The 114,354-nt window shown below is 71.0% G+C and carries 103 protein-coding genes and 2 pseudogenes (1 of these 105 only partly in view); 43 read left to right on the forward strand and 62 right to left on the reverse strand.

From position 1 onward, the window contains the following. Positions 1-531: 531 nt before the first annotated feature. Both ADK36_RS51630 and ADK36_RS50630 read left to right on the forward strand, forming a co-directional pair. Positions 532-771 (forward strand): annotated as a pseudogene (locus ADK36_RS51630) (AfsR/SARP family transcriptional regulator); the annotation flags it as partial. A 14-nt stretch (positions 772-785) separates the two neighbouring features. Further along, the gene (locus ADK36_RS50630; RefSeq protein ID WP_048580142.1) at positions 786-1,034 is read left to right on the forward strand and encodes a hypothetical protein; all 249 of its coding nucleotides are present in this window, start codon (positions 786-788) and stop codon (positions 1,032-1,034) included. A 284-nt stretch (positions 1,035-1,318) separates the two neighbouring features. Here ADK36_RS50630 and ADK36_RS33575 read toward each other — a convergent pair whose 3' ends face one another. The 6 genes from ADK36_RS33575 to ADK36_RS33600 all read right to left on the reverse strand — a co-directional run bounded on the left by ADK36_RS33575 (position 1,319) and on the right by ADK36_RS33600 (position 10,090). After that, positions 1,319-2,830 carry a hypothetical protein gene (locus ADK36_RS33575; protein ID WP_053200145.1) on the reverse strand — a complete coding sequence of 504 codons (1,512 nt, stop codon included), beginning with the start codon at positions 2,828-2,830 and terminating at the stop codon, positions 1,319-1,321. Positions 2,831-2,920: 90 nt separating this feature from the next. Next, a complete protein-coding gene (gene uidA, locus ADK36_RS33580) occupies positions 2,921-4,714 on the reverse strand; it encodes a beta-glucuronidase (RefSeq protein ID WP_048580144.1) in 1,794 nt (597 codons plus the stop codon). 159 nt (positions 4,715-4,873) lie between these two features. Further along, positions 4,874-5,785, reverse strand: coding sequence for an ATP-binding cassette domain-containing protein (locus ADK36_RS33585; RefSeq protein WP_078916079.1), 912 nt, complete (start codon positions 5,783-5,785; stop codon positions 4,874-4,876). Continuing rightward, a complete protein-coding gene (locus ADK36_RS33590; protein ID WP_078916080.1) occupies positions 5,782-7,587 on the reverse strand; it encodes a dipeptide/oligopeptide/nickel ABC transporter permease/ATP-binding protein in 1,806 nt (601 codons plus the stop codon). Before ADK36_RS33590 ends, ADK36_RS33585 begins: the two co-directional genes overlap by 4 nt. Then, positions 7,584-8,525 (reverse strand): ABC transporter permease, encoded by a 942-nt coding sequence (locus ADK36_RS33595; protein WP_048580145.1) that lies wholly within the window; start codon positions 8,523-8,525, stop codon positions 7,584-7,586. The genes ADK36_RS33590 and ADK36_RS33595 overlap by 4 nt, the downstream gene beginning before the upstream one ends. Before the next feature lie 8 nt (positions 8,526-8,533). Beyond that, positions 8,534-10,090 carry an ABC transporter substrate-binding protein gene (locus ADK36_RS33600; protein ID WP_048580146.1) on the reverse strand — a complete coding sequence of 519 codons (1,557 nt, stop codon included), beginning with the start codon at positions 10,088-10,090 and terminating at the stop codon, positions 8,534-8,536. 272 nt (positions 10,091-10,362) lie between these two features. Between ADK36_RS33600 and ADK36_RS33605 the strand changes: the two genes are divergently transcribed. The 4 genes from ADK36_RS33605 to ADK36_RS33620 all read left to right on the forward strand — a co-directional run bounded on the left by ADK36_RS33605 (position 10,363) and on the right by ADK36_RS33620 (position 15,828). After that, positions 10,363-10,965 carry a TetR/AcrR family transcriptional regulator gene (locus ADK36_RS33605; protein ID WP_048580147.1) on the forward strand — a complete coding sequence of 201 codons (603 nt, stop codon included), beginning with the start codon at positions 10,363-10,365 and terminating at the stop codon, positions 10,963-10,965. 689 nt (positions 10,966-11,654) lie between these two features. Continuing rightward, the gene (locus ADK36_RS33610) at positions 11,655-13,850 is read left to right on the forward strand and encodes an MMPL family transporter (RefSeq protein ID WP_048580148.1); all 2,196 of its coding nucleotides are present in this window, start codon (positions 11,655-11,657) and stop codon (positions 13,848-13,850) included. Positions 13,851-13,942: 92 nt separating this feature from the next. Next, positions 13,943-15,127 (forward strand): sensor histidine kinase, encoded by a 1,185-nt coding sequence (locus tag ADK36_RS33615; RefSeq protein WP_048580149.1) that lies wholly within the window; start codon positions 13,943-13,945, stop codon positions 15,125-15,127. Between the two features lie 23 nt (positions 15,128-15,150). Continuing rightward, positions 15,151-15,828 carry a response regulator gene (locus ADK36_RS33620; RefSeq protein ID WP_048580150.1) on the forward strand — a complete coding sequence of 226 codons (678 nt, stop codon included), beginning with the start codon at positions 15,151-15,153 and terminating at the stop codon, positions 15,826-15,828. 93 nt (positions 15,829-15,921) lie between these two features. On the opposite strand, the gene ADK36_RS33625 is transcribed toward ADK36_RS33620, so the two are convergent. From ADK36_RS33625 to ADK36_RS33650, 6 genes are read right to left on the reverse strand one after another with little or no spacing between them, the layout of a single operon-like run. After that, positions 15,922-17,223 carry an amidohydrolase family protein gene (locus ADK36_RS33625; RefSeq protein ID WP_048580151.1) on the reverse strand — a complete coding sequence of 434 codons (1,302 nt, stop codon included), beginning with the start codon at positions 17,221-17,223 and terminating at the stop codon, positions 15,922-15,924. A 25-nt stretch (positions 17,224-17,248) separates the two neighbouring features. Continuing rightward, on the reverse strand, positions 17,249-17,569 hold the full coding sequence (locus tag ADK36_RS33630; protein WP_048580152.1) for a hypothetical protein: 321 nt from the start codon (positions 17,567-17,569) through the stop codon (positions 17,249-17,251). Next, on the reverse strand, positions 17,532-17,939 hold the full coding sequence (locus ADK36_RS33635; RefSeq protein WP_063776807.1) for a hypothetical protein: 408 nt from the start codon (positions 17,937-17,939) through the stop codon (positions 17,532-17,534). The genes ADK36_RS33630 and ADK36_RS33635 overlap by 38 nt, the downstream gene beginning before the upstream one ends. Beyond that, positions 17,936-18,646, reverse strand: a complete 711-nt coding sequence (locus ADK36_RS33640) for an ABC transporter ATP-binding protein (protein WP_053200146.1) — start codon at positions 18,644-18,646, stop codon at positions 17,936-17,938. The genes ADK36_RS33635 and ADK36_RS33640 overlap by 4 nt, the downstream gene beginning before the upstream one ends. Then, a complete protein-coding gene (locus tag ADK36_RS33645) occupies positions 18,643-19,329 on the reverse strand; it encodes an ABC transporter ATP-binding protein (protein ID WP_338060806.1) in 687 nt (228 codons plus the stop codon). Before ADK36_RS33645 ends, ADK36_RS33640 begins: the two co-directional genes overlap by 4 nt. 10 nt (positions 19,330-19,339) lie before the next feature. Then, the gene (locus ADK36_RS33650) at positions 19,340-21,451 is read right to left on the reverse strand and encodes an ABC transporter permease subunit (protein WP_053200148.1); all 2,112 of its coding nucleotides are present in this window, start codon (positions 21,449-21,451) and stop codon (positions 19,340-19,342) included. Positions 21,452-21,546: 95 nt separating this feature from the next. Here ADK36_RS33650 and ADK36_RS33655 point away from each other — a divergent pair, with 95 nt between their 5' ends. The 4 genes from ADK36_RS33655 to ADK36_RS33670 are packed head-to-tail and all read left to right on the forward strand — an operon-like array spanning position 21,547 to position 24,726. Continuing rightward, a complete protein-coding gene (locus ADK36_RS33655) occupies positions 21,547-21,963 on the forward strand; it encodes a nuclear transport factor 2 family protein (RefSeq protein WP_234329971.1) in 417 nt (138 codons plus the stop codon). Continuing rightward, positions 21,960-23,054 carry an acyl-CoA dehydrogenase family protein gene (locus ADK36_RS33660; protein ID WP_048580157.1) on the forward strand — a complete coding sequence of 365 codons (1,095 nt, stop codon included), beginning with the start codon at positions 21,960-21,962 and terminating at the stop codon, positions 23,052-23,054. Before ADK36_RS33655 ends, ADK36_RS33660 begins: the two co-directional genes overlap by 4 nt. A 6-nt stretch (positions 23,055-23,060) precedes the next feature. Next, entirely contained in the window at positions 23,061-23,918 is an 858-nt protein-coding gene (locus ADK36_RS33665; protein WP_048580158.1) for an acyl-CoA dehydrogenase family protein, read from the forward strand. 10 nt (positions 23,919-23,928) lie between these two features. Next, a complete protein-coding gene (locus ADK36_RS33670; protein ID WP_048580159.1) occupies positions 23,929-24,726 on the forward strand; it encodes an acyl-CoA thioesterase in 798 nt (265 codons plus the stop codon). Between the two features lie 44 nt (positions 24,727-24,770). Here the strand turns inward: ADK36_RS33670 and ADK36_RS33675 are convergent, their stop codons facing one another. From ADK36_RS33675 to ADK36_RS33690, 4 genes are all read right to left on the reverse strand, one after another. Beyond that, positions 24,771-26,075 carry a diaminopimelate decarboxylase gene (locus ADK36_RS33675; protein WP_053200152.1) on the reverse strand — a complete coding sequence of 435 codons (1,305 nt, stop codon included), beginning with the start codon at positions 26,073-26,075 and terminating at the stop codon, positions 24,771-24,773. Between the two features lie 205 nt (positions 26,076-26,280). Continuing rightward, the gene (locus tag ADK36_RS33680; RefSeq protein ID WP_048580161.1) at positions 26,281-27,789 is read right to left on the reverse strand and encodes a PucR family transcriptional regulator; all 1,509 of its coding nucleotides are present in this window, start codon (positions 27,787-27,789) and stop codon (positions 26,281-26,283) included. Positions 27,790-28,163: 374 nt separating this feature from the next. Then, the gene (locus tag ADK36_RS33685) at positions 28,164-29,294 is read right to left on the reverse strand and encodes a thiolase family protein (RefSeq protein ID WP_053200154.1); all 1,131 of its coding nucleotides are present in this window, start codon (positions 29,292-29,294) and stop codon (positions 28,164-28,166) included. After that, positions 29,287-30,720, reverse strand: a complete 1,434-nt coding sequence (locus ADK36_RS33690) for a class I adenylate-forming enzyme family protein (RefSeq protein ID WP_048580163.1) — start codon at positions 30,718-30,720, stop codon at positions 29,287-29,289. The genes ADK36_RS33685 and ADK36_RS33690 overlap by 8 nt, the downstream gene beginning before the upstream one ends. 53 nt (positions 30,721-30,773) lie before the next feature. On the opposite strand from ADK36_RS33690, the gene ADK36_RS33695 reads away from it, so the two are divergent. Next, entirely contained in the window at positions 30,774-31,541 is a 768-nt protein-coding gene (locus tag ADK36_RS33695; protein WP_048580164.1) for an SDR family oxidoreductase, read from the forward strand. Between the two features lie 225 nt (positions 31,542-31,766). Here ADK36_RS33695 and ADK36_RS33700 read toward each other — a convergent pair whose 3' ends face one another. The 4 genes from ADK36_RS33700 to ADK36_RS33715 form a co-directional block, all read right to left on the reverse strand. Then, positions 31,767-32,831 carry a phosphotransferase family protein gene (locus ADK36_RS33700; protein WP_048580165.1) on the reverse strand — a complete coding sequence of 355 codons (1,065 nt, stop codon included), beginning with the start codon at positions 32,829-32,831 and terminating at the stop codon, positions 31,767-31,769. Next, the gene (locus ADK36_RS33705) at positions 32,828-34,153 is read right to left on the reverse strand and encodes an acyl-CoA dehydrogenase family protein (RefSeq protein ID WP_048580166.1); all 1,326 of its coding nucleotides are present in this window, start codon (positions 34,151-34,153) and stop codon (positions 32,828-32,830) included. Before ADK36_RS33705 ends, ADK36_RS33700 begins: the two co-directional genes overlap by 4 nt. Positions 34,154-34,225: 72 nt before the next feature. Continuing rightward, entirely contained in the window at positions 34,226-34,879 is a 654-nt protein-coding gene (locus ADK36_RS33710) for a TetR/AcrR family transcriptional regulator (RefSeq protein ID WP_053084647.1), read from the reverse strand. A 103-nt stretch (positions 34,880-34,982) separates the two neighbouring features. After that, a complete protein-coding gene (locus ADK36_RS33715) occupies positions 34,983-35,744 on the reverse strand; it encodes an SDR family NAD(P)-dependent oxidoreductase (protein WP_048580167.1) in 762 nt (253 codons plus the stop codon). A gap of 171 nt (positions 35,745-35,915) precedes the next feature. Between ADK36_RS33715 and ADK36_RS33720 the strand changes: the two genes are divergently transcribed. Further along, positions 35,916-36,683, forward strand: a complete 768-nt coding sequence (locus tag ADK36_RS33720) for an SDR family NAD(P)-dependent oxidoreductase (protein WP_048580168.1) — start codon at positions 35,916-35,918, stop codon at positions 36,681-36,683. Between the two features lie 24 nt (positions 36,684-36,707). Here the strand turns inward: ADK36_RS33720 and ADK36_RS33725 are convergent, their stop codons facing one another. Genes ADK36_RS33725 through ADK36_RS33755 form a run of 7 tightly spaced genes read right to left on the reverse strand, consistent with a single transcriptional unit; the run spans position 36,708 to position 44,904 of the window. Then, entirely contained in the window at positions 36,708-37,745 is a 1,038-nt protein-coding gene (locus ADK36_RS33725; RefSeq protein WP_053200156.1) for a CaiB/BaiF CoA transferase family protein, read from the reverse strand. Beyond that, entirely contained in the window at positions 37,742-38,698 is a 957-nt protein-coding gene (locus ADK36_RS33730; RefSeq protein WP_048580170.1) for a TIGR03564 family F420-dependent LLM class oxidoreductase, read from the reverse strand. The genes ADK36_RS33725 and ADK36_RS33730 overlap by 4 nt, the downstream gene beginning before the upstream one ends. 3 nt (positions 38,699-38,701) lie before the next feature. Further along, positions 38,702-39,115 (reverse strand): cobalamin B12-binding domain-containing protein, encoded by a 414-nt coding sequence (locus ADK36_RS33735; protein WP_053200161.1) that lies wholly within the window; start codon positions 39,113-39,115, stop codon positions 38,702-38,704. Then, positions 39,115-40,692: a methylmalonyl-CoA mutase family protein gene (locus ADK36_RS33740; protein ID WP_053200163.1), complete on the reverse strand. Its 1,578-nt coding sequence runs from the start codon at positions 40,690-40,692 to the stop codon at positions 39,115-39,117. Before ADK36_RS33740 ends, ADK36_RS33735 begins: the two co-directional genes overlap by 1 nt. Further along, positions 40,689-42,131, reverse strand: coding sequence for a FadD3 family acyl-CoA ligase (locus tag ADK36_RS33745; protein ID WP_053200167.1), 1,443 nt, complete (start codon positions 42,129-42,131; stop codon positions 40,689-40,691). The genes ADK36_RS33740 and ADK36_RS33745 overlap by 4 nt, the downstream gene beginning before the upstream one ends. Continuing rightward, a complete protein-coding gene (locus ADK36_RS33750; RefSeq protein ID WP_053200170.1) occupies positions 42,128-43,306 on the reverse strand; it encodes an amidohydrolase family protein in 1,179 nt (392 codons plus the stop codon). Before ADK36_RS33750 ends, ADK36_RS33745 begins: the two co-directional genes overlap by 4 nt. An 11-nt stretch (positions 43,307-43,317) precedes the next feature. Further along, the gene (locus tag ADK36_RS33755) at positions 43,318-44,904 is read right to left on the reverse strand and encodes an AMP-binding protein (RefSeq protein WP_199830301.1); all 1,587 of its coding nucleotides are present in this window, start codon (positions 44,902-44,904) and stop codon (positions 43,318-43,320) included. Between the two features lie 64 nt (positions 44,905-44,968). On the opposite strand from ADK36_RS33755, the gene ADK36_RS33760 reads away from it, so the two are divergent. Genes ADK36_RS33760 through ADK36_RS33770 form a run of 3 tightly spaced genes read left to right on the forward strand, consistent with a single transcriptional unit; the run spans position 44,969 to position 47,447 of the window. Further along, entirely contained in the window at positions 44,969-45,961 is a 993-nt protein-coding gene (locus tag ADK36_RS33760) for a ferredoxin--NADP reductase (protein WP_048580175.1), read from the forward strand. Positions 45,962-46,003: 42 nt separating this feature from the next. Next, positions 46,004-46,723, forward strand: a complete 720-nt coding sequence (locus tag ADK36_RS33765) for an enoyl-CoA hydratase/isomerase family protein (RefSeq protein WP_053200172.1) — start codon at positions 46,004-46,006, stop codon at positions 46,721-46,723. Continuing rightward, a complete protein-coding gene (locus ADK36_RS33770) occupies positions 46,713-47,447 on the forward strand; it encodes an alpha/beta hydrolase fold domain-containing protein (protein ID WP_053200408.1) in 735 nt (244 codons plus the stop codon). Before ADK36_RS33765 ends, ADK36_RS33770 begins: the two co-directional genes overlap by 11 nt. Here ADK36_RS33770 and ADK36_RS33775 read toward each other — a convergent pair. The 4 genes from ADK36_RS33775 to ADK36_RS33790 form a co-directional block, all read right to left on the reverse strand. Continuing rightward, a complete protein-coding gene (locus ADK36_RS33775) occupies positions 47,428-49,032 on the reverse strand; it encodes a GMC family oxidoreductase (protein WP_053200174.1) in 1,605 nt (534 codons plus the stop codon). The two genes, ADK36_RS33770 and ADK36_RS33775, sit on opposite strands and share 20 nt — an antisense overlap. Before the next feature lie 91 nt (positions 49,033-49,123). Continuing rightward, complete coding sequence (locus tag ADK36_RS33780; RefSeq protein WP_053200175.1) at positions 49,124-50,407, reverse strand: metal-dependent hydrolase family protein; 1,284 nt, start codon at positions 50,405-50,407, stop codon at positions 49,124-49,126. After that, the gene (locus tag ADK36_RS33785) at positions 50,407-50,736 is read right to left on the reverse strand and encodes a hypothetical protein (RefSeq protein WP_048580180.1); all 330 of its coding nucleotides are present in this window, start codon (positions 50,734-50,736) and stop codon (positions 50,407-50,409) included. The genes ADK36_RS33780 and ADK36_RS33785 overlap by 1 nt, the downstream gene beginning before the upstream one ends. A gap of 50 nt (positions 50,737-50,786) precedes the next feature. Next, complete coding sequence (locus ADK36_RS33790; RefSeq protein WP_048580181.1) at positions 50,787-52,070, reverse strand: aromatic ring-hydroxylating oxygenase subunit alpha; 1,284 nt, start codon at positions 52,068-52,070, stop codon at positions 50,787-50,789. Positions 52,071-52,305: 235 nt separating this feature from the next. Here ADK36_RS33790 and ADK36_RS33795 point away from each other — a divergent pair, with 235 nt between their 5' ends. Together ADK36_RS33795 and ADK36_RS33800 are read left to right on the forward strand one after the other, a co-directional pair. Further along, positions 52,306-54,777, forward strand: a complete 2,472-nt coding sequence (locus ADK36_RS33795) for a glycoside hydrolase family 3 C-terminal domain-containing protein (RefSeq protein ID WP_234329972.1) — start codon at positions 52,306-52,308, stop codon at positions 54,775-54,777. Next, entirely contained in the window at positions 54,774-55,640 is an 867-nt protein-coding gene (locus tag ADK36_RS33800; RefSeq protein WP_199830302.1) for an NAD(P)-dependent oxidoreductase, read from the forward strand. Before ADK36_RS33795 ends, ADK36_RS33800 begins: the two co-directional genes overlap by 4 nt. Here the strand turns inward: ADK36_RS33800 and ADK36_RS33805 are convergent. From ADK36_RS33805 to ADK36_RS33855, 11 genes are all read right to left on the reverse strand, one after another. Next, positions 55,616-56,212 (reverse strand): TetR/AcrR family transcriptional regulator, encoded by a 597-nt coding sequence (locus tag ADK36_RS33805; protein WP_234329973.1) that lies wholly within the window; start codon positions 56,210-56,212, stop codon positions 55,616-55,618. The genes ADK36_RS33800 and ADK36_RS33805 overlap by 25 nt on opposite strands. A gap of 88 nt (positions 56,213-56,300) precedes the next feature. Further along, positions 56,301-57,131, reverse strand: coding sequence for an NAD(P)-dependent oxidoreductase (locus tag ADK36_RS33810; RefSeq protein WP_053200179.1), 831 nt, complete (start codon positions 57,129-57,131; stop codon positions 56,301-56,303). Beyond that, positions 57,128-57,628 carry a DoxX family protein gene (locus ADK36_RS33815; RefSeq protein ID WP_053200181.1) on the reverse strand — a complete coding sequence of 167 codons (501 nt, stop codon included), beginning with the start codon at positions 57,626-57,628 and terminating at the stop codon, positions 57,128-57,130. Before ADK36_RS33815 ends, ADK36_RS33810 begins: the two co-directional genes overlap by 4 nt. Beyond that, positions 57,621-58,535, reverse strand: a complete 915-nt coding sequence (locus ADK36_RS33820) for an alpha/beta fold hydrolase (RefSeq protein ID WP_053200183.1) — start codon at positions 58,533-58,535, stop codon at positions 57,621-57,623. Before ADK36_RS33820 ends, ADK36_RS33815 begins: the two co-directional genes overlap by 8 nt. A gap of 31 nt (positions 58,536-58,566) precedes the next feature. Beyond that, positions 58,567-60,222 carry a thiolase C-terminal domain-containing protein gene (locus tag ADK36_RS33825; protein ID WP_053200185.1) on the reverse strand — a complete coding sequence of 552 codons (1,656 nt, stop codon included), beginning with the start codon at positions 60,220-60,222 and terminating at the stop codon, positions 58,567-58,569. Next, on the reverse strand, positions 60,219-61,586 hold the full coding sequence (locus ADK36_RS33830) for a cytochrome P450 (protein ID WP_053200187.1): 1,368 nt from the start codon (positions 61,584-61,586) through the stop codon (positions 60,219-60,221). Before ADK36_RS33830 ends, ADK36_RS33825 begins: the two co-directional genes overlap by 4 nt. A gap of 34 nt (positions 61,587-61,620) precedes the next feature. After that, a complete protein-coding gene (locus ADK36_RS33835) occupies positions 61,621-61,821 on the reverse strand; it encodes a ferredoxin (RefSeq protein WP_267887432.1) in 201 nt (66 codons plus the stop codon). Positions 61,822-61,828: 7 nt separating this feature from the next. Further along, complete coding sequence (locus ADK36_RS33840; RefSeq protein WP_048580190.1) at positions 61,829-63,202, reverse strand: ABC transporter substrate-binding protein; 1,374 nt, start codon at positions 63,200-63,202, stop codon at positions 61,829-61,831. 91 nt (positions 63,203-63,293) lie between these two features. Beyond that, entirely contained in the window at positions 63,294-64,499 is a 1,206-nt protein-coding gene (locus ADK36_RS33845; RefSeq protein ID WP_053200191.1) for a CaiB/BaiF CoA transferase family protein, read from the reverse strand. Then, the gene (locus ADK36_RS33850; RefSeq protein ID WP_078942855.1) at positions 64,496-65,962 is read right to left on the reverse strand and encodes an aldehyde dehydrogenase family protein; all 1,467 of its coding nucleotides are present in this window, start codon (positions 65,960-65,962) and stop codon (positions 64,496-64,498) included. The genes ADK36_RS33845 and ADK36_RS33850 overlap by 4 nt, the downstream gene beginning before the upstream one ends. Next, positions 65,959-66,690 (reverse strand): SDR family oxidoreductase, encoded by a 732-nt coding sequence (locus tag ADK36_RS33855; RefSeq protein ID WP_053200195.1) that lies wholly within the window; start codon positions 66,688-66,690, stop codon positions 65,959-65,961. The genes ADK36_RS33850 and ADK36_RS33855 overlap by 4 nt, the downstream gene beginning before the upstream one ends. Positions 66,691-66,870: 180 nt before the next feature. On the opposite strand from ADK36_RS33855, the gene ADK36_RS33860 reads away from it, so the two are divergent. From ADK36_RS33860 to ADK36_RS33875, 4 genes are read left to right on the forward strand one after another with little or no spacing between them, the layout of a single operon-like run. Further along, complete coding sequence (locus ADK36_RS33860) at positions 66,871-67,677, forward strand: TauD/TfdA dioxygenase family protein (RefSeq protein ID WP_048580194.1); 807 nt, start codon at positions 66,871-66,873, stop codon at positions 67,675-67,677. Then, entirely contained in the window at positions 67,674-68,393 is a 720-nt protein-coding gene (locus ADK36_RS33865; protein ID WP_053200197.1) for an SDR family NAD(P)-dependent oxidoreductase, read from the forward strand. The genes ADK36_RS33860 and ADK36_RS33865 overlap by 4 nt, the downstream gene beginning before the upstream one ends. Next, positions 68,390-68,926, forward strand: coding sequence for a carboxymuconolactone decarboxylase family protein (locus ADK36_RS33870; protein ID WP_048580196.1), 537 nt, complete (start codon positions 68,390-68,392; stop codon positions 68,924-68,926). The genes ADK36_RS33865 and ADK36_RS33870 overlap by 4 nt, the downstream gene beginning before the upstream one ends. Before the next feature lie 14 nt (positions 68,927-68,940). Then, positions 68,941-69,996: a dihydrodipicolinate reductase gene (locus ADK36_RS33875; protein WP_107083643.1), complete on the forward strand. Its 1,056-nt coding sequence runs from the start codon at positions 68,941-68,943 to the stop codon at positions 69,994-69,996. Between the two features lie 19 nt (positions 69,997-70,015). Here the strand turns inward: ADK36_RS33875 and ADK36_RS33880 are convergent, their stop codons facing one another. The 3 genes from ADK36_RS33880 to ADK36_RS33890 are packed head-to-tail and all read right to left on the reverse strand — an operon-like array spanning position 70,016 to position 72,839. After that, complete coding sequence (locus ADK36_RS33880; RefSeq protein WP_048580198.1) at positions 70,016-70,807, reverse strand: enoyl-CoA hydratase; 792 nt, start codon at positions 70,805-70,807, stop codon at positions 70,016-70,018. Between the two features lie 23 nt (positions 70,808-70,830). After that, complete coding sequence (locus ADK36_RS33885; protein ID WP_053200199.1) at positions 70,831-71,988, reverse strand: acyl-CoA dehydrogenase family protein; 1,158 nt, start codon at positions 71,986-71,988, stop codon at positions 70,831-70,833. Next, positions 71,988-72,839 (reverse strand): acyl-CoA dehydrogenase family protein, encoded by an 852-nt coding sequence (locus ADK36_RS33890; protein WP_048580200.1) that lies wholly within the window; start codon positions 72,837-72,839, stop codon positions 71,988-71,990. The genes ADK36_RS33885 and ADK36_RS33890 overlap by 1 nt, the downstream gene beginning before the upstream one ends. A gap of 166 nt (positions 72,840-73,005) precedes the next feature. On the opposite strand from ADK36_RS33890, the gene ADK36_RS33895 reads away from it, so the two are divergent. Continuing rightward, on the forward strand, positions 73,006-73,827 hold the full coding sequence (locus ADK36_RS33895; RefSeq protein ID WP_053200200.1) for a TetR/AcrR family transcriptional regulator: 822 nt from the start codon (positions 73,006-73,008) through the stop codon (positions 73,825-73,827). A gap of 113 nt (positions 73,828-73,940) precedes the next feature. Here ADK36_RS33895 and ADK36_RS33900 read toward each other — a convergent pair. Both ADK36_RS33900 and ADK36_RS51635 read right to left on the reverse strand, forming a co-directional pair. Beyond that, positions 73,941-74,342: pseudogene (locus ADK36_RS33900) on the reverse strand (beta galactosidase jelly roll domain-containing protein); the annotation flags it as partial. Further along, on the reverse strand, positions 74,224-74,550 hold the full coding sequence (locus tag ADK36_RS51635) for a beta-galactosidase (protein ID WP_425315496.1): 327 nt from the start codon (positions 74,548-74,550) through the stop codon (positions 74,224-74,226). The gene ADK36_RS51635 and the pseudogene ADK36_RS33900, both read right to left, overlap by 119 nt. Here ADK36_RS51635 and ADK36_RS49680 point away from each other — a divergent pair. The 13 genes from ADK36_RS49680 (at position 74,501) to ADK36_RS33965 (ending at position 87,290) form a co-directional block, all read left to right on the forward strand. Continuing rightward, complete coding sequence (locus ADK36_RS49680; protein ID WP_199830313.1) at positions 74,501-74,677, forward strand: hypothetical protein; 177 nt, start codon at positions 74,501-74,503, stop codon at positions 74,675-74,677. The two genes, ADK36_RS51635 and ADK36_RS49680, sit on opposite strands and share 50 nt — an antisense overlap. 181 nt (positions 74,678-74,858) lie before the next feature. Next, positions 74,859-76,025, forward strand: a complete 1,167-nt coding sequence (locus tag ADK36_RS33910) for an acyl-CoA dehydrogenase family protein (protein WP_048580204.1) — start codon at positions 74,859-74,861, stop codon at positions 76,023-76,025. Between the two features lie 10 nt (positions 76,026-76,035). Then, complete coding sequence (locus ADK36_RS33915; RefSeq protein ID WP_048580205.1) at positions 76,036-76,803, forward strand: SDR family NAD(P)-dependent oxidoreductase; 768 nt, start codon at positions 76,036-76,038, stop codon at positions 76,801-76,803. 66 nt (positions 76,804-76,869) lie between these two features. Beyond that, the gene (locus ADK36_RS33920) at positions 76,870-77,637 is read left to right on the forward strand and encodes a FadR/GntR family transcriptional regulator (protein WP_053200410.1); all 768 of its coding nucleotides are present in this window, start codon (positions 76,870-76,872) and stop codon (positions 77,635-77,637) included. An 88-nt stretch (positions 77,638-77,725) separates the two neighbouring features. Next, entirely contained in the window at positions 77,726-78,526 is an 801-nt protein-coding gene (locus ADK36_RS33925; protein WP_048580206.1) for an enoyl-CoA hydratase/isomerase family protein, read from the forward strand. Positions 78,527-78,528: 2 nt separating this feature from the next. After that, the gene (locus tag ADK36_RS33930; protein WP_048580207.1) at positions 78,529-79,509 is read left to right on the forward strand and encodes an acyl-CoA dehydrogenase family protein; all 981 of its coding nucleotides are present in this window, start codon (positions 78,529-78,531) and stop codon (positions 79,507-79,509) included. Next, positions 79,506-80,654, forward strand: coding sequence for an acyl-CoA dehydrogenase family protein (locus ADK36_RS33935; protein ID WP_053200207.1), 1,149 nt, complete (start codon positions 79,506-79,508; stop codon positions 80,652-80,654). The genes ADK36_RS33930 and ADK36_RS33935 overlap by 4 nt, the downstream gene beginning before the upstream one ends. A gap of 14 nt (positions 80,655-80,668) precedes the next feature. After that, complete coding sequence (locus ADK36_RS33940; protein WP_048580209.1) at positions 80,669-82,243, forward strand: FadD3 family acyl-CoA ligase; 1,575 nt, start codon at positions 80,669-80,671, stop codon at positions 82,241-82,243. Positions 82,244-82,247: 4 nt separating this feature from the next. Further along, entirely contained in the window at positions 82,248-83,426 is a 1,179-nt protein-coding gene (locus tag ADK36_RS33945) for a CaiB/BaiF CoA transferase family protein (protein ID WP_053200210.1), read from the forward strand. Beyond that, the gene (locus ADK36_RS33950; protein ID WP_048580211.1) at positions 83,423-84,223 is read left to right on the forward strand and encodes an enoyl-CoA hydratase/isomerase family protein; all 801 of its coding nucleotides are present in this window, start codon (positions 83,423-83,425) and stop codon (positions 84,221-84,223) included. Before ADK36_RS33945 ends, ADK36_RS33950 begins: the two co-directional genes overlap by 4 nt. After that, positions 84,223-85,359 carry a thiolase family protein gene (locus ADK36_RS33955; protein ID WP_048580346.1) on the forward strand — a complete coding sequence of 379 codons (1,137 nt, stop codon included), beginning with the start codon at positions 84,223-84,225 and terminating at the stop codon, positions 85,357-85,359. Before ADK36_RS33950 ends, ADK36_RS33955 begins: the two co-directional genes overlap by 1 nt. Positions 85,360-85,373: 14 nt before the next feature. Then, entirely contained in the window at positions 85,374-86,522 is a 1,149-nt protein-coding gene (locus ADK36_RS33960) for an acyl-CoA dehydrogenase family protein (RefSeq protein WP_053200213.1), read from the forward strand. Between the two features lie 9 nt (positions 86,523-86,531). Beyond that, positions 86,532-87,290 carry an SDR family NAD(P)-dependent oxidoreductase gene (locus ADK36_RS33965; RefSeq protein ID WP_199830310.1) on the forward strand — a complete coding sequence of 253 codons (759 nt, stop codon included), beginning with the start codon at positions 86,532-86,534 and terminating at the stop codon, positions 87,288-87,290. 68 nt (positions 87,291-87,358) lie between these two features. Here the strand turns inward: ADK36_RS33965 and ADK36_RS33970 are convergent, their stop codons facing one another. From ADK36_RS33970 to ADK36_RS33980, 3 genes are read right to left on the reverse strand one after another with little or no spacing between them, the layout of a single operon-like run. Next, entirely contained in the window at positions 87,359-88,057 is a 699-nt protein-coding gene (locus ADK36_RS33970) for a hypothetical protein (RefSeq protein ID WP_053200215.1), read from the reverse strand. Beyond that, positions 88,054-89,382 (reverse strand): amidohydrolase family protein, encoded by a 1,329-nt coding sequence (locus ADK36_RS33975; RefSeq protein ID WP_234329975.1) that lies wholly within the window; start codon positions 89,380-89,382, stop codon positions 88,054-88,056. Before ADK36_RS33975 ends, ADK36_RS33970 begins: the two co-directional genes overlap by 4 nt. Further along, positions 89,322-90,341: a CoA transferase gene (locus ADK36_RS33980; RefSeq protein WP_053200217.1), complete on the reverse strand. Its 1,020-nt coding sequence runs from the start codon at positions 90,339-90,341 to the stop codon at positions 89,322-89,324. Before ADK36_RS33980 ends, ADK36_RS33975 begins: the two co-directional genes overlap by 61 nt. 49 nt (positions 90,342-90,390) lie before the next feature. Between ADK36_RS33980 and ADK36_RS33985 the strand changes: the two genes are divergently transcribed. From ADK36_RS33985 to ADK36_RS33995, 3 genes are read left to right on the forward strand one after another with little or no spacing between them, the layout of a single operon-like run. Beyond that, positions 90,391-91,365, forward strand: coding sequence for an enoyl-CoA hydratase/isomerase family protein (locus ADK36_RS33985; protein ID WP_048580214.1), 975 nt, complete (start codon positions 90,391-90,393; stop codon positions 91,363-91,365). Positions 91,366-91,420: 55 nt separating this feature from the next. Beyond that, complete coding sequence (locus ADK36_RS33990; protein WP_048580215.1) at positions 91,421-92,731, forward strand: cytochrome P450; 1,311 nt, start codon at positions 91,421-91,423, stop codon at positions 92,729-92,731. Then, positions 92,728-92,916 carry a ferredoxin gene (locus ADK36_RS33995; protein ID WP_048580216.1) on the forward strand — a complete coding sequence of 63 codons (189 nt, stop codon included), beginning with the start codon at positions 92,728-92,730 and terminating at the stop codon, positions 92,914-92,916. Before ADK36_RS33990 ends, ADK36_RS33995 begins: the two co-directional genes overlap by 4 nt. A 6-nt stretch (positions 92,917-92,922) precedes the next feature. Here the strand turns inward: ADK36_RS33995 and ADK36_RS34000 are convergent, their stop codons facing one another. Further along, positions 92,923-93,234 (reverse strand): DUF1330 domain-containing protein, encoded by a 312-nt coding sequence (locus ADK36_RS34000; RefSeq protein ID WP_048580217.1) that lies wholly within the window; start codon positions 93,232-93,234, stop codon positions 92,923-92,925. 165 nt (positions 93,235-93,399) lie between these two features. On the opposite strand from ADK36_RS34000, the gene ADK36_RS34005 reads away from it, so the two are divergent. Both ADK36_RS34005 and ADK36_RS34010 read left to right on the forward strand, forming a co-directional pair. Next, positions 93,400-94,362 carry an LLM class flavin-dependent oxidoreductase gene (locus tag ADK36_RS34005; protein ID WP_048580218.1) on the forward strand — a complete coding sequence of 321 codons (963 nt, stop codon included), beginning with the start codon at positions 93,400-93,402 and terminating at the stop codon, positions 94,360-94,362. Positions 94,363-94,492: 130 nt separating this feature from the next. After that, positions 94,493-95,287: a FadR/GntR family transcriptional regulator gene (locus ADK36_RS34010; protein WP_078916087.1), complete on the forward strand. Its 795-nt coding sequence runs from the start codon at positions 94,493-94,495 to the stop codon at positions 95,285-95,287. Positions 95,288-95,316: 29 nt separating this feature from the next. Here the strand turns inward: ADK36_RS34010 and ADK36_RS34015 are convergent, their stop codons facing one another. The 11 genes from ADK36_RS34015 to ADK36_RS34065 all read right to left on the reverse strand — a co-directional run bounded on the left by ADK36_RS34015 (position 95,317) and on the right by ADK36_RS34065 (position 110,088). Further along, a complete protein-coding gene (locus ADK36_RS34015; protein ID WP_048580219.1) occupies positions 95,317-96,411 on the reverse strand; it encodes a mandelate racemase/muconate lactonizing enzyme family protein in 1,095 nt (364 codons plus the stop codon). Then, positions 96,408-99,026, reverse strand: coding sequence for a hypothetical protein (locus ADK36_RS34020; RefSeq protein WP_053200219.1), 2,619 nt, complete (start codon positions 99,024-99,026; stop codon positions 96,408-96,410). Before ADK36_RS34020 ends, ADK36_RS34015 begins: the two co-directional genes overlap by 4 nt. A gap of 37 nt (positions 99,027-99,063) precedes the next feature. Beyond that, complete coding sequence (locus tag ADK36_RS34025; protein WP_048580221.1) at positions 99,064-99,945, reverse strand: carbohydrate ABC transporter permease; 882 nt, start codon at positions 99,943-99,945, stop codon at positions 99,064-99,066. A gap of 20 nt (positions 99,946-99,965) precedes the next feature. After that, positions 99,966-100,925 carry a carbohydrate ABC transporter permease gene (locus ADK36_RS34030; protein ID WP_053200221.1) on the reverse strand — a complete coding sequence of 320 codons (960 nt, stop codon included), beginning with the start codon at positions 100,923-100,925 and terminating at the stop codon, positions 99,966-99,968. 17 nt (positions 100,926-100,942) lie between these two features. Next, positions 100,943-102,241, reverse strand: a complete 1,299-nt coding sequence (locus ADK36_RS34035; protein WP_053200223.1) for an ABC transporter substrate-binding protein — start codon at positions 102,239-102,241, stop codon at positions 100,943-100,945. A 608-nt stretch (positions 102,242-102,849) separates the two neighbouring features. After that, the gene (locus ADK36_RS34040; protein ID WP_159029107.1) at positions 102,850-104,415 is read right to left on the reverse strand and encodes a hypothetical protein; all 1,566 of its coding nucleotides are present in this window, start codon (positions 104,413-104,415) and stop codon (positions 102,850-102,852) included. A 138-nt stretch (positions 104,416-104,553) separates the two neighbouring features. Continuing rightward, positions 104,554-105,567 (reverse strand): ABC transporter ATP-binding protein, encoded by a 1,014-nt coding sequence (locus tag ADK36_RS34045; protein WP_053200225.1) that lies wholly within the window; start codon positions 105,565-105,567, stop codon positions 104,554-104,556. Beyond that, complete coding sequence (locus tag ADK36_RS34050; protein ID WP_053200227.1) at positions 105,554-106,558, reverse strand: ABC transporter ATP-binding protein; 1,005 nt, start codon at positions 106,556-106,558, stop codon at positions 105,554-105,556. The genes ADK36_RS34045 and ADK36_RS34050 overlap by 14 nt, the downstream gene beginning before the upstream one ends. 44 nt (positions 106,559-106,602) lie before the next feature. Further along, the gene (locus tag ADK36_RS34055) at positions 106,603-107,568 is read right to left on the reverse strand and encodes an ABC transporter permease (RefSeq protein ID WP_053084650.1); all 966 of its coding nucleotides are present in this window, start codon (positions 107,566-107,568) and stop codon (positions 106,603-106,605) included. A gap of 11 nt (positions 107,569-107,579) precedes the next feature. Further along, positions 107,580-108,497 carry an ABC transporter permease gene (locus tag ADK36_RS34060; RefSeq protein ID WP_048580226.1) on the reverse strand — a complete coding sequence of 306 codons (918 nt, stop codon included), beginning with the start codon at positions 108,495-108,497 and terminating at the stop codon, positions 107,580-107,582. Positions 108,498-108,540: 43 nt separating this feature from the next. Then, on the reverse strand, positions 108,541-110,088 hold the full coding sequence (locus tag ADK36_RS34065; protein ID WP_053200229.1) for an ABC transporter substrate-binding protein: 1,548 nt from the start codon (positions 110,086-110,088) through the stop codon (positions 108,541-108,543). Between the two features lie 440 nt (positions 110,089-110,528). Between ADK36_RS34065 and ADK36_RS34070 the strand changes: the two genes are divergently transcribed. From ADK36_RS34070 to ADK36_RS34080, 3 genes are all read left to right on the forward strand, one after another. Next, positions 110,529-111,485, forward strand: coding sequence for a 2-hydroxy-3-oxopropionate reductase (locus ADK36_RS34070; protein ID WP_267887435.1), 957 nt, complete (start codon positions 110,529-110,531; stop codon positions 111,483-111,485). 38 nt (positions 111,486-111,523) lie between these two features. Then, positions 111,524-112,543: a D-2-hydroxyacid dehydrogenase gene (locus ADK36_RS34075; RefSeq protein WP_053200232.1), complete on the forward strand. Its 1,020-nt coding sequence runs from the start codon at positions 111,524-111,526 to the stop codon at positions 112,541-112,543. Between the two features lie 67 nt (positions 112,544-112,610). Continuing rightward, positions 112,611-114,354 carry the 5' portion of a hypothetical protein gene (locus ADK36_RS34080; protein WP_159391227.1) on the forward strand. It continues 104 nt past the right edge of the window, so only the first 1,744 of its 1,848 coding nucleotides appear in the window; it begins with the start codon at positions 112,611-112,613; its stop codon lies beyond the right edge, outside the window.

Consider the following 114,354-nt stretch of genomic DNA (forward strand, 5'->3'; position numbering starts at 1 on the left):
ACGATCGTCATGACTCGTCATCCTCGCCGTCCGGCGTCCCCGCAGGGAGCGTGCCGCGCGAGACGGTGGTCGGCGATGGTGACTGACGATGACCTGTGCGTCGTTCTCACCGTGGGCCCACCGCAGGCGACGCCCTCGACGTGCATGTCCTCGGAACACTCGACATTCACGCCGGGGACCGACGGCTCGAGATCGCCGGAGGGCGAGCACGAGGGCCTGTCACGTTGTTTGCCCGATCCGTGGGGGTCCCGTGGCAACCACCGAGATCGTGCGACAGGTGAGGGGTCTGCCGGAGCAGGAGGCGCACAAGCCAGAGATCCGTAACGCCGTACCGGCACGGGTGTCATTGCTGAGGCACGTGCCCGGCCGGGGCGTGGTGTGTGCCGTGCCGGGCGGCTACCTGCTCGACCTTCCAGGTCGGGCCGTCGACTCGGCGCGGTTCGAGAGCGCGTTGTCCGAGGCCGGGGAAGTGTGCCAGAGGGGCGGCGTGGGTGGCGCGGCCGACGCGTATCGGCGCGCGCTGGCGCCTTGGTGGTCCGATTCTGCTTGCACGCACTCACGGAGTGTCTGACCACAGAGGTGGACCAAGGGGCGTGCGACACGGCTGCCGCAGAGCTGCTGACGCTGACGAGGCGGCATCCGCAGGTCGAGGAGTTCTGGTCGCTACGGATGCTGACCCTGTCCCGGCTGAAACGGCAGGCCGATGCCCTGGCTGTCTCCCAAGGGGCTCGGCGCGTGCTGGACGACCGATACGGGCTCGCGCCCGGGGCTCGCCTGCGCAGGAGATGGAGCGACTCATCCTGCGGGACACGGGCGGGGCGGGCTCCGGAGCGATGCCGTCCGGGCCGACGGGCACGGGCCGACTCGCCATGCCCTGTCTGGAGCGCGAGAGGGAAGTCGAGGCGACGCTGAAGCTTCTTGGCCGCACCAGCATCCGCACGTTGACCGGTCAGGGTGGCGTGGGCGAGACAAGGCTCGCGCTCGAAATGCTCACCCTCGTCGAATACGAGCTGCGAACAACGTCTGTAACGTGAAATCAGCCGTCCCGACTCCACGCAACTCGGGGCAGGCCGGAGCCTCCATCAGACCCGGAGCGCTTCACTCTGCCACGTGCCGTCGGGCTGGAGACTTACGCCTGCGCAATTCCGCGCGTGGGGCGTCGAACCCGGGCAAGGCGACAGCGGACCCGGGTCCGGCAACACCGGCTGGCATCCGGGTCGGCCGAAGATCAACAGGGCCTTGCTTCCGTGCGGTGTGGATACGGTGATCCATCGGCCGGAGCGGGGCCCTGATGTCGTCTCGGGACGATCCTCGTTCGTCAGGCGCGTTCGAGGAGAATCAGGTGGATCGCGTTGGGCGGGAGGTCGACCGTCTCGGTGTAGGTTTTGCCCAACCTGACGATCCTCTCCCTGACCAGTTGGAGACTGGCCTTGGCCGGGTCACCGAAGTAGTTGCTCGCCGTCTGGTCGATCCGGTACACGCGCTCGCGGACCGGGCCGTGCCGGAGCTGCGACGGTATCCGGGACATGGTGATGGTGGCCCGGTGGCTGCGGTCTCCCACGTGCTGCCAGTTCCAGACCATCAGCGACGCGCCCGAGCGGTCCTTCGAGGCCATCGCGTAGAGGCCGTTGTCCCCTTCAAGTGCGGCTTCCGCGACGGCCGACACCCGGGTGTCCTTCATCTTGGACTGCATCAGCATCATGTTCCCGTAAGGGGTGAAGGTGTCCTTCAGCGGCCCGTTCGGGGTGCGGGTCACCAGCTGGTCCTTGCGTTCCTCGACCCGGTGCCGGACGTTCCAGTTGAACAGCCGCGTGCCGGGCTGGTTCGCGTACAGGTAGCCGTAGGTGGCCATGGCGGCCGCCTGCCGGATGTAGTCCTTCCTCGGGTCGGTGTCGTCGAAGCTCGGCCCGGGGTAGATGCCCGTTTCGGTGATGAAGGCGGGGAGGTGCTGGTCGAGTCGGCGCTCCCTCAGCCACCCCTGGAGGATCTTCCGCTGGGACGCCACCACCCGGAGGTCGTCCTTGTAGGGCTTCGCCACCTGGTAGTCGTCGTCCCATGCGAGGTAGGAGTGGTACGAGAGGAAGTCCAGGCGCTTGCGCGGGTTCCGGTCGGCCGCGTACGCGTCGAGGAAGGGCTTCACCCACTTGGGGTCCATCAGGGACAAGCTCGGCCCGCCGACCTTGATCCGGTCCGCAGGCCGCAGTCCCCTGTTGACCTTGTCGACGGCCTCGTAGAACGGCGCGTAGTAGCCGTACAGACCGTCGGGCTGCAGTGTCGTCTCCTCAGCGGGGTGTCCGTCGTGGCGCTGTTCTCCGTGGAACTGCCAGTCCGGTTCGTTGAACGCTTCGATGTACGTGACGCGTGGGTACTTCTCCTTCAGGCTGCGGATGATCAGCTCCAGCATCGGAGCGAGGTCCTTCCACGGCCTCTTGCCCTCGACGAAGGCCGTGGGGTTGACGTTCACCAGCAGCTCGTCGGACACGGTGCTCGCGTCGGTGAGGTAGTCGTCCAGTATGGACAGGTCGCAGGACTGGGTCTCCAGGTGGCACAGGTTGAAGACGTTGCTCTCGGCAGGCGCTTTCGGGCTGCTGACCCACACGCGGTAGATCTGACCGTGCAGTCCCTGTTTGTTGAGGAACGCCACGTCGTCGGCGCGCTGCTGGGGCCATGAGTTGAGGCTGCCGAAGTTGTTGTGTGCCTCGGGCCGCGGCAGCGGGCCTTTCGTCGAACCGAAGTCGACCGCGACGCCGGCGGGCGGCTCAGACGTCCTTGCCAGAGCCGCGCCGGAGTGCGAGGAGATGACGAGGATCGCCGCGGCACCTCCTGCCAACAGCGTTCGTTTCGCGGGGTGTCTCGTAGGTGAGAGCACTGGGGAAACCTCGCTTCCAACAGTCGTGGGAATCGGTGTGCGGTGAGCCGGTCAGGCGTCGGTCGACGGCTTGCGGCCGGACAGCGGGGTCCAACGCGCCCGCAGGGCGTGAGCGGCGGCCTTGGGACGGCGCTCACGGGTGAAGACACCCTTGCGGTTGCCGTCGACGCGGTGGATGCCGGGGGAGGTCTGGAAGTCGGCGAAGTTCCACACGTGTTCGCCCACGACGGCCTCGCAGCGGTCGAAGGCGCGGTGGTTCGCCGCCAGGTAGGCCACCTGGTACTCCTCCGTCCACGGCTGGTCCCAGACCGAGTGCAGACCCGGCAGCGTGTCGGCGCCGTACTCGGTCATCAGGACCGGCTTGCCGAGCTTGTCGACCCAGGCCCGCAGCTCCGCGTCCATGAGCGCCTCCGCGGTGGTGAGGTCGCCGTTGGCGAGGTACCAGCCGTAGTACCGGTTGAGGCAGACGACGTCGAACAGGTCGGCGATACGGTCGTTCTCGTGCGTGGTGAGAAGGGACGCCGTGCTGCAGACGGGACGGGTCGGATCGAGCTTGCGGGTGAGTTCGACCAGCGGCTCGAAGTATTCGCGCGCACCGTCCTCGTGGGTGGACGGCTCGTTGGCGACGCACCACATGACCACGCTGGGGTGGTTCTTGTCGCGGCCGATCAGCTCCCGGACGGCTCGGGCGTGCGCCGCGCGCGTGTCGTCGTTGAGGGTGTCCTCCGAGTAGGTCGGCGGGTGCGGGCGGCCCGTCAGCCCTCCCTGGACGGCGAGGTTGAGGCCGACGGCGGCGGTTTCGTCGATGACGACGATCCCGTGCCGGTCGGCGAAGTCCAGCACCTCCTCGGCGTACGGATAGTGCGTCGTGCGGAAGGAGTTGGCGCCCATCCACTCCATGAGCTGGAAGTCGTGCACCAGGTAGGCGTCGTCGTGACCCTTGCCACGCACGGGAGTGTCCTCGTGCTTGCCGAAGCCCGTGAAGTAGAAGGGCTCGCCGTTGATGAGGAACCGGGTGTCTCGGACCTCGACGGTGCGCACGCCGAACGACTGGGGATAGGTGTCCCGTACCTCCGCACCGTCCACGATCTCGGCGACCAGGTCGTACAGGTACGCGGCGCCCGGCCGCCACGGTGTCACGTCCTCGATGCGCAGCGTCCCGCTCGCGCCCTGCCCCACGGCCACCTCGGCCCCTTCGGCGTCCAGGATCCTGACGCGCACGGCGGCGGGTTCGCTGGTCTCGATCTCGTACTGCACCGTCGCGGTCGTCGAGTCGAGCCCGGTGACGACGGTGATGTCCTGGATGTGGGCCGGTGGCACGCTGTACAGCCACACCGAGCGGGCGAGGCCGGCGTAGTTGTAGAAGTCGTGGTGGTACTTCTGCTGACGGCGGCCGTCCTCGGTGACGATGATCGTGCCGGGGGGAATCGTCACGTTGGTGAGTTCGTTGTTGACGCCGATCGTCAGACGGAACTCCTGCCCCGCGGTGACGCGTTCGGTGATGTCGGCCTCGAACGGCGTGTATCCACCGATATGTTCGGCGACCAGCACGTCATCGACGTACACCCTGCCCTCGTGCGTGGCGGCGTCCAGGCGCAGCAGCACCCGGTCACCCGACCAGCCCCGGGGCACACGGACCCTGCGCTGGTACCAGACCCAGCCGACGTGCTCGCGGATCGCGCTGTCGGTGAACAGGTCGTTGTAGCTGGCGGGCACGGCGGCCTCGAGGCGGGTGTCGAGCGGTCCGGCCCAGGGGCGTTCGCCCACGGCCGTGTCGACGGCGAAGTCCCACAGGCCGTCGAGGCGGAGCAGTTCACGGGTGGCGGTGGCGAGGGGCTTCAGCATGGGTCTCCGAGTTCCTGTTCCGAGGTGTGGGGCCGCCGGGTGGCGACATGGCCGTCCGGGTGGCGGTCGGGCCCGTGTCGGTCGCGAGCGCGTCCGCTCGCCGCGGCGACGGCCTGCGTCACCGTCGGGCTCTCCGGCGGGTCCGCGGTGCGCACGGGTTCAGGCGTCCCTGTCGGTGTCGTTCCACTCCTCCGGTGCGGCTGCGGCGCGGCGAGGGATCCGCGCCCCGGAGAGGTCCGCCCGCTCGCGTGCCAGGAGCCGGTGGCGTCGCTCCCGGCGCTCGCGCTGCTCGACCGGATCGGGGACGGGCGCCGCGAGCACCAGCCGCTGCGTGTAGGAGTGTCGGGGCCGGGAGGTGACCTGCCCGGCGGTTCCGGTCTCGACGATCTCACCGCCGCGCATGACGCACACGCGATGGCTGACGTGCCGGATGACGGCCAGGTCGTGCGAGATGAACAGGTAGGCGACCGAGGTGCGTCGCTGGATGTCGACGAGCAGGTCCAGCACGCGGGCCTGGGTCGTCAGGTCGAGGGCGGAGACGGGTTCGTCGCAGACGATCAGGTGCGGTACGGGCGCGAGGGCGCGGGCGATCGCCACCCGCTGCCGTTGTCCGCCACTGAACTCGCGTGGCAGCCGCCGGGCCGCGTCCCCGGGCAGCCCCACCTGATCCAGCAACTCCGCGACGCGGGCCCGTGCTTCGCGTGCCGTGGCACCGTGTGCCGTCAGCGGCTCGCTGAGGATGTCGCCGACGGCCAGGGCGGGGTTGAGTGAGCTGTACGGGTCCTGGAAGACGACTTGGATGTCCCGGGCGAGCGCGCGGCGTTCCTTGCGGGAGGAGTGGGTGATGTCCCGGCCCTGGAACCGGACGTTCCCACCGCTGGGTTTCACCAGTCCGAGGACGGCCCGCCCGAGGGTCGTCTTCCCGGAGCCGGACTCTCCGACGATCCCGAGGGTCTCGCCCTCGCGGGCCTGGAGGGACACTCCGTGCAGCACTTCGGTGGGGCGGGCCCTGAGGCCATGTCCGGGGTAGCTGACCCGCAGGTCGCTCAGGCCGAGCAGCGGCGCGGTCATCGCACCTCCTTCAGCGGGCGCTCGTCGGCGATGCCGGGCGGGTCGGTGCGCGGTGCGTGCTCGTCGAGGATCGCGTCGAGCAGCGTACGGGTATACGGGTGCCCGGGTGCGCGGAAGAGGTCGAGCACGTCTCCGGTCTCGACGATCCGGCCCTGCCGCATGACGGCGACGCGGTCGCAACTGTCGGCGACGACACCGAAGTTGTGGGTCACGAGCAGGAGCGCCATGTTCAGCTCCTCGCGCAGGTCGCGCAGCAGGTCCAGGATCTCAGCCTGGACGGTCACGTCCAGGGCGGTGGTCGGCTCGTCGGCGATGAGCAGCGACGGCCGGCTCGCGACGGCGCCCGCGATGAGGACCCGCTGCGCCATACCGCCGGACAGCTGGTGCGGGTAGGAGGCGAACACCCGCCGGGGATCGGCGATGCCGACGCGGTCGAGGAGGGCGAGCGCGCGTTCGCGGGCCTCACGCCGGGGCGTCGGCGTCGCCGCGCGCAGCCCCTCGACGAGCTGGGAGCCCACGGTGGCGGACGGGTCGAGGTTCGCCATCGGTTCCTGGGGGACGTACGCGATGGCCCTGCCGCGTATGCCGGACAGTTCGCGCTCGCCCAGGCCCAGGAGTTCGCGCCCGTCGAGGCGGACCGAGCCGCGGGTGACGACCGCCTCGGCGGGCAGTACGCCGAGGATCGCGAACGCGGTCTGCGTCTTGCCCGACCCCGACTCGCCGACGAGCCCCAGTGTCTCCCCCGCCCTGAGGCTGAGGGTGACCCCGCTGACGACCTCGTTCAACCCGTCCGAGGGTGTCGGGTAGGCGACGGCGAGGTCCTGAACGGTCAGCAGTCCAGGAGGATCCGCCTCAGCCGCCGGTCCGGTCGTCGGCCGGCGCGAGGGCGCGGTGATCCTGGACGGCTTCGGCCGTCCGCCCTCGAGCACGTCCCGCAGCGAGTTGCCGAGCAGGACCAGACAGGCGGTGATGACCCCGAGCGCCAGGCTCGGCCACAGCAACTGAAGGGGTTCCTCGTAGAAGTTGGTGAACCCGTCGGCGATCATCGCGCCGAAACTGGGGACCGTGCTGGACCCGACCCCGAGGAAGGCGAGGCCCGACTGCACGCCGATGGACGCTCCGGCGAGAAACGCGGTGGCGATGACGACCGGGCCGCGGACCGTGTAGAGGATGTGCCGCCCGAGGATGCGCCGGTCCGGCAGACCCGACACCCGGGCGGCGTCCACGTACGGCTCGTTCCTGACGCCGAGGACCAGATTGCGGACCAGACGGTAGATGCCGGGCGACAGCAGCACCCCGAAGATCATCATCGTGACGCGGTAGTCGCCCCTGGTCACCGGGAGCAGCACGATGAGCAGCAGCAGCCCCGGGAAGGTCATCACGAGACTGAACACCCACTCGGTGACACCCCGCAGGCGCCGGTCGTAGTATCCGCCGATCAGGCCGAAGGTGACGCCGACGGCGAGGGCGATGCTGGTACCGATGAGTGCCGAGACGACGCTGGTGTTGACCGAGTGGAGGAGTCTGGCGAAGATGTCGCGGCCGCTCTTGTCCCCGCCGAGCGGATAGCCGTGGGTACCGGCCTCGTCGTTGATCGCCTCGAGTGAGGCCTGGTTGGGGCCGTGCTCGGTGATGAACGGGGTGAGCAGGCCCAGCGCGACGACGACCAGCAGGACGCCGGCGCTGAGGACCGCCTGCGGATCGCGCAGCAGCCGGCGCACAGGCGCCCTGCCGCCCGCGGGGGTCTCGTCCCGGCCTCCCTGCTCGCGGGCGGGGGCGGCGTTGCTCGGTGGGGTGTTCATCGGATCCTCGCCTTCGGGTTGAGCCAGCCGTTCGCGAGGTCGACGAGGAGGTTGACGCAGACCACGAGCAGCACCGCGAAGAGCGTGATGCCCATGATGATCGGGATGTCGCCCTGGAGGGACGCGTTGAAGGCGTACGAGCCGAAGCCCGGCAGCGCGAAGACCTGCTCGATGACCAGCGCCCCGCCGAACATCTGCACGAACTCAAGGGACAGCACCGTCAGTGCCGGGCCCGCGGCGTTGCGCAGGGCGTGGCGCAACAGGATCGCGCGGGGACGGATGCCGCGTGTCCGGAGGGTGCGGACGTAGTCCTTGCGCAGTTCGTCGATCATGGCGCCGCGGACCTGGGAGGTGAGACTGGCGGCTCCGGCCGCCGTCAGGGCGAGGACCGGGATGGTGATCGAAGCCGCCCAGCGGGTGGGATCCTCGCCCAGCGGCGTGTAGCCGGTCGCCGGAAACCAGTGCAGGCGCAGGGCCAGGAGCCATACGAGCCCGATGGCGATCAGCAGGTTCGGCACGAGGTGGCCGAAGAGGGAGGCGCCCTGCGCGACCCGGTCGACGACTCCGCCCCGGGTGGCCGCCAGCACGCCCAGCGTCACCCCGACGACGGCGGTGAGCAGGAGCGCCGCCAGCACTACGGACAGGGTGACACCAAGACGCGCGGTGATGGCCGACCGCACGGGCTCGCTGGTGAAGTAGGACAGTCCGAAGTCGCCCCGCACGGCGTGGGACAGCCAGTCCAGGTACTGCACGAGAACCGGGCGGTCGAGTCCCAGCTGTGCTTTCTGCTGCTCGATGCGGGCCGGCGTCGCGGAGCTGCCGAGGACGCTGCCGGCGATGTCGTCGAACGACGTGCTCAGCAGCAGAAACGTGATCATGGTGACCAGGACCGCCAGCACCAGTCCCGTGGCCAGGCGGCGCAGCACATGGAGGATCATGCCGAGGCTCACCCACCGGCCTGACCGGCGAGACCGAACTGCCGGAGACTGTTCTGTGTCGAGGAGCCGTCCCCGCGGAAGACGATGCCCTTCTTGGTCACCCAGTGGACGCCGATGTAGAAGACGGGCGCCGTCCAGGCGTTGTTCACCGTGAACGCGTCGATCTGCTTGTACACCTCTGCCGCCTTCGCGGCGTCGTGTTCGCCGTTCGCCTTCAGCAGCAGCCGCGTGAGCCGGGGGTCGGTGGAGGCGAACACGTTGCGGTACCCGTTCGGGGAGAAGTAGTCGCGGGTCTGCACCGGGACGGGGTCCAGCCCGTCGATGACCAGGGCCATGGGGTATTTCCTGGTGGCCAGGGCCGAGATGGTCTGCTGGGCGGGTACGGGGTCCCAGGTGACCTTGACGCCGATGTCCGCGAGCGACTGCGAGATGGTGGGCTCGAAGGGCTTGGTGAAGTACAGGCTCGGCATGTGCACCGAGAATCCGTCCGGGTATCCGGCCTCGGCCAGCAGCTTCTTCGCGCCGGCCGGGTCGTGGGGGTAGGTGTGGTCGAGCGCGGGGTCGTAGCCCTCGTCCAGGGGGTGGTACAGCTGTTCCGTCGCCTTGCCGGAGCCCTTGAGGAAGAGCCGGACCATCTTCTCCCGGTCGAAGGCCATGTTGACGGCCTTGCGCACCCGCACGTCTCCGAGCGGCTTGAGCACTTCGCCCTTGCGGTCGAACAGCAGGAGCGTGGCCACCGAGGTCGCCTCTATGCGCTTGGTGGTGAAGCCGGCCGACTTCAGCGAGCCCAGCTGCTGCACCTCCACGGAACCGGCGTTGATCTCACCGGCCTTCAAGGCGTTGACCGAGGCGGCGCGGTCGGAGATCACCTTGATCTTGACGGTGGGGAACGGATAGGCCCGCTTGTTCCAGTAGTCGTCGCGCCGCTTGAGCACGTAGACCGACCCGTTGACCGTCGCGCCCTTGTCCAGGGTGTAGGGCCCCGAGGAGACCGGATTCAGCGCGGAACCGCCGGCCCTCATGGTCCGGGGATCGGCGATCACCCCGCCGGCCCCGGCCAGGGCGTGCAGGAGCGACGCGTCCGCGTTGCGGAGCTTCAGCACCACCGTCTTGTCGTCGGGAGCGTCGACGGACTCCACGGCGGCGAGTTGCGTCTGGTTCTGGCCGGACGTCCTGATCAGGTCCAGGGTCGCCTTCACGGCGGCCGCCGTCACCGGGGAACCCGAGCTGAACTTCATGCCCGTGCGCAGTGTCAGGGTCAATGTCCGGCCGCTGTCGGAGTACGTCCAGCGCCGTGCCGCGCCCGGGCGGAGCTCGCCGTCGTCGTCGACGAGGAGCAGCGTGTCGTAGAGGGAGCTCCAGACGTAGGCCTGCTGCCCCTCGGTGAGCTGGGCGGGAGCGAACGAGTTCGGGGTGCCCATGATGGCCAGGGAGAGCGTCGAGGCCGTGGACGACGAGGATGCCGCCTGGCTGTCGCATGCCGTCGTCGTGAGCAGCACGGCCGTGGTGGCCAGGGCGACCAGAGCGAGAGACCGGGGTGGGGTGTGCGGGGGTCGAATACGCATGGTGGCTTCTTTCGTCCGCCGACCGGAGGTTCTGAGGCCTTCGCCGTCGCCCTCAGCGGGGTTGAGCGCGCAGCGGTGATCCCGGGAGGAGCAAATTCCTAACACCCGTTTAGCTTTCGATCGGACGCTAGGGTCAGGAAGCAAGGACGAGAAGACCACGGACGCCGTTCGTTATCCGACCGTTATATGACTGGCCTGGCTCGCTGCGTAAGGTGAGGCGGAGTCCGCCGGACTGCTGTCGCGGACAGTTCGCGAGGAGGGGTGACCGCACCGTGAGTCAGGCGAAGGCACGCGGGCCGTACGCCAAGTCGGCGGCCCGGCGGGAGGAGATCCTGCGCGCGGCGCGCGAGAGCTTCGCTGAGCACGGGTACGCCGCAGCTTCCCTGCGTGACATCGCCGAACGCGCCGGCATCACGGCCGCCGGGCTGCTCCACCACTTCCGCGGCAAGGAGGAACTCCTCGGCGCGGTCCTCGCACAGCGCGACTCCGAGGAGTGGGCGGAGGGCACCGCCCAGGTCACCGGCGTGGATGATCTCGCGCCCTACTTCAGCGCCCGGCTCCGCAAGCACCAGGAACACCCCGAGCTGATGTGCCTGTGGATCGAGCTCGCCGCCGCCGCTTCACGCCCGGACCACCTCGCGCACTCCTACTTCGTCGACCGACAGGCCCACGGGCTGGCACACCTGACGGAGGGACTGCGGGAGTACGCCGAGCGCGGCAGGCTCCGCGAGGGCATCAGCCCCGAAAGCGCGGCCCTGATGATCGAGGCGATGCTCGGCGGCCTGCAGGGGAAATGGCTGCTGAACCAGGAGCTGGACATCATCGAACCCCTCAACGACCTGCTGCGTCTGCTGTTCGAGACCGATGACAAGTAGGCGTCCTGGGCCTCGGTAAAGGTCTCGATGAGGCCCGGCGCACCTCTCAGGCTCCGTACGCCACCACGGCGGCCTCGTGGCGTCGGCGACGTGACGGCGGAAATGGGCCAGCGTCTCCTGGACGACGCGCTGTGCGGCCGCCCGTACCTCCTGCGGGAGGTCGTCGGGTACGACGGGATCACGCGCACGACGGCCTTCTGCCCGACGGGCACGCCGAAGACCTCGACGAGGCCGAGCACCGCCGGATCGCCGAGTGGACGGCTCGCGCTGTCGGCTGAGCCTCGGCAGCCGATGTCTCGGTGTCGGATGTATCGGAGCTCCGCCAGTGTCCTGCGCCGAAAGTTCCCAGGCAGTTCCGGCCGAGCCGCTGACGGTCAACGCGCCTGGTCGGCGGCGGGAATCCGACCGCCGACCACCAACGGATTTCAGGCGCAGGACACCAGGCGGGTCTCGTCGACCATCACACGGCGGTGATCCAGGAAACGCAGGTAGCCACCCAACTCTGAACCCACGGCTTCCGCTCCGCTCACCAGGGGAGCAAGGCCTTCTTCGCCACCGCGTCTGCTGCGATCGCAGTAGACGCAAGTGTCTGCGAACGGCCAATGACGAGAGGCCGGAGAACTGCGAGCGTGAGAGTGGGCCGTGATCGTCGGCCCGGTCGCATGGCATTCCCCTGGAAAGGCACGTCGATGTCCCCTCTCGCCCGCTGGTGCCACCGGCACCGGCTCGCCGTCGTCCTGGTCTGGGTGGGCCTGTTGCTCGCTCTCGGCGCCGGAGTCGGTGCGGCCGGCAGCGCCTTCGGCAACAGCCCGACCTCGCAGGACACCGACTCGGCCAAGGCGACGGCACTGCTCCAGCAAGCCTCCAACAGTGCGGCGGGCAAGAGCGGCCGGGTGGTCTGGCAGGTGAACGGCGGCGAGGTCACCGAGCCCGCCGCCAAGCAGGCGATGACCCGGACTCTGCAGGAGATAGCCGAGGCACCGGGCGTCGCCGAGGTGACCAGCCCCTACACACCGCTCGGCAAGGGGCAGATCAGCAAGGACGGCCGGACGGCCTACGCCTCGGTCGCATTCGACCGGGAGGTGGAGGACACCCAGGTCGACCACGTGAAGGAAATCGCCACCGGCCCGGAGTCGGGGACCCTGCACATCGCGCTGAACGGGCAGGCGTTCACCGTCAACCCCGCTCCCAACCCAGTCGCCGACGTCATGGGCATCGTCCTCGCCTTCATCGTGCTGCTGTTCGTCTTCCGGGCCGTCTGGGTGGCGGCGCTGCCGATCATCACGGCCATCGTCGGTGTCGGCACCTCCGCGGTCACGGTGATCCTGCTCAGCCACGTCATCACGCTCTCCGACACCACGCTCACCCTGGGTTCGCTGATCGGTCTGGGCGTGGGCATCGACTACGCGCTGTTCATCGTCAACCGGCACCGCACCAACCTCATGGCGGGCATGAGCGTCGCCGAATCGGCAGCCAAGGCCCTCAACACCTCCGGCCGGGCCGTGGTGTTCGCCGGGCTGACCGTCGTCGTCGCGCTGCTGGGCATGCTCACCCTGAACGTCGGCATCATCAACGGCATGGCGATCGGCGCGGCGATCACCGTCACACTGACCGTGCTGGCCGCCATCACCCTGCTCCCGGCGCTGCTCGGCATGATCGGCCCGCGCGTCCTTGGCCGCAAGGAGCGCCGCGAGATGTCCGGCTGGACCCGGCCGCGCTCCTCGGGCCGGGCCGGGCTGTGGGGCCGGTGGGCCGAGCGGGTGCAGGCCAGGCCCAAGACGCTGGCCCTCGTCGCCCTGGCCGTGCTAGCGGCGCTCGCCCTGCCGACGCTGTCGCTGCGTCTGGGCGCGTCCGACGACGGCAACCTGCCGACGACCTCGACGAACCGTCAGGCGTACGACATGATCGCCGACGGGTTCGGGCCTGGCTTCAACGGCCCGCTCGTCCTGGCGGTCCAGGCCCCCGACGCCGCCGGCAAGGCCGCCGAGAGGAAACTGGTCACCGCCCTCGAGAAGGTCGACGGTGTCGCCAGTGCCAACTCCGCGCCCATGAAGGACGGACAGACCGTCGGGGTGGTCTCCGTCGTCCCGACGACCTCCCCGCAGTCGGAGGCCACCTCCGACCTGATCCACCACCTGCGTGACGACGTGATCCCGCAAGCCGAGCGGGGCACGTCGATGAAGGTCTACGTGGGAGGCGTCACCGCGAGCAACGACGACTTCGCCTCGGTCCTGATGGGCAAGCTCCCCGTCTTCGTGCTGGTGATCGCCGCGCTCGGCTTCCTGCTGCTGACCATCGCCTTCCGCAGCCTGCTCATCCCGGCGGTCGGCGCACTGCTGAACATCCTCAGCATCGGAGTGGCCTTCGGCGCGATCGTGGTGGTCTTCCAGTACGGCTTCGGTGCCGGACTGCTCGGTCTCGGTGCCGGCGGACCGATCGAGTCGTTCGTGCCGATCCTGGTCGTCGGCATCATGTTCGGCCTCTCCATGGACTACCAGGTCTTCCTCGTCAGCCGCATGCGCGAGGAGTGGGCCCACACCGGCGACAGCCACCGCGCGGTCCGGGTCGGCCAGGCCGAGACCGGCAAGGTCATCGCCGTCGCGGCCACCATCATGGTCTGTGTCTTCGGCTCCTTCGTCTTCGGCGGCATGCGGGTCATCTCCGAGTTCGGCGTCAGCCTCGCGGTGGCGGTCGCTGTGGATGCCCTGCTGATCCGCATGATCGTCGTCCCCGCGCTCATGCACCTGTGCGGACGGGCCAACTGGTGGCTGCCCCGCCGGCTGGACAAGGCCTTGCCCAACGTGTCCGTGGAAGGCCCCGCCGACGAGCCCGCGCATCCGCTGTACGCCGTGCGGGAACCGGAGCCCTCCGGCCTGGCCAACTGACCGTCACCACGACGGACCGACATCGCATGCGGGCCGGTGGAAGGGGGGGGTGACCTCGCCTTCCACCGGTCGGCGCTGCTTAGAGTGAGGGAATGGAACTGCCCATGGTGTGGCGACAGTGGCTGGCCCGTCATGACCGGATCAAAGACGCGCTGCCGGCGGTACCGCTGATCGTGATCGCCGCGGCGGCGACCGCCGCCGTCGGCAAGGACGGCTGGCAGGAGCCTCGTTGGCACGAGGTCGTGTGGACGACGCTGTCGTGCGTGCCGCTGGCCTTCCGAAGCCGCTGGCCCCTGGGCGTCGCCCTCTTCACCCTGGCGGGTGACCTCACGCTGATGGCCGTCGCCTCACACATCTCGCCGGCCCCGGGAGCGAGCCTGATCGCCCTGTACACCCTCGCCCTCCTCGGCAGCCGGCGCACCGCGTGGACGGTCGGGGCAGCCTCGGCCGTGGCGATCACCGGTGTCTACGCCGCCACCCACTCCGAGTCCCTGGTGGCGGGGGCCAGTCTGTTGCGGTTGGACTTCGCGATCGCGGCCACCGCGCTCGGCCGCACCGTCCGCAGCCGCCGTGAGAACCTCGCGGCGGCCAGGGAACGCGTGGAACACGCCGAACGCACGCGGGAGGAAGAGGCGCGGCGCCGGGTCACCGAGGAACGCGTGCGCATCGCGCGCGACCTGCACGACGTCGTCGCCCACCACATCACCCTGGTCAACGCCCAGGCCGGCGTGGCGCACCACCTCATGCGCGCCAACCCCGAGCAGGCGTACGAGGCACTGGCCCACATCAAGGACAACAGCCGCGCCGCGCTCGACGAACTGCGGGCCACCGTCGGCCTGTTGCGTCAGCCCGACGACGCGCCGGGCGCGCGGGCCCCCATCCCGCGTCTGGCCGATCTCGACACCCTCGTCACCGGTTTCGAGGCGAGCGGGCTGTCCGTGTCGGTGACCCGCACGGGCGGCCCCTCGCCGCTGGCACCCGCAACCGACCTCACCGCCTACCGCATCATCCAGGAAGCCCTCACCAACACCCACAAGCACGCGTCCGCGTCCCGCGCCTCGGTGGTCCTGGACTACGGCGCGCACTCACTCCGGGTCACCGTGACGGACGACGGACGCCCGGGCGCACCGAAGGGCGCGGGCACCGGCCACGGACTGATCGGCATGCACGAGCGGGCCACCGCCATCGGCGGTACCGTCACCGCCGGCCCGCGTCCCGAAGGCGGCTTCCAGGTCGTCGCCGAGCTGCCGCTCTCGCTCTCCCCCGCACCTGCCTGACACCCCGTGAGGAACCACCGCCCATGACCATTCGCGTCCTGCTCGCCGACGACCAGGCCCTGCTCCGCGGCACCTTCCGACTGCTCATCGACGCACAGCCGGACATGGAGGTCGTCGCGGAGGCCTCCAACGGGCGGGAGGCAGTCCAACTGGCCCGGTCCGAGCGCGCCGACGTCGTCGTCATGGACATCCGGATGCCCGAGGCCGACGGCATCGAAGCCACCCGGCTGATCGCCCAGGACGAGGACCTGGCCGGCGTCAAGATCCTCGTCCTGACCACCTTCGAGGAGGACGACCTCGTCGTCGAGGCCCTCCGGGCCGGGGCGAGCGGCTTCCTGGGCAAAGGGGTCGAACCGGCACAGCTCCTCGAAGCCGTCCGCCTTGTGGCCACCGGTGAGGCGCTGCTCTCCCCGGCAGCCACCAAGGGCCTCATCACCCGCGTTCTCGCCCAGCCCTCCCCCGGCGACCTAGTGGACGCCACGCGGCTGGCCTCGCTGACTCCCCGCGAACGGGAGGTGCTGACCCTGGTGGGCTCCGGCCTGGCCAACGACGAGATCGCCGAACGACTCTTCGTCACCCCCGTCACCGTCAAGACCCACGCCAACCGGGCCATGGCCAAACTCGGCGCCCGCGACCGGGCTCAGCTCGTCGTCATCGCCTACGAGACCGGCTTGGTACGCGCGGGAGAGCGGCAAGGCTGAGGCACCGGCCGGCCGCGGCCGGTGCCCAGGTCTCCCGGGGCACGCGCGGGAAGGACGCTCCGTCGGCGCGTGCCCGTCAGCCGGCCGTCAGCCTCACTTCGGTTGCGCGGCGGCGAGCGCCGCCTCGGCCTTCTTGCGGTAGACGGCGAGTTTCTCGGCGGGGGCGACGATCTGGCGGCTGCGGGACTTCACGGACACATCGTGGCCGCCCGCGGCCCTGCGCAGGGCGCCCACGGTCGCCTGTTCGCGGGGAACGTGGGCGAACGGGTCGAAGGAGTACCAGCGCATGGCGTTCTCGTGCGTCATCTTGTTGATGTCGTCGTCCGGCACGGAGTTCGCGGTCAGCACCTCGTGGAGCTCCTCGGGGGCGTTCGGCCACATCGAGTCGCTGTGCGGGTAGTCGGCCTCCCAGCAGATGTTGTCGATGCCGATGTCGTGGCGGAGCTTCACCCCGATCGGGTCGCTGATGAAGCAGGTCAGAAAGTGCTCGCGGAAGATCTCCGAGGGGACCTTGCCGCCGAAGTCCTGGAGCGTCCAGGTGGCATGCATCTCGTAGGTGCGGTCCAGGCGGTCCAGGAAGTAGGGGATCCAGCCGGTGCCGCCCTCCGACAGCCCGATCCTGATGGCCGGGTACTCCTTGAGGACACGGGACCACATCAGGTCGGCCGCAGCCTGGACGAGGTTGATGGGCTGGAGGGTGATCATCACGTCCGGCGGGGCGTCGGGCGCGGTGATGGCTAGGCGGCCGGAGGAGCCGATGTGCAGGTTCATCACCGTGCCGCAGTCGGTCAGCGCCCGCCATACCGGGTCCCAGTACTCGGAGTGGAAGCTCGGGTAGCCGAGCGGTACCGGGTTCTCCGGGAAGGTGAGGGCGTGACAGCCCTTCTCGGCGACGCGCCGGATCTCCTGGGCGCACAGCTCGGCGTCCCAGATGGCCGGGAGGGCCATGGGGATGAAGCGGCCGGGGTGGGCGGCACACCACTCGTCGATGTGCCAGTCGTTGTAGGCACGCACCAGGGCCATGGAGAAGTCGGAGTCCTCGGTGGCGAACAGCCGGGCGGAGAAGCCGGGGAAGGAGGGGAAGTTCAGCTGGGCGAGAACACCACCGGCGTTCATGTCGGCGACGCGTTCGTCGACGTCGTAGCAGCCCGGCCTGATCTCCTCCAGGCCCTGCGGCTCCATGCCGTACTCCTCCTTGGGACGGCCCGCGACCGCGTTGAGCGCGGCGTTGCCGACGGAGCTGTCCCGGAACTGCCAGACGTCGCTGCCGTCCTCGCGGTGGACCAGGCGCGGGGCGTCCTTCTTGTAGCGGGCCGGCAGGTGGTTGGCGAACAGGTCGGGCGGTTCGATGATGTGGTCGTCGACGCTGATGAGGATCATGTCATCGCGGTCCATGGGACTCCTTGTGGCTGTGGGCGGATCAGTCCGAGGCGGGCAGGGCCTTGGGCGGTTTGACCGCCAGGGCCTTTCCTCCGTAGGTGAGGTGGCCGGTGCCGGAGGCGGTGCAGAGGAGTTCGAGCGTGTCGGCGGGGTCGACGTAGCGCTTGCCGATGAGGGTGTCCGGTGCCTGGCCGGCCGGCTGTGCGGCAGGGGCGTCCTGGGCCGGGATCATCGGGCTGCCACCGCATTCGACCGGGCCCGTGGCCTCCTGCGGGGCCCGGATCACGATGACGCGGGTGGTGCCGGTGGCCGAGGCCAGTTGGTCACCGGGGCGCAGGGCCGGGATGCGGGGTGACGGCATGGCGCGGTTCTCCTTGGGGTGCGGGTGCCGGTGGGGTGAGCCTCTCCCCCAGCCGGTCGAGGTCGTAGGACTGGCGGGCGAGCCAGAAGCGCAGGAAGCCGGTGAGCGAGTAGCGCAGGAACAGGGCTCCGCCCACCACGGCGGCGGCGATGCCGCCGAGGCCGATGGCGAGGGCGTCGCCCTGGGCGAGGAAGTTGTCGGTTGCGTGGGCGAGGGGGAAGGCGAGCGCGCCGAGGACGAGTCCCACGGCCATGAGCAGTCCGCCGAGCCGCAGCCAGAGCGTGGCGCGGGCGGCGGCGGGGTCGGGGATCTTCAGCTCGGCGAGTTCGCGGACGAACCGTTCTGCACGCGCTTCGGGAGGTGCGGTCATATCGGGCTCCCCAGGTAGTAGGAGGAGAGTTCGGCGTGCAGGGAGCTGTCGGGGTGCCCCTGCCACTGGACGCGGCCGCGGGCGAGGACGGCGGCGTGGTCGGCGATCTTCAGTACGGCGGCGGCGAACTGCTCGACGACGAGCACGGCGACGCCCTGCCGGGCGATGTCGGCGACGAGTTCGTAGAGCTCGGCGACGACCAGCGGGGCGAGCCCCATGGAGAGTTCGTCGAGGAGCAGGACGGCGGGGTCGGTGACGATGCCGCGGGCGAGGGCGAGCATCTGCTGCTCGCCGCCGGAGAGGGTGCCCGCGGGCTGGGCGCGCCGGGTGCCGAGGACGGGGAAGCGGGCGTAGGCGATCTCCTCGATCTCCTCGTGCGTGCGGCCCGTGAAGGTCATCATCCGGAGGTTGTCGCGCACGGAGAGGTTGGGGAAGACTCCACGGCCCTGGGGCACCAGGCACACGCCGGCGCGGGCGAGGTCGCGCGGGTGGATGCCGGTGGCGTCCCGGCCACCGAGCAGCAGCCGGCCGGCGCTGGGCGGGTGCACACCGGCGGCGACCGACAGCAGGGTGGTCTTGCCGGCGCCGTTGGGACCGAGGAGGGCCACCACCCGGCCCTCCTCGACGGCCAGGTTCACGCCGTGCAGCACCGTGATGCCGCCGTGCGCGGCGCGGATGCCGTCCAGCTCCAGCAGGGGTCCGCTCATGGCCGTACCTCCCCCAGGTAGGCGGTGAGGACCGTCTCGTCGGTCTGTACGCGGGAGGGCGGGCCGCTGGCGACGACGGCGCCGAGGTCGAGGACGTGCACCTCGTCGCAGACGCTCATCACCAGGCTCATGTCGTGCTCGACGAGCAGGACGGCCGTGCCCTCGTCGGCGAGGGAGCGCAGCAGGGCGGCGAACCGCCGCGTCTCCTCCGCGTCCTGGCCCGCGGCGGGTTCGTCCAGGAGCAGGACGCGCGGGCCGAGGACGAGGGCGCGGCCGACCTCGACCAGGCGGGCCAGGCCGGTGGGGAGCGCGTCGGCCGCGTCGTCGGCCACACCGGTCAGGCCGAGCCGTGCCAGTACGGCGTCGGCCGTGCGGGCGGCGTGGCGGCGCCCCGGGCCGAGTTCGGCGGCGACGAGCAGGTTGTCGCGCACCGAGAGACGGCCGAAGAGCTCCAGGTGCTGGAAGGTGCGGGACATCCCGCGGCGGGCGCGACGGGCGGGGCCTTCCCGGGTGATGTCGCGGCCGTCGAGGCGGATACGGCCGGTGCGGGGTCGGCGCAGCCCGCAGACCACGTCGAACAGCGTGGACTTTCCCGCGCCGTTGGGCCCGATGAGGCCGGTGACCCGGCCTGCCTCGGCCGTCAGCGACACGCCGTCGAGGGCACGGCGTCCTCCGAAGGACACGGTGATCTCCTCAGCCCGCAGCAATGGTGGCACGGCTCAGCACCTCCCCGTCCTCGGACCGCCAAGGGCGGCGTACTCCCCACCACTCGGGCGGGATGTCGGTGGGCGGCCGCTGTGCGGCGGCGGCGCGGACGCGCAGCAGCAGGGCCGTGACGAGGGCGATCGCGAGGAGCAGCCATCCGTTCGCCACGTCGAGCGCCGCGAGCAGCCAGCACACGCCGAGGACGCCGAGCAGCCCGCACAGCAACGGCCGGTTCCGTCCCAGCGGCGCCCATTCGGCCCGCATCTGGGCCAGGACACCGCTGGGGCTGTGGGCGAGGCCCATGCCCGCGAGGGCGACGAGCAGGGCGGTCACGTCGTGCACCCAGGAGCCGAGGCCGCTCATCAGCTGCGCCGGCAGGACGAAGGCGATGCCGGTGAACAATCCCGTGCCCACGGCGCCGAGGCCGCCGATGACCGCGATCAGGAAGATCGGCAGCCCGGCGATGAGATTGAACTGGTCGGCGGTGACGGTCTGCAGCTGCATGCCGTACAGGGCACCGCCCAGTCCCGCGATCCCGGCGGACAGAGCGAAGACGGCCGTCTTGGTGACGAGGAGCCGTCCGCCGAGGGTGGCGTAGGCGGCCTCGCTGTCGCGCAGCGCGATCAGCCGACGGCCGAACCGGCCCCGGCGCAGCGCGGCGACACCGACCGAGGCGAGCGCGAGACAGACGGCGGAGAGCACCAGTAGCTGGGACGGTGAGGTGAGGCGCAGGCCGAACAGGTCGGGGCCGCTGACGGTCACCGAACCCTGATCGAAGAAGGTGATGCGCACACCCAGCACATCGAAGGCGGGCAGAGTGAAGATCCAGCGGTCGAGGACGACGGCGAAGGCAGCGGTGCCGAGCGCCAGATAGATGCCGGACAGGCGCAGGGCGGGCAGGGCGATCAGCGCGCCGACGGCCGCGGTGACCAGCATGGCGACGGGCAGCGCCCACAGCTCGCCGTGCGCGCCGAGGTGTCCCCAGACCACGGCGCCGATGCCGGCGATGGACAGCTGGCACAGGGAGATCTGCCCGGTGTATCCCGCCAGGGGCACGAAGGACAGGGCGATGACGCCGAGCGGGAAGAGCGTGCCGTAGGAGAGGAGGTCGTCCTCCGCCAGGACCGTCACCAGGACCAACGCGAAGAGCACGACGGTGCCCGCGAGGAGGAGGCTGCCGCGGACCGTGGGCAGCGGGACCCGTACCGGGGTGCGGTCACGGCCGCGCAGCCTGCGGTGCGGGAAGGCGAGCAGGGCCAGGAACAGCAGCAGAGCGGGGGCTGCCAGGCGCAGGCCCGGAAGGTAGTCGTTCTGCGGCAGGTAGCCCGCGAGGTAGGCCTCCAGCAGGCCGACGACGAGAGCCCCGAGAAAGGTGAGCGGCAGACTGCGCAGACGGCCGAAGACGGCGGCGGTGTAGGCGCTGACGATGAGCAGCGACAGCTGCTGGGCGTCGAGCGCGACGGCGGGCGCGATGAGGATGCCGCCGACGGCGGCGAGCTGGATGCCGAGCACCCAGGCGAGCCGCGTGGCACGCAGCGGATCGGCGCCGGTGAGGCCGGCGAGAGCCCGGTCGTCGACGGAGGCGCGCATCTCCGTGCCGGCGCGGGTGCGGTGCAGCAGGACCCAGAGGGCCGCGGCGATCGCCAGGGCGACGGCCATGGTGATCGCCTGGTGCCAGGTGACGGCGGCCGGGCCGAGGCGCAGCGCGGGCCGATCGGCGAGGAACGGCGTGAGCGGGCGCGCGGTGTTGGGGTCCCACACCCAGCGGGCGAGCGCGATGCACCCGGTGAGCAGCGCGACGGTCATCACGAGGCGTTCGGCCTCGCCGAGCGCCTGCACCGGCCGCATGAGCACGCGTTCCACGAACAGGCCGAAGGCGGGGGCCAGGACGAGCAGGACGAAGGCGAGGGCGAGCGGGACCGGCCAGCCCCAGCCGACGGCCAGCTGCCAGTAGGCGAAGGCGGACAGCATCCCGGCCGCGCCGTGGGCGAAGTTGAACACACCGGTGGTGGCGTGGGTGACCACCAGACCGGTGCCGATCACGGCATAGACGGCGGCGGTACTCAGGCCGACCACCGTGAAGGCCAGGAATTGATCCATGTCTTGGAAATTAGCTTCTCCCTATTGGAGAAGCAACCATCCGGAGCAATACTCCTTTAGTGAGAATGACATTCTCGTACGAGAGGACGAAGCCCTTGAGCGTCACCGACGACCTGGTGGAGATCGAACAGCTCCTCGCCCGTTACGCGGTCGCCATGACCCGCGGTGACGTGGACCGGGTGCTCGCCGTGTTCGCCCCGGACGGCAGCTACAGCGCCTTCGGCGACACCTACCCGCTCGACGAGTTCCCGGCGCTCGTCTCCGCCGCCCCGAAGGGGCTGTTCCTCGTGGGCACGCCGGTGGTCGAGCTGGCCGGCGACACGGCCACCGGCACCCAGCCCCTGTGCTTCGTCGAGCACTCCGAGCACGCCATGCGCATCGGCTACTACGACGACACCTACGTCCGCACCCCCGAGGGCTGGCGGCTGCGCACCCGCGCCATGACCTTCATCCGCCGCAGCGGCGCCCACGACTCGGGCCGCCCGCACGCCTTCGAGCGCACCCGCTCGTGAGGATCGAGGAGTTCCGCCGGGCGCTGGGCGCCTGGCTGGACCGCCACGACCTGTCCCCCGGTACGGACCACTCCCTGGACGCCCAGGTCGCCCAGCTGGCCCGCGTCCGGCGGGAGCTGTGGGCGGCGGACTGGATGCGGCACGGATGGCCGGAGGCGGTCGGCGGACTCGGCGGCCCGAGCATGCTGCGAGCGGTGCTGGGCGAGGAGGTCGCCTCGCGGGACCTCGCCGAGCCCGGCCTGTGGTCGATGGTCGAGGTGCTGGTCCCCACGCTGATCGACTACGCGCCGCCCGCGCTCGCCGCCGAGATGGTGCCCCGGCTGCTCGGCGGCGAGGAGCAGTGGTGCCAGGGTTTCTCCGAGCCCGGCTCGGGCAGTGACCTGGCGTCCCTGTCCACGCGTGCGGTCCCGCGGGGGGACGACTGGGTGGTGACGGGGCAGAAGGTGTGGACGAGCCTCGCCCAGTACGCGGCCCGCTGCGTCCTGCTCGCCCGGACGGGAGGGCCGGGGCACGGCGGCATCAGCGCCTTCTTCGTCGACATGGACTCCCCCGGCATCACCGTACGGCCACTTCGCACGATGCACGGCGTCGACGAGTTCGCCGAGGTGTTCTTCGACGACGTGCGGATCCCCGCCGGGCGGCTGCTGGGCTCCCCCGGCGACGGCTGGCGGCTGGCGATGGACCTGTTGCCGCACGAGCGGTCCACCTGCTTCTGGCACCGCGTCGCCCACCTCTACAGCCGCCTCGACCGGCTCCTGGCCGACGGCTGCGAGCCGGACGCGGACGCGCTGGGTGCCGTCTGGCTCGACCTGCACAGCGTGCGCTGCCGCTCGGCCGCCACACAACGGGCCCTGGCGGACGGCGGGCGGCTCGGCCCGGAGACCTCCGTGGACAAGATCCTGCTGGCCGGTGCCGAGCAACGGCTCTTCGACACGGCGCGGGACCTACTGCCGGGGTCGGTGGAGCTGGCGCCGGACGGGACGTGGCGCACCGAGTACCTCTACTCGCGGGCCGCGACCATCTACGGCGGCACCGCCGAGATCCAGCGCAACATCGTCGCCCGCCGTCTGCTGGACCTCGGGAAGGAGTGAGACGCGGTGGACGCCGCTGAACGCGCGCTGCTGGAAGATGCCCTGCGCAAGTCCCTGACGACGAGCGGGCCGGAAGCCGAACCGGGCGCCGCCCTGGCCGAGTTGGGCTGGACGGAGATGCTCGCAGAGGAACCGGGTACCGCGATCCCGCTGGTGTTCCGGCTGCTCGGAGAGACCGGCTCCCAGGCCCCGGTCCTCAACGACGTCGTCCTGCTGGCGGCGGGCCGCCCGCTCGGGGGTACGCCGCCGCTGCCGTACGCGGGCGGGGCCTGGGTGCGGTGGCTGCGGGGCGCGGGAGGCCCGGCCGGCCCACTGGATCCCGGGCTCCCGCTGCGCCACGCCGAACCCGATGACCTTCCCGCGCCTGCCGTGGCGGCGGGCCGCCGGGCTCTGGGCTGGTGGCTGCTGGGCACCGGGCGGGCCATGCTGACGCTCACCCGCGAACACGTGCTGGACCGCGAGCAGTTCGGCCGTCCCCTCGCCTCCTTCCAGGCCCTGCGGCACCGGCTGGCGGAGACGTATGTGGCACTGGAGGCGGCGGAGGCGGTGCTGGTCGCGGCCGGGGCTCCGGATACGGACCGCCCCGCCGTGCAGGACACCGAAGCGCTGGACGACGCCGACGCCCTGCACCACACCGGCGCGCTGCTCGCCAAAGCCGCCGCCGGCCGGGCCGCGCTCACCGCGGCCCGCCACTGCCAGCAGGCGCTCGGCGGTATCGGCTTCACCGCCGAGCACGCCCTGCACCGGCACGTCAAACGTGCCCTGGTGCTCGACGGACTGCTCGGCTCCACCCGTGAACTGACCCGCGAGGCCGGCCGGTTGCTGCTGCGTGAGGCGCGCGCGCCCCGCCTCGTCGACCTGTGAGGGGCACCCCGTGACCGACCCGTGGAACGACCTGCTCGGCTGTCTCGACCTCGCTCCCTGCGGGCCGGGCACCTACGAGGGCCGCTCGCAACACCTGCAGTACCGGCGGCTGTTCGGCGGACAGTTGCTCGCCCAGTTCACCTGCGCGGCACAGCTCGCCGTGCCGGGCAAGGGGCTGAAATCGCTCCACACGCAGTTCCTGCGGGAAGGGCACACGGGTGAACCCGTGCGTTACGAGACCGAGGTGCCACAGCAGGGGCGCACCTTCGCGACCGTACGGCTGACCGCCCGCCAGGAACGGGGAGTCGTCGCGGTGGCGAACGCGAGCCTGCACGTGTGGGAGGAGGGACCCGGCCGCCAGACGGCCGACCCCACGCCGACGCTTCCCGGGCCCGAACGCGCCGTCGAGCTGGGCCTGCTGCCCTGGGAGTCGAGGGCGGCGACCGATCTCGACACCGGGAAGTCCGAGCCGCCCGAGTACGAGCTGTGGACTCTCATCCCGGACGCTCCCCGCGCCCTCGCACCCGCCCTCCTCGCCTACACCTCCGACCTCACGCCCATCGGCACCGCGCTACGTCCCGTGGAGGGCGTGACGCAGGCGGAGGCGGGCCGTGCGTTCGCCTCGGCCGTCACCGCACACACCGTGTGGTTCCACCGGCCGTTCACCACCGGGGACTGGTTGCTGCTGCGCCAGCACAGCCCGCTCGCCGCGCACGGGCGGTGCTTCGGCCGCGGGGACGTCCTGACAGTGGACGGCACGCTGCTCGCGTCGTACGCACAGGAGGCGTTGTTGCGGTTCCCTGCATGAAGGGTGGCCGACGCCGTGCGACGCCCCGTCGGGGCCGAGGCGGGTCAGTGGCTCGCTCGGGTGACGAGGTCGTCGATGGTCTGAGCGGGCCGGAGGAGTTCGAATCGGACATCTCCGCGCGGACCGGTGCGGACTCCGTAGACGGCGGGTTCGGGCAGAGTGTTGAAGTGGTAGGGGGCGGAGAAGCAGTAGGCGCCGGTGTCGAGGATCGTCACGACATCGCCCGGCACGAGCGCGGGCAGGCGACGGGCTCGGGCGATGACGTCGCCGGCGAAGCAGAGAGGGCCGGCGATGTCCTGCGCCACCAGTGGTCCGGTCTTGCGGGCGCCGGTGGGGTGGTGTGCCGCGACGCGCAGAGGCCAGGAGTCCGGCTGGAACACAGTGCGTGTGGCGACCTGGGCGCCGGCGTGGGTGATGGCGATCGGGCGTCCCCCGGAGGTCTTGGTGTACTCGACGTAGGCGGCGGTGAAGCCGTTCTTGGAGAGCAGCGAGTGACCGAACTCGGTGACGATCCGGTATGCGCCGGTGAACAGGGCAGGTGCGTGATCGCGCAGGTGAGCCACGTAGGTGTCGAAGCCGGGGGTGGTGTCGTCGGTGTCGAAGTCGACCGGAAGTCCGCCGCCGATGTCGATGCCGGTGATCTGTCGCCGGCCGATTTCGGCGTTGACCTTGTCGGCGAACGCGACCGTCTTCGCGATGCCCTCGGCGATCAGGTCGAGCGGGCAGCCCTGTGATCCGACGTGCGCGTGCACCCAGGTCAGCCAGGGATGCTCCCGGTAAGCGCGCAGCAGCCGCTGCATGTTGCCGTCGTCCTCCAGCGCGATGCCGAACTTGGATGTCGCTGTCGCGGTGCTGCTCGCTGCGATGGAGCCGGCGCCGACCTGGGGGTTGATCCGTATCCCGATCCGCGAGGTCGACGAACACGTGGCGAGGAGGTCGCCGATGCGGTCCAGCTCCTGGAAGTTGTCCGCGTTCACCGCGACACCCAGTTCCAGTGCCTGGCGGAGTTCCGCGCGAGTCTTCGCCGGGGAGTCGAAAACGATCTGTTCGGGGGCGAAGCCGGCGGCCAGGGCCTGGGCCAGCTCCCCGGCACTGGCCACCTCGCAGCCCATGCCGAGTCCTCGAAGCTCCTTCAGCAGCGGCACCAAGGGGTTCGCCTTCGCCGCGAAGGCATGCAGCACGGAGACCGAGCCGCGGAAGGCCTGCTGAAGCGCCGCGACGCTGTCGGCGACGCCGTCGAGGTCGACAAACCCCGCGAGCAGCGCGTCGTCCGGATCGATGAGCCGCTGTCGTATCGCGGCGGTGAGGATACGTTCGCGTCGCAGTGCTGCCTGGGAGCCGGTCACCATGCACCTTCCGGGTCGTCGGAGTGATCGCCCGGGCGCACCGGACGCACAAGCCCCAGACTCCCGCACCGCCGATACGGCGTCTTCGTCCCGGCGACCACACTTCTCAGCTCCGGCACGCGCCCGCTGACCATGGGCCGCGCGCGACCGGTGCGTCGTCGTGCCAGGGCACGAACGCGACCCGCCGCAGTGGTGCGCGCCGACGACCTCAGCGATCGTCGGCGTTGTCGTGACTCATGAGGCGCAGTTGCAGATGGGCCAGGAGCCGGGCCTCTGGATCGTCCAGCTCTATGCCGCACACCTCACGCACCCGGCGGATGCGGTAACGGAACGTGTTGGAGTGGATGCCCAGCGCCCGGGATGCGGCGGGTACGTCCGAGAAGTGATCGAGGTAGGCACGCAGTGTGTCGATCAAGGCTCCGCCGTGCTCGGCGTCGTACGCGGCCAAACGTGTCACCGGCAGCTCCGGCGGCAGCGGCATCTCGCGCAGCGCATCGGCGAAGCGCAGCATCGTCACCGTCTCGGCGACCTCGCCCACCCGCGCGACGGTGCCGAGTCCGTCGCGGGACAGCAGTGCTCGCAGCGCCAGGTCGGCCGTCCGCCGGGACTCGGCCGCCTGCTGCAGGTGCGCTCCCACCTCCCCGACACCGACGCACACCCGCGCGGCGAGGGTCGCTGACAGCTTCCCGGCAAGGGCCTCACCCAACCGCGCCACCTGTGCCGCGGCGGACTCGGCGTCCGGTGCCAATCCACCCACCAGGACAAGCACACCACCGGTGACCGCCAGCACGACCGCCTCATGCCCGTGCGCGGCACACTGCACGGCCACCAGATCCGGAACGCGGTCCTCGTCCCGACCACCGCGTCCGGCGTGCACCGCCAGCACCGCGCACCGGCCCTCGACCGGCAGCGAGGTGCGTGCTGCCAGCGCCTCGGCGGAGCCCAAACCCTCCAGCAAGGCGCGCGCCGTCTCCTGCACCACCTGCAGCTGCCCGGCCCGGCGGGAGCGGTGGTGGAGAAGGTGCGGTGCGGCCGCCCGCGCGGCGGCCCGCAGGTCGTCCGCCGCGGTCTCCGGCAACGACCGCCCGGCGGCCGCCACCCAGAGGGAGCCCAACGCCTCGCCACCGGCAGTGACCGCGATGGCCAACCGTTCGGGGAGATCCTCCTCAGCCGGCCGGTGAACCACATCCCCCGAACCCCACAGCAGCCGGAAGAAGCCGGTCTCCCTCATCGCGGTCACCGCCGAGTCCGGCACTCGGCGACCGAGGATGGTCCGTCGGCGCATATCGTCCACGTCCTCGTCCGTGGACGAGTAGGCGAGTACGCGTGACTGCAGGTCCTCGATCGTCACCGCCCCACCGACCAAGGCGGCCACCGCGTCGGCCAATCCTTCCAGATCACCCAGAGTCACCCGTGCGATCTGTGGATCGGCCGGGCAGCCGACAGCGGTCAGTCCCGCCCGCAGCACGCCCACCAACTGCGCCCAGGCGACCCATGCCGTGCGAAAGAACACCGCCACACCCGCATCCGCGGCCGCCGAACGCACCACCGGCCTCGCCCGTCCGGGCAAGTCCGGGCCGAAGACCACGGCCACTGCCCTGGCGTGGCCCGCCGCCCGGATCACGTCGGCGGCAGCGCTCGAACCGGGGTCGACCCCGACCGCCAGCAGAACCTGCCCCGGCAACACCCCCGGATCCAGCGCGTCCCACACGGTCACGCCCTGTACAGGAACCGCCAAGCCGTGGGGAGCCGCATACAGCTCAAGGACCCCGGCCCCCACCACCGACAGCAGAGCTTCCAACGTCGGACCGGGCGCCGTCGAGGGCCGGTGAGAGGGGTAAGAACCACCTGCCTGCATGAGCGGCCCCTGCACTGGAAATCACGACAGTCGCCGTGGGGGTTCGTAGATCGCGGTCGAACCCAGCCTACTGATCGTGTGGCGCCCGGGGCTGCCAGGTATGGACCAGCAGGTGCGTCACACATACGCTGTGGGCGGCCGCCGACCGCGATCTCCTCTGCTTCGGAACAGGGTTCACCGGCGTACCCCCGGCCATGACCCGGGCCTCCCGCTCCGGCCCTCCTCAGGTGCCGTCACGGCGCCGGCACCTCCAGGACCAGCGCCGACCCCATCCCCCCGCCCGCGCACATCGACGCGACGCCCACTCCCCCGCCCCGGCGACGGAGTTCGTGGACAAGCGTGACGACCATCCTCGCGCCCGTGGCGGCGACGGGGTGGCCCAATGAGCAGCCGCTGCCGTTGACGTTGACGGTGTCCGGGTCGAGGCCGAGGTGGCGGACCGCGGCGAGTGGCACCGAGGCGAACGCCTCGTTGATCTCGAACAGGTCCACGTCGGACAGCGTCATGCCCGCCCGCCCGAGCGCCTTGGGGATGGCGTACGTGGGGGTCAGGCCGGTCTCGGCCGGATCCCTGGCCACGGAAGCCCAGGAGCGGACCCTGGCCAGGGTGGGCAGGCCGAGTCGCTCGTCGGCCACGGCTACGGCCGCCGCCGCGTCGTTGGCGCCGCAGGCGTTGCCCGCCGTGATCGAGAAGCCCTCGATCTCGGGGTGGAGCGGCTTGAGCGCGGCGAGCTTCGCGGCGCTGGTGTCACGCCGCGGGTGCTCGTCGGCCTCGAAGGGGCCGTGCGGGGTGTCGACCAGCACGGTCTCGTCCTTGAAGCGGCCTTCGTCCAGTGCCCGGACGGCGTTGCGGTGCGAGCGCAGCGCCCACGCGTCCATCTCCTCGCGGGTGAGACCTTCCCTTACGGCGGTGTTCCAGCCGACCGTGATCGACATGTCGAGGTTGGGGGCGTCCGGGCGGTCGGGGTGGGAGGGCGGCACCCAGCGTTCACCGCCCAGGAAGGACAGCTTGGGCGCGGTGGAGGCGGAGTTGACGCCACCGGCGAGCACCAGCCGCTCCATGCCTGCCCGGACGGATGCCGCCGCGGTCGAGACCGCGGCGAGTCCGGCCGCGCAGTGCCGGTTCAGGGCGAGCCCCGGCAGCTGTGGCAGGCCCGCCGTCACGGCCGCGTGGCGGGCGACGACCCCGCCGCCGTAGTGCGACTCGGCGAGGACCAGGTCGTCCACGAGGTCCGGGTCCAGTCCTTCGGCTACCGCCGCGACGACACGGTCCGCCAGGTCGTAGGCGGACGTGTCGCGCAGGCTCCCCTTGAAGGCGGTGCCGATCGGGGTGCGCAGGGCGGCGACGAGCACGGCTTCAGGCATCGGCGGCCTCTTCCAGTTCGGCGACCAGGGCGCGGCGCAGCAGCTTCCCGGTGGGCGTGCGGGGCAGTTCGGGGCGGAAGACGACCGTGTCCGGCGTCTTGGAGGAACGCAGGCGCTCTTTCGCGAAGGACCGGATCTCGTCCGGATCGCCGGCCCCGACCAGCACCGCGACCAGGCGCTGGCCCCACTCCGGGTCGGGCAGCCCCAGCACGGCGGCCTCGCGCACGCTCGGGTACTGGAGCAGTACGTCCTCGATCTCGGCGGGGGCGATGTTCTCCCCGCCCCGGATGATGGTGTCGTCGGCGCGGCCCTCGATGAAGAGGTAGCCGTCCTCGTCCAGCCGGCCCCGGTCGCGGGTGGCGAACCAGCCGTCCGTGTCACTGCCGCTCGCCCCCGCGTACTCGCCGGAGATCTGCTCCCCGCGCACGAAGACGAGTCCCGTCTCGCCCGGTCCGAGGGGTTTTCCGCCCTCGTCCCGGATCTCGGCCTCGACGCCCGGCAGCGGACGGCCCACGGAGCCGAGGCGGTCCCGTACCGCCGCGTCGTCGGAGATGATCGCCTGCCTGTGGTCGTCAGGGCCCAGGACGCAGACGGACGAGGCGGTCTCCGTCAGCCCGTATGCGTTGACGAAACCGGTCCGCGGGAACTGCCGCAGCGCCCGCTCCACCACCGGGCGGGGGCAGCGCGCTCCGCCGTAGGCGAGACTGCGCAGGGTCGGCACATCGGCCTGCGCGTCCCCCAGCTCCGCCGTGATCCGGGCGAGCATGGTGGGGACGACCATGGCGTGGGTGACGCCCTCTCGGCGCACCGTGGCCAGCCAGTCGGCGGGACCGAAGGCGGGCTGGTAGACGACACGACGGCCGGCGTACAGGTTGGTCAGCAGGTTCATCAGGCCGGCCACGTGGTAGGGCGGGAGTGCCACCAGGCTCGCGTCGGACACCTCCGCCGAGCCGAAGTCCTGGGTGTTGAACACGTAGGCGAGCAGGTGGCGGTGGCGCAGCAGGGCCGCCTTGGGGGCCGCGGTGGTACCGCTGGTGTAGAGGACGACGGCGGTGGCGTCGCGGTCCTCGGGGACGGGCCGTCGCTCGGCCTCGCCCCGCGGTGGGGTCAGCAGCGCGTCGAGATCGGCCGGGTGCAGCACCTCGGCTCCAGGATGCCGGAGGACCAGGGAATCCAACTGCTCTTCGCCGAGGCGATAGTTGAGGGGGACGAAGGGGATACCGGCCAGCGCCGCGCCGAACAGGGCGACGGGGTAGGCGAGGTGGTTCGGCCCCAGGTAAAGGACCGCGGTGCGGTCACGGAAGCGGTCGGCCGCGTGTTGTGCGAGGCGATGGAGCTCGGCCGCGGAGAGCGAGCGGCCGCCCTCTGTGACGGCCGGCCGGTCCCCCGCGGAGGCGGCCATTTCCAGGATCACGGCTATATTCATGAGAACGTCATTCTCATACACTCAGAGCGTCACTCGCAAGAGAGGGGAATGACGTGCGGATCGAGGATACGGCGGCCCTGGTGGTCGGAGGCGCGGGCGGCCTCGGTGAGGCCACGGTGCGGCGACTGCACGCGGCGGGCGCCCGGGTGGTGATCGCCGACCTCGCCGACGACAAGGGCAAGGCCCTGACCGAGGAGCTCGACGTGCGCTATGTCCGCACGGACGCGACGGACGAGGACTCGGTGGCGAACGCGGTGGCGGCGGCCGAGCAGGCGGGCGAGTTCAGGATCGCCGTCGACTGTCACGGCGGTCCGGCGAGCGGCGGCCGGCTCGTCGGCAAGGACGGCTCGCCCCTGGATCTCGCCGGCTTCCGCGCCACCGTCGACATCTATCTGACCGGCGTCTTCAACGTCATGCGCATGACCGCGGCGGCACTGGCACGCACCACCCCACACGACGAGGACGGCGGGCGCGGCGTGATCGTCACGACGTCGTCCATCGCCGCGTATGAGGGCCAGATCGGCCAACTGCCGTACGCCGCCGCGAAAGGCGGGGTGAGTGCCATGACGCTGGTCGCCGCCCGGGATCTGTCGCCTCTTGGCGTCCGTGTGGTCTCCGTCGCCCCGGGCACGGTCCTCACTCCCGCGTACGGGAAGGCAGCCGACCGCCTGGAGGCGTACTGGGGCCCCCAGGTGCCGCATCCGCGGCGCATGGGACGTCCGGAGGAGTACGCCGCACTGGTCCACCACCTGTGCGAGAACGACTACCTCAACGGTGAAGTGGTCCGCCTGGACGGCGCGTTGAGGTTCCCACCGAAATAGCCCCCTGAAGGAGTCTCTGCGTACCAGGGCCAGAGGCTCATCGTCCTGGTGGCCCTGGTCGGCATCACCACCGGGGCGCAGGCTGGCGAGGCGAGGCCGTACGGGCCGCCCCCGGCCGGATCGATCTCTGGCAGATGGCCTTCCGGGCGACCGGCACGCCCACCACGACGATCGGCGGCCGGACGTAGCACCGCCGGCGAACGGGACCTGAGCCCTTTCCAGGGCTCAGGCACGCTCCATCTCCTGGCGGGCCTTGGCCCACAGCCACCCCGCGTAGGCGTGCAGCCCGTCACCCAGCTTGCGGTTCATCTTCCCGGCGAGCGCGCGGGCGTAGCTGCCCTCCAGGAGGGCGGCCAGGCGAAAGCAGGCCAGGACCTGGTACCAGCGGAAGGCGGAGACGTCCCGGCCGGTCGACTCGGCGTAGTGCGCGACGAGTTCGGCACGGCCGGGCACTCCGTCCCAGGGCTGGAACTGGGGGTCGCTGCCGGGCGGGTCGTCCTTCTCGCGCCAGGCGGTGAGGATCCACGCCAGGTCGAGGAGGGGGTCGCCGAGGGAGGCCATCTCCCAGTCGACGATGGCGGCGAGGCGCGGGGCGTCGTGGGCGAACATGACGTTGGCGAACTGCAGGTCGCCGTGGACGATTCCGGTCGCGCCCTGCTTCGGGGTGTGCGCGGCGAGCCAGTCGGCGACGGGGTCCACCTGCGAGTTCTCGGTCTCGCAGTAGGCGGGCTCCGTGCGGTAGCCGTGCAGCATCTTCAGGTACTTGGGGGTCTGCCGCTCCAGCCAGCCCTCCGGCCTGCCGAGGTCGGCCAGGCCGTGCGCGGACGGATCCACGGCGGCGAGGCGCGCGGCGCCGTCGACGAGGGCGAAGGCGACCGAGCGCCGCCACCCGGCGTCCTTCGCGTACCGGCCGGGCAGCTGCCCCCGGGGCATGAAGCCGTCGATCTTCTCCAGGACGGAGAAGGGTGCGCCCAGCACCGCATCGTCCTGCACGCTCGCGTACAGGCGCGGATGGGGTACGTCGGTGCCGGCGAGAGCCGTCAGGACGCGGCTCTCGCGCCGGAAGGCGTCGGACGCGCCGGACCGGAGGTGGCGGCCGGGGCGGCGCAGGACGAGTTCGGTGCCGTCGGCCCGGCGGAGGGTGAACAGGAGGTTCTGGGCGCCGCCGGTAAGGGAGTCGAGGGCGATGACGGGGCCGTCACCGGGGAGGTCGGCGAGGCCGGACCAGGCGTTGAGGCGGTCGAGGTCGGGCGTGGCGTCCTCGGTGTTGCTTTCCTTCTGCGAGGTCACCGGGTCACCGCCATCTCGTTCAGGCGGTCCGCGTACTTCGCGCGGGCCGCGGCCAGCCGGGTGGGCAGATGTTCCGAGCCGAACAGCGGGTCGTCCGCCGGGACCGCTTCCTTCAGCAACAGCCGGGCGACGACGTCCTGGTGTGCCTCGGTGGGGCCGTCGGCGACGCCGAGGGTGGGACCGGCCTGCCACATCCGGGCCAGCGGCAGCTCGTTGGAGACGCCGAGCGCGCCGTGCAGGTGCAGGGCGCGGTAGGCGACGTCGACGAGGACCTTGGGCGTGGCGACCTTCACACCGGAGACGTGGAGCCGGGCGCGGCGGGCGTCCGCCGGGTCGCCCGTGCCGTTCGCCCGGTCCATGTGCCAGGCGGCGTGCAGGACCTGGAGGCGGAACTGCTCGATCTGGATCCAGGTGTCGGCCAGTTGATGGCGCACGGACTGCTGGTCGGCGAGCGGGCCGCCCCGGGTGCGGCGGGAGGCAATCCGCTCGGTCATCATCTCCAGGGCGCGCCGGCACTGGCCGACCGACCGCATGGCGTGGTGCAACCGGCCACCGCCGAGCCGGGTCTGCGCGATCAGGAAGCCGGAGCCGGGCTCGCCGAGCAGGTTCTCGGCCGGTACGCGGCAGCCGGTGAAACGCAGGTAGGCGTGGACACCCTGGCCGAGCGGCTCGCCGGCCAGGCCCGTGCCGCGCACCATCTCCATGCCCGGGGTGCCGGCCGGGACGAGGATCATGGAGGCGCCTTTGTGTACGGGCACGTCCGGGTCGGTGATCACCATGGCGATGACGAAGGCGGCGTGGGGGTAGTTGGAGGCGAACCACTTCTCGCCGTCGATCACCCACTGGTCGCCGTCACGCACCGCGCGGCAGGTGAAACCGCCCGGGTCGGCGCCGCCCGTCGGCTCGGTCATCGCGAACGTCGAGACGATCCGTCCGTCGAGCAGCGGCTCCAGGTACTCCTTCTGCTGCTCCTCGGTGCCGTAGTGGGCGAGGATCTCCGCGTTGCCCGAGTCCGGGGCCTGGGTGCCGAACACCATCGGGGCCCAGCCCGAGCGGCCAAGGATCTCGTTCAGCAGGCCGAGTTTGACCTGGCCCATGCCCATGCCGCCCAGCGACGGCGGCAGGTGGGCGGCCCACAGACCCTGCTCGCGCACCCGCCGCTGAAGCGGCCGGACGACTTCGCGGAAGACCTCGCTGTCCCGGTCGTACGGCTCGGCGTTTCCCGGGAACAGCACGTCGAGCGGCTCGATCTCCTCACGGACGAACGCCGCGGCCCAGTCCAGCTTCTCCTGGAACGCGGCATCGGTACTGAAGTCCCACATGACGCACCCACCTTCCGTCAGAATATGATTCTGAATTTAGCAGAACCTCATTCTCACGCATAGCTATCGCACCTACCGGCGACGGGAGTCGGGGGCTCGCACACCTGCGAGGAGGAAGCCGACCAGGTGCTCGGTCTCGGCGCGCCCGGGCGCCTCCTCGGTGAACAACCAGTACTGCAGGGCCGCGACGGCCCCGCCCGCCGTGGTGCGAGCGGCACGCATCGGGTCGCCCGCTCCCAGCTCGGCCGCGGGCTGCGCGAACAGCGCGGCGAGGGCGTCCACGAGGGCGACGGTGACGTGCGCGGCGCGGGGCGTGTGCCCGGTGGCGTTGGACAGGACGGCCCGGGTCTGCCGAGCCAGATCCTCGTCGGAGGCCTGCCGCAGCACCGCCTCGATCCCGGCGCGCAGCCGGGCCTCCGGTCCGTCCTCGGCCGCCCGCGCCATCCGGTGTCGCACGTAGCCGACGACGGTGCGCGCACCGCGCTCGACGATGGCCTCGACCAGGGCGTCCTTGCTCGCGAAGAAACGGTAGAAGGCGTCGTTGGACAGGCCGGCCGCGACCACGATGTCGGCCACGCGCGGGCGTCGCCCGCCGGCCGCCACCATGAGCGCCAGCCCGGCGTCCAGCAGAGCCCGCGCCTCGCCGCGGGCGGCTTCTTCCGGCGCCCGGGTCCGGCCGGGCGCAGCCGGCCGGGCCGCCCGGGAGAGGTCGGTCTCGGATGTCATCGTCGCTCACCGTCTCGGAAGTGGGGAATCCAGGCCGCGCCGCCGTCGGCCTGCGGCAGACGGCTCGTCACGCACCGCGCCGCACGGCACCCGGCCGGGCGCGTCAGCGAAGGACGGTCCCGCCATCGACGTTCACGACCTGCCCGTTGATCCACTCGCCTTCGTCGGAGAGCAGGTAGGACACCATGCCGGCGATGTCCTCGGCCCGGCCGTGACGCGTGCTGCGGGTCCGGGCGAGCATGCTCCGCAGCATCTCCGGGTGCGCGCCCCGTTCGATGTCGGCGGTCAGGACGAGTCCCGGCGCGACCGCGTTGGCCCGGATGCCGTCCCTGCCCCAGCGCGAGGCCACATGGCGGGTGAGGGCGTTGATGCCCGCCTTGGTCGCGGCGTACGCCGGCCGCTTGGCATCACCCGTGAACGAGGCGATGGAGGAGGTGTACACGATCGCGCCACCGCCGCGGGCGAGGAGCGCGGGCACGGTGTGACGGGAGACCAGCATGTGACCGCGCAGGTTGACGGCGACGGTTCGGTCCCAGATCGCGAGGTCCATGTCGACGACGTCGGTGTCCTTCTGGACCGCGCCCATGTCCCCGGCGTTGACGTGCACGGCGTCCAGACCGCCGTAGGTTCGCAGCGCGGCCGCGACCAAGTGCCCGACCGAGGTGTCGTCGGAGATGTCGAACTCCACCGCGACCGCCTCGCCGCCCCCGGCGCGGATTGCGTCGGCGGTCTCCTCGGCCCCGTCGGCGTTCAGATCGCCGACGACGACCCTGGCCCCCTCCCGCGCCAGCCTGCACGCCGAGGCGGCGCCCAGCCCGGTGGCCGCACCCGCCACCAGGACGACCTTGTCCTTCAGACCTCGCACGATGTCCGCCTCCGCTCTCCTGGGCGGCCCGGCAGGCGAGTGCCTGAACTTTCCGCGAACGCCCATCACCACAATGCGGGAATGCTGTTCTACGATTCCGAGAATACTAATCTCGCAGCGGAGTGCGCCAGGGAACGGGCGGCTTCGGCACTTCAAGAGGACGGGAATGGGATGGGGTACGCAGACGCGCTGTTCGACCTCACCGGCCGGGTGGTCCTCGTCACCGGCGGCAGCCGGGGGCTCGGACGGGCCATGGCGTTCGCTGCGGCACGCTGCGGCGCCGACGTCGTCGTCGCCAGCCGGACGTACGACGCCTGCGCCGCGGTGAGCGCGGAGATCGAGAAGGAGACAGGGCGTGCGGCACTGCCGTACGCCGTGCACGTGGGCCGCTGGGACGAGCTGCCCGGCCTGGTCGACGCGGTCCACGAGCGGTTCGGCAGGATCGACGCGCTGGTCAACAACGCGGGCATGTCCCCCGTGTACGACGATCTGACCGAGGTCACGGAGAAGATGTTCGACTCGGTGCTGGGCCTCAACCTCAAGGGTCCCTTCCGCCTGTCCGTGCTGGCCGGGAGGCGCATGGCCGAGGCCGGCGGCGGTGCGATCGTCAACGTCAGCTCCACCGGTTCGATCCGGCCGCGCCCGGCGATCGTGCCGTACTCGGCCGCCAAGGCCGGGCTGAACGCGGTGACCGTGGGTCTGGCGCAGGCGCTCGGGCCGACGGTGCGGGTCAACACGCTGATGTGCGGCCCGTTCGCCACGTGGGCCACCCGGGGCTGGCAGGAGAACCCAGAGCAGCTCGCCGAAGGGGTGCGCCCGCACGCGCTGCAACGCGTCGGCGCCCCCGACGAGGTGGTGGGCGCCGCCCTGTACCTGGTGTCGGACGCCTCGTCGTACACCAGCGGAGCGACGCTGCGGGTGGACGGCGGGATGCCGTAGCGGTCCCCTGGGCCGGGGCGGCTTCTAAGCCGTGCCGTCGTGCTCCCCGAGGCGCGGCGGCGGGCCGTACGACGGCTGGTGCCCGGCGATCCGGAACGGGCTCCCGACCAGGCGGTGTTCGCCGGCCCGCACGACCGCGTCGGGAAACTCGACGAGTGCCTGGGGCAGCGTGCGTACGGCCGCCGCGGGGACTCCCAGCGGGCGCAGCCGGCGTTCCCAGCTCACCGCCGAGTCGGCGGCGAGCGCCTTTGTCACCGCGGCCACCACTTCCTCGCGGTGCGCCGCGCGCTCGGCCATCGTCGGGTAGCCCTCGATGCCGGCCTCGGCGGCGAAGGAGCGCCAGAAGCCGTCGTGGGTGATGAACAGCGCGAGGTGCCCCTCGGCGGTGGGGAAGAGCTGGGCGGGGACGTAGTAGGCGTGGGCGCCTCCGAGGCGGCGCGGGGCCGTGCCGTCGTTGAGCCAGGCGGCGGCGTGGTAGTTGAGCTGGGAGAGCATCACGTCGCGCAGCGACACCTCGATCTGGCCGCCGCGTCCGGAGACGATCTGGGCCAGCAGTCCCAGTGCGGCGGCCATTCCGGCCGAGTTGTCGACCGAGGAGTAGCCGGGCAGCGAGGGCGGCCCGTCCGGATCGCCCGTCAGGGCCGCGATGCCGGTGGCGGCCTGGACGACGTAGTCGAAGGCGGGCATGTCGCCGGCGTCCATGCCCCAGCCGGTGAGGGCCACGCACACCAGGCGCTCGTTGTAGGGCTTCAGGGCCTCGTAGGTCAGGCCGAAGCGCTCGATGGCGGACGGCTTGAGGTTGACCAGCAGGGCGTGGGCGTCGCGCACCAGCTCGTGCAGGCGGTCCTGGCCGGCGGGGGCGCTCAGGTCCACTCGGACCGAGCGCTTGTTCCGGTTGAGGCTGGCGAAATAGGCGTCGGAGACCTGCCGGGACAGGTCACCGCCGGGCGGCTCGACCTTGGTGACCCGGGCGCCGAGGTCGGCGAGCAGCATGGTGGCGTACGGGCCGGCCAGGATGTGGCCGACCTCCAGCACGCGCAGGCCGGCCAGCGGGCCGTTCACCGCAGGTCCGCCGCTATCGCGGCCACCGCGTCACGGGTGCGCAGTTTCGAGGCGACCAGTTCGTCCCGCCCGTTCCCCAGGGGCAGCAGCCGCACCGACAGATCCGTCACCCCCGCGTCCGCGAACCGCCTGAAGCGGGCCCTGATGGCCGCCTCGTCACCCGCCGCGCACAGGTCGCCGACGTCGCGGGCGTCGCCGTACTCCAGCAGGCGCTGGTAGTTGGGGGATACCTCGGCCTCGCCGAGGATGCGGTTGGCGCGCTCGCGCGCGGCGTCGGCCTCGTGCGGTGCGCACAGACACACCGGGATGCCCGCGACGATGCGGGGTGCCGGACGGCCCGCGGTCTCGGCAGCCTTGGTGATCGTCGGGGTGACGTGCTCGGCGACCGACCGCTCGTCCGCCATCCACAGGACCGTGCCGTCGGTGTACTCCCCCGCGATGCGCAGCATCACCGGGCCCAGCGCGGCCATCAGGACCGGCAGGGGGGCGACCGGGGCGAGGGTGAGCGGGTTGTGGACGCGGAAGACGTCGTTCTCGATGTCCACCGAACCGCCCCCGGACAGCGCCGAGTTGAGCACCTCCAGGTAGGCGCGGGTGTACGCCGCGGGCTTCTCGTACGGCAGGCCCAGCATGTCGCGGACGATCCAGTGGTGGGAGGCACCGACGCCGAGCGTGAGCCGTCCGCCCGCCGCAGCCTGCGCGGACACGGCCTGACGGGCCAGCGCGATCGGGTGCTGGGCGTGGACGGGGACGACCGCGGTGCCCAGTTCTATGCGCTCGGTGGCCTGGCCCATGAGGGCGATGGCAGTCAGGGCGTCGAAGTCGGTCGGCACCTGTGGCACCCACACGGTGTCGAAGCCGGCCTCCTCGGCCCAGCGGGCGTCGTCGACCATGCGGGCCGCCTTGTGCGCGGCGTCCCCCCGTTCGGGGCCGCTCATCACTCCGACTCGCATCTCTCAGACCTCCGGGGCTGTCAGGGCGCGGATGTCCGCGACGATCGCGTCGAGCGGGGTGCCCGTGGGGTACACCCCGGCGGCCCCGGCCTCCCGCAGCCGCGCCACGTCCGAGGCCGGGATGGTGCCGCCGACCACGACGGGGATGTCGTCGCCGCCCGCGGCGCGCAGCGCGTCGACCGTGCGGCGGGTGAGGGTGAGATGGGCGCCGGAGAGGATGGACAGGCCGACCAGGGCGACGTCCTCCTGCACGGCGGTGACGGCGATGTCGTCCACGCGGTGCCGGATGCCGGTGAACACCACCTCGAACCCGGCGTCCCGCAGGCCGCGGGCGACCAGCTTGGCTCCCCGGTCGTGGCCGTCGAGCCCGGGCTTGGCGACAAGTACGCGTACGGGTACGGGTACGGCCGCGGTCATCAGAACACCACCGGCTGCCGGAACTCGCCCCACACCGCGCGCAGGGCGTCGGCCATCTCGCCGACGGTGCAGTAGGCGCCCGCGCAGGCGACGAGCGGGTCCATCAGGTTGGTGTCTCCTTCGGCGGCCCGCCGCAGGTCGTCGAGGCGGGCGCGCACCTCGGCTGCGCTGCGCTCGGCCTTGACCCGTGCGAGCCGCTTGAGCTGGCGCTCGCGGCCCTCGGCGTCGAGTTCGTAGGTGGCGAGGTCGGGCGGGGGCTCGTCCACCGTGAACCGGTTGACGCCGACGACCGGCCGCTCTCCGGAGGCGGTCTCCTGGTGCAGCCGCCACGCCTCGTCGGCGATGAGTCCCTGGAGGTAGCCGTCCTCGATGCAGCGCACCATGCCGCCGTGCGCCTCCAGGTCGGCCATGATCTCGACGATCCGCTCCTCGGTGGCGTCGGTGAGGGCCTCCACGAAGTACGAGCCGCCCAGCGGGTCGGCGACCTTCGTCACGCCCGTCTCGTGCGCGAGGACCTGCTGGGTGCGCAGGGCGAGTGTGGCCGACTCCTCGCTCGGCAGGGCGAACGGCTCGTCCCAGGCGGCGGTGAACATCGACTGCACGCCGCCGAGCACGGAGGCGAGCGCTTCGTAGGCGACGCGCACGGTGTTGTTGCGGGCCTGCGGTGCGTAGAGGGAGGCTCCGCCGGCCACGACGCCGAAGCGGAACATGCACGCCTTGTCGGTGGTCGCGCCGAACCGCTCGCGCACGATGGTCGCCCAGCGCCTGCGTCCCGCACGGTACTTGGCGACCTCCTCGAAGAAGTCGCCGTGCGTATAGAAGAAGAAGGAGATCTGCGGGGCGAACTGGTCGATGGTCATCCGGCCGCGTTCGAGCACCGTCTCGCAGTAGGTGACCCCGTCGGCGAGGGTGAACGCCATCTCCTGTACGGCGTTGGCGCCCGCGTCGCGGAAGTGCGCCCCCGCGACGGAGATCGCGTTGAAGCGGGGCACCTGCGCGGCGCAGAACTCGATGGTGTCCGCGATGAGCCTCAGCGAGGGTTCCGGGGGCCAGATCCAGGTGCCGCGCGAGGCGTATTCCTTGAGGATGTCGTTCTGGATGGTGCCGGTGAGCTTCGCCCGGGGGATGCCGCGCTTCTCGGCGGCGGCGACGTAGAAGGCGAGCAGGATCGCCGCCGTGCCGTTGATGGTGAAGCTGGTGCTGATCCGGTCCAGCGGAAGGGTGTCGAAGAGGATCTCGGCGTCGGCGAGGGTGTCCAGCGCGACCCCGACCCGGCCGACCTCGTCGGCGTACTCCGGGTCGTCGGAGTCGTAGCCGCACTGGGTGGGCAGATCGAGCGCCACCGACAGGCCCGTGCCGCCCTGGTCGAGGAGGTAGCGGTAGCGGCGGTTGGACTCCTCGGCGGTGCCGAAACCGGAGTACTGGCGCAGGGTCCAGATGCGGCCCCGGTAGCCGGTGGGGTAGTTGCCGCGCGTGAAGGGGAACGTGCCCGGGTCGGGGGGTTCGGCGCGGCGGTCCGCGGGGCCGTACACCGGGTTGAGTGGGATGCCGGAGGCAGTGCGGAAGTCCTGGGTCATGACAGCTGGTCCTTCATCACCTTTCCGGTGGCGTTCAGCGGCAGTTCCGTGCGGAACTCGACGTGGCGGGGCACCTTGAAGCCGGCCATCCGCTCGCGCGCCCAGGCGATCAGCTCGGCCTCCGTGATCCCGGCGAATTCGGTGCGCGGGACGACGAAGGCCTTGCCGACCTGGCCGAGCCGCTCGTCGGGCACGCCGATGACGGCGGCCTGGGCGACCGCCGGGTGCCTCAGCAGGAAGCCCTCGATCTCGGCGGGGTAGGCGTTGAAGCCTCCGACGACGAACATGTCCTTCTTGCGGCCGACGATCCGCAGCCGGCCCTCGGCGTCCAGTTCGCCGAGGTCGCCCGTGTGCAGCCAGCCGTCGTCGTCGACGACCTCGGCGGTGGCCTCGGGGTCGTCGAGGTAGCCGCGCATGACGGAGTAGCCGCGCACGAGCACCTCCTGGTCCTCGGCGACACGCACCTCGAAGCCCTCGCACGGTTTGCCCACGGTCGTGGCGACGGCCTCGTAGGGGTCGCCGGGCCGGGACGCGGTGACGGTGCCTGCCTCGGTGAGGCCGTAGCCGGTCATGAGGTGCGTGAACGGCAGTTCGGTGGTGATGCGCCGGACCAGCTCGACCGGGATGTCCGCCGCACCGGTCACCGCGACCCGCAGGGAGGACAGGTCGCGGCCCGCGCCGGCCTCCAGCAAAGAGTGGTACAGGGTCGGCGGTCCCGGCAGGACGGTCACCCGCTCCTTCTCCACGAGGTCCAGTACCCGGTCCACGTCGAAGACGGCCACCGGGAGGACGGTCGCGCCCCGGATCATCGACGCGACCAGGCCCGCCTTGTAGCCGAAGATGTGGAAGAACGGGTTGACGATCAGGTACCGGTCGCCCTGCCGGAGCTGGGCGAGGTCGCACCACTCGGCGTACAGGCGCAGGGTTTGGCCGTGCGTAGTCATCACGCCCTTGGGGCGGCCCGTCGTGCCGGAAGTGAAGACGATGTCGGCCACGTCGTGCTCGTCGACCTTGGGGTCCAGCGGGTCGCCGGAGTCGAGGAAGCAGGAGGTCTTCAGGTCGATGACGGGGACGCCGGGCGGGCCGGTGAACTCCCGGTCCAGGAAGCCGTTCTGGACGAGCAGCGCCTTGGCACCGCTGCGTACGACGATGTCGTGGGCCTCCTCGTCGAGGAAGCGGGTGTTCACCGGCACCAGCACCCCGCCGGCCGTGAGCAGGCCGAACGCGGCGACGATCCACTCGGCCGAGTTGGGCGCCCACAGCGCCACCCGGTCGCCCGGGCCGACGCCCGCCGAGGCGAACGCCCCGGCGGTGCGGCGGACCCGGTCGGCCAGCTCGGTGAAGGTCAGGCGCAGTTCGCCGTCCACGACCGCCTCGGCGTCGCCGAACCGGTCGGCCGTGCTCAGCACCAGCTCGGGGATGGTACGGGCGGTGGTCATGCGTCGATCAGCCGGGCCAGATTGCCGCCCATGACCTTGGCCTTGTCCTCCTCGGACAGCTTCGGGAGGTGGTCGACGTAGGTGACGGGGTCGGCGAGCCCCTCGGGGTGGGGGTAGTCGGAGCCGAACAGGACGCGCTCGATACCGATGAGGTTTCCGAGCTCGGCCATGTCCTCCTCCCAGAACGGGCTGATGTGGATGTGCCGCTTGAAGACGTCCACCGGGTTCTCCCGGAACTCGTGGGGCATCTTCTTGTGGACGTCGGCGAGTCGGCTGAGCAGCGGTTCCACCCACGAGGCTCCGTTCTCGATGACGGCGACCTTCAGCTCGGGGAAGCGGGACAGCGCGCCGTGGCAGATCAGCGAGGAGACGGCGTCCTCGATCGGCCGCCACTCGTTGACCTGCCGGAAGGCGTTGGGTTTGAAGGGCAGGAACTCGCGCCGCTGGCCCTCCCAGTCGTTGGCGTAGTTGGAGTAGCCGCTGTCGGAGGAGTGCAGGGCGACCAGGACGCCGGTCTCCACCACCCGCTTCCAGAACGGGTCGAACTCGGGCAGCGCGAAGGACCGGGTGCCGCCGAAGCCGGGGACCGGCGCCGGACGGATGAGAATGGCGCGGGCGCCCCGCTCCACGACCCAGTTCAGCTCCTCGATCGCCTTCTCGACGATCGGCAGGGTGATGACGGGGACGGTGAAGATGCGGTCCTTGTAGGTGAAGCCCCAGGTGTCGTGCAGCCACTGGTTGAGGGAGTGGACGACGACGTGGATCAGTTCCGGGTCGTCCTTCATCCGCTCCTCGATGAGGCTCGCCAGCGTCGGGAACATCAGGCTGCGCTGGATGCCGAGCTCGTCCATCAGCTGAAGACGCGGCGCCGGTTCGCGGAAGGCCGGGATGGACCGCATGGGCTCCCCGAAGATCTCCCGGCGGGTCTTGCCGTCGGGGTTGCCGACCCGGAAGTACTCCTCCATGGCACCGGGGCGGGCGACGACTTCGAAGGTCGGATTCGGGATGTACTCGCTGATCTGCCCGCGTATCGCGATCTTGGTACGGCCGCCGACGTTCACGTACTGGATGGCGCCCTCGTACTCCTTGGGGAGGTACTTGGTGAGCGCTTCCTGGGTCTCGTAGAGGTGGTTGTCCGCGTCGAAGAGCGGATACGCGAGTGCACGAGAGGGCATGAGATCCTCCTTCACCGATTGCGAGAATCGTATTCTCGCATTGAGGGAGTGGCAATGTGCTTGCGAAGGACGAACTTCTTCACCTTGCCGCTCGGGGTGCGCGGGAAGTCCTCGACCTTGTGCACGACTTCGGGCCACTTCTGACGGGCCAGCCCCGCCCGGCCGAAGTGCAGGCGCACCTCGGCGAGGCTCGGGGCCGACCAACCGGGCAGCATGCGCAGGACGGCGGCGGCCCGCTCCCCCAGGCGCGGGTCCGGCACGGCCACCACGGCCGCCTCCGCCACACCGTCCAGCCCCAGCAGGACCTCCTCGACCTCCAGGGCGCTGATGTTCTCCCCGCCCCGGATGATGACGTCGGCCTTGCGGTCGGTGACGGTCAGCCAGCCGTCGGCGTCGAGCACGCCTATGTCGCCGGTGCGGTACCAGCCGTCGGCATCGAAGGCGGCGGCGGTGAGCTCCGGGTCGGTGTAGCCGAGGCAGAGGTCGGGGCCGCGGGTGAGGATCTCGCCGTCCTCGGCGAGCCGGACCTCCGCGCCGGGCAGCGCGAGCCCGTCGGTGTGCAGACGCTTGCCGGCAGGGCCGTCGTACGGAGTACAGGTCACCGAGGGATGCTCGGTGGAGCCGTAGGCGCGGAAGACGGTGATGCCGAGTGTCTCCAGCCGGGTCGTCACGACGGAGGCGATGGATGCACCTCCGAGTCCGGCGTACTTCAGACGCGCGATGTGCTCCTCGGTGCAGTCGGGATGGTCGAGCAGGCTGGTCATGTAGTACGTCGCCCCGCCGCCGACGGTGAGCCCCTCGTCCCGCATGAGGGCGAGCGCCCGGGCCGGGTCCCAGGAGTCGCCGAGATTGACCGGGGTGCCGTCGAGGACCGGGATGAGAAACGCGTTGATCATGCCGATGAAGTGGCCGACCGGTGCGACCGTGAACTGCCGCCCTCGGTCCGGGGGATAGCTCGCGGCCAGCTGCCGGGTTTCATAGCCGAGGGTGCGGTGGCTGTGGATGACACCCTTGGGGTCGCGGGTGGTGCCGGAGGTGAAAGCGATGAGGGCGGGGGCGTCCGGGTCCACCGGCAGGACGCCGGCCAGCGGCTCGTCGGCGAGCAGCTCGTCGAAGTCCCGCCCGACGACACCGACGACCGGCACCTCCGCACACAGGTCCGGACGGAACTCCGTCCGCCCGAAGCGCCCGGCGGCGAAGAACGCCTTCGGTCGGGTGGCCTCGACGATGTAGCGGACCTCCTTGGGCCCGTAGAAGTGGACCACCGGGACGACGACGGCACCGAGGAAGGCCGCGGCCCAGAACACGGCGGCCGCTTCCATCCAGTTGGGGAGCTGCATGACCAGCACGTCACCCGGGTCGACGCCACGCGCCCGCAGGCCGGCGGCCAGCCGCCGCGCCGTCCGCTCCACGTCGGCGAACGTCCCTCTCCAGGGCCGAACTTGGGAGTGCACGCGGAACTCCACGTCCCCGGACTTGCCCAGCCCGTGCGCCAGCATCTCGCCCAGGGTCTCGCTGGTCCACCAGCCCTCGGACTCGTAGCGCGCCACGAGCCCGGGCGGAATTGACCGCAGGGCGCCGGGGGGAATCGTCGCCATGACAGATACTCCTCCCTCGTTTGGAGAATTGCACTCTCCCATAGGGAGAAGGTAAGTTCCATACATGGCACGGGACCATGGCTTCCATCCGGTGCGGATCACCCGGGTCGTCGACGAGACACCGGACACCCGCACCTTCGCCCTCGACGCGCGCTTCCCCTACCGGGCCGGGCAGTTCCTGACCTTCAAGGTGTGCGGGACGCTGCGGAGCTACTCGATGTCGTCCTCACCCGACACGGACACCGAGGTGTGTGTCACGGTCAAGCGGGTGCCGGGCGGGCTGGTCTCCGGCTGGATGCACGAGCGGCTGAGGCCCGGTGACACGCTGGAGGCCACCCTGCCCGGCGGTTCGTTCTGCCTGCGCGGGGACGTCGCCGACCGGCCGCTCGTCGCGTACGCCGGCGGAAGCGGCATCACTCCGGTGTTCTCCCTGGTCAAAAGCGCGCTGGCCACGACGCGCCGCAGCGTCAGCCTGCTGACCGCCCATCAGAACACCGACGCCGCCATCTTCCGCGAGGCACTGGACACGCTCGCCGCGCGCCACCCCGGCCGGCTCACCGTCCGGCACCACCTGGACGACCGGGACGGACTGGTCACGGCCGAGACGATAGGGACACTCGCCGATTCCGACGCGGACCACTACCTCTGCGGGCCGGAGCCGTTCATGGCATTGGTGGAGGACACCCTGAAGAGCCACCGGGTGGCCCCCGAGCATCTCTTTGTCGAGCGGTTCACCCCGGCGGCACCGGAAAAGGCGCCCGCCACTCCGCCCGAGCCCGTCGCGGGCACCGTCACCGTCGACCTGCGGGGCGAGCGCCGTACCGTGCCGCAGCGACCGGGCGAGACCCTGCTCCAGAGCGCCCGCCGGGCCGGTTTCACGCCGCCGTTCTCCTGCGAATCCGGGGACTGCGCCACCTGCATGGCCCGGCTGACCGCCGGCGAGGCCAAGATGCGGGTGAACAACGCCCTGGACCCCGACGAGGTCGCCGAGGGCTACGTGCTCACCTGCCAGGCCGAGCCGACGACCACGGACGTGACCGTGGTGTACGAGGACTGACCCGGCAGCATCCGCACCCGCCCGACGACCGGAAGGCCGCGCATGGTTGAGCTGGAGCTGGAGGACGGCCTGGCCGTCGTCACCATCGATCGTCCGCACGCCCGCAACGCCATCGACCCGCAGACCATGGGCGAACTGGAGAAGGCGCTGGACGCGACCGAGGGCGCACGGGCACTGGTGGTGACCGGGTCGGGCGAGAAGGCGTTCGTCTCCGGCGGCGACCTGAAGGAGCTGGCGCGACTGCGCACCGAGCGCGAGGCCGCGGACATGGCGCTGCGGATGCGGGCGCTGTGCGACCGGATCGCCGCGTTCCCCGGACCGGTGGTGGCCGCACTCAACGGGCACGCGCTGGGGGGCGGTGCGGAGGTGGCCGTGGCGGCCGACATCCGGATCGCCGCCGACGACGTCCGGATCGGCTTCACCCAGACGAAGCTCGCCATCGTGCCCGCCTGGGGCGGTGCCGAGCGGCTGGCGCGGCTGGTGGGGCCCGGGCGGGCGCTGCTGCTGGCCGGCACCGGGCGGGTACTGGAGGCGGCCGAGGCCGAGCGGCTGGGGCTGGTGGATCTGGTCCTGCCCCGCGCGCAGTTCGCCGGCGGCTGGCGGGAGATGGCCCGCGCCCTGGCCACTCCGCAGGCGCGCGAGATCAAGAACCTCACCACCCGGACCCGACCGGCGCGCGAGGCCGCCGGGGCGTTCGCCCGGCTGTGGGTGTCCGAGGAGCACTGGGAAGCGGCGGAAAGGGTGATGTCCCGTGGTAAGTGAAGTACGTGTCGACGAGGGGCCCTTCGGCCCCGAGGTCCGCCCCGAGGGCGTGGCCGTGGCACAGACGGTGCTGTACCTGCATGGCGATCCGCGGCTCGCGGGCACCCCGCAGGACGCACTGCCGACCGCCCGGGAACTGGCCCGGCTCACCGGGTACGCGGTCGTCTGCGCCCGCTACCGGCCTCGCTTCCCGCAGGCCGTGGAGGACGTGTGGGCGGCCTGGGAGCACTGCCACGCCGGCGGTCCGGCGGCGGTGGCGGGCAAGCGGCTCGGCGGGGCCCTGGCCGCCGGCCTGCTGCTGCGGCTGCGCGACGCGGGCGTGACACTGCCGACCTGCGCGGTGTTCTCCTCACCGGTGCTGGACTTCATGCTGGACGCGCCGAGCCTGCTGCTCAACTCGGCGGCCGACCGCACCGTGGACGCCGAGGCACTGCCCATCCGCGCGGCCACATACGCGGGCACGACACCACGCGACCATCCGATGCTCAGCCCTCTGCACGGCAACCTGCACGGGCTACCGCCGCTCCAGCTGCACGCGGCGGGCACGGAGGTGCTCCTCGACGACACGCTGTCCTTCGCGACCCGGGCGGCGCACTCCGGAGTCGCGGTGGACATGCGGATCCACGAGGACTCCGCCGCTCAGGGCCTGAGGCAGCTGGAGGCGACGGCTCAGTTCCTGCGGGCGTGGTGCCCGAACGGGCTGGTCACTCCCCGTCGCGGATGAACTCCGCGGCGCGCCACGCCATCGCCATCACCGGCCCGTTGAGGTTTCCGGACACCATCGTCGGCAGGACGGACGCGTCGACCACCCGCAAGTGGTCGACGCCCCGCACGCGCAGCCGCCCGTCCGTCACGTCGTCCGCTCCGGGGCCCATCGCACAGGTGCCGATGGCGTGGAAACCGCAGTAGCCGCCGTCCAGCGCCGAGCGGACGATCTCCTCCTCGGCGTCGGACCGCACGTCCGGTCCGGGGAACATCTCGTGCCGGATGCGGGAGGCGATCGGGTCGGTGGCGAAGAAGTCCCGCAGCCGGCGGAAGAGGTCCGCCGCGACCTGGCGGTCGTACTCCGTGGAGAAGTAGCCGGGGTCGATGTCCAGTCCGGCATCGGGGTCGGCGGAGGTGATGGCCAGCGACCCCTCGGAGGTGGGCCTGAGGACCATCGCGCACGCCGAGACCCCGGGCTCCTTCTCCACTCCCGTCGGCCTGCCCGGCCGGAGGGCGGCGAGGGACCAGGGGGCCAGCAGGGCTTCGGTGTCGGGCCGTTCGAGGTCCGGGCGTGACTTGAGGAAGGCCATCACGTCGTAGGCCGGACGGGCCAGCGGACCCCGGCGGGTGAGCAGGTAGGCGGCCGCGGTGCGAGCCTGGGCAGCCGGAGTGGCCAGGTACCGGTTGACGCCGAGCGGGGCGTTGAGGCGGAACCGCAGGGCCAGGCAGCGGTGTTCGCGCAGCCGGGCACCGACGTGGGGACGGTCCAGCCGTACCTCCACACCGGCGGCGCGCAGCACCTCGGCCGGGCCGATGCCGGACAGCTGGAGCAATCGGGGCGTGGCCAGGCTGCCGAGACTCAGGATCACCTCGTGCCGGGCGTGGACGTCCTGCTCCTGCCCGCCGGCCCCGCGTACCCGGACGCCGACGGCCTTGTCCCCGTCGAACAGCACTCTCGTGACAGTGGTGTCCCGGGTGATGGTCAGGTTCGGGCGGGAGCGCGCGGGGCGCAGGAAGGCGCGGGCCGCGCTGAAGCGCTGTCCGGCCTTGATGGTGGCCATCGTGTAGCCGATCCGCTCGCCGTCCTCCTCGTTGACATCCGGCACAGGGCGCAGCCCGAACGCGCCCCCTGTGGCTATGAGTTCATCGCACAGCGGGTCCGGGTCGCGGACCGTGGAGATGTGCAGCGGGCCGGCGGTACCGCGGGTGGGTGAGGGCCCCAGGGCGTTGTCCTCGATGGCCTGGAAGGCCGGCAGGACGCTGTCCCAGCCCCAGCCGGGGTTGCCGAGCCGCTCCAGGCCGTCCCAGTCGGCGCGGCCGCCCCGGTTGTAGACCATGCCGTTGACGGAGCTGGATCCGCCGAGCACCTTGCCGCGGACCCAGACCTCGGGGTTGCCGCCCTCTCGGAGCGGGCGGGTGCGGTAGTGCCAGGAGAACGCGGGGTCGCCGAAGAGCTTGCCGACGCCCTTCGGGATGCGCAGGTAGGGGTGCCGGTCGGCGCCGCCCGCCTCGACGAGCAGCACGCGTACCGCTGGTTCGCGCGAGAGCCGTTCGGCCAGGACGCAGCCCGCCGATCCGGCACCGGCGATGACGTAGTCGTACATCACGGTCCTCTCTGTGGGTGAGAGGACGCGACGGCGCCGCGCGGTCCCCTCCTCGGCTTCCCGCGCGGCGCCGCCAGGTGGTGGCAGCGGGTCAGGAGCCCGGGGTGTCGTCGCGGTACACCCGGCCGCCCTTCATCACGAAGCACACCCGTCCGGTGACGGACAGGTCGGTGAGCGGATCGCCGGGCACCGCGATGACGTCGGCGAGCAGTCCGGGGGCGATCCGGCCCCGGTCTCCGGCGTCGATCAGTTCGGCGGCGACGGTCGTCGCGGCGCGCAGGGCGTCGACCGGCCGCATGCCCCGGTCGGCCAGGGCGAGGAGTTCCATGACGCCCTTGCCGTGCGGGATGGCGGGGGCGTCGGTGCCCAGGGCGACCTTGACCCCGCGCCGGATCGCGCGGGCGGTGGACTCCCGGGCGCGTGGGAAGACCTCGGCGGCCTTCGCCCGGAGCGCCGGGTCCGCGTGCGCGGTGTCCATGCCCTCGGTGAGCGAGGTGGTGGCCACCAGGAAGGTACCTCGTTCGACCATCAGGTCGAGGGTCGCGTCGCTCGCCAGGAAACCGTGCTCGATGCAGTCGATCCCCGCCTCGACGGCGGCCCGGATCGCCGAGTCGCCCATGCAGTGCGCGGCGACCTTGAGCCCCGCACGGTGCGCCTCGTCGACGGCGGCACGCAGCTCCTCGTCGGAGTACTGCTGCGCGCCGGCGGGGCCGGTGTGCGACATGACCCCGTTGGAGGCGCACACCTTGATGACGCGCGCCCCGTACTTGATCTGGTGGCGGACCGCCTTGCGCACCTCCGCCACCCCGTTGGCGATCCCCTCCTCCACCGTGAGGGGCAGCACCCCGGGGGCGAACGCCTGGAACATGGTCGGGTCGAGGTGTCCGCCGGTCGGGGCGATCGCGTGCCCGGCGGGCACCACGCGCGGGCCCTCGACCCACCCGAGGTCGATCGCCTTCTTCAGCGCCACGTCGAGCAGCACTCCCCCGGTCTGCACGAACAGACCGAGATTGCGCACGGTGGTGTAGCCCCGCCGCAGCGTGCGCCGGGCGTTGGCCGCGGCGCGCAGGGTCCGCACGGCCGGGTCCTCCTGGACGGGGATCAGCGGGCTGCGGTGGTCGGGCCCGCCGAGGAAGAGGTTGACCTCCATGTCCATCAGGCCCGGCAGCAGGGTGACATCCCCGAGGTCGCGGACGACCGTGCCCTCCGGCAGCCGGGCCGGCCGGATCTCGGCGATGTGCTCGCCCACCACGAGCACCTCGCCGGGCTCGGCGATCTCGCCCTTGTCGATGTCCAGCAGCCGCGCCGCGCGCAGCAGCACGGGGGGCTGCGGCGTCTTCTCCCGGGGGGCCTGCCCGGGTTCCCGCGCGGCCATCACACGGCGGGTTCGATGACGGCGTCGATGCTGGACGGGCCGCTGTCCGGGACCCTCGGCTGGCCCCACGCCTCCACCGGGAAGGCGACGGTCACCAGTGCGCAGAACGCCCACAGCAGGTGCTTGTCCTCTTCGCCGATGTCGTCGAGGCTCAGGTTCTCCAGGTACTCGGTGTTCTGCTGGAGGAGTGGATACGCCACGTCGTAGAAGGCCTGAAGCTCCTCCATGGTGCTGCTGACGCGTTTGGCGTAGCGGGCCCGCTCGCCGCGGACCGCCCAGTCCGCGAAGGGTTCCAGCGCGGCGAAGCCGGGGGGAAAGACGTTGCCCATGTCAAAGGTCTCCGTTGTCTGTTCGGCGGGCGTCTTCGGGCGGAGGGTGCTCAGGAGGCGGGTGCCGTGGAGTTCTGCTGCTGGTGGTCGCGCACGTAGCTCTGCGCGGTGGTGTGCAGGTGGCGCAGCAGGACCTCCTGGTCGCAGAGGGGGAACTGGTCCACCGTGCGCGACTCGAGCATGGTCTGGGTCGCCTCCAGGGTGTTGCCGTCCTGGAGGCCGTACTCCTTGAACGTCACCGCGGCCAGTTCCTGCTGGAGCCGCTCGAAGCCGTTCTTCGGCGGGACGAAGTAGCAGGTCCCCTCGAAGATGTGGGTGTTGTACGAGGTCGGCCAGTAGTGGTAGGTCAGCACCCAGTTGGGCCGCCAGATCAGCAGCATGAAGTTGGGGAAGAACACGAACGAGTCCATCCCCCAGACCTCACTGCGCGTCGGGTTGATCGCCGGCGGCAGCTCCTCGGTCGTCATGCCGATGTCGGGGGCGTCCCACGGGCCGAAGAGTCCGCTGCGCAGGACCCGTTCGATGGGCTTGACCATCGCCTTCTCCTTGGGGGGCGCGATGCCGCCCCAGGAGGAGACCATGCTGTGCGGGCCGTCGATGTCGTACGCCAGCGCCTCGTAGCCGTACTTCTTGATCTTGGCGGCCTCGCCCGACTCGTACTGGCCGGCATGGAGGATCGGCGCGTGGTAGAACTCGGCGAACGCGTCGATGAACAGCTTCCAGTTGCTGCCGATCTCGGCGCGGTACTTGTGCACCTGGGTCAGCTTGTGGAACGGGTAGCCGTCGATGCCCTGCGCGAACTTGCCGAGGTATGCCTTGAGGGGCGTGGTGTTCTCCGGGTCGAGGTTGACGAAGATGAACCCCTCCCACACCTCCGTCCGCACCTGCATCAGCCCGTACTTCGACTTGTCGATGTCGAAGAACTCCGACTCCTGCTGGACGAAGGTGAGCTTGCCTTCCAAGTCGTAGCGCCAGGCGTGGTACTTGCAGGTGAAGGCCCGGCAGGTGCCCTTGGTCTCCTCGCGCGGGTAGTCGTCCCACACGAGCTTGTTGCCGCGGTGACGGCACACGTTGTGGAAGGCGCGCACCTCTCCGTCCGTGCCGCGGACCACGACGACGGACGCCCGGGCAGCGTCCAGCTCCTTGGTGAAGTAACTGCCCTTGCGCGGGAGTTGCTCGACGCGCCCGACGTTCAGCCAGGTCCGGCGGAAGACGGCGTCCCGTTCCAGCTCGTAGAACTCCGGCGAGATCGAGTCCGCGTAGGAGACGGGACCGGTGTCGATCTTGAAGTGCTCGGTCCAACTGCCCTCGGCGGGCTTGGGGAAGTGTGCCATGGGTCGGAACCTCCACTCGGGGTGACCCCAGTCACGATAACAATAGTCTCGATTTTGAGAATAGCGTTTTCACATACTGTCAACGTGCTTTGGTCTCAGGCGTTGAGTTCATTTCCGCATGCCGGTAGCTTCGTATCACTGGCGTCACAGCTCTGTGCATGCAGGAGGGACGATGGCGACACGCCGCACGAACACGACCCGATCGGGCCGTAGGAGAAGGCTTCGGCTCACCAGCATGCTGATCACCGTGTCCGGTGTCGCCGTGCTGGGAGTCGCTCCCGCGGGCCACTCCGGACGGCCCGCGGCGAACTCCCCCGACAGGCTCTCGCAGCTGGTCGCGGAGATGGCCCTGGAGGAGAAGCTGTCGTTCGTCCAGGGCCGATGGGACGATCCACAGCGACAGGAGATCGGTGCGTCGGGATACATCCCCGGAGTGGCCAGGCTCGGGATTCCGCCCCTGCGGATGAGCGATGGTCCGGCCGGTACGCGCGCCGCCCCCTCCTCGACGGCGATGCCGGCACCGGTCACCCTGGCCTCCTCCTTCGACGACCGGCTGGCGCGTGAGTACGGAAGGGTCCTCGGCCGCGACGGACGCGCCCGGGGCATGGACGTGGTGCTCGCTCCGATGGTCAACACCATCCGCGTGCCGTACGCGGGCCGCAACTTCGAGTCCTACAGCGAGGACCCGCTCGTCAACTCCCGCATGGTGAGCCAGGAGGTCCGCGGCATCCAGGACGAGGGTCTGATCGCCACGACCAAGCACTTCGCGGCCAACAACCAGGAGACCGATCGCCAGACCATCAACGCCGACGTCGGGGAGCAGGCGCTCCACGAGGTGGAACTCTCCGGATTCGAAGCAGCCGTCAAGGCCGGTACCGGATCGCTCATGTGCTCCTACAACAAGGTCAACGGCGCGCACGCCTGCAGCAACGACACCCTGCTGACCTCCATCCTGCGGGAGCAGTGGGGATTCGGCGGATGGGTGATGTCGGACTGGGGCGGAACCCGCGCCACGACCGACATCCTCCGCGGACTCGACCAGGACATGCCCGGTCCGCCCATAGGGCCGGACTACTTCGGTGCGCCGCTCAAGGCCGCGATACAGGACGGCTCGATCCCGGTCACGGCTCTGGACCGGTCCGTCACCCGCATCCTCGGCACCATGCAGAGGTTCGGTCTGCTGCGCTGCGCATCCCCTCAAGGGCCCGTGCCGGGCTGCTCGTTGCCGGCACGTCCCCGATTCGACGCCACAGCCAGTAACGCCGTCGCCCAGCGGGTGGCCGAGGACGGGGCCGTCCTGCTGCGCAACAAGGGCGACGCCCTGCCGCTCGGCCGGCGTGCGGCCCGGGACATCGCGGTCATCGGCACCCCGGCCGTCGCGCCCGTGATCGGGGGTGGAGGCAGTTCCTCGGTGATCCCCACGACCGTGCCCGTGCCACGGGAGGAGATCGCCAAGCGCGCCGGAAGCGGCTCGAAGGTTTCCTACCGTCCGGGCGTCGACACCATCGGCACGGTGATCCCCGGTTCGGCGCTCTCCGGCGGAGCCATCGACCACACCGGAGACAACGCGCTCACGACCAAGACCTACGACCAGACACGCACGCTGACGGCGCCCGAGGACGGCGACTACCTGATCAGCATCCGCTCGACGGTGAGCAACCGGTCGCTGACCGTCGACGGCCGAAAGGTCGCCGAGGCGAACAGCTACCGCACCGACACGCTCACCGGCACCTCCGCACGTGTCCACCTCAAGGCGGGGAAACACGAGATCGGTGTGAAGGTGAAGGGCTACGGCACCGACCCGAAAATGCAGGTGCAACTGACCTGGACCCCACCTCAGGCCGCGCGGGCCGACCTGGCGGCGGCCGTCTCCGCCGCCAGGAAGGCCGAGACCGCTGTGGTGTTCGCCTACAACGAGCAGACAGAGGGCGCGGACCGCACCACGCTGGCGTTGCCTCACGACCAGGACGCCCTCGTCTCGGCGGTCGCCAAGGCCAACCGCAACACGATCGTCGTCCTGAACACCGGCGGACCTGTCACGATGCCGTGGCTGAGCTCGGTCCAAAGCGTGCTGCAGATGCACTACCCCGGCCAGATGGGCGGGACCGCCACCGCGCGGTTGCTCTTCGGCGACGCGGCACCAGGGGGCAGGCTCACCCAGACCTTCCCGCTGGACGACGCGCACACGATCGTGAGCGGTATGCCTCGACGCTTCCCGGGCGTCGACGGGCAGGAGGAGTATTCCGAGGGTGTCTTGACAGGCCACCGCTGGTACGACCAGCAGAGGATGAAGACGCTGTTTCCCTTCGGCTACGGGCTGTCCTACACGACGTTCTCCTACCGCGGCCTGAAGGTCACGCCGCGGCCCGGAGGGCTGAGCGTCAGCTTCACGATCAAGAACACCGGTGAACGCGCCGGCCAGGAAGTCCCGCAGATCTACCTCGGACCCAGCTCCGAGGTGAGGAACGCGCAGCAGCCCCCGCGGAAGCTGGTGGGGTACCAGAAGGTCCGCCTGGGCCCTGACGAGTCCCGCCGGGTCACGGTCACCGTGGCCGAGCGGCAACTCCAGTACTGGGACAGCGCCGCGGACGGCTGGGTCACGGGCACCGGCTCCCGGGACGTCTGGGTGGGCTCGTCCTCCCGGGACCTGCCGCTCCACCGCGAAGTCACCGTCCGTGAGGTCCGCGGCGCCCGGGAGGGACGGTGACCGGGCGATCCGGCGCGCGACCGGGCCCGGTCGGGTTCGTGGGTCTGGGCACCATGGGCGGCGCGCTGGCGTCCAACCTGGTCCGGGCCGGGTTCGAGGTGGTGGCGTACGACGCCGCCGGGCCCGCGCGCACCCCGCTGGGCGCCCGCTGGGCCCCGAGCCCGGCGGACGTGGCGCGGGCGGCCGCGACGGTGGTACTCAGCCTGCCGGACGGGGGCGTCTGCCAGGAGGTGGTGCGGGACCTCGCGGCTGCCGGGGACCGGCAGGTCACCCACGTCGTGGACACGTCCACGGTAGGGACGACGGCCGCCCGTGTGCTGTCGGCGATGGGCCTGGCGTACGTGGACGCGCCCGTGTCGGGCGGGATCGTCGGGGCACACCGGCGCACCCTGATGGTCATGTACGCCGGGACGGACGAGGACTGCGCCCATGTGGAACCGGTGCTGGCCGGGCTCAGCGACCGCAGGCGCAGGGTCGGCGACCGGCCCGGGCAGGCACAGGCGCTGAAGCTGGCCAACAACTTCCTGTCCGCGACCGCACTCGCGGCCACCAGCGAGGCCGTCGCCTTCGGGCGGGCCGCGGGGCTGGACCCGGCCGTGATGGTGGAGGTGCTCAATGCCTCCAGCGGACGCAGCGGGGCCAGTGCGGACAAGTTCCCGAGCGAGGTGCTCACCGGCCGTTACGCCTCGGGGTTCAGCAACGCGCTGATGGCCAAGGACGTGCGGCTGTATCTGGAAGAGGTACGACGGCTGAGCGGTGCCCGGACCATGGGGGCGGTGACGGGCTCGGTGTGGGAGGCGTTCACCGCCGCGGAACCCGGCGCCGACTTCACCCGCATCTACCCCTTCGTCGCCGGGGACTGATCCTCCGTGTCCGCGGCGTCGGTACCGAGGAGGACCGCCACGGTCTCGCGGACGATCTGCGGATACCGGTCCGCCTCCGGGTCCACGAGCCACAGCTGGTGGACGCCCTCGACCAGTGCCAGCACGGCGGCCGCGGCGGTCGGCGCGCTGAGCCCGCTGGGTACGCGCTCCCCGTATCGTTCGACCAGGCTCGCGACGAGGTGGTCCTGGACGGAACGGCACCGCTGCCGGATGTAACCGGCGGCGGGTTCCTGGCCGGTGACCGCCTCGGCCAGCACCACGCTGTGCACGGTGGCGAGCGACGGATGACTCTGTTCGAAGGCGACGGCCTCGGCGAAGTCGCCCGCCCAGTCCTCGCCGACCCGCCGTCCCGCCAGGTTCTCCCGGGCGAGCTCCTCACGGAAGCTGAGGAGCTCCAGCAGCAGCCGCTTCTTGCTGGGGAAGTAGTGCAGGACTCCCTGCCGGGTGAGGCCGGCCCGCTCCGCGACCGCGTCGATCGACGTGCCCTTGAATCCGCGGGCGGCCAGGACCTCCAGTGCCGCCTCCAGGACCTGCTCACGCCGCCCCGACACCACGTCGTGCCCTTCCGTCGTTGGAGAGGTGCCCGCACACCGTACGCACGCGAGTCGGCGCAGGTCGAGAGGGCGTACGGGATCCCTCTCAACGTCCCATCGCGGCAAGGGCGGACAGGGCGGCGTTCCGCAGCACCACCGCGTCGCGTACGCCCGCCCTGTCCGCGATCTCGCCGAACAGGCGGACGTCCTTGGCGAGCAGACCGCCCGCGTGGGCGGCGATGCGGTCCAGGCCGCCGCCCGCGTCGGAGACCCGGTCCAGCGCGAAGCTGGCCGCGCTGCCGCGCGGCAGGACCCGGCCCAGCGCGGTGCGGTCCAGACCGAGGGTGCCTCCAAGCCCGAGCGCGTCGGCGGCGAGTCCCAAGTGGGCTGTGAACAGCAGGTTGTTGAGAATCTTGGCGATCTGGCCGGAGCCGGTCGGCCCGAGATGGACGACGGGGTCGCCGTAGGTGTCGAACACCGGGCGGCAGAAGGCGAAGACCTGGGGGTCGCCGCCCGCCATGACGACCAGGGTGCCCTGTTCGGCGGCCCGGCCGCCGCCGCTGACCGGTGCGTCCACGACGGAGACACCCGACGTCCGGGCCAGCGCCTCCAGACGGCGGCAGGTGTCGGGGTGGACGGTGGAGTGGACGGCGATCACCCCACCGCGGCGCAGCCCGGCGAGGACGCCGTCCGGACCGGTGACCACCTGCTCGACGTCGGCGTCGTCCACGACGCACAGACACACCAGATCGCTGGCGGTGGCCAGTTCGGCGGGCGATCCGGCCGTCCTGGCCCCGCTGTCCGCGAACGGGGCGAGCGTGGTGCGCCTGCGTGCCCACAGGGTCGTCTCGTGTCCCGCCTCGACGATCCTGCGGGCCATGGGCGCGCCCTGACTGCCCAGTCCGATGAAGCCCACGCGTGCGCGTGCCCTGCTCATGTCGTCCTCCGCGGCCGCCAGAACACGGCGAGCAGCCCCGCGGTCGCCACCACGCCCACCCCGAGCACGACACCGGCGCCCGCCCACCCGGTCACCTCGAGGCCGGCCGCCGTGTCCACCGCGTACTCCCCCGGCCCCCACGCGCCGAACGCCACGGCGAGCACGCCCAGGACGAGGACGTACTCGTAGCCCTCCTTGAAGACGAAGAAGCCGTGCGTACGGTGGGCGAGCAGGCCGGCGACCAGCATCACCGACAGCACGGCCGCGCAGGCCAGCGAGGTCAGCAGCCCGAGGACAAGCAGGACGCCCGCGCCGATCTCGGTGACGACGCTCAGCCAGGCCTGGAGCCGCGGCCGGGTCAGGCCGAGACCGGCGAACCAGCCGGCGGTGCCCTTGATACCGCCCCCGCCGCGCCAGTGGTTCCAGCCGTGCGCCACCATGACCACGCCCACCAGGAGGCGGACGGCCAGCAGCGCGGCGTCGGATGCGTCACTCATCGCGCCGCCCCCGTTCCGTGGGCAGCGCCTGCACGCCGATCGCGCACTCCTCTACGAAGGCGAGGACACGCAGGTGGTAGGCGAGGGCGGTGCGGCCCACGCTGGTGTTGTGGCCGGCCCCCGCCTGTTCATGGAGCACCACGCGGGGGGAGCCGGTGAACATCGAGGCCAGGTTGGACAGCCCTTCCGGCCCGTTGACCCACACCTGTTCGTGCTCGGCGAGGGTGATGTGGACGGGGACCGCGACGCGTGCCGACAGCCGGGCGAAGTCCTCCTGCCAGCCCTCACGGTGGCCCTCGTAGGCGGGCGAGGGAGAACCGATCCGCTGTCCGCCGTGCACGTCGGGCGCGTAGGCCTGCGGCGGGTGCCAGAGCGCGTGGCGGAGGCTCGGCCGGGTGCGGGCCGGGTCACGTCGCCACTCCTCCATCGCCCTTACGGCCCTGGGGTGGTGCACCCGGCCCATACCCGCCAGCTCAAGGCCGAGCAGGTCTCCGAGTCGCGGGCCGCTCGCCATGCGCAGAGTGAGTTCGGAGCCCGCCGAGTGCGCCCACAGGAACACACCGAGGCCACGCTCGCGCTCCTTCAGCAGCGCGTCCACGGCCTCGTGCGCGAAGTCCGTGCGCTGTTCGGCCGTGCGCATCCGGTCCTCGTGTCCGGCCGAACTGCCGTAGCCGGGGCGGTCCAGAGCGACGACGGTGAAGCCGGCCGCGGCGGCGGTGCGCAGGAGGGAGAGCCTCGGGTGTCCGGGGTGGTCGAAGTAGGCGGAGGTGGTGGCGCCTCCGTGCAGGGCCACGATCACGGCCTGCGGGCGAGACACCTCGGCCACCAGCGCGGACGCCGGCACGCCGTGCACGTCGACGACCTGCCGGCGTACGGCGGTGGTGAGTTCGGGGTCGAGTGAGGTCATGCCACGATCCTGATGTTCACGGTCCTGGAAGTCATGCGTCCGTCCTGAGCAGGAGTACTCCGCTGGGGGTGAGCCCGCCGCTGGAGACCACCGCGGTGCGCGCTCCCTCGACCTGCCGCCGCTCCGCCTGGCCGCGCAGTTGGAGCACGGCCTCGTGGAGCAGGCCCATCCCGTGGGTCCGGCCGTGGGAGAGCTGACCGCCGTGCGGGTTCAGGGGCAGCGCGCCGTCGGGGGCGATGTTCTTGCCGCCGTCCAGGAAGTCGCGGGCCTCGCCGATGCCGCAGAAGCCGAGCGCCTCGATCCAGGACAGGCAGTTGAAGGTGAAGCCGTCGTAGAGCAGTGCCACGTCCACGTCGGCGGGGCCCAGGTCGGTGCGCGTCCACAAGTGGGCGGACTGGCCGAGGACCTGGGGTTCGTGGGTGAGGGTGGACTGGTCCCATTCGGGGCGCTCGACGATCTGCGTGCCGACGGCCTCGACGCGGACCGGTGGCCCGAGGAGGTCGGGCGCGGTCTCGGCGGCGGAGACCACGACGGCGACGGAGGCGTCGCAGGGGACGTCGCAGTCGTAGAGGCCGAAGGGTGTGGTGACGGTGCGCGCGGAGAGGTAGTCGTCCATGGTGAGCGGGTCGCGGTAGATCGCGTCCGGGTGGCGGGCCGCGTTGGCGCGCTGGTTGAGGGCGATCCAGCCGAGGGTCTCCCGGGTGGTGCCGTAGCGGTGCATGTGCCGCTGGGCGTTCATCGCGAGCATGACCGCGGGCGAGACGGCACCGAAGGGCTTGAACCAGCCTTCCGCGTCCGCCCGTTGGGGCACGGAGATCCGGCCCTGCCGGACGAGTGCGCCGTACGTTGCCTCCCACACCGTGCGGAAACACAGCACGTGCCGGGCCAGGCCGCCCGCGACCGCGAGCATCGCGGCGATCACCGAGCCGCCCGGACCGGGGGTCTCCGCCGCCCCGTTGTGCCACACCGGGCGGATGCCGAGCGCGGACTCCAGAGCCGTCACGCCGCCCTCGGCGAAGCCGCCGTACGCACCGCCACCGGGGTAGGTGGACAGGCCGTCGATGTCGTCGAGGGTGAGGCCCGCGTCGGCGACGGCCTTCTCGCAGGCCTCGACGGTGAGGTCGAGGGGCGGGACCATCAGACGGCGGCCGATGCGTGAGGCGCCGGAGCCGCTGATGACCACGCGGTCCTCGAACCGGGGTCCGGTCAGCGCCGGACGGATGTGTCCGGTGACCGGGGGGTCCTCGGGCAGGGGCGCGGGAGAGGGCTGCTGCGCACACGGCCGGAACAGGGGCAGCCAGGCGTCACCGGCCTGCTCGAACACCACCTCCATGCGCATGCCGATCCGCAGGTCCGCCGGTGAGCAGCCGACGACGTTGGTCGTCAGCCTGACGCGCGGGTCCTCCTCGATCGCCACCTGGGCGACGACGAACGGGGAGGGCAGACCCGGGAACGGGAAGCGGTGGTTGACGGTGAAGCCGATCAGAGTGGCGAAGCCCGAGACCTCCCCGACCTCGGTCTCGTGTCCCCGGCAGTGGCGGCAGACGGGCTGCGGCGGGTGGATCAGTGCCCGGCACACGGCGCAGGTCTGGAAGCGGAGCCGTCCGTCCCGGCCGGAGGTCCAGAAGAACTCGCTCTCCTGGCGGATCTCCGGCTGTGGACGGACCGTGCCCCCGGTCTCGCTCAATGGATCTTCGCCTCCGCCTTGCGGACCGTGACCGGCTCGGCCAGTCCCTGTTCGTCGCAGGCCTGCTGGAGGTTCTCCAGGGTTTCCGCCAGGCCGGGTCCGAGGCGGGCGCCCGGGGTGAAGGTCGCCGGGAGGTGGCGCATCCCCTGGATGACGCCGATGGTCTCGTAGTGGACCGTGCCCTCGGCCTCGCAGACGTAGTCCGGGATGCGGTCGAGGACCTGGAGCAGCATCCGCTTGAAGACCGTGCGGGCGACGTTGGAACCGATGCAGCGGTGGATGCCCAGACCGAACGCGGTGTGGCGGTTGCCGCCGCGGGTGAGGTCCACCTGGTCGGGGTCGGTGAAGACCTGCGGGTCCCGGTTGGCCATCGCCCAGGACAGCCAGAGCCGGTCGCCCTCCTTGAACTCGGCGCCCGCGATCTCGCAGTCCTCGGCGACCGTGCGTCCGTCGCCCGGTGCCGGGGTGAAGTAGCGCAGGAACTCCTCGGTTGCCGTGTCCAGCAGGGTGTCCCGCTCCCCGCTCAGCCGAGTCCGTTCACCGGGGTGCTGGGAAAGCCATTCCAGGGCGTGCGCGGTCAGGGCCGTGGTGGTGTCGAAGCCGCCGCCGATGAGCAGGGCCAGCGCGCCGACCAGGTCCTCCTCGCGTGGAGCCGCGCCGTCGATCTCCAGGTGGACGAGAGCGTCGACGAGGCCGGGGCGGGGGTGCGCGCGGACCTCCTGCAGCGTGGTGGCGATGTCCCTGATCATCGCCATGTGGGCCTCCACCACCCGGGCCATCTCCGGCGAGTGCGGCGGAGTGTAGACACCGGCGTGGGCGGGTTCGTTGTACAGCTCCCACTTCTTCAGCGGGATGCCCATCATGGCGAGCGTGAAGACGGCGGGGACGATGTTGGCGAGGTCGTCGACGAAGTCGATCCGGCCCGTCTCGATCTTCTCGTCGATGCAGGCCCGGGCCACGTCGTCGATGAACGGGATCCACCGCTTCACGGCGGCCGGGGAGAGGTAGGGATTGAGGGCGGTGCGGTAGGCGCGCTGCTCGGGCGGGTCCATCTCCAGAAAGCCGCCACGGATCCCCCTGCCTCGGGGTGGGGCCGGGATGCTGATGCCACGGTAGCCGCGACGCTCGTCGTGTATGTCGTGGTCGTTGGACAGCTTCTCCCCGGCGCGGGCGAAGGCGAGCAGTTCACGGTTGCCGGCGGCCACCCAGTGTCCGTCGTAGGTGTCGGTCCAGGCGAGCGGGCAGCCGCTGTGGAACTCGCGGGTCTGCTCCTCGAACCGGTCGCGGTACTCCGGGGCGTGGCGGTCGAAGTGGACGCGGGGCTGTTTGCGGGCGTCGTCGCCGGTCGTGTCCGGTGCGGTCATGGGCTGTGCTTCCTCTCGGTCCGCCGGGTACGGCTCAGAACACGCCGATGGCGCGTTCGGGGCAGGAGCGGACGGCTTCGACCACCGCGTCCTCCTGGTCGGTGGGGACGTCCTCGGCGAAGGGCGAGGAGTGTCCGTCGATCTCGCTCAGCTCGAAGACCTTGGGGGCGCTCATGGCGCACAGGGTGTGCCCCTGGCAACGCTCGGGGTCGACGCGTACCTTCACGTCTCTCATCTCCGGTTCAGGTCAGGTCGGACAGGGACTTGCCGACACCGGCGAGGGTGGCCGGTTCGCCGTAGTCGCCCTTGTACTTGTAGGTGGGGGCGTCACAGCGGTAGGCCCCCTGGTCCGGCTCGAAACCGGCCGCCTGCCAGCCCTTGGCGGTCGCCTCGACGATGACGTAGCACTTGGGCGGCTCCTTCGAGGTGAGGTCGAAGGGGGCCTGCAGGCCACCGGCGGTGAAGGCGGTGTTCTTCATGGCGTTCTCGTACACGCACGTGCGGGTGAGCTCGGCGCAGTCGCGGGCGGCGGTGGCGAACAGCAGCCAGGCGGAGAAGGCGCGCAGGGCGGGGTAGGTGACCTGCTTGCCGGGGGCGTACTTCTCGAACAGGTCGATCACCTGCTGGACGGCAGGGTTGTCACCGGCGCTCTCCAGCGGGGCGCTGCCGAGGAGTTCGGCGTAGTTGTGCTGTGTGCCCAGAGCGGCGCCGGCCAGTTGCGGGAACGCGGGGCCGTAGGCGTTGCTGTTGGCGTCGATCCAGTCGGGGGTGTATCCGATGCCGGTGAGGGCCTGCTCCAGTTTGGCCAGGCTCGCGAAGTCGCCCAGGAAGACCAGGCCCCGGACTCCGGATTTCTTGATCGACTGGGCGTAGGGGGTCCAGTCGGAGACGCCGGCCGCCGGGTACAGGTCACTGTGGGAGACCTTGCCGCCGAGACCGGCGACGGCTTCCTTGAACTGGGCGGCCATGACCTTGGTGACGGGGGAGTCACCGGCGATGATGCCGACCTTTTTCGCCGAGTCCGGGTACTTCTCCTTCAGCAGCCAGGTGTAGTAGCCGGCGTACTGGAAGTACCCGGCGGTCGGGCCGGAGGCCAGTGCCTGGAGGTCGGAGCCGATGGCGCCGATCTGGCTGGACTGGGAGGGGAAGTTGGGCAGCAGGCACTTCAGCCGGTCCTTGACGCCGAGGCTGTCCAGCGCCGAGCCGCCGCCCACCAGCGCGAAGTCCGCCTTGCAGGCCTCCAGCACCCGCTGGCGGACCTCCATGAGTTTCGCGTCGCGGGTGACGGGGACGAGGTCGCGGCCGTTGATGCCGCCCGCGTCGTTGCACCAGGACGTGAACACCTTCGCGGCGTCCACGAACTCGGACCGCTTGGTGAAGCCGATGTCGGACATGACGCCGACCTGGATCTCGTCGTCGGTGACGCCCTGGACGGAGGAGGACTTGGCGGTGCCGGGGCCGCACACGTCCTTCAGCGTGCCGAAGTCGGCGCTCGTCTGTGCGGCGGGGCTCGTCTGCCGCACGGGGTCGGTGCCGGGGGCGTCGCCGGATCTGGTGGAGCAGCCGGCCAGCAGCACCGTGACCACGGTGACCGCGCCGATCAGCGTCCTGCGCATGGTGCCTCCTCGGGGAGCTCGGACGCCGTCGTCCGAGGGAGGTGAGGGAGTGCGTGGGGTGGCGTGGGCCAGGTGCCTCCCGCCGACGTCGTCAGGTGATCGCGCCGCTCGCCTTGAGGGCGAGGATGCGGTCCCAGTCGTAGCCGAGCTCTGTGAGGATCTCCTCGGTCTGGGCGGCGAACTCGGGGAGGGCTCCGAGGCGGGTGTCCTCGACGTCGAACTGGACGGGGCTGGAGACCAGTTCGAGGTCGCCGGCCCGGCCGATGTAGCCGTTGGCGCGGACCTGGGGGTCGGCGGCGGCCTGGAGGGTGTCCTGGACGGGTGCCCAGGGCCCGTCGAGCGCGGCGAGGTCCTTGGACCACTCGGTCAGGGTTCGGCTCGCGATCACCTCGCGGAGGATCTTCACCGCCTCCGCCGTGTGCTCGGCGATGGCCTCGGCGGTGGCGAACCGGGGATCGTCGGCGAGCTCCGGCCGGCCGATGCAACGGCACACGTCGGGCCAGAACTTGGCCGGCTGGAGCATCACGAAGGCGATGAACCGGTCGTCGGAGGTGCGGTAGAGCCCGGAGAGCGGGTTGGTGGGTGAGCCGTGGGCACTGGGCGTCACCCCCTCCCAGGGGCGGTCGAGGTGGACGGAGACGGCGATGGTGTGGCCGAGCGCCCACAGGCCGCTGCCGAGGAGGGAGACGTCCACGACGGGGGCCTCGCCGGTGCGCTCCCGGCGCAGCAGGGCGGCGGCGACGCCGCCGGCGAGGTTGGTGCCGGAGACGGTGTCGCCGTAGGCGGGGCCGGGCGGGCTGATCATCCCTTCGCTGCCGGGCGGGGTGATGCTGGCCGCGGTCCCCGCGCGCGCCCAGAAGGCGGTCATGTCGTAGCCGCCCTTGTCCGCCTCGGGGCCGCGCGGACCGAGGGCGGTGCCGCGGGCGTAGACGATGCGCGGGTTGACGGCGCGGATGTCGTCGACGTCGATGCCGAGTCGGGTGCGGGAGGAGGGCATGAAGCTGGTGAGGAAGACGTCGGAGTCCTTCACCAGTTCGTAGAGCACCTCGCGGCCCTCGGGGCGGGACATGTCCAGGCCGAGGGAGCGCTTGCCCCGGTTGGCGTGGGCCACGTTGGGGTTGGGGTCGCCCTCCACCCGGAACGAGCCGGTCTGGCGCAACCCGCGCTGCGGGTCGCCGGTGACGGCGTGTTCGATCTTGACGACGTCGGCGCCCCAGTCGGCGAGGACGGCCCCGGCCGAGGGGACGAAGCCGTACATGGCGACTTCGAGGACGCGGATGCCTTCGAGTGGCTTCATGCCACCTCCCCGGGCGGCACGACCCGGCCGAAGGCCTTCTCCTCCAGGAACTCCTCGAACCCGGCGCGTCCGCTCTCCCGGCCGATGCCGGACTGCTTGTACCCGCCGAACGGCACGTCGGCGGAGAAGTAGTTGCCGCCGTTGATCGAGAAGGTGCCCGTGCGGATGCGGCGGGCCAGGCGGATCGCGCGCTCGTCGTCGGCGCTGTGCACGGCGCCGGACAGGCCGTACTTGGAGTGGTTGGCGATGCGGACTGCGTCGTCCTCGTCGTCGTAGGGGATGACCGCGAGGACGGGTCCGAAGACCTCCTCCTGGGCGATCTCGCTGTCGGGGTCGACACCGGCGAGGAGAGTGGGTTCGTAGAACCAGCCGGGGTCGACGCGTTTGCCGCCACGGACGAGCGTCGCCCCGCCCTCGACGGCACGCCGCACCATGGCGTCGACCTTGTCACGCTGCTGCTCGCTGATGAGCGGGCCCATGGCGGTCTCCGGGGCCTGCGGGTTGCCTACGCGGACGCGTTCCATCCCCGCCGCGACGAGCTGCACGATCCGGTCGTGGTCGGCACGCGGGACGAGGAGGCGGGAGGTGAGGGCGCAGCCCTGGCCGGAGTGGGAGCAGATGGTGAAGGCGGCGAACATGGCGGCCTTGGTGAAGTCCGCGTCGTCCAGGACGATCATGGCGGACTTGCCACCGAGTTCGAGGAAGACCCGCTTCACGGTGCCTGCCGCGGCCGCCATGATGGCCCGCCCGGTGGTGGTGGCGCCGGTGAAGGTGACCAGGTCCACGTCGGGGTGGGTGGTGAGCAGTTCGCCGACCTCGGTGCGCGAGGAGCTGAGGACGCTCACGACACCGGGCGGGATGTCGGTGTGCTCCGCGATGAGTTCGCCGAGCGCGAGGGTGGTCAGCGGGGTCTGCGGGGCGCCCTTGAGGACGACGGTGCAGCCGGCCGCGAGTGCGGGGGCGAGCTTGGCCAGGGCGAGCTGGTTGGGGAAGTTGTACGGCAGGATGGCGGCGACGACCCCGGCCGCCTCCTTCTCCACCCAGCGGTGGTGGCGCTGGCCGCGGCTCTCCTTCTCTCCGAGGTCCTCGGTGAACTCGTAGTTCTCCAGGAGGTCCGCGTAGTACGTCACGAGGCCGATCGGATCGTCCAACTGAGGGCCGTGGGTGAGCTGGCGGGGCGCGCCGACCTCGGCGATGGTCAGCTCGCGCAGCTCTTCGCGGTGGTCGTCGAGGGCCTGGTGGAGCTGGCGCAGACAGCGCAGCCGGAGGTCCTTGTCCGTGGCCCAGTCGGTGGTGTCGAAGGCGCGGCGGGCGGCGGCGACCGCGGCCTCGGCGTCGGCCTTCGTGGCGTCCGGAGCGTGGCCGAGCAGGTCGCCGTTGGCGGGGTTGTACGAGGGGAAGGTGCTGTCCGCGGCGAGCAGCTTGCCGTCGATCAGCTGGGACTTGACGACGAGAGAGCTCACAGCCGCACCACCGATCCGCCGTCGACGGCGATGACCTGTCCGGTGACCCAGGCGGCCTCGTCCGAGAGCAGGAACTTCAGGGCGCCCGCCTGGTCGGTGGGCGTGCCCATGCGTTTGAGGGCGAAGGACTGCACCATGGCCGTGCGGTACTCATCGGGGATGATGCTGCGGGCCGCCTCGGTGTCCGTCGGGCCCGGCGCGATCGCGTTGACGCGGATGCCGCGCGGGCCGAGTTCTGCGGCGAGGGAGGCGGTGAGGTGGTTGATGCCGGCCTTGGCGAGCCCGTAGAAGCCGGTGGCCTGCCAGGCCGCGGTGGAGGACTGGTTGACGACGGCCGCGCCCTCCTCGAGGTGCGGCAGGGCGGCGCGGGTGACGTGCAGCGCGCCGAGCAGGTTCACCTTCAGGAAGCGGTCGAGGTAGTCGTAGTCGACGGTGACGATGCCCTCGCGGCGCATGCCGTGGAAGATCGCGGCATTGTTGACCAGGTGGTCGATCCGCCCGAACTCGCGCATCACGGTGTCGATGAGTGCTTCGGCGGAAGCGGGGTCGGCCACGTCGGCCCGCACGAACAGGGCGTCACCGATCTCCTTGGCGACCCGCTGCCCCTGCTCCTCGTTGAGCTCCGCGACCACCACGCGCGCGCCCTCGGCCGCCAGCGCCCGGGCGTACCCTTCGCCGATGCCCTGGCCGGCTCCGGTGACGATGATCACCTTGTCCTTGAACCGCATCCCAGCCTCCTCGCTCGGTTGCTCGGAAACTACATTCTCTCTTTGCGCGAAGCAAGGATTCGGACACGAGAATCGGATACTCACAGCGTCTGAGGTCGGCCTCCAACACCCCTGCACGCACAAGGGTTTCCGTTCCGCCCTCGCGAGAATAAGATTCTCTAATTCGGAAGGGATGTTTCCATGATCGAATCGAAAGCCTTGAGCCCGGCTCTCGGAGTCGAGTTCACCGGGGTCACGGACCCGCTCGACGACTCCTTCGTCCACCGCTGCGCGGAAGCCCTCAAGTGGCGGGGCGTCCTGCTGGTGCGCGGGCTGCATCTCGACGACGAGCGCCAGCTGGCGTTCAGCCGGCGACTGGGCGAGGTGGTGGCGCTGAACGGCCAGGAGATCTTCCCGATCTCCATCAATCCGGAGAAGAGCAGGACCGCCAAGTACCTCAAGGGCGCGTTCTTCTGGCACCTCGACGGCACCACCGACGATGTGCCGGTCAAGGCGACCACGCTCACCGCCCGCGAGGTCGCCATGACCGGCGGCGGCACCGACTTCGCCAGCACCTACGCGGCGTACGAGAGCCTGCCGGAAAAGGAGCGCAAGCGCTACGAGACCCTGCGCGTGGTGCACAGCTTCGAGGCCGCGCAGCGGCTGGTGAACCCCGACCCCGGCGAGCAGGAGCTGGCCGCCTGGCGCACCCAGCCCACGCACGAGGTGTCCCTCGTGTGGCAGCGCCGCGACGGCCGCCGCTCCCTGGTCACCGGCGCCACCGCCGACCACGTCGTGGGCATGGACCCCGGCGACAGCCGCGCCCTGCTGGAGGAACTGCTCGACCGGACCACCCGGGAGCGCTTCCGCTACACCCACGACTGGGCGGTCGGCGACCTGGTGGTCTGGGACAACACCGGCATCCTGCACCGGGCCCTGCCCTACGCCGAGAACTCCGAGCGGCTACTGCACCGCACGACCGTCGTCGGCGACGAGGCGTTCGCATGAGCGCCGCGCAGGCACCGACGGCCGTCGTGACCGGCGGGGCCTCCGGCATCGGTCGGGCGATCGCACAGCGGCTCACCGCCGACGGCCTGAACGTGGCCGTCCTCGACCTCTCCCCCAGCGAGGAGGGCTTCGGCCTGACCGTGGACGTCGCCGAACGCGCCCAGGTCGACAAGGCGATGGACGCGGTGCGCGAGCGCTTCGGCCCCGTGGGCGTCCTGGTCAACGCGGCCGGCAAGGACGGCTTCACCCGCTTCGCGGACCTGTCCTTCACCGACTGGCAGCGCGTGGTCGACATCAACCTCAACGGCGTCTTCCACTGCGTGCAGTCGGCCCTGCCGGACATGGTGCACGCCCGCTGGGGCCGGATCATCAACATCTCCTCCTCCAGCACCCACTCCGGCCAGCCGTTCATGGCGCACTATGTGGCGGCCAAGTCCGCCGTGAACGGACTCACCAAGTCCCTGGCCCTCGAACTCGGCCCGAAGGGCATCACGGTGAACGCGATCCCGCCCGGCTTCATCGACACCCCCATGCTGCGCACCGCCGAGCGGGAGCAGCAGCTCGGCGGCACCATCGAGGACCACATCGCGCGCACGCCGGTCCGCCGGGTCGGCCGCCCCGAGGACATCGCCGCGACCTGCTCCTTCCTGGTCAGCGAGGAGGCCGGTTACATCACCGGGCAGATCATCGGTGTGAACGGGGGCCGCAACACGTGACGAGACTGCGCCCCGTCCCGTATGAGGAGTGGGACGGCGAGGTGCTGCGTCCGCTGACGGGCGGGCGCACGGTCCCGCCGTCCAACGCCCTCGGCCTGCTGCTGAACCACCCGCAGCTGGCCAAGGCGTTCCTGACCTTCAGCACCCACCTGCTGTACCGCAGCACACTGCCCGCCAGGACGCGCGAACTGACGATCCTCAGGGTCGCCTGGCGTCACCGGTGCCGGTACGAATGGGCCCACCACGTGCTGATCGCACGCGAGGCCGGTGTGACGGAGGAGGAAGTGGAGAAGGTCCGCCAGGGCGCGAGCACGCTGTTGAACCGGGCGGTGGACGAACTCGAGACCACCTCATCTCTGTCCGACGAGCTGTACGAGGAGCTGGCGAAGCACATGGACGAACGGCAGCTGATGGACTTCGTGTTCACGGTCGGCGCGTACCGGATGCAGGCCATGGCCTACAACACCTTCGAGGTGGAACCCGATCCGGGTATGGACGACGGGGGCATGAGCGACCGCGGACCGGCCACATAGCCGGGGGGATGGACATGCCGCGTTCCGTACGCCCCGACCAGCCGCTTCGCGTCGTCCAGTGGGCCACGGGGACCATCGGCGCGCGATCGCTGCGCGCCGTTGTCGACCATCCGCACATGGTGCTGGCGGGAGTTCACGTCCACTCCCCCGGGAAGGCCGGCCGTGACGCCGGCGAGCTGTGCGGGAGTGGCCCCACGGGCGTCACGACCACCCACCGTCTCGACGACGTCCTCGCCCTGGGGGCCGACTGCGTGCTGTACATGCCGCGCACGGCCGAACTGGACGAGCTGTGCGCCCTGCTCGCGTCCGGCGCGAACGTCGTGGCCACGACCGGCGGGTTCCACCACCCGGCCGGTCTGGACCCCGCCGTCCGGTGCAGGGTCGAGGCGGCCTGCGAGCAGGGCGGCACCTCGCTCCACGACACCGGCAGCAGCCCCGGCTTCATCACCGAGGCCGTACCGCTCGTGCTGGCCTCGGTGCAGCGGCGGCTGGAGAACCTGACCATCCACGAGTACGCCGATCTGTCCCGGCGGGACTCACCGGAACTGCTGTTCGACATCATGGGCTTCGGCCGGGCTCCTGCAACGGCGTTCGACGAACGCCGCCTGGTACACGTCGAGGGCAGTTTCGGGCCCTCGCTGCGCCTGGTGGCCGACGCCCTGGGGCTGCCCCTGGACTCGGTGGAGGCGCGTGGGCAGTTGGCCACGGCGGCCCGCACGACCCGCGTCGCCGCCGGTGTCCTGCACGCCGGGACCGTGGCGGCGCAGCGGATGACGGTGTCCGGTCGGCGCGACGGCCGCACGCTCCTGGAGTTCAACGCGACCTGGTACTGCACCGAAAACCTCGACCCGGCCTGGGACCTGCGTCCCACCGGGTGGCATCTGACAGTCGACGGCGACACGCCCCTCGACGTCGCCATGAGGTTCCCGGTGCCGCTGGAGCGGCTGGCCTCGGTCTCCCCCGGCTACACCGCCCACCGGGCCGTCAACGCCGTTCCCGCCGTCTGCGCTGCGGCCCCGGGACTCCGGACCACGGCGGATCTTCCCCCGTTCACCGCGGTGCTCGGCTGAGCCGGGGCCGCCCCGGGGCTCAGCCCTGCTTCAGACGCTGCTTCATCTCGTCGAGGCGGGTCAGGATCGGGAAGCCGTCCACGCTGAGCGCGTTGCCATGCCCGGTCTGGTGGATGTCGAAGACGGACTGGAGAGCAGTGTGGAAGCCCTGGACATCGAGGGTCTGATTGACGGCGCGCTTGGCCTGGCGCAGTCCGAACGGGGGCATTGCGGCGATCCGGTCGGCCAACTCGTAGGTGCTGCTGTCCAGTTCGTCGAGCGGCACCACCTTGTTCACCATGCCGACCTGCTCGGCCTCCCGGGCGGTCAGCGGCCGTCCGGTGAACAGGATCTCCTTGGCCTTGCGCGGGCCCAGCTCCCAGGTGTGGCCGTGGTACTCGACGCCCCCGATGCCCATGTGCACGACCGGGTCGGAGAACTCGGCGTTCTCCGCGGCCACGATCAGGTCGCACGGCCAGCACAGCATCAGCCCGGCGGCGATGCACTTCCCCTGGACGGCCGCGATGGTCGGCTTGGGGATGTTCCGCCACTTCAGCGAGTACTCCAGGTAGTGGCGGGTCTCCGCGTCGTAGATCCACTCCAGGGTGATCTCACCGGGGCCGGGCCAGCGGTCCTTCAGGTCGTGCCCGGCCGAGAAATGCCGGCCGTTCGCCCTGAGCACGACGACCCGTACGTGCGCGTCCCGCGCGGCCCGGGTGTAGGCAGCGTCGAGGTCGTCGAGGAGCGCCATGGTCTGGGCGTTGGCTGCCTCGGGGCGGTTGAGGGTGATCGTGGCGATGCCGTTCTCGGCCTCGTACAGGATCTGGTCCATGGCGGGTGTCCTCTGTCCCTCTTCTATCGCGGCAGGCCGAGGATGCGCTCGGCGATGATGTTGCGCTGGATCTCGCTGGTGCCGCCGGCGATGGTGCCGGCGAAGCTGCGCGCGTACCGCTCGAACCAGCTGGAGATGAAGTGCTCGTGGTGCATGTGGTGGTACGGCCCCGTGCGCCCCGGATGCTCCAGTCCCTCGGCGCCGTGCGCCTCCAGCACGTGCAGGGAGGCGGACTGGACGGCCTCCGAGCCGAGCAGTTTGAGCACCGAGATCTCCGCCGGGTCGCGGTCCGGGCCGAGTTGGCGGTAACCGAGCAGCCGTAGCGCGGTCAGGTCCATGCGGAGGGTGGCGTACCACTCCTGGCCTGCGCCCGCGTCGGCCGCGTCGAGCAGGAGGTCCTCCAGACGTTCGGCGTACGACAGCCACAGCAGCGTGCGCTCGTGGCCGAGGGAGCCGTTCGCCACCCGCCAGCCCTCGCCCAGGGGGCCGACGAGGTTCTCGCGGGGCACCCGGACGTCGGTGAGGAACACCTCGTTGAAGTCGAGGTCGTCCTCGGCGGCGATCGATCCGAACGGGCGGCGGACGACGCCCTCGGTGCCGGTCGGGATCAGCAGGGCACTGATGCCCTTGTGCTTCGGCGCCTCCGGGTCGGTGCGGACGAAGGTGAGCAGGACATCGGCGTCGTGGGCGCCGGAGGTCCAGATCTTCTGGCCGTTGACCACGAACCCGTCCCCGTCCGCCACGGCACGGGTGCGCAGAGCGGCGAGGTCGGATCCGGCCTCCGGCTCACTCATGCCGAGCGCGGCCGTGATCTCGGCGCGCAGGATCGGCACGGCCCAGCGGCGCTTCTGTTCCTCGGTGCCGAAGGTGAGCAGGGAGGCGGCGATGATGCCGAGACCCTGGGGGTTGAAGCTGTGGTAGATCCGGCGGCGGGCCAGCTCCTCCAGGTGGGCGAGTTGCTGGGGCAGGCCGGCGTTGCGGCCGCCGTACTCGGGCGGCTGGCCCGGGAGCAGCCAGCCCGCGTCGAACAGGGTGCGCTGCCAGCGGCGGGCCCATGCGGGGACGTGGGCGCTGGAGCCGGCGCGTTCGCGGGCCTCGGCCTCCTCGGGCAGGTGGGCGTCGAGGAAGGCGGCGAACTGTGCGCGGAACTCCTCCACCTCGGGGTCGTCGGCCAGCTTCATCACGCGAGCAGTGCCTTCCTGTGGACGGACGCCGTGCCGAGGAGCAGGTCGCAGGCCTGGGCGCGTTTGAGGTGGTACTGCAGTTCGTTCTCCCAGGTGAAGCCCATGGCGCCGGACAGTTGCAGCCCGTGCCGGAAGACCAGGCGCTGGCACTCGCCGGCCGCGGCCTTGGCCATGTGCGCGGCGTCGGCGCGGCGCGGGTCGTCCTCGGCGATGGTCAGGGCGCTGAAGTGGGTGAGGGCGCGGGCGCGTTCGATGGCCACGTGCATGTCGGCCGCCTTGTGCTTGACGGCCTGGAAGGAGCCGAGGGGCCTGCCGAACTGCACCCGCTGCTTCACATGGTCCAGGACTAGATCGAGGACGCGCCGGCAGGCGCCGACACAGGTGGCGGCCAGCCCCAGCAGGGCCAGATCGGGCACTGCGGCGACGAGGCCGTCGGCGTCCACATGGGCAGCGTGCAGGTGCGGATCGAGCACCGGCACCCGTTCCGCGGCCAGCTCCGCTCCCGGGACGACGGTGACACCGCGATGGGTGAGCAGTGCGACCTCGTCGGCCCGGTCGGCGTCCAGGACGTAGCGCCCGATGCCGTCGAACACGGCGGTGCCGCTGCCCTCGGGGAGGCGGCCGGTGAGCGGTGCGAACCAGGTGGCGGTGGCCAGGAACGGGGTCGGGTCGGCGGCGTAGCCCAACTCCTCCAGAATGAGCGCGAGTTCCAGCGGGGGCGCCTCCAGCCAGCCGAGCCGGAGATACGTCTCCCACTGCTGCTTCTCGGGCCGGCCCCGCACCTTGGTGACCGTCTCGCGCACCGAGCGCCGCAGCAGTTGCTGCTCCTCGTCGAGTTCGAACTCCACGCCCGGCCCCCTCCGCCGTACCGGTGGCTGCACACCGGGCGCGGGCCCGGGTCGGAAGCGAGAATAGCATTCTCATTGAAAGGGAGTAAGGCTCTTGCTATTGGCAGAGCGCGATTCGGTAGGGCGTAAGGCTCATCTTTCCGCCTGCGTGGAGTACGGTTCTTCCATGAGTGCCGTCCCCACAGAATCCGTCGAGACCCCCGAGCCCGCCTGGCGGCAGCGCGCCGTCGAGCGCTCCACCCGGGCGGCGAAGCTGCGCGCCGAGCAGCGCGTGCAGCGCTTTCTGGACGCCGCCCAGGAGCTCATCGCCGACAAGGGCACCACCGACTTCACCGTGCAGGAGGTCGTAGAGCGTTCCCGCCAGTCGCTGCGCAGCTTCTACCAGCACTTCGACGGCAAGCACGAGCTCCTGCTCGCGCTGTTCGAGGACGCGCTGTCGAAGTCCGCCGCCGCCCTACGGGAGCAGGTCGCCGCGGGGCAGGATCCGCTGGAGCGTCTGAAGATCGCGGTCGAGTGGCTCTACGACGCCTCCAAGCCCCGCGAGGGCCGGCAGTCCCCGCTCTTCACCGACTTCGCCGTCCAGCTGCTGGTCACTCACCCGGACCAGGTGGCCAGCGCCCACGTGCCGCTGGTCGACTTCTTCACCGAGATGGTGGAAGAGGCCGTCGAGACCGGCCAGGCCGTGGCCCCGAAGCCGCGGCGAACCGCCTCCCTGATCATGCAGACGGCGATGTTCACGGCCCAGGCCCCCTCGGCCCGGGTCGGCGCCCACCCCTCGCCGATCACGGTGGAGGAGGTGTGGGCCTTCTGTCTGGGCGGCATCAGTGGCGGCCCGGCGCCCGACGGCGCTCCGGCGACTGCACCCTCGGCGAAGAAGGCCTCCGCGAGGACCGGCACGAAGAAGAAGGCGTCCGCCAAGAAGTCCGCCTCGGCCACGACCGCCGCCGCGAAGACGGGCGCGGCAGCCAGTCCACGCAGGCGCGGGTGACGGTCCGCTGCTCATCGTGACGGCCGAGGGCCGGAGTCGCCCGGCCCTCGGCCCCGTCGCTCAGGAAGCTCCCGTGGCGCAGGACCGCCCGGCAGTCGGGCCGTGTCCGAGGTTCAGGCGCCCGGGGACTCGACCGGCGCCACCTTCACCCCACCCGCCGCCCTCCCCAGCAACGTCAGCGTCACGTCGCCCGGCCCCGCCGGTGTCGTCCCGTCGGACAGCACCGCCAGGGCCAGCGTGTTACGGCCCCGGGTACGCAGGATGCCGTTGGTGACGACGAACGTGCGCTGCGGCCCCACGTCGTTGATGTACTGGCCTATGTTCCAGCCGTTGACGTAGAGCTGGACACGGTAGGCGCGGGTGGCGTCGTCGGTGAACGTGATGCCGATCGAGGCGTCAATGTCGTGGTCGATGCCGAGCCGGAACGTGGTCCGGTACCAGTCGACGCCCTGCCGGCGCCGGGCGAGCGGGAAGCCCACCTCCGCCCAGTCCCCGGTCCCGGGCCCCGGCAGATGAATGGTGGTTCCAGGCCACGTAGATGCCGACGGTGTTGAGACCGTGGGCGCGCAGCTTCTGCAGCACGTCGCGCCACAGCGACGGGCTCGGCAGCCGGAAGGGGTGAATCTCGCCGGACCACAGGACGACCCGGCGGCCGTCGATCAGTACCGAGTACTTGTCGAAAGCGACCGTGTGCGCGGCCCCGTCCGCCGACGGTGAGGGCACGTCCGGTGCGTCGACCGCGACGCCGGGGCCGGCGGTCGCGGGCACGGCCAGGCCGACGCCGGCGGCGGCGAGTGTGGCGAATGTGCGCCTGGTCAGCTCCAACTGGACCTCCGTGGCGGCTCGTTGAGGCGATGATTCGACATGCCGAACGACGTTCGCATGGGTGGAGCGAACCTAGATCCCCTTCTGAGGGCGGTCAACAGCCCGGCCACAGGCGAATGAAGGGCCCCACCCGGACCCTTGACCCCGATTTCGGTCTGACCTTTAGTATGTTTTACATATCCGCCGTCGGCAAAGGGGTTCCCGCCGTGGATTTCGAGCTGACCGAGGACCAGGAGACGATCCGCAAGGCCGTGGCCGGTCTCCTGCGTGACTTCGACGACCGGTACTGGATGGAGAAGGACCGGGACCACGCGTTCCCCGAGGAGTTCTACGCCGCCGTCGCCGATGGCGGCTGGCTCGGCATCACGATCCCGGAGGAACACGGCGGCCACGGACTCGGCATCACCGAGGCGACGCTGCTGCTGGAGGAGGTCGCGCGCTCCGGCGGGGGCATGAACGCCGCCAGCGCGATCCACATGTCGATCTTCGGCATGCATCCGGTGGTCGTGCACGGCTCCGACGAGCTGAAGCGCCGCACCCTGCCACGCATCGCACGCGGCGACCTCCACGTGTGCTTCGGGGTGACGGAACCGGGCGCCGGGCTCGACACGACGAGCATCACGACGTACGCCCGCCGGGCCGGCGACCACTACGTCGTCAGCGGACGCAAGGTGTGGATCTCCAAGGCCCTGGAGTCGGAGAAGATCCTTCTGCTGACGCGCACGGCCAGGCGGGACGAGGTCGAGAAGCCGACCGACGGCATGACGCTGTTCCTGACCGATCTGGACCGCGACCGGGTGGACATCCGCCCGATCCCGAAGATGGGCCGCAACGCCGTCTCCTCGAACGAGGTGTTCATCGACGACCTGCGGGTGCCGGTCGAGGACCGGGTCGGCGAGGAGGGCCAGGGGTTCCGCTACCTCCTCGACGGCCTCAACCCGGAGCGGATGCTGATCGCCGCCGAGGCGCTCGGCATCGGCCGCGTGGCCCTGGACCGGGCCGTGCGCTACGGACGCGAGCGGGAGGTGTTCGGACGGCCCATCGGCATGAACCAGGGCATCCAGTTCCCGCTGGCCGACGCCCTCGCCCACCTCGACGCGGCGGAGCTCGTGCTGCGCAAGGCGACCTGGCTGTACGACCAGGGCCGGCCGTGCGGGCGGGAGGCCAACACCGCCAAGTACCTGTGCGCGGACGCCGGGTTCACGGCCGCCGACCGCGCCCTTCAGACACACGGCGGCATGGGCTACTCCGAGGAGTATCCCGTGGCCCGCTTCTTCCGTGAGGCACGGCTGATGCGGATCGCGCCGGTCAGCCAGGAGATGGTCCTGAACTACCTGGGGTCCCACACCCTGGGCCTGCCGAGAAGCTACTGAGGAGCCGGTCATGACCGAGGGAACGGGACTGTTCGATCTCACCGGGCGTTCGGCGCTGGTGACCGGGGCGGCCGGCGGCATCGGCTCGGCGGTGGCCGGGGCGCTCGCCCGGGCCGGGGCCGCGGTGCTCGTCACCGACGTCGACGAGGGGGCGGCCGCGGCCGTGGCCGGGAAGCTGACCGCGGAGGGACTGCGCGCCGAGGGCGCCGCCCTGGACGTGGGGGACCGGGCGGCAGCCGACGCCGCGGTGTCCCGGGCCGCCGCGCTCACCGGCGGGACGCTGCACACCCTCGTCAACAACGCGGGAGTCACCGCGCCCGCGATGTTCGAGAAGCTCGACGAGGAGTCGTTCCGGCGGCTCCTCGACATCCATGTGCTGGGAGCGTTCCACTGCGCCCAGGCCGCGCTGCCGTTCCTGCCGACGGACGGGACCGGCCGGATCATCAACGTCACGTCGTCGGCCGGCCTGACCGGCACCCTGGGCCAGGTGAACTACTCGGCGGCCAAGGCGGGCATCATCGGACTCACCAAATCGCTGGCTCGTGAGCTGGCCCGGAAGAACATCCTGGTCAACGCGCTCGCACCACTGGCGGCGACGCCGATGACCGAGACCATCCGCACCGACCCGAAGTTCGCGGAGCGGATGCTCGCCCGGATCCCGCTGGGCCGCTGGGCGGAGCCGGAGGAGGTCGCGGGCGCGTTCGTCTTCCTCGCCTCCGACGCGGCGTCCTTCATCACCGGGCAGGTGCTGCCGGTGGACGGCGGACTGGTCATCTGACGGACCGCGGGTGGGCGGTGTTGAATGGTCCGGCCGAAACGGATGCACGACGAGAGGCCTGAACCCGTGCCCAGCGCTCACTCCACGCCCCCCACCCCGCGCTTCGACACGCTCACCGTCCCCAAGGCCTCGGACGTGCTGGCGTCGGAGGTGCGTGAGCGCATCCTGTCCGGGGAGTTCACGGAGGGCACACCCCTGCCGCCGGAACGACAACTGGTGGAGCAGACGGGACTGAGCCGGGCGACCGTGCGGGAGGCGTTGCGCATCCTGGAGGTCGAGCGGCTGGTGGAGATCCGGCCGGGACGCGGAGGCGGGGCCTTCGTGCACCGGCCCGGCCGCGAATCCCTGGCGAACACCGTGCAGTTGGTCATCCGGGGCCAGCAGATCCGGCTGGAGGCCCTGCACGAGACCCGTGAGGCGATCGAGCCGGCGTGCGCCGCGCTCGCGGCCGGCCGACGCACCGAGCACGATCTGGCCGACCTGGACGCCGCCCATGCCGAGCTGGTCGACGCCGGTGACGACATCCGCCGTTTCCTACGGGCCAACGTCCGCTGGCACAACGCGGTGGCGAGGGCGGGCAGCAACGAACTGCTCATCGGGTTCCTCAGCGCGCTCTCGGAGTCGATCTACGCCGCCACGAACCTGGAACGGTTCATGGACACCCGTATCCGCGAGGTCACCGCCCAGGCACACGCGAAGATCACCGAAGCCATCCGGTCGGGTGACGCGGCGGCGGCCCGGCGGCGGATGAGCCGCCATGTGTGCGGGTTCGCACGGGCCGCCGCCGAGGTGGACGGCCGGGAACGCGTCGAACTGACCGAGCCCGAAGACTGATCCGCCACGCCGCAGGGCGAGAATGAGATTCTCGATTTAGCGCAACACCATTGACACCTTCGGCCTGACCTTTAATAGCATCAGCGGCATGACCGACGTGAGCCCCGTCCTGACCGTGGCCGCCGACGGAGATGTCCGCATCGTCACGCTGAACCGCCCCGACCGTCTCAACGGCGTCTCGGCGGAGCTCCACTTCCGGCTGTCCCAGGTCTGGCGCGAGCTCGCGGAGGACGCCGGAGCGCGGGCGGTCGTCCTCACTGGGGCGGGCCGGGCCTTCAGCGCGGGCGGCGACTTCGACCATCTGCTGCGCCATCACGACGACCCGGAGCTGCGCGAGCGGTCCATCCGGCTCGACCGGACCATCCAGACGGACATGATCCGCTTCCCGCTGCCCGTCGTCGCGGCCGTCAACGGCCCCGCGGTGGGCCTGGGCTGCTCTCTCGCGCTGGGGTGCGACCTCGTGCTCATGGCCGAGGACGCCTACCTCGCGGACCCGCACATCTCGGTGGGCCTGGTGGCGGGCGACGGCGGAGTGACCCTCTGGCCGCTGCTGACGAGCCTGCTGCGCGTGAAGGAGTACCTGTTCACCGGGGACCGCATCCCGGCCGCCACCGCCGTCGAACTCGGCCTGGCCAACCGGACCGTCCCGGGCCCCGATCTCATGGGCGAGGCCCTCACACTGGCCCACCGGCTCGCCGCGCAGCCCCCGGAGGCGTTGCGCGCCACGAAGGCGGCGCTCGCGGCGGTGGTCGAGCAGGTCTCGCGGGGCGGCATGGAGGCGGCGCTGCTGGCCGAGCGCTCCACCATGACCAGCCCCGACCACATCCGCATCGTGAGCGACCTCGCCGCCCGGGCGAGCCGCCGTCCCAGCGCCGCCGAGGAGGGCTGAGCGTGGAACGCGATGAGTTCACGCTGGTTCGCGACATGCTGCGGGCGTTCGCGACCCGCTTCCGCACCGGCTCGGCCGACGACGTCAAGGCGCAGACTCGCGCGGACGCACAGCGGGCCTTGGACGACCTCGGCCTGACCGGCCTCCGCCGTACCTCCCCGCCGGCCGCCACCGTGCAGGAGTGCGCCCTGCTCGCCGAGGAGCACGGTCGGCAGCCCCTGACCACGTCCCTGCTCGGCACGGCGCTGCTCGCCCCCGAGCTGCTGCGTCTCCTCGACGACGGCGAGCGGGCCGACCCCGTCCACGGCGACCGCCCCACCGTCGCCCTCGCCGGCGACCTGCGCTTCCCGGACCCCGATGCGGTCGGCCTCGTCGCCTGGGACTGCGACGGCGCGGACACGGCGCTCTTCGTACATGCCGAAGGCCGCGTGACCGAGCACGAGTTGGGGGCCCCGGCACCGACCGCGGACCTGCTGCGCGGTGTACGGCGGGCGTCGGCCGAGGGCCGGCCCGTCGGCCGGCTCACCCCGGGCGCGCACCGGAGCTGGCAGGCGTACGCCCTGGTCGTGGTGGCGAGCGAACTCGTGGGGGCGGCCCGTTCGTTCGTCGGGCAGAGCGTGGACTACGCCCGCGAACGCCAGCAGTACGGGCAGCCGATCGGCTCTTTCCAGGCCGTGCAGCACCAGCTCGCCGACGCCACCGTCCTCGTGGAGGCCTGCACCAGCGCCGCCCGCTACGCCGCCTGGTGCCTGGACAGCGAAACGCCGGACCGGGCGCTGACCGCGGCCCGCGTGGCCAAGGCGGAGGTCAACTCCTCGGCCGTGGAAGCCGTGTACGCCGGGATGCAGGTGTTCGGCGGGATCGCCCAGACGTGGGAGCACGTGGCCCACCTGTACCTGCGCCGGGTCCTCGTCGGAGCGACCGCGCTCGCGACCACGGCCGACCTGCTGACCGTCCTGGCCGCACCGGAGGCGACGCGATGACGGACACTCCCCTGGACTTCGGCGACCCCGAGGACCTGGAACGCCTGCGCCACGACTTCCGTGCCTGGCTGGTCGACCACCCGCTGCCCGAACGGCCCGCCGACGAGCCGCTCCCCGTGTTCCTGCACCGCTGGCACCGCCAACTGCACTCCGGCGGCTGGGTCGGCCTCGACGTCCCGGAGCAGTACGGCGGCCGGGGTCTGACCGCGCTGCACCAGGTCACGGTCAGCGACGAACTGGGGGCGCGGGGCGTGCCCGGCGTCCCCCGCATCGGCTATCTCGCCCACGCCCTGCTGCGGTTCGGCTCCGAGGAGCAGCGCCGCCGGCTGCTGCCGCGCATGCTTTCTGGTGACGACGTGTGGTGCCAGGGCTTCAGCGAGCCCGGCGCCGGCTCGGACCTGGCCGGCATGAGCACCTACGCCGAACGCCACCCGGAGGGCCACTACATCGTCAACGGCCAGAAGCTCTGGACGAGTTACGCCCAGTACTCCGGGCTCTGCCTGCTCCTGGCCCGCACTGATCGCGCCGCTCCGGCCCACACCTCAATCTCGACCTTCGTGCTGCCTCTGGACCGACCCGGCGTGACCGTACGACCGCTGCGTGCGGCGAACGGCGACGACGAGTTCTGCGAACTGTTCCTCGACGACGTGCGCCTGGAGGAGTCCGAACGGATCGGCGCCGAGGGGGACGGCTGGCCCTTGGCGATGACTACGGTGGCGTACGAGCGCAACGCGCTGGACACCGGTCACCTGTCGAAGTACGGGCTGCTGATCGAACGTCTGCGCCGCGCCGCGCACGAGCGCCGTGGCACGCTCCCGGACGGGCTGCTGTCTGACATCGGCCGCTGTGCCGTCGACTACCAGGTCCTTGTCGCCCACGCGCGGCGCCGCACCGCCGAGCGCCTCGCCGGGCAGAGCGCGGGTCCGGAGTCGTCCGTCGACAAGCTTCTGATGACCCGCGCCGAACAACGCCTGTACGAGACGGCCTTGAAGGTGTTCCCCGAGGAGCTGTACGGGGAGGGGGGCGAGGTCCTGGGCGACTACTTCTACGCGCGGGCCGCGTCCGTGTACGGCGGCACGTCCCAGATCCAGCGCAACATCATCGCCAAGCGGCTGCTGGGCCTGCCCGCCGACCGCCGTGCCTGAACGGAGCCCTCGTCATGCGACACGACCTGGAATTCCTCAGCATTCCGAATGTGGTGAGAGTCGCCGCCCAGCGGTTCGGCGACGCCCTGGCACTCGTCGACGGCGATCAGCGCCTCACCTTCCGGGAACTGGAGGCCCGGATGATCCAAGCGGTGCGATCGGCGCTGGCGCTCGGCATCGGACCGGGTGACCGAGTCGGTCTGTGCGCACCGAACTCGGCGGAGTGGATCGTGACAGCCCTCGGCATCCAGGGCGCGGGAGGTGTCGTCGTACCGCTCAACACCCGTTTCAAGGCGACCGAGATCTCCTACATCCTGCGGAAGTCCGGCGCGAAGGCGCTGTTCGCCGCCGCGTCGTTCCTCGGCACCGACTACATCGCGGACCTGAGGCGCGCCGCCCCCGAACTGCCCGCGCTGCGGACCGCGGTGTCGATGCCGGGTGGCGCGGAGGGCCTGTACTGGAGTCAGTTCCTCGCGCATGGCGAGGAGTGTCCCGAGACGGCCGCCCAGGAGTCCATCGACCGGCTCACCCCGGATCACGTCTCCGACGTGATGTTCACCTCCGGCACCACCGGCCACCCCAAGGGCGTGATCCTCACTCACGGGCAGACATTGCGGGCGTACGGCTGGATGTCGACGGAGTACACCTTCGACGCCTCCGACAGCTTCCTGGTCATTCCGCCGTTCTTCCACTGCTTCGGCTACAAGGCGGGCTGGCTCGCCTCGCTGATGCACGGGGTGACCGTGATCCCGATGGCCGTCTTCGACGCGGGGCGCGCCCTGGAGATCATCCACACGGAGCGGGTGAGCATCGTCCTCGGCCCGCCGACCATCTTCCACGACCTGCTGAACCATCCAGAGCGGTCCTCGTACGACCTGTCGTCGCTGCGGGTGTCCATGACGGGCGGCACGACCATCCCGGAGTCGCTGATACGGGCGATGAAGAAGGATCTGTCCTTCGACATCGTGCTGAGTGCCTACGGCCTCACCGAGTCGACGGCTCTCGTCTCGACGACCCGGGTCGGGGACTCCGAGGAGACGGTGGCCCGCACCACCGGGCGTCCGATCCCGGGCGTCGAGGTCCGCATCGCCGACGACGCCGGGCAGGAGGTGCCGGCGGGCGAGGAGGGAGAGGTCCTGGTCCGCGGCTACAACGTCACGCGCGGGTACTGGGACGACCCCGCGGCCACCGCCGAGACGATCGACTGCGACGGCTGGTTGCACACCGGCGACATCGGCCGCCTGGACGTGGACGGCAACCTGGCGATCGTCGACCGGAAGAAGGAGATGTTCATCGTGGGCGGCTTCAACGCCTACCCGGCCGAGATCGAGAAGCTGCTCCTCGGCTACGAGCCGATAGCGCAGGCGGCGGTGATCGGGGTTCCGGACGAGCGGCTCGGCGAGGTCGGCTGCGCCTTCGTCGTGCCGAGGCCGGGCGCGAGCGTCACGGAGGAGGACGTCATCACGTGGGCCAGGGAGCACATGGCCAACTTCAAGGTGCCCCGCCAGGTGCGCTTCGTGGACCAGCTGCCGCGCAACGCGAGCCAGAAGGTCCTCAAGCACGAGCTGCGCGCCCGGCACGAGGGCTGAGCCGGTGACGAACAGCGGCCCCCTCGCGGGGATCACGGTGGTGGCACTGGAGCAGGCTGTCTCGGCCCCCATGTGCACGCGCACGCTCGGCGACTTCGGCGCCCGGGTGATCAAGGTGGAGAACCCGAAGGGCGGTGACTTCGCCCGGCACTACGACGACGTGGTCGGCGGCCTCGCGGCCCACTTCGTCTGGGCCAACCGGGGCAAGGAGTCGGTCGCCCTGGACCTGAAGTCGGACGGCGGGCAGGCGGTCCTGCACCGGCTGCTGGAGCGCGCCGACGTCCTCGTCTCCAACCTCACCCCCGGCACCACGGCCAAGCTGGGCCTGGCCCCCGCCGACCTGGAGGTGCGCCACCCGGACCTGATCGCCGTGGAGATCGACGGGTACGGCCCCGGCGGGCCCCTCTCCCACAAACGCGCCTACGACCTGCTGGTCCAGGCGGAGTCGGGGGCCTGCTCGGTGACCGGCCGGGAGGGTGCTCCCGCCAAGCCTGGCCCTCCGGTCGCAGACGTGTGCAGCGGGCTGTACGCGGCGCTGTCGGTGCTGGCGCTGCTGTACGCCCGGCGGCCGGGGCAGGTGGCGGTGAGCCTGTTCGACACCATGGCGGAGCTGATGGGCTACCCGTTGACGTACACCCTGCACTCGGGGGTCGCGCAGCAGCCGCTCGGCATGAGTTCGCCGGCGGTGTCTCCCTACGGCGCCTATCGGACGGCCGACGGGCAGACCGTCGTGCTGGGCACCACGAACGACCGCGAATGGCAGCGGCTGGCCACGGAGTTGATCGGCCGTCCGGACCTGGCGGACGACGCGCGGTTCCGCACGAACGGCGGCCGTGTGGAGCACCGCGAGGTCCTCGACGCCGCGATCGGCGACTGGTGCGCGCGGCACGACCTGGGTCACGTCCAGGAGCGGGCCGACGCGGCCGGGATCGGCAACTCCCGCTACAACACGGTCACCGACGTCCTCGGGCATCCGCATCTGGCCGCCCGCGACCGCTGGCGGCAGGTCGGCACGCCCTCGGGGCCGGTGCCCGCGCTGCTGCCGCCGCCGGTGGTCGCCGGGTACGAGCCGCCGATGGGCTCGGTCCCCGGGCTGGGTGAGCACACGGACGCCGTGCTGGCCGAACTGGGCTACACACAAGGGGAGATCACGACCCTGCGGGCACGGGGAGCGGTCCGGTGAGCGTGCTGCTGACGAGCGACGCCGACGGGGTCCGGACCCTGACCCTGAACCGGCCGCACCGCAGGAACGCCATCGACGCCGAACTGTGGGAGGCCCTGCGTGAAGCCCTCGCGGCGGCGGGCGGCGACCGGTCCGTCCGGGCGCTCGTCCTGACCGGGGCGGGCGGCGCGTTCTGCTCCGGCGCGGACATTCCCGAGCGGGTCAGCAGCGCCCACCCGCTGTACCGGATGCGGCCCCTGACCGAGGTCACGCTGCTGCTGCACGAACTGCCCGTGCCCACGGTCGCCAAGGTGACGGGGGCGGCGGTGGGGGCGGGCTGGAACCTGGCGCTCGGCTGCGATCTGGTGGTCGCCACGCCCCACGCGCGCTTCTCGCAGATCTTCGCCCGGCGTGGGCTGTCCCCGGACTGCGGCGGCTCCTGGCTGCTGCCGAGACTCGTCGGGTTGCAGCAGGCCAAGAGACTCGCGTTGCTCGCGGAGACGATCGACGCCGAGGAGGCGAAGGCACTGGGCCTGGTGACCTGGGTGACGGACACCGACGAGGTGGACACCTTCGTCGACGACCTGACCGCCCGGCTGGTGGCCGGTCCCCCGGTGGCCCTCGCCCAGACCAAGGCCCTGCTGAACGAGGGCACCGACCGCACCTTGCGAGACGCCCTGGCGAACGAGGCGAAGGCACAGGCGGTGAACTTCGCGGGCGCGGACGTCCGCGAGGCGTACGCCGCGTTCGCCGCGCGACGCGAACCACTCTTCACGGGCCGCTGGGCCGTGCCGAGCCGACCGGAGGACGACACGTGATACGGGAAGCGGTGATCGCGGCAGCGGTCCGCACCGCGGTGGGAAAGCGCAACGGCGGGCTGGCCGGCATCCACCCGGCCGACCTGTCCGCTGCGGTGCTGAGCGCGCTCGTCGAGCGGGCCGGGGTCGACCCGGAGACCGTCGACGACGTGATCTGGGGGTGTGTCTCCCAGATCGGCGACCAGTCGAGCAACATCGGCCGCTACGCGGTGCTGGCGGCGGGCTGGCCCGAGAGCATCCCCGGGACCACGGTCAACCGGGCCTGCGGATCGAGCCAGCAGGCGCTGGATTTCGCCGTGCAGGCGGTGCTGTCCGGGCAGCAGGACGTGGTCGTGGCGGGCGGAGTGGAGGTCATGAGCCGGGTCCCGCTGGGCTCGGCCAGGGCGAGCGGAATGCCGTACGGTCCTCAAGTCCTGGGCCGGTACCAGGACTTCTCCTTCAACCAGGGGATCTCCGCCGAGATGATCGCCGAGAAGTGGGGCTTCACCCGGGCACGGCTCGACGCGTACGCGGCGCTGTCGCACGAGCGGGCGGCTGCCGCGCAGGACGGCGGGGTCTTCGAGGAGCAGATCGTGCCGGTGGCGGGGGTGACCGCCGACGAGGGCATTCGCCGGGGCACCAGTGTGGAGACGCTCGCGAAGCTCAAGACCTCCTTCCTGGAGGACGGCGGCGTGATCCACGCCGGCAACGCCTCCCAGATCTCCGACGGCGCGGCGGCCCTCCTGGTCACCAGTCCTGAGAGAGCCCGGGAGTTGGGGCTGACGCCGCTCGTGCGCTACCGGGCGGGCGCGGTGGTCGGCTCGGACCCGGTGCTGATGCTCACCGGGCCGATCCCGGCCACCGAGAAGGTGCTGGGGAAGGCCGGGGTGGCGCTGTCGGAGGTCGGGGTCTTCGAGGTGAACGAGGCCTTCGCGCCCGTTCCGCTCGCCTGGCTCGCCGAGACGGGTGCCGACCCGGAGCTGGTCAACCCGCTCGGCGGCGCCATCGCGCTCGGCCATCCGCTCGGCGCCTCGGGAGCCGTCCTGATGACCCGCATGATCCACCACATGCGTGACCGCGGCATCCGCTACGGCCTCCAGACCATGTGCGAGGGCGGCGGCACCGCCAACGCCACACTCGTCGAACTCGCCGACTGACGGGGGGCGTTGCCGTGCGCCGTGATGTCTTCACCGCCGACCACGAGGCGTTCCGGGAGCTGGTCCGGGACGTCGTGGCCAAGGAGGTGGTTCCGCACTACGCCGAGTGGGAGAAGGCCGGGCGGCTGCCCCGGTCGTTCTTCGAGCGGCTCGGCTCGCTCGGGCTGCTGGGGGTGGCCGTTCCGGAGGAGTACGGCGGGGGCGGGCAGCCCGACTACCGCTACAACGTCGTCCTCCAGGAGGAGGCGGCCCGCGCCCTGGTCACGCTCGGCACGGTCCGCACCCAACTCGACGTCGTGCTGCCGTACTTCCTCGCCTACGCGAACGAGGAGCAGCGCCGGCGCTGGTTCCCCGGGCTGGTCTCCGGCCGGCTGCTGACCGCGATCGCGATGACCGAGCCCGGCACCGGCTCCGACCTCGCGGGGATCCGTACGGCCGCCGTGCGCGACGGCGACCACTACGTGGTGAGCGGCGCCAAAACCTTCATCACGGGCGGACTTCTCGCCGACCTGGTGATCGTGGTGGCGCGCACGTCGACCGACCCGGACGAACGCCGGGCGGGGCTCACGCTGCTCGTCGTGGAGGACGGCATGCCGGGCTTCACGCGCGGCCGGGTGCTGGACAAGATGGGCATCAAGGTCCAGGACACTGTGGAGCTCGCCTTCGACGAGGTCCGCGTGCCCGTCGCCAACCGGCTCGGCGAGGAGGGCAGGGCCTTCACATACCTCGGGCACAACCTGCCCCAGGAGCGGATGACCGTCGCGGTCGGTTCGGTCGCGCAGGCCCGGGCCGCGCTCGACACGACGATCGCCTACGTCAGGGAGCGCAAGGTTTTCGGGACGCCTGTCGCGTCGTTCCAGAACACGAAGTTCGAACTCGCCGCCGTCGACGCGGAGATCGAGGCCGCGCAGGCCGTGCTCGACCGGGCCGTGCTGGAGCTGGTCGACGGACGGCTGTCCGGCGCGGACGCCGCGAAGGTCAAACTGTTCTGCACCGAGATGCAAGCCCGCGCCGTCGACCGATGTCTTCAACTCTTCGGCGGTTACGGCTACATGCTGGAGTACCCCATCGCCCGGCTGTACGCGGACGCCCGCATCACCCGTATCTACGCCGGGACGAGCGAGGTCATGAAGGTCATCATCGCCAAGTCCCTGGGGTTGTGACACATGTCCATGGAGGACTTCTCCGCCAGGCCGGGCACGGCCTTCGTGGCCGGTGGTACCGGTGGCATCGGTGCCGCGATCGTGCGGACGCTGGCCGAACGCGGCAGCGACATCGTGTTCACCTACCGCGCGAACCAGGAGGCGGCTCAGCGCCTGGTCCGGGCGGTGAAGGGCCACAGTCGTGAGGTCACCGCGGTGCGGCTGGACCTGACCGACGAGGCGGACACGGCACGGGCCGTGCTCGGGTGCGGTGCCGTGCACACGCTGGTCTACGCCGCCGGGCCGCACGTGCCCATGACCCACCTGAGCAAGGTCACGCCCAGCCGGTACCGCGCCCAGCTGGAGGCGGACGCGGTGGCGTTCTTCAACCTCGTCCATCCCGCGCTGCCGCTGCTGCGGGAGAGCAGCGGCAGCATCGTCGCCGTCACCACCGTCGCCACGCGCCGCTACCCCGTCCGCGACGGGCTCTCCTCGGGCGCCAAGGGGGCGGTCGAGGCCGTCGCCCGTGCCCTGGCCGCCGAGGAGGGCCGCTACGGCGTCCGCGTCAACTGCGTCGCCCCGGGCATGCTCACGGACGGCATCGCGGGCCGACTGATCGACACGGGCGAACTCGACGAGGAGGCCCTCGCCATCACCCGCCGTAACATCCCCCTGCGCCGGTTCGGACAGGCCCAGGACATCGCGGAGGCGGTCGCGTTCCTCGCCTCGGACCGGGCCGGGTTCGTCACGGGGCAGGCGCTGGGGGTCGACGGCGGGTACAGCGTCTGAAGCAGCGGGGCGAGGGCGCCGCCCCGCGGGCACTGCTGTGGGGGATCGAGCCCTCCACAGCAGTGCCGTCAGCCGGTGCGGTCCGCGTCGGGGCCGTCCGTGCCGCCTACGGTCACGAAGCGGGTGCCTGGTGAGGAGAAGGCGTGGCGCCGCTCCACGCCGACCCGTTCGGCCGGCGTGACCTCGGTCGCCGGGAACGTGCCGTCGCCGTCGAGATGCCACTGGGCGCATGCCGCCGTAGCGGACGGTGAAGGCGTGCATCCCCATCGGGCGGAGGCCGAACCAGGCCCGCGGCGGGAAGCCCATGGCCGTGACCTGGGCGAGCGCCTCCGGCTCCTCGGCGTCGAGTCCTCGTACGGGCCGCCGCTGCCGCCGGGTTCCAGGGCGTCGACGATGCTGTCCAGCCGGTGCCGGAGCACCCGCTGTGTGTGCATGCGCACGCTGAAGACGATCGGTATCGCCATGGGGCTGCCGATGATGTGGGGCACGAAACCGTGCCAGACCCCATCGGTGTTCTCGGCACCGGCGAGCCCAGGAAGCGAAGGAGATCCTGTCCTCCTGCCCCCGGGCGGTCTGTGCTCGCTGCTGGGGACGGGGGTGATGTGCTGGAAGAAGCGGCCCTGGTAGGCGTCGTCGGGAGGGAGGTAGATCGAGAACCGGGTGCCGTTGGCGGCGAATCCGCCGTGGACGTAGCGGTGGCGCACCGGGGTGTCACGCCCTTCGTCCACGTACGGCTTGCGGGAGTCCTCCTCGGGCATCTCGTTCACTGCGCTCCTTCGTTGTCCGGCGCGGGCTCGGTGATCGGCCGGCCCTGTACGTAGGCGGCGCGTACGGCATCGGCGGTGAGCGCGTCAAGCGCCTGCCGCAGGGGCACGTGGAGCAGGCACAGGTCGGCCGGCGAGCCGACCGTCACCCGCCGTGGGCGTTCCGGCCTGTGGGGGCTGCCCAGGAACAGTCCCAGTGCCGCGCGCGGGGTGAGGCGTTCTGCCGCGTCGCGTGCAACCGCGGCCCGCATGACGGCCCAGGGGTCGTGGGTGCCGTACGGCGCGTCGGTTCCGGCGGCGACCGGGACGCCCGCTTCGGCGAGGCTCCGGCAGCGGTAGAGGTGCGGCCGGTCGTCGGGGTGTACCTCGGTGGCGTAGGCCCGAGCCCGCTCGATCGGGAAGTGGGGCTGCGTCACCACGGTCACGCCGAGCCGGCGAAGGCGTGGGAGAGCCTCGGCCGGGATCACGGACCCGTGCTCGATCCGGTCTCCCTCGACCGGGCCCGCCTCCTCCAGGGCGAGGAGTGTGACGAGCAACTGCACGCGGGTGACGCAGTGCACGGCGACCGGCCTTGGCCGGATCGCGGCCACCGTGGCGGCCAGGTCGGCCGGGGCGGGCAGGGTCAGATCGTCGAGCACGAGCTTCACCGGCGGGTCGACGCCCATGACGACGAGCCGCTGGGGCAGGACGGACAGCGTCTGTGCGAGACCGTCGGCGGGGTGCGGGTCGGCGTTGGTGAAGCCGGTGACGCCGAGGGCCGCGGCGCGCCGCCCGACGCCGGCCAGGTCGAGCGGCACGGGCGGGAGGAGGGCGCGCAGACGGCCGTCCTCACGCCACAGGCGCCCGTCGGCGCTCTCCAGCCCGGCAGCCCGCAGCGCGGCGCTGTTCAGGAACCACATGGCGCCGCCGCGGTGCTGCACCCGGACCGGCCGGTCGGGGACGAGGGCGTCCAGCGTCCACCGGTCCAGCTCTCCCGCGACGCTCTCGTGGTAGCCGACGGCCCGGACCCACTTCCTCGGCGCCCCGGCCCGCAAGGACTTGGCGAGTTCGTCGCGTCCGCGTATCTGGGCGGGCCCCACCCGCACCGAGGCCGCCTCGGCCGCCAGCGCCATGAGATGGACGTGGTGGTCGTGGAGTCCGGGCAGCAGCGCCGCGCCACGCCCTTCGACCTGAGCGTCCCCGGACAGTCGGCGTCCGATCCCGGCGACCCGGCCGCCCTCGACACGTACGTCCACCCGCCCCCGTCCCTCGACCTCCACGTCTCTGATCAGCACGTCGCCGCCGACGTCTCGGCCTGTGCCGCGGCGCAGGTCGCCATGGACACGCACAGCAGTTCCCCGCCGCCCCGGTGCAGGGAACGGGCGACGGCGTGGGCGGCGTACAGGCCGGTGAGAGGGTCGGCGAGCGCGTCGCCGAGGAACTCCGGGTCGCCGTGCCGGTCGCGGCCCGCCAGTCCGCCGGCGATGGCCGCGTCGTCGCCGAAGGCGATCCGGTCGTCGTCGCGGCCGTACCCGGTGATGCTCACCCACACTCGGCCGGGTCGGGCGGCAAGGAACTCCTCCGCGTGCACCCCGAGCCGCCGCAACGCCCGCGGCCGGGACGCCTCCACAACGACGTCGGCGTCCGCGAGCGCCTCGGCCAGCGCGCCGGAGGCGAAGTCCAGTACCAGGCTCTCGTGCCCGGCGTGCAGGCGGCGGTAGAAGTCCGGGTGGCCGAAGCGGGCCCCGTCCGGCCGGGTGGTGCTCTCCACCTTCACGACCCGGGCACCGGCCAGACCCAGCAGCCGTGCACACAGAGGGCCCGCCCACAGCGCGGACAGGTCGACGACCTTCAGACCGGTGAGGTCGCGCGGGCGGGACTGCCCGTGCCGTTCGGCGCGCACCGGCGCGCGGTCGCCGCGCTCGGATCCGAGTACCGCGGCGGCCATGCCCAACATCTGGGCGGATCGCACCAGTTCGGTCGCGCCGGTCCGGCGCGCGGCCGTCCGCAGCCCGGCACGGGGTGCGCCGAGGAGTGCGAGAAGGGCCGGGAGGGCGGCATGGTCGTCGGGGCGGGCCAGGTTGACCGCGGCCCAGCCGTCTGCGGTGGCGAGGAGGTGGCAGGAGCCACCTGCCGAAACCCTGGCAGGGAGGCGGAATCCGGCGAGCCCGGCCCGCTCGAAGAGTGCACCGGCGAGGTCGACGGGTACGCCGGTCAGGGTGGTGAAGTCGTCGGCGACGGCGGTCAGGGGTCCGAGTCTGCCCTTCACGGTGGCCATCCAGCGGTCGAGAGCGGCATTCTTCATCATGCGAACACCCTTCTCGTAGGAGGTGAAGCAAGGTTACACTGCGGGCGTCATGGAACCACCCTTCCTGCTGGTCGACCTCGACGGCCCGGCCTCCCACCCCTCACGGGAAACCTCCTGTGTGCGCGTCGCCGTGGCGGCAGAACCCGCGGAAACAGCCGGGGAGTTCGACCTGCTGCTCACCGCGTCGCCCGACCCGCCCCGGCCCTGGGTCGGGTGCGCCGATCCGTACGCCACCGCGCGGCGGCTCCGGGACATCGTCACCGCCCGCCCCGACGCCTGCCTGGCCCTCGTGCAGGTGCTCCGCATGGGTCCACGCCTGCCGCCGCCCGACCGGCTGGTCATGGAGTCCCTCGCCTACTCCACCCTCCAGGCAGGGGCCGCCTTCCGGTCCTGGCTCGCCGGGAAGCACCCGCATGCCGCCCGTCCGTCCACCGAGCCGGTCCTGCTCGACCGGGACGGCGACCGGCTGACCATCACGCTGAACCGCCCCCGGGTGCACAACGCCTTCGACGCCGCCACGCGGGACGCCCTGTGCGAGGCGCTGGAGGTCGCCGTGTCCGACCCGACGGTCACCCGCATCGACCTACGCGGCAACGGCCCCTCCTTCTGCAGCGGCGGCGACCTCGCCGAGTTCGGCTCCTCGACCGACCCGGCGCGGGCCCACCATGTGCGCGTGCACCGCAGCCCCGCCGCCCTGCTCCAGCGGTGCGCTGCCGAGGTGACCGCGCATCTGCACGGCGCCTGCGTCGGTGCGGGCATCGAACTGGCCGCCTTCGCCGGCCGGGTGACGGCTGCGCCGGACACGGTGATCCGGCTGCCCGAGATCGGCATGGGGCTGATCCCGGGGGCGGGCGGCACAGCGAGCCTGCCGACGAGGATCGGCCGCGAACGGACCGCCTACCTGGCTCTGAGCGGTGCCGCGCTCAGCGCGGCGGAGGCCCGGCGCTGGGGTCTGGCCGACGAGATCGCGAGCGGCCACGCCGACTCAGGCGGGTCACTAGCCATACACAGCAGCGAGAATTAGATTCTCATACACGAGAATACTACTCACGTTCCCCGCTCACGAAGGAGACCGGCCAGTGGCCCACGACGAGCCGCCCGAGGACATCGACGCGATCGACTTCTTCCGGGACGACACCACCGTGGCGGACCCGTACCCCTACTTCGACGCCCTGCGCGCACGCTGCCCCGTCACCCGGGAACCCCACCACGGCGTGATGATGGTGACCGGGTACGAAGAGGCGGTCCAGGTCGCCCAGGACCCGCGGACCTTTTCGTCCTGCCTGTCGGTGACCGGCCCCTTCCCGGGTTTCCCAGTCCCGCTGGAGGGTGACGACGTCAGCGCGCTCATCGAGCGGCACCGCGACGAGCTGCCGATGAGCGATCAGCTGCCGACCCTCGATCCGCCCGTACACACCGCGCACCGCGGGCTGCTGATGCGACTGATCACCCCCAAGAGGCTCAAGGAGAACGAAGCGGCCGTCCGGGAGATCGCCGACAGCATGCTCGACACCTTCCTGGCCCGCCCCGAGGGCGAGTTGATCAGCGAGTTCGCCGGTCCCTTCACGTTGCTCGTCATCGCGGACCTGCTCGGCGTGCCCGAGGAGGACCGGGAGGAGTTCCTCGACAAGCTCCAGCGCCGGCCGCGGGCCGGGGGCGGCATCGGCAGCACCGGCGAGGACTCCCTCGCCCACTCGCCACTGGAGTTCCTGTACGGGCGGTTCTCGGACTACATCGAGGACCGGCGCCGGGAACCGCGTGGCGACGTCCTGACCGGCCTCGCCACCGCCACGTTCCCCGACGGTTCCCTGCCCGAGGTCGCCGACGCGGTCCGGGTGGCCGCCAACCTGTTCTCGGCCGGGCAGGAGACCACGGTCCGCCTACTCAGCTCCGCGTTCAAGATGCTCGCCGAACGCCCCGACATCCAGACGCTGTTGCGCGCGGAGCCGGACCGCATCCCGAACTTCGTCGAGGAGACGCTGCGGACGGAGAGCCCGGTCAAGGGCGACTTCCGGCTCTCCCGCGTCCCGGCCACGGTGGGCGGCGTGGACATCCCGGCCGGCACGACGCTGATGGTGGTCAACGGCGCGGCCAACCGCGACCCGCGCCGCTTCGAGGACCCGGCGACCTTCGATCCCGCCCGCCCGAACGCCCGCCACCACATCGCCTTCGGCCGCGGCATCCACACCTGCCCCGGCGCACCGCTCGCCCGGGCCGAGGCGCGGGTCGGCATCGAGCGTCTCCTGGCGCGCACCAGCGATATCCGGATCTCCGAGCGCGTGCACGGACCGGCTCACGCGCGCCGCTACCAGTACCTGCCGACGTACATCCTGCGCGGTCTGACCCACCTCAACCTGGAGTTCACACCCGCCGAGGAGAGCACGCGATGAAGATCACCATCGATGAGGACCGCTGCCGCGGTCACGGCGTCTGCTGCACCGTCAGTCCCGAGGTGTTCGACCTGAGCGACGACGGCTACGCAGTGACCGAACAGCCCGACGTGCCACAGGAGTTCGAGCAGGCGGCGCGCTCGGCGGCGATGAGCTGCCCCGAGCGCGCCATCACCTGCCACTGACGCGGCTCAGGCCGGCCGTGGCGGCATCTCGAACCCGGCGACCAGCACGGCGTTGGTCTCCGCCGCCGCCTGCCGCAGCGGCTTGGCCTTCGCGTACTCGGCCGACTCGTACCACTCCCGCGCCGCCTCGACCGACGCGAACTCGAGGACGACCGTCCGGTCGCCGTGCCACTGACCCTCCAACACCTCGGGCTCTCCTTCGACGGCCAGCACTCGGGCACCGGCCTCGGCCATCGACCGGGCGGCAGCCCGGCTGTAGGCGTCCATCCCGGCCTGGTCGCGGATGGCCTCGGTCAGGATCACGTACCCCTTGGGCATGGCATCTCCAGCGCGCTACATATAGCAACAGATAGGCGGTATACGTTTTATGAGCGTCATTCGTCTTATGCGGTATATGCGTTATAACACAGTTCCGTTCAACTCGAGTTCGACGTACACGAGTTGGGTCCCCGCGGCCCTCGCTCCGGGCTCTGCGGGAGCCCGGTGAGTGCCCCCGAGTTGTCGTGCGGCCTCCCTCCCGGCCCCGACTTCGCCGATCTGGCCGTTCTCGCCGAGGAACTCGGCTACGCCCGGGTGTGGATCTACGACTCCGCGCCCCTGTGGGAGGACCCCTTCGTCCACCTGGCCCTCGCGGCCCGCCGGACGACCCGCATCGGTCTGGCCACCTCGGTGCTCGTGCCGGACGAGCGCTCCGTGATGACCATGGCGTCCGGGATCGCCACCCTCGCCCGGCTGGCGCCCGGCCGCTTCCGGGCCTGTTTCGGTACCGGCTTCACGGCCCGACTGGCCCTGGGGCAGCCGCCGATGCGGCTCGGCGCCTTCGCCGAGTACGTCCGCGCAGTGCGCGGGCTCCTGGCGGGTGACACCGTTGTGCTGGACGGCGAACCGGCGCGCATGCTGCACGCCCCCGGACTGGCGGCGGCCCGCCCGCTGGACGTGCCGGTGTGGCTCAGCGTCTTCGGCCCCCGGGGCAGCGCCCTGGCCACCGGTCTGGCCGACGGGATCATCGGGCGGCCGCATCCCGGCCTCCCCACGGCGACCATCGTGTCCGGCACGGTCCTCGACGACGGCGAGGACGCCGGCAGCGCACGCGTGCGGGAGGCCATCGGGCCCTGGCGGGTCGTCGACTGGCACGACGCCTACGCGCGCGGCGGGGCCGAGGCGGTCGACGCCAAGCCGGGAGGGCGCGCCTGGCGGGAGGCGCTGGAGGAGGTCGCCGAGGCCGGGGAACGCCGTCTGCTCACCTTCGAGGGGCACGTCACCGGCCTGACGGACCGCGACCGCCTGCTGCTGGAACACATCGACACCGCGACCATGGTCGGCGACGCCGCCCGCATCGGCCGCAAGCTGACACGGCTTGGTGAGCTCGGCTTCCAGGAGGTCGTCTACACGCCGACGGGACCCGACGTCCGGCGGGAACTGCGGGCCTTCGCGGGAACCCTGTGACACCGCGCCACGACCGACCGGGTAGCCGCTCCCCCGGCATGCTCGGTAGCCTGATGCGCACGATTGGTCCAGCCGCATGACCAATGCCGGGACTGTCTGCCGAGCCCCGAGAAACCGGAGGGCCAGCACAGTGGTTCAACCAGATGGGGCGTTCCAGGCCGTCGGACGGCCCAAGTTGTACGCCTCGGTCGTGGAGCAGATCCTGGCCAGCATCCGGTCCGGGCTCTTCCCACCGGGCAGCGCGCTGCCGGCGGAACGGACGCTGGCGAGCCGGTTGCAGGTCAGCCGCGGCTCCCTCCGGGAAGCGCTGCGCGTGCTGGAACACGCCGGTGTCCTGGACATCCGGACCGGCAGTGGCACATACGTCGCCATGGAGGGCGGTTCGGGCGCCACGTTCCTGCGTGCCCAGGCCGCTGCCCTCGGCGAGCACAGCCCGCTCGACGTGATCGTCGCGCGTGCGGCGATCGAGCCGGTCTGCGCGGAGCAGGCCGCCCTGGCGCACCACCCCACCGATCTCACCGCCCTGGAGGAGGCCTTCGAGGAACAGGCGCGGGCGACCCGGGCGGACGAGGACGTGGCGGAGCCCGACCTCGCCTTCCACCTGGCCGTCGCTGCCGCGTCCCGCAACAGCGTGCTGCTGGCGCTGGAGAGGACGCTCATCGACCTCATGCACGAGCAGACGTGGAGCGAGCTGAAGTACCGCTCCCGCAGCCGCGAGCACGCCGCGGTGGAGTATCTGGAACACCACAGGCTGGTGCTGGAGGCCATCAGACAGCGCGACGCGCGGCGCGCCCACCAGTTGATGGCGATGCACATGAGCGCCGTCGAGACGGCGCTGGTCGCGGAGCTGGAACACCGTGGCGGCAGCGGCTTGATCCTCGGGGCGGAGGGCGAGCCGGGCTCCGGGGCCGCGCCGTCCGGGTGAGGGAGCCGGCCGGCCCGCCCTCACCCCCCTCAGGTCCGGGACACGGCGCGCTCCGCGTCCCGGACGAAGGAGGGGACGAGCTCGACACCCCATCCCGGAGCGCTCGGCACCTCGACCCGGCCGTCGACGACCTCCAGCATCGGCTCGTACATCGGGACGAGCTCCCAGCCGCGGTTCTCGATGCCCCATTCCTGAGGCTGGTGACAGGCGGGCATGGCGGCGGCGAGATGCACGGTGAAGACGCGCAGCATCGAGTTGTTCGCGCAGTGCACCGTGCAGGGCACACCGGCGGCGCCGGCCATGACCGCCACCTGCCTGGCCCGGCCTACGCCGCCCACGTAACCGATGTCCGGCTGGACGATGTCGACGACACCCTCGTCGATCATCCGGCGGAACTGTCGGAGCACGTTGTCCTGCTCCCCGCCGGCGACCGGGATGTCGAGCGCCGCCGCGACCTGCGCCGTGTGCGCCAGATCGTCGTACGGGCACGGCTCCTCGAAGTGGAAGTAGCCCTGATCCTCCAGCATCCGCCCGACCTGGATCGCGCGGGCCGCGGTGAACCCGCCGTTGGCGTCCGCGCTGATGTCGATCCCGTCGCCCAGCACGGACCGGAGGTGCGGGATGATGCGCTCGGTACGCCCCGGGGCGACGTCCTCGTCGCCCCCGAGCGGAGCACCCACCCTGATCTTGACGGCACGGAACCCCTGTTCGGCCACGAGTCGCTGGAGCCGCTCGCCTTCGTCCTCGGGACTGATGTCGCGGCGCATGCTGGAGGCGTACACCGGCACGTCGGTGCGGTACGCGCCGCCGAGGAGCTTGTGCACCGGTTGCCCGGTCACCTTCCCGAGCAGGTCCCAGATCGCGGTGTCGACGCCGCACAGGGCCCGGTGCAGGAAGGTGCTCGGGAACTTGTAGTGCGTACGCAGTGTCTTGGCCACGAGGGCCTCGCCGTCCCAGGGGTCCTGGCCGAGGAAGTGCGGCGCGACCATCTCGTGCAGCACCTTCACGGTGATGCCAGGGCGGTACGGGGAGGTCTGCCCGATGCCCTCGGCGCCGTCGTCGGTGCGGATCCGCACGGCTGCCACCTCGCCCAGCAGCAGGGTTTCGACCGACTCGATCTTCACTGGCTCAGTCCGCCTTTCCAGGTGGTGCTGTGGATCACGACGTAGGGCTGATCGGCCAGGCCGGACCGGAATCCGGGCACCAAGACGGGAGCTTCGCCCGTGAGGTCGGCCTCGGCGAAGCACATGAGGGGGTAGGAAGTCGTGGTGAGGTCCGCGGGCAGCGTCGCGGTGAAGCCGTCCCCGTCGGGGCACATCCGGACCCGGCTCCAGTCCTCGGACTGGTCGAGACGGCGGTGGTGCAGGGTCACCCCGGAGATCCGGCCGAGCGCTTCGGGGCGGCCCGTGAGGGTGACGTGGAGCGGGGCGCCGCGTTCGAACCTCTCCGGCACGTCGAGGCGGACACCGTCGAGTGCCGGCCGGGTGGCGCGGTGGGCCACGGGCACGGGCTCGGCGCCGCCGGTGGCACGGTCGCGTTCGACACGCAGGGCGTGCAGGTCGTCGGCCATGGCGTCGAGGTTCTCCGACCAGTGGCCGCGTTCGGACAGGGCGTGGCCGAAGGTGAACTCGTCCCGGTACACGCCCGCGGCGACCGTCACGATGCCGGCGTACGCCTCATGGGCTCGTTCCAGCAGGTCCGCCGCCGCCGTGAGATGCTCGCGCACGCCGGTGCGGGACCACAGGGCGTAGGCCACCGCCGCCCGGAACTTTCCGGCGAAGAACCGGCCGAGCCGGATGAGGATCTCCGCGTCCACCAGCACCCGCCGCGCCTGCGGGCCGGCGGATGCCAGGTCCTGACGGACACGGTGCAGGACCGCTTCCCCGTCGCCGGTGAACTCCTCGAGCCAGGCGGCGACCTCCAACGGGGTGTACTTGCCGCACAACCGGCCGGCGACCGCGTCGTCCGCGTACTCCCCCACGCCGTAGAAGAGGATCGGGTCGAAGGAGGAGACGCCCTGCCAGTCGGTCGAGGTCGTGTCGAAGGCGTAGTGCCGTTCCCGCACCCATGGCGTGATCGGCAGGTCGGCGTACACCTCGGGCCAGTACGCGTTGTTGGCGGCGCTCGGTCCGTGAGTCACGGTGACCAGCGGCAGGATCCGGCTCAGCGGAGCGAGCAGGTCCTCGATCGCCTCCGCCAGTTCGCCGTGCTCCCGGCGCAGGAACCGGCGCCATGTCTCGGGCGGGCTGTCGGGGTCGTACAGCAGGCGGCCCCACAACAGGTAGGTGTAGCGGTACTTGTGCCAGTCGTCCCTGCCCAGGGCCAGTTCACCCGGCAGGTACGGGTCGCGTTCGCCGGGGCGGCCGGCCCCCTTGCGGCCCTTGAAGAACAGCGGTTCGCAGAACTCGACGCCGAGCGCGCCGCCGAGGGTGGCGCAGCGCCCATAGCCCGCGGCAAGCACGGGATCGCCCCACAGCAACAGCTTCTGGGTGCCCGGCCACACGCGGAAGATCACGTCCATCTCCCGGTCCTCGTCGAGGAAGTCCGCGTACCCGTAGCGGGTGAAGCGCCGCTCCCCCTCCGTGACGCCCATCAGCGCGGCGTGCGCCTCGCCCAACCGCGCCCGGGACACCGGCGTCCGCTCGAACGGCCGGACCGACGCCTGGTGGTACGGAAGCCCCATGTGCTCCGCCCAGTACTTCAGTGACGCCGTCGCCTTGATGTCCGGCTTGCGCGCCGCCGCCAGCAGCGCCGCGTCCAGCCCCTTCGCGTGCAGGTCGACCCGGATGGGACGGCCGGCGTCCGACACCACCTGGAACATCCCGTCCCAGAACTCCACGCGGCCCTGCTCCGGGATGCCGCCCTCGTAGTGCACCCGGAACGTGATCCCGTCGATCTCGGGGATCGCCGCCAGCAGTTCGCGCAGCGCCGCCGCGCAGTAGTCGGCGTGCGACTCGGGCCCGATGCCCAGGATCGGGTGGCTGTGCCGGGCGCCGAGGCCGTAGTCGTGGGCGTGGTTCCACAGACCCAGCTGGAACTCCATGCCCCGGCGCCGCGTTTCCCCGGCGATGAACGCCAGCGAGGCCGCGTTGCGCGCCCGTTCGGCCGCGTCGACCCCCTGGGCGCGGACCGTGAACCCGGGCACGTCCAGCAGGAAGGGATAGGGGAAGCACAGATAGTTGTCCGAGGCGTTGGCGTTGGTGGTCTCGGCGCCGTAGTTGTACTGCATCCCCAGCGCCAGGTGGAACCGGTTGAACCGCTGCGTGGCCAGGAAGTCCAGGTAGGAGGTCCAGAAGGCCCGGTCGTGGAACCAGGGCAGGTCCTCGTGCACGCTGGAGAAGGCCCGCTGGATACTGCGCACCGTGACCACGGGCCGGTGCTCCTCCTCCCCCGTGGCGATCGCATCCACCACGCGGGCGGCGGCGATCCGCTCGCCCAGCTCCGTCAACGCGTACGACAGCCCTCGCACATCGGACGCACTGACCCGCACCCGAAGAGCGTCGCCGTCGGCGGTTGTCCGTGTCCGGTAGGACTCCGCCGTACTGGGCGGCTCCGGAAATCCCTCCGGGCGGGTACCGGTTCCCGCCACGGACAGCCCCACCGACAGCGGCCGGCGCGAGCGGTCCGCCGTACGCGCCGCCGCCCGGACACGGCCGACGGCCCAGGCGACCGTGTCCTGTTCCAGCAGGCCGGCGGGCGCCTCGAAAGACACCCGGCCGGTGTCGTCAAAGGTGGTCACAGTGCCCTCTTCCTCCTCGGATTCGATGCGGACGCGACTACTTCAGACCGGTCGCGGCGATCCCCTGCACGAAATACCGCTGGGCCAGCAGATAGACGACGATCACCGGGATGATGGTCATGGCCGAGGCCGCCATCAGCAGGCTCGTGGTGGAGAAGTACTCGCCGGAGAACTGGGCGAGCGCCATGGGCAGCGTCTGGAGGTTGTTGGAGGTGATGAACACGAGCGGGCCGAACAGGTCGTTCCAGGACTCGATGAACGTGAACACCCCCGCCGCCGCCAAGGCGGGCTTGACCTGGGGGAGCATGATCCGCCAGTAGATTCCGAAAGCCCCGAGACCGTCCACCTCGGCCGCCTCCTCCAGTTCGCGGGGAACTCCCATGAAGGCCTGGCGCAGCAGGAACGTCGCGAACACCGGCGTCATCACCCGCGGTACCCACAGCGGCAGTTGGGTGTCGATCCAGCCGATCCGCTGGAACATGATGTACTGCGGGAGCAGCAGGACGATGTTCGGCACGATCGCCGTGGCCAGCACCAGGAAGAACGCGATGTTCCGGCCGGGGAAACGGAACCGGGCGAAGCCGTATCCGGCGAGTGAGGCCACCACCAGCACGCCCACCACGTTCACCAGGGCGAGTTGCACCGAGTTCCACATGAACGGGCGTATCGCGTCGAACGCCTCGGCGTAGTTGCTCCACCGGACGTCTTCGGGCACCAGGGACAGCGTGTGCGCGGCGATGTCGTTCTCGCTCTTGAGCGACGTGGCGACCATCCACAGCAGCGGCATCAGGAAGGTCGACGCCAGGACGAGCAGGAGAATCCAGCGGCCGCCGCGGGCCAGGATCCTTCCGGCGCGCACGTCCGCGGCTCGTGCGGTGGAGGACAGCGTGGGCGGGGCGGTACGTGGTGGTGCGGTCATCAGAGGTCTCCGTCGAGGGTTCAGTCGTTGTAGAACACCCAGCGCTTCTGCAACCGCATCTGCGCGAAGGTCACCAGGCCGATGAGTGCGAACAGGATCCAGGCCATCGCGGAGGCACTGCCGAGCTCACCGAAGGTGAACGCCTTCTGGTACAGGTAGTAGATGTAGACGCTGGTCGCCGTGCCGGGTCCTCCCTTGGTCATCACGAAGATCAGCGCGAAGACCTGGAAGGACGCGATGATCTGCGTGATCAGCACGTAGAACAGCTGCGGGGTGAGGAGGGGGATCGTGATGCGCAAGAAGCGGCGAGCCGGGCCGGCGCCGTCGATGCGTGCCGCCTCGTAGAGCGACTCGGGTATCGCCTGGAGTCCCGCGATGAGGATCACCATGGGGTAACCGATCGCGTGCCAGGCGGAGACCAGGATGACGGCCGGCAGCGCCCAGTCGACGTCGGTGAGCCACGAGGGGCCGGAGACACCGACGGTGTCGAGGGCTTTGTTCAGTACCCCGCTGGGTGTGAAGAACTGGTTCCAGATGAGCCCGATGGCGACGATGCTCGTGACATAGGGCGTGAAGAAGGCGGTCCGGAAGAACGCGTTCGAGAACCGCCCCTTGCCGTTGCACAGGACGGCGAGCAGGAGCGCCGACACCACGGTCAGGGGGATCACGCACACGGTGAAGACGGCGGTGTTCCTCAGTGTGATCCAGAACTGCGGGTCGCTGCGGAAGAGATGGACGTAGTTGTCGAAGCCGACGAACCGGGGGGTGGTGACGCCGTCCCAGGTGGTCAGGGACGCGACGACCGAGATGCCCAGCGGCACCAGCTGGAAGGCGATGATGCCGAGGACGAGCGGCCCGACGAACAGCCATCCTTTGAGCGCCTGCCGCCGCTTCGCTCGTGAGGGCCGGGACCGTACGACGGGCGCGGCGGCAGGGTCGTCCGGCTTCGACTTCTCGCCCGGGGTTACGGAGATGCTCATCGGACTGAGAGCCCCCCTCAGGCGTTGAGCTTCGACTCGACCTGGCCGCGGATGCCGCCGAGGGCCTTCGCGGCGGTCAGCTCGCCGGTGTAGACGCGTTCCATCTGGGGCCGGTAGAGCGACATGGCCGCGGAGGAGGCCCGCGTGAGGCTGGGGAGGCGGCTCTGCTCGGCGCCTTGGGCCAGGAGGCGCACACTCACCGGATACTTCCCTGGGCTCTTGATCCGCTGCGCCGCCTTGCGGTTCACCGGCACCGCCAGTCCGGCCTCCGCGACCAGCGTGCCCCCCTTCTCTCCGATCACGAACTCCAGATACTTCCACGCGTCCTCGGGGTGGCGGGCGGCCTCGGGGATGATGTACAGCACGCTGCTGCCCTGCTGGTACTGGTGCACCTTCGCCGGGACCGGTGCGATGTCCCACTCGAAGTCCAGCTGGTTCTCGGTGAAGAACCCGATGTTCCCCGAGACGCGCAGCATCATCCCGAGCCGGCCGGCCTGGAACAGCCGCCGGTCGGCGTCATCCGGCTTGATGTCGCCCCACGCGGGCTGTACGCGGTGCTGCAGCGTCAGGTCGGCGACCCACTGGATCGCCTCCGCGCCCTGAGGATCGGCGAGCGTGAACTTCCTGCCGTCCTCGGAGAAGGCGCCGGGGCCGCCGTTGTTGCGAGCCCACATCTCCTCGTAGCCGCTATCGGCGACGATGCTGCACCCGTACTGCCGGGTGCCCTCGGTGAGCGCCTTGGCGGTCCTGAGGAAGTCGTCCCAGGTCCATCCGTCGGGCGACCAGACGCTGGGCGGCAGCGGCACACCGGCTTTCCGGAACATCGTCTTGTTGTAGAAGATGCACCGCACCTGGCTGGCCACCACCAGCCCTCGCCGCCCCGACGGCAGCTTCGACGCCTCGAAGCCCGGGAGGAAGCCGGCCTCCTCGAGACCGGATTTCGCCAGGTACGGCGCCAGGTCCTGGCTCAGCCCCTTGTCCGATATCTCCGGCAGGAAGTCGTCGTTGAGGCGCATGATGTCCGGTGGGGCGCCACCGGCGAGCAGGGTCCGGAAGCGCGTCTGGTAGTCGTCGAAGGGGACTCCCGCCTGCGGCTCGACCTTGATCCCGCTCTGCTGGGTGAACGCCTTGACGACGGGCCCCATCAGGTAGTCGTGCAGTGCGTCGGTCCAGCCGTTCGTCGTGACGGCGCCGGGTCCACCGCCCGACGCGCTGTCCGTGCCCTTCGCGCAGGCCCCGAGCAGGGCACCGGACGCTGCCAGTCCTGAAGCCTTGAGGAAGGCCCTTCGATTCACGTGATGAGTACCGATGGTCATGGGTGGCTTCCTTCTTCCGTGCACAGCGGCGATGTCACCGCGTTGCCGCATGGCGTCTTCGCCCGCACATCCGGTGCGGCTCGGGTCGGGGGCGTTGGAGGGTGTCTCACGTGGTGAGGTCCGGACGTGCGGCATTCACGGCGGCCGGGGTGCCGCAACAGGTCCCTGGCGGTCCGCGGGCACGGATCGCCGCGCTGGACGGGTTCGGCTTCTCGGCTGCCGGTGGGCGAACCTGATCGCGGTGTGGGCGAGGCCGTTCGTGGCGTCGGCTGTGTGCGCGCTTGGTTCCGGGAGCGAAGGGCGGATGGCGGGCCAGCGGCGTTGTACGGTCCGGTACACGGGCGGGACCGCACGCCCGGATTCCAAGTCCGTCGTGTCCGTGCCCGCTCCGGCCGGACGCCGAGGGCCGGGCTGGATCACGGGGCCGGCTTCGCGGGCATGGTGGCCCGGACGATGCCGAGGTGGCTGTGCGCGCTGCCGTACGGCAGCGCCGCTGAACCGGCGACGTGCCGAGGACGATCCGCGGCTGCGGATGCGGTGCCGCCCCGTGACGGTCGGCACGGGGCGGCACCACGCTCCGGTGACGGCACCGGGCGGCGCCGCCGGGCTCAGGCGCGTTCCAGGACGATCAGGTAGATCGCGTTGGGCGCGAGATCGACGGTGGCGGTGTGGGTCCTGCCGGGCCTGACGATCTTCTTGTCGACCAGTTGGAGGCCGGCCTTGGCCGGGTCGGAGAAGTAGTTGCTGGTGTTCTGGTCGATCCGGTACATGAGCTGGCGGACGGGACGGTTCCTGAGCTCGGACGGCATCCGGGACATGTCGATGGTGGCCCGGTAGCTGCGGTCGCCCACGTGCTGCCAGTTCCAGACCATCAGCGACGCGCCAGACCGGTCCTTCGACGCCATCGCGTAGACGCCGTTGTCCCCTTCGAGCGCGCCCGATACACCGGCGGACACCCTGGTGTTCTTCATCCGGGACTGCATCAGCATCGCGTTGCCGTAGGGAGTGAAGGTGTCGTTGACCGGCCCGTTCGGGGTGCGAGTCACGAGCTGGTCCTTGCGCTCCTCGACCCGGTGCCGGACGCACCAGTTGAACATGTAGCTGTCCGGCTGGTTCGCGAAGTAGTAGGCGTAGGTGGCCATGCCGGCCGCCTGCCGGACGTAGTCCTTCTTGGGGTCGGTGTCGTCGTAGGCCGGACCGGGGTAGATGCCCGTCTCGGTGACGTAGCTCGGGATCCGCTGGTGGATGCGGCGTTCCTTCAGCCAGCCGAGCAGGGTCTCCCGCTGCGACGCCACCACTCTCAGGTCGCCCTTGTACATCGTCGGTTTCTTATACGTGTCGTCACCCCAGGTGAGGTACGCATGGTAGGCGAGGAAGTCCAGACGCTTGTGCGGATTCTCGTCGGCGGCGTAGTCGTCGAGGAAGGGCTTCATCCACTTCGGGTCCAGCCACGACAGCGCCGGCCCGCCGAGCTCGATGCGGTCCGCGCGCCTGAGGCCCTTGTTGACCTTGTTGACCGCCTCGTAGTACGGCTCGTAGAAGCGGTACAGGTCACCCGGCTGCAGTGTCGTCTTGTCCGGCGGGATTCCCTGCCTGCGCTGCTGGCCGTAGAACTGCCAGTCCGGCTCGTTGAAGGCCTCCACGTACTTGACGCGCGGGTACTTCGTCTTCACGCTCCGCACGATCAGTTCGAGCATCGGCTCCAGGTCCTTCATGGGCCGCTTGCCCTCGACGAAGTCCGTCGGGTTGAGGTTGATCATCACCGAATCGGACACCGTGCTCGCCTCGGTGAGGTAGGCATCCAGTTTGGACAGGTCGCACCGCTGAGTCTTCAGGTCGCACAGGTTGAACACGTCCAGGCTGTCCGCCGCGTTCGGGCTGCTGAGCCAGATGCGGTAGACGTCGCCGTGCAGGCCCTGCTTGTTCAGGAACTTCGCGTCGCCGGCGCGCTGCTCGGGCCACGCTGTCACGTTGCCGAAGTTGTTCAGCCGTTCCGGGCGCGGCAGTTGGCCCTCGCGGGAGCCGAAGTCGACCGAGACCGCAGCCGGAGAGGGCGAGGCGGAGGGTTCGGCCGCCTGAGCCGCGACGGACTGAACGGACGTCACGGCCAGCAGCGAGGCGGCCGCTCCGGCCAGCAATCCTCGCCGGGTGGGAAGTCTCGTACTCGTGTACATAAGGGAGAACCTCGCTTCCATGAAGCAATGGCGGCCGCTTGTCGCGGGTGGGTGTGGGGGATTGCCGACGGCGAGGTTCAGCATAGGGATCATCTCCCGAGCTGAGAACCCTCGTCGCAATTTTGGAGAACGCTATTCTTATCCGGCGGGGAAGTGGCAGGCACTCGGGTGCGCGCCGGTTCCCAACTCCGGCCTCTCGGTGGCGCAGATGTCACGCGCTTTGGGGCACCGGGTGCGGTAGGGGCAGCCCACCGTCCCCGCAGGGCCGGAGGCCTCGCCCGCGACGGCTCCGGGGAGGACGTCGTCGAGGTCCACGGCCGTGGCACGGCCGGGCGAGGCGCTCAGCAGCGCCTGGGTGTAAGGGTGTGCCGGGTGTCCGTACAGCTCCTCGGCCGTCCCGGTCTCCACCACCCGCCCCATGTACATCACGGCCACCCGGTCGGCGACGAGACGGACCAGGTTCAGGTCGTGCGAGATGAAGATGTAGGCCAGCCCGAGTTCCGCGTGCAGCTTCATCAGGACGTGGACGACCTGCGCCTGGATGGACACGTCGAGGGCCGACACCGGCTCGTCCAGCACCAGCAGTTCCGGTCGCAGCGCGAGCGCCCGCGCGATGGCGACCCGCTGCCGCTCACCGCCGGAGAGGCGGCTGGGGTAGAGGGACGCGTACGCTTCGGGCAGTCCCACCTGCCGCAGCAACGCGGCGACCCGGTCCTCCTGTTGTGCCTTCGGTACCACGTCCTTGTGCACCCGCCAGGCCTCGCGCACGACGTCGCCGACGGTACGCCGCGGATGCAGGGAGGCGTACGGGTCCTGGAAGACCATCTGGATGTTGCGGCGCTCCTCGCGCATCTCCCTGCCGGAGAGCGCCAGCAGGTCGCAGCCCTTGTAGTACACCGAGCCGCCGGTCGGCTCGACGAGGCGCATCAGCGCCCGGGCCAGGGTGGACTTGCCCGAGCCGGACTCGCCGACCACCGCGAGGCACTCCCCCGCGCGGACGTCGAAGGTGACGCCGTCCACCGCGCGCAGGACCTTACGGTTCCGGGGCGGCCCGGTGACGAAGTGCCGGTGCAGGTTCTCGACGCGCAGCAGGGGCGGGGCAGCCCCGTCCGCCGCACCCTCGGGCCGTGTGTCGTGCTCAGTGCGCGGCATCGAGGACCTCCTCGGCGTGGTGGCAGCGGCTCAGCCGGTCCGCGGAGAGGGCGCGCAGGTCCGGTTCCTCGGTGGTGCACCGGTCGGTGGCGATCGGGCACCGGGGGTGGAAGGCGCAGCCCGGCACGATGCCGGCCTTGTCCGGTGGGCTGCCGGCGATCGGGCGCAGATCGCTCCAGCTGCGGGCGGTGTCGGGCTGCGACGCGAGCAGCGCCCGGGTGTAGGGGTGTGCCGGGCGCCGGTAGATGTCGTCGATGCCGCCCCGCTCGACGATCCTGCCCGCGTACATCACGGCCACCTCGGAGGCCACCAGCCGCGCGACGGCGAGGTCGTGCGTCACGAAGATCAGGGCCATCCGCGTCTCCCGCTGCAGTTGCCGGACGAGCCGCAGAATCCCGGCCTGGACGGTGACGTCGAGTGCCGTGGTCGGCTCGTCCGCGATGAGCAGCCGAGGGCGGAGGGCGATGGCGAGCGCGATGCACATGCGCTGCCGCATGCCGCCGGAAAACTGGTGAGGGTAGTCCTTCAGGCGTTCCTCGGCCGCCGGGATGCCGACCTGCCGCATCAGCGCCACTGCGCGTTCCCGGGCGACCCGCCGGTCCAGACCCTGGCGTACCCGCAGCAGTTCGGTGACCTGCGAGCCGACGGAGTAGACGGGGTTGAGGCTGTCGAACGAGTCCTGGAACACCATCGAGACGCCCGGGCCGCGGACGGTGTTCAGCCGCGCCTCGTCCCACCCGACGATGTTCTCGCCCTCGAACTCGATGGCGCCGCGCACCCGGCCGGGCGGGTCGATCAGGCCGAGCAGCGCCTTCCCGGTGACGCTCTTGCCGGAGCCGCTCTCGCCGAGGATCGCCAGGCTCTGACCGGCCTGGAGGGTGAAGCTGACACCCCGCACCGCTGAGACCCTGCCGCGGTCGGTCGCGAAATCGACGGCGAGGTCGCGGACGGCCAGCAGCGGCGCGGTTCCGGAGGCCGCCGCGTCCACCACTCTGTCGCTGCCCGGGGCGGGCTGCGACCGGTCCCTCAGCGGGCTCACCGGGACACCTCTTCGTCACGCAGGGACTTGCGGGAGACGAAGAGGGCGCTCTGCCCCGGATCGTCGACCGCTCGCAGCCAGTTCGACAGGATGTTGGCGGCCAGGGCGATGACCACGACCAGCAAGCCGGGGAAGAACGTGACGAACCAGGCCTCGCTCAGGTATTCGCGCCCGGAGGCGACCATGATGCCGAGGTCGACATCGGGGCGCTGGAGACCGACGCCGAGAAAACTGAGGCCGGCGGCCTGGAGTATCACGTTCGCCACTTCGAGCATCGCGACGGTCAGGACGGTCGGGGCCACCATCGGCCGGATGTCGCGCAGCATGATCCTCCACGGTCTGCTGCCGAGTGCCTTCGACGCCTCGACGAAGACCCGCTCCCGGATCTCCAGGGCCTGCGCCCTGGCGACCCGCATGTAGATCGGGAGGCGGGTGAGAGCCAGGACGACGATCAGGTTCGTGATGCTCGGGGAGAGCACGTAGAGGATCACCAGCGCGAGCAGCAGCGAGGGCAGGGTGTGGATGATGTCGCTGAGACGCATGATCAGCGCGTCCACCCAGCCGCCGGTGTAGCCGCTGATCAGCCCGATCGCCGAGCCGACGAGCGCGGACAGGCCGACCGAGAGGGCCGCGATGAGCAGCGACGTCTTCGTGGCGACGACCAGCTGGAGCAGCATCGGCCGCCCCAGGGTGTCACCGCCGAGCACGAAGGCGAACCCGTCCGACAGCTGGAACGGGGGCGAGAGCCGCTGGGTGAGGTCCTGGCGCTGCGCGGCGTCCGCGATGAACGCCGGTGCGATGAGCGACACCAGCATGATGGCGACGAGCACGATCGCCGCGGTCAGCGGCAACGGCGAGCGCAGCAGCAGCCGTGTGCGGCGCCGGCGCCCGGAACCGCGCCTGCCGGGATCGACGGGCGGCGCGGTGGTCGCGCCGGCCACCAACTCTTGGGCCATGTTCATCCACCCTGTTCCTACGACACTCGGACTCGGGGGTCGGCCACCGCGTAGGTGAGGTCGACCAGAACGTTGAGCAGGACGATCCCCAGCCCGATCACGAAGACACCGGCCTGGATGACGGCGAAGTCCCGGTTGAGGACCGCGTCCACCATCACGGTGCCGATGCCGGGCCAGGCGAAGACGGTGCCCACGATGACCGCGCCGTTGACCAGGCCGGCCGCGCGGTCGCCCGCGACGCTGATGATCGGCAGCGCCGCGTTGCGCAACGCGTGCCGGTAGACGAGGCGCCGGTGGGCGAGGCCGCGGGCCCGCGCGCTCTGTACGTAGCCGGAGCCGAGCGCCTCGATCATCGCGCCGCGGACGACCTGGGTGAGGACTCCGACGGGCGCCAGCATCAGCGTCGCGACGGGCAGGATCCACGAAGACAGGTCGGACTGCCCGGAGGTGGGCACGACGCCGAGGTGGACGGCGAGGAACAGCACCCCGACCAAGGCGAACCAGAAGTCGGGGATGCTGGCGCACGCCAGTGAGCCGAACGTGATGAGCTTGTCGACCGGCCCGAAGCGCCGTGCGGCGGCGAGACAGCCGAGCACGGCGGCCACTGCGATCGACAGGGTCATCGCGACGACCGCGAGGAGCAGCGTCTGGGGGAACACCGAGGTGACGGCGGTGAGGGCCGGCCGTTGCTGCCAGATGGACGTGCCGAAGTCGAGATGGGCCACGTCGCCGACGAAGCGGATGAACTGCTGCCACAGCGGGTCGTTGAAGCCGTGGGTCCTGTTGAAATTGTCGGCCATCTCCTGGCTGGCGCCCTGCGGCAGGTACAGGTGGGCCGGACTGCCGGTGAGCCGGCCCAGGAAGAACACCACCACGACGACGCCGACCAGTGCGATGACGCTCGACACCAGGCGTCGCGACAGGAAAATCAGCACGGGTTGCCTTTCTTCTCGGCGCGGGTGAGGACCGAGGGGGCGCTCAGCGCCCGAGCTTCACCTGGGCGGCCGGGAGCTCGATACCGGTCAGTCCGTTCGGCTTGTAGTCCACGCCCTTGCTGAGCAGGAGCAGGCTGAACTGCTCGGCGATCGGCACGATCGCCCCGTTGCGCTCGTACGCCCAGCGCGCGGCCCGCTGGTAGAGCTGGGCCCGCTTGCCGCCCGCCGCCACATCGGCCTGCCGTAGCAGGGAGTCCAGGCGGGCGTCGCGGATGGTCGACACCGTGCCGCTGCTGGAGAGGTACTTCGGGAACGAGAAGCTCGCGTCGGCGAAGGCGTTGTCGTGCGAGACCGCCATCATCGACACCGGCTGGCCGCTGCTGTTCGTCGCGTGGATCTTGTCCTTGTAGGCGTTGTCGTCCAACTCGGTCAGCTTGATGTCGAGTCCGACGTCCTTCAGGTTCTGAATGATGGCCTGGAGCACGTCACTGGAGCCCGGGAACAGTGTGTTGCGGCTGATCAGCTCGATCCGCCGTCCGGTGTCGACGCCGGCGCTCTTCGCCTGGCCGATCAGCGCCTTGGCCTTGGCCGGGTCGTGCGCCGGGCCCTTGTAGCCGGTGACGTAGCCGTTGACCGTCGGCGCCACCATCTGGTCCGTGGGCTTGCCCGTCCTGCCCATCAGCGCGGTGACGATGTTCTTCTTGTCGATGGCGTACCCGATCGCCTGACGGACCCTCAGGTCGTTCAGCGGTGGCTTGTCGGTGTCCAGTCGCAGGAAGAAGACCCGGGACTGGGTGTAGGAGCGGGTGCGCTCGTCCTCCGTGGCGTCCTGGAGGGCGATCGGCACCGCGATGTCCGCCTCGCCCGTCTTGGCGGTGGCGGCCCGGACGGAGGCCTCGCTCCGGAACACGTACCTGACCTCGCGCGCCTGCGGCTTGCTTCCCCAGTAGCCGTCGAACCGCTTGAACCGCATGTCCGTGCCCGGGGTGCGGCGGACGAAGGTGTACGGGCCGGTGCCGACCGGGTGCGAGGTCTTGGCCGTCATCGACGTCTTGGGCGAGACCATGTCTACCCAGCCGATGCGCAGGGGCAGGATGGGGTCGGGGCCCTTGGTGACCACCCTCAGGGTGGTCGTGTCCACCGCGGTGGCCGTGAAGGGGTCGGGGATGTTCCCCAGGTTGAGGCAGCCGAGGTCGGGCTGCATGGTGCGCTTGATGTTGAACGCCGCCGCTTTCGCGTCGAAGGCCGTGCCGTCCTGGAACTTCACGCCCGGGCGCAGCTTGAACGTCCAGGTCGTGGGGTTCTCCTGCCGCCAGGACAGGGCGAGCAGCGGGACGACCTTGCCGGTGCCGGGGTCGACGTCGGTGAGCGACTCGGTGACGTTCCTGCGGAGGGTGCCGACGCCGTCGGCGGCCTGGCTGTCGCACGGATCGAGCGACGTCGGATCGGTGGGTATCGCGATGGTGAGCGTCTGCGCGCTCCCGCCCGTCCGGCCGGCCTGGGCGTCACCGCCGGGAGAGCACGCGGCGGCCAGCAGAACCGCGATTCCACCGGCCGCGACGGCGAGGGGCCGTCGTCTTGTGGAGAGCATCCTCATTCACTCCTCGTTCTAGAGCGATGACGCTGAAGCGGCCTTCCCGCACGGTCTTCTGACGGTGCCGGTGATCGAAGTCGAGGGGGCGCGGGCACAGGAGACGGGGGACTCACCGTGCGACGTACGGCACCTGATGGCAGGAAATTGGTCCGACCGCATGGCCAACAGCCGCAGCGTATGAGAAGCTCATTTCCGCGTCAAGAGAAGGCGCATGCCGCTACTCTCATCGCGACATCGGAGTATCCGGGTCCCCCATGAGAGGGCGACGCACCTGTTGACAACGCCGAAGAAGCGCTCCTACCGTCCACCAATTGGATGGGTGGTCCAACCAGTTGGCAGAACCACCCATTGCCCCGGTGCGCTGGACAGCCGCCCGGACCGTCCCGACTCCCCTTCCCGTGCAGCCGTGCCGACGGCTGCCCCAACACGCCACGGGAATCAGCGCGCCCCCTCGCAGTGGACCGGCCTCCGGTCAGAAAGGTCGTGAAACGAACATGAACACGGTCGGTGTCATCGGACTCGGGGTCATGGGTGCTCCCATGGCGGCGAACCTGGTCAAGGCCGGGTACGACGTCATCGGGTACAACCGCTCCCCCGGCCCGGTCGAGCGCCTGGTAGCAGCCGGCGGACGGGCGGCCACCGGCGTCCCGGACGTCGCCGCGCGGGCCGACGCGGTCCTCACCGTCCTGCCGGACTCGCCCGATGTGGAAGAGGTCGCGCTCGGTGCGGACGGCGTCCTGCGGCACGCCCGCGACGGCCTGCTGCTGGTCGACTTCAGCACGATCCGGCCGGAGACCTCCCGGGCCGTCGCCGAGGCGGCGCGCAAGGCCGGGGCCCGTCCACTCGACGCACCGGTCAGCGGGGGCGAACGAGGAGCGATCGAAGGCGCACTGTCGATCATGGTCGGGGGCCGGAAGGAGGACTTCGCCGCGGCCAAGCCCCTGTTCGACGCCGTGGGCCGGACGGTGGTCCACGTGGGCGGCGACGGCGCGGGGCAGACCGTCAAAGCAGCCAACCAGATGATCGTCGGCGGTGTCATCGCCGTCGTCTCGGAGGCGCTCATCCTGCTGGAGGCCAGTGGTGTGCCCACGGGTTCGGCCCTCACGGTTCTCAAGGGAGGCCTGGCCGGCAACCAGGTCATGAACGTGAAGGGCGACAGCATGCTGGCCCGCTCCTTCGAGCCGGGCTTCCGCATCGACCTGCACCACAAGGACCTCGGCATCGCCCTCGCCGTCGCACGCGCGACCGGTGTCACCACGCCGCTGACCGGGATCGTCGCGCAGCTGCTGACCGCGGCCCGCGCCCGGGGGCTGGGGTCCCTGGACCACAGCGCGCTCCTGCTGCTCGTGGAGGAACTCGCCGGCCGCGCGCCGGCGCGTGAGGGCCGCGCATAGCACCGCACGGCCGGCGAGCCGGGAGAGGAGACCGAACCATGGCGCGTGAACGGGAGATCAGGAGGGTGCTGGCGACGGTGCCCTACAGCGAGGCCGAACTCGACCGGCTGCGCGCGGCGTTCGCACCGGCACGGCTCGATGTGGCATCCGCCGGGGACGACACCGCCATCGCTGAGATTCTCGAACACGTCGACGTCGCCGTCATCCAGGGCGACCTGGACCACCGCTACGTGGCGGCACCGAACCTGCGGTGGGTCCACTGCGACCATGCCGGGCTGACGCGTTCGGCGGTGCCGGAGGTGTTCGAGAAGGGGCTGATCGTGACCGGGTCGGCCGGGCGCTCGGCCGCGGCGCTCGCCCAGCACGTGTTCTTCTTCGCGCTGTCGCTCACCTTCGACGCCTACGGCCTGCACGACCAGCACCGCCGGCACGTCTGGCGCGGGCTGGAGAACTACGACGCGCGGCTGAGTCTGTGGGGCAGGACGATGGGGATCATCGGCCTCGGTCACACCGGCGTCGAGGTCGCGAAACTCGCCAGGGCGTTCGGCATGCGGGTGCTTGCCTACCGGCGACGAGACGCGCCCGCCCCCGACACCGTGGACCGGCAGTACTGCGCCGAGCGCGGCGACACGGTGGAGCCGCTGCTGCGGGACAGCGACATGGTCGTGATCGCGGCGCACCTCAGCGACGAGACGTACCACCTCATCGGGGGGCCCGAGTTGAAGCTGATGAAGCCGACGGCCTGTCTGATCAACATCGCGCGCGGGGCGATCGTCGACGAAGCGGCGCTCGTGGCGGCACTGGAAGCCGGGGTCATCGCGGGCGCTGCGTCCGACGTGTTCGAGACCGAACCGCTGCCGCCGGACGCACCGGTCTGGGACACGCCCAACATGATCATCACCCCTCACATGACACCGCGGCTGCCCGACCGGACGCAGCGCTCCCTCGACATCATCACCGAGAACGTCCGTCGCTACCGCGCCGGCGAACCCCTGCTGAACGCGCTCGAACCCCACCACGTGTTCAGCCGCCCGACCTCGGCCGGGCCCGCCGCGTGAGTGGACACGACGCCGTCACCGACCGATTGGGATGAGGGTCATGACCTACTGGTGGCAGGAACGTCCGATGCGTCTCGTGCAGACCAACCTGCGGGAGACCGACGTCACGATCGACCCCGAGCGGTACGTCGAGTCGCTGCGGGAGTTCTCCGCGAACGTGGTCCTGTTCAACGCCGGCGGCATCGTCGCCAACTATCCCACCGAACTGCCCTTCCACTACCGCAACCCCCTGCTGCGGGGCGACTTCCTGGGCGAGGTGCTGGAACGCGCGCACGCCGCCGGCATCCGGCTCATCGCCAGATTCGACTTCAGCAAGGTCAACGAGGTCATCGCGGCCGACCGGCCTGACTGGCACTACAAGAGCGTCGCGGGTGACTCGGTCAGCTACAACGGACAGGTCCACACCTGCCTGAACGGGCAGTACCAGCAGGAGCACTCGCTGGAGATCCTCGCGGAGGTGGCCTCGCGCTACCCCATCGACGGCGTGTTCATCAACATGCACGGGTACCAGGTCCGCGACTACAGCCGCACGTACCACGGCATCTGCCAGTGCGACAACTGCGCGCGGCGCTTCGGGGAGGCGCGGTTGCCCCGCTCCGAGGACGATCCGCTGTACCCCTCCTACGAGGACTTCAAGACCCGCACGGTGGCCGAACTGTTCGAGCGCCGGGCCGCCACGGTGAAGGCCGTCCGGCCGTCCATCGCCACCTGCAACTACACCTCGGCGGGGACGGACATCTTCCGGCTGGAGTCCGGAACGCACATGGTCGACGGCCTGCCGGACTTCACCTACTCGGCCAGTCACCACGTCCGGCTGGTCAGCGACAGCTGGCCGGGCATGGCGGTGAGCAACGCCGCTGTCCACTTCGTCGACTTCCCCATGCGGCACTCCGCGGTGTCGCCGCACCTGACGGCACTGCGGCTCGCCCAGGACACCGTGCACGGAGGCTGGCTGGACTTCTACGTCATGGGCGCCCTGGACGCGCAGGAGGACCGGCGATGCTTCGGCCCGGTCCGCGACCTGTACGCGTTCCACGCCGCGCACGAGCGGTACTACACCGGCACCACGTCGCTAGCGGACGTGTGTCTGGTCCAGCCGAAGGACCCCGGCCCGGAGTTCTTCGGGCTGTTCCGGATCCTGGCCGAGCACCACGTGCAGTTCGACGTGCTCCGCGAGGACGTGGTGGACCGGGAACGGCTGCGGCGCTACGCCGCCGTCGTCCTGCCCGACCCCCGGCTGAGCATCGACACGGACCGCCCCGTCCTCACCACCGGGACCATCGGCGCCGGGCAGCTGCAGGGCGCGTACTTCGCCATCCGGCCGGACGACAAGAAGGCGCTGTCCGGCCTGGACGACCTGGATCTGGTGTACCTCTACGGCGCGTTCGAGCCCTACGAAGGGGAGGGCGAGCCCTTCCTGGCGTACATCCCGCCGCACATGTTCGGTCCCCCGGAGAAGTGCTACTACACCGAAATCTCCGACACCCCCGGGCTGGTGCGTACGCCGTCCGGCGACGTGGTGATCCCCTGGAACATCGGCACCCACTACGAGCAGTACGCGAACGACGGCCACGCGCGCCTTGTGATGGCTGCCTTGCGCGACCTGCTCGGCCTGAAGCCCCGGCTCACCACCGATGCGCCCGCCGTCGTCGAGGTGGTGGCGCGCGACAACCCCGGCGCCGGGGCCCTCCTCGTCAGTTTCGTCAACCTCACCGGTCAGTCGGGCACCGCTTTCCACGCCCCCGTGCCGGTCCGCGACATCGGCGTCCGCCTCGCCACCGACCGCACCCCACTGCGCGCACACGCCCTGC

The organism is Streptomyces viridochromogenes, from assembly GCF_001270495.1.
GTDB classification, from domain to species: Bacteria; Actinomycetota; Actinomycetes; order Streptomycetales; family Streptomycetaceae; genus Streptomyces; species Streptomyces viridochromogenes_A.

Coding starts and splice junctions, on each gene's coding strand:
- ADK36_RS33815 (WP_053200181.1), bottom strand. CDS start 57,628: ATGAGTGACGCATCCGACGCCGCGCTGCTGGCCGTCCGCCTCCTGGTG.
- ADK36_RS33865 (WP_053200197.1), top strand. CDS start 67,674: ATGAGCGCCGCGCAGGCACCGACGGCCGTCGTGACCGGCGGGGCCTCC.
- ADK36_RS33785 (WP_048580180.1), bottom strand. CDS start 50,736: ATGGGCAACGTCTTTCCCCCCGGCTTCGCCGCGCTGGAACCCTTCGCG.
- ADK36_RS33740 (WP_053200163.1), bottom strand. CDS start 40,692: ATGACCCAGGACTTCCGCACTGCCTCCGGCATCCCACTCAACCCGGTG.
- ADK36_RS34075 (WP_053200232.1), top strand. CDS start 111,524: ATGGCGCGTGAACGGGAGATCAGGAGGGTGCTGGCGACGGTGCCCTAC.
- ADK36_RS33965 (WP_199830310.1), top strand. CDS start 86,532: ATGGAGGACTTCTCCGCCAGGCCGGGCACGGCCTTCGTGGCCGGTGGT.
- ADK36_RS33640 (WP_053200146.1), bottom strand. CDS start 18,646: ATGAGCGGACCCCTGCTGGAGCTGGACGGCATCCGCGCCGCGCACGGC.
- ADK36_RS33635 (WP_063776807.1), bottom strand. CDS start 17,939: ATGACCGCACCTCCCGAAGCGCGTGCAGAACGGTTCGTCCGCGAACTC.
- ADK36_RS33630 (WP_048580152.1), bottom strand. CDS start 17,569: ATGCCGTCACCCCGCATCCCGGCCCTGCGCCCCGGTGACCAACTGGCC.
- ADK36_RS33745 (WP_053200167.1), bottom strand. CDS start 42,131: ATGACCACCGCCCGTACCATCCCCGAGCTGGTGCTGAGCACGGCCGAC.
- ADK36_RS33750 (WP_053200170.1), bottom strand. CDS start 43,306: ATGCCCTCTCGTGCACTCGCGTATCCGCTCTTCGACGCGGACAACCAC.
- ADK36_RS33875 (WP_107083643.1), top strand. CDS start 68,941: ATGCCGCGTTCCGTACGCCCCGACCAGCCGCTTCGCGTCGTCCAGTGG.
- ADK36_RS34065 (WP_053200229.1), bottom strand. CDS start 110,088: ATGCTCTCCACAAGACGACGGCCCCTCGCCGTCGCGGCCGGTGGAATC.
- ADK36_RS33650 (WP_053200148.1), bottom strand. CDS start 21,451: ATGGATCAATTCCTGGCCTTCACGGTGGTCGGCCTGAGTACCGCCGCC.
- ADK36_RS33755 (WP_199830301.1), bottom strand. CDS start 44,904: ATGGCGACGATTCCCCCCGGCGCCCTGCGGTCAATTCCGCCCGGGCTC.
- ADK36_RS34025 (WP_048580221.1), bottom strand. CDS start 99,945: ATGACCGCACCACCACGTACCGCCCCGCCCACGCTGTCCTCCACCGCA.
- ADK36_RS50630 (WP_048580142.1), top strand. CDS start 786: ATGGAGCGACTCATCCTGCGGGACACGGGCGGGGCGGGCTCCGGAGCG.
- ADK36_RS33705 (WP_048580166.1), bottom strand. CDS start 34,153: ATGTGGGACTTCAGTACCGATGCCGCGTTCCAGGAGAAGCTGGACTGG.
- ADK36_RS33895 (WP_053200200.1), top strand. CDS start 73,006: ATGAGTGCCGTCCCCACAGAATCCGTCGAGACCCCCGAGCCCGCCTGG.
- ADK36_RS33820 (WP_053200183.1), bottom strand. CDS start 58,535: ATGACCTCACTCGACCCCGAACTCACCACCGCCGTACGCCGGCAGGTC.
- ADK36_RS33940 (WP_048580209.1), top strand. CDS start 80,669: ATGCGACACGACCTGGAATTCCTCAGCATTCCGAATGTGGTGAGAGTC.
- ADK36_RS33730 (WP_048580170.1), bottom strand. CDS start 38,698: ATGCGAGTCGGAGTGATGAGCGGCCCCGAACGGGGGGACGCCGCGCAC.
- ADK36_RS33615 (WP_048580149.1), top strand. CDS start 13,943: ATGGAACTGCCCATGGTGTGGCGACAGTGGCTGGCCCGTCATGACCGG.
- ADK36_RS34045 (WP_053200225.1), bottom strand. CDS start 105,567: ATGCCGCGCACTGAGCACGACACACGGCCCGAGGGTGCGGCGGACGGG.
- ADK36_RS34055 (WP_053084650.1), bottom strand. CDS start 107,568: ATGAACATGGCCCAAGAGTTGGTGGCCGGCGCGACCACCGCGCCGCCC.
- ADK36_RS33625 (WP_048580151.1), bottom strand. CDS start 17,223: ATGGACCGCGATGACATGATCCTCATCAGCGTCGACGACCACATCATC.
- ADK36_RS33620 (WP_048580150.1), top strand. CDS start 15,151: ATGACCATTCGCGTCCTGCTCGCCGACGACCAGGCCCTGCTCCGCGGC.
- ADK36_RS33585 (WP_078916079.1), bottom strand. CDS start 5,785: ATGACCGCGCCGCTGCTCGGCCTGAGCGACCTGCGGGTCAGCTACCCC.
- ADK36_RS33760 (WP_048580175.1), top strand. CDS start 44,969: ATGGCACGGGACCATGGCTTCCATCCGGTGCGGATCACCCGGGTCGTC.
- ADK36_RS33810 (WP_053200179.1), bottom strand. CDS start 57,131: ATGAGCAGGGCACGCGCACGCGTGGGCTTCATCGGACTGGGCAGTCAG.
- ADK36_RS34040 (WP_159029107.1), bottom strand. CDS start 104,415: ATGTACACGAGTACGAGACTTCCCACCCGGCGAGGATTGCTGGCCGGA.
- uidA (WP_048580144.1), bottom strand. CDS start 4,714: ATGCTGAAGCCCCTCGCCACCGCCACCCGTGAACTGCTCCGCCTCGAC.
- ADK36_RS33880 (WP_048580198.1), bottom strand. CDS start 70,807: ATGGACCAGATCCTGTACGAGGCCGAGAACGGCATCGCCACGATCACC.
- ADK36_RS33735 (WP_053200161.1), bottom strand. CDS start 39,115: ATGACCGCGGCCGTACCCGTACCCGTACGCGTACTTGTCGCCAAGCCC.
- ADK36_RS33855 (WP_053200195.1), bottom strand. CDS start 66,690: ATGCGGTTCAAGGACAAGGTGATCATCGTCACCGGAGCCGGCCAGGGC.
- ADK36_RS33685 (WP_053200154.1), bottom strand. CDS start 29,294: ATGCCTGAAGCCGTGCTCGTCGCCGCCCTGCGCACCCCGATCGGCACC.
- ADK36_RS33835 (WP_267887432.1), bottom strand. CDS start 61,821: ATGAGAGACGTGAAGGTACGCGTCGACCCCGAGCGTTGCCAGGGGCAC.
- ADK36_RS33915 (WP_048580205.1), top strand. CDS start 76,036: ATGACCGAGGGAACGGGACTGTTCGATCTCACCGGGCGTTCGGCGCTG.
- ADK36_RS33790 (WP_048580181.1), bottom strand. CDS start 52,070: ATGGCACACTTCCCCAAGCCCGCCGAGGGCAGTTGGACCGAGCACTTC.
- ADK36_RS34000 (WP_048580217.1), bottom strand. CDS start 93,234: ATGCCCAAGGGGTACGTGATCCTGACCGAGGCCATCCGCGACCAGGCC.
- ADK36_RS33925 (WP_048580206.1), top strand. CDS start 77,726: ATGACCGACGTGAGCCCCGTCCTGACCGTGGCCGCCGACGGAGATGTC.
- ADK36_RS34030 (WP_053200221.1), bottom strand. CDS start 100,925: ATGAGCATCTCCGTAACCCCGGGCGAGAAGTCGAAGCCGGACGACCCT.
- ADK36_RS33780 (WP_053200175.1), bottom strand. CDS start 50,407: ATGGCCGCGCGGGAACCCGGGCAGGCCCCCCGGGAGAAGACGCCGCAG.
- ADK36_RS33840 (WP_048580190.1), bottom strand. CDS start 63,202: ATGCGCAGGACGCTGATCGGCGCGGTCACCGTGGTCACGGTGCTGCTG.
- ADK36_RS33765 (WP_053200172.1), top strand. CDS start 46,004: ATGGTTGAGCTGGAGCTGGAGGACGGCCTGGCCGTCGTCACCATCGAT.
- ADK36_RS33885 (WP_053200199.1), bottom strand. CDS start 71,988: ATGAAGCTGGCCGACGACCCCGAGGTGGAGGAGTTCCGCGCACAGTTC.
- ADK36_RS33600 (WP_048580146.1), bottom strand. CDS start 10,090: ATGCGTATTCGACCCCCGCACACCCCACCCCGGTCTCTCGCTCTGGTC.
- ADK36_RS33610 (WP_048580148.1), top strand. CDS start 11,655: ATGTCCCCTCTCGCCCGCTGGTGCCACCGGCACCGGCTCGCCGTCGTC.
- ADK36_RS33675 (WP_053200152.1), bottom strand. CDS start 26,075: ATGGTGACCGGCTCCCAGGCAGCACTGCGACGCGAACGTATCCTCACC.
- ADK36_RS33845 (WP_053200191.1), bottom strand. CDS start 64,499: ATGAAGCCACTCGAAGGCATCCGCGTCCTCGAAGTCGCCATGTACGGC.
- ADK36_RS33590 (WP_078916080.1), bottom strand. CDS start 7,587: ATGAACACCCCACCGAGCAACGCCGCCCCCGCCCGCGAGCAGGGAGGC.
- ADK36_RS33795 (WP_234329972.1), top strand. CDS start 52,306: ATGCTGATCACCGTGTCCGGTGTCGCCGTGCTGGGAGTCGCTCCCGCG.
- ADK36_RS34035 (WP_053200223.1), bottom strand. CDS start 102,241: ATGACCATCGGTACTCATCACGTGAATCGAAGGGCCTTCCTCAAGGCT.
- ADK36_RS33980 (WP_053200217.1), bottom strand. CDS start 90,341: ATGATGAAGAATGCCGCTCTCGACCGCTGGATGGCCACCGTGAAGGGC.
- ADK36_RS33935 (WP_053200207.1), top strand. CDS start 79,506: ATGACGGACACTCCCCTGGACTTCGGCGACCCCGAGGACCTGGAACGC.
- ADK36_RS33690 (WP_048580163.1), bottom strand. CDS start 30,720: ATGAATATAGCCGTGATCCTGGAAATGGCCGCCTCCGCGGGGGACCGG.
- ADK36_RS33995 (WP_048580216.1), top strand. CDS start 92,728: ATGAAGATCACCATCGATGAGGACCGCTGCCGCGGTCACGGCGTCTGC.
- ADK36_RS33830 (WP_053200187.1), bottom strand. CDS start 61,586: ATGACCGCACCGGACACGACCGGCGACGACGCCCGCAAACAGCCCCGC.
- ADK36_RS33860 (WP_048580194.1), top strand. CDS start 66,871: ATGATCGAATCGAAAGCCTTGAGCCCGGCTCTCGGAGTCGAGTTCACC.
- ADK36_RS33985 (WP_048580214.1), top strand. CDS start 90,391: ATGGAACCACCCTTCCTGCTGGTCGACCTCGACGGCCCGGCCTCCCAC.
- ADK36_RS33720 (WP_048580168.1), top strand. CDS start 35,916: ATGGGGTACGCAGACGCGCTGTTCGACCTCACCGGCCGGGTGGTCCTC.
- ADK36_RS33710 (WP_053084647.1), bottom strand. CDS start 34,879: ATGACATCCGAGACCGACCTCTCCCGGGCGGCCCGGCCGGCTGCGCCC.
- ADK36_RS33775 (WP_053200174.1), bottom strand. CDS start 49,032: ATGTACGACTACGTCATCGCCGGTGCCGGATCGGCGGGCTGCGTCCTG.
- ADK36_RS33595 (WP_048580145.1), bottom strand. CDS start 8,525: ATGATCCTCCATGTGCTGCGCCGCCTGGCCACGGGACTGGTGCTGGCG.